At 65.5% G+C, this 115,343-nt stretch carries 98 protein-coding genes and 2 riboswitches (2 of these 100 cut by a window edge); of the genes, 41 read left to right on the forward strand and 57 right to left on the reverse strand.

Going from position 1 to position 115,343, the window contains the following annotated elements; translation table 11 throughout:
* Positions 1-1,702, forward strand: the 3' portion of a protein-coding gene (locus tag IC762_RS31490; protein WP_246801340.1) for a peptidoglycan DD-metalloendopeptidase family protein. 323 nt of this gene lie to the left of the window's left edge; 1,702 of the gene's 2,025 nt are visible here — the last part of the coding sequence; its start codon lies off the left edge, out of view; the stop codon is at positions 1,700-1,702.
* A gap of 139 nt (positions 1,703-1,841) precedes the next feature.
* Here the strand turns inward: IC762_RS31490 and clpB are convergent, their stop codons facing one another.
* Positions 1,842-4,481: an ATP-dependent chaperone ClpB gene (gene clpB, locus IC762_RS31495; protein WP_195785979.1), complete on the reverse strand. Its 2,640-nt coding sequence runs from the start codon at positions 4,479-4,481 to the stop codon at positions 1,842-1,844.
* Positions 4,482-4,683: 202 nt separating this feature from the next.
* Complete coding sequence (locus tag IC762_RS31500; RefSeq protein ID WP_195785980.1) at positions 4,684-5,250, reverse strand: helix-turn-helix domain-containing protein; 567 nt, start codon at positions 5,248-5,250, stop codon at positions 4,684-4,686.
* A 57-nt stretch (positions 5,251-5,307) separates the two neighbouring features.
* Here IC762_RS31500 and IC762_RS31505 point away from each other — a divergent pair, with 57 nt between their 5' ends.
* Entirely contained in the window at positions 5,308-5,823 is a 516-nt protein-coding gene (locus IC762_RS31505) for a GNAT family N-acetyltransferase (RefSeq protein WP_195785981.1), read from the forward strand.
* 60 nt (positions 5,824-5,883) lie between these two features.
* On the forward strand, positions 5,884-6,654 hold the full coding sequence (locus IC762_RS31510; RefSeq protein WP_195785982.1) for an MOSC domain-containing protein: 771 nt from the start codon (positions 5,884-5,886) through the stop codon (positions 6,652-6,654).
* Between the two features lie 97 nt (positions 6,655-6,751).
* Here the strand turns inward: IC762_RS31510 and IC762_RS31515 are convergent, their stop codons facing one another.
* Positions 6,752-7,408: a TIGR02594 family protein gene (locus IC762_RS31515; RefSeq protein WP_195785983.1), complete on the reverse strand. Its 657-nt coding sequence runs from the start codon at positions 7,406-7,408 to the stop codon at positions 6,752-6,754.
* Positions 7,409-7,640: 232 nt separating this feature from the next.
* On the opposite strand from IC762_RS31515, the gene IC762_RS31520 reads away from it, so the two are divergent.
* Positions 7,641-8,513: an alpha/beta fold hydrolase gene (locus IC762_RS31520; protein ID WP_195785984.1), complete on the forward strand. Its 873-nt coding sequence runs from the start codon at positions 7,641-7,643 to the stop codon at positions 8,511-8,513.
* A 95-nt stretch (positions 8,514-8,608) separates the two neighbouring features.
* Here the strand turns inward: IC762_RS31520 and metW are convergent, their stop codons facing one another.
* Together metW and metX are read right to left on the reverse strand one after the other, a co-directional pair.
* Positions 8,609-9,274: a methionine biosynthesis protein MetW gene (gene metW, locus IC762_RS31525; RefSeq protein WP_195785985.1), complete on the reverse strand. Its 666-nt coding sequence runs from the start codon at positions 9,272-9,274 to the stop codon at positions 8,609-8,611.
* On the reverse strand, positions 9,271-10,479 hold the full coding sequence (metX, locus tag IC762_RS31530; RefSeq protein WP_195785986.1) for a homoserine O-acetyltransferase MetX: 1,209 nt from the start codon (positions 10,477-10,479) through the stop codon (positions 9,271-9,273). Before metX ends, metW begins: the two co-directional genes overlap by 4 nt.
* Positions 10,480-10,568: 89 nt before the next feature.
* A riboswitch (SAM riboswitch) is annotated at positions 10,569-10,648 on the reverse strand.
* Between the two features lie 164 nt (positions 10,649-10,812).
* On the opposite strand from metX, the gene IC762_RS31535 reads away from it, so the two are divergent.
* Genes IC762_RS31535 through IC762_RS31545 form a run of 3 tightly spaced genes read left to right on the forward strand, consistent with a single transcriptional unit; the run spans position 10,813 to position 13,730 of the window.
* The gene (locus IC762_RS31535; RefSeq protein ID WP_195785987.1) at positions 10,813-11,661 is read left to right on the forward strand and encodes a chorismate mutase; all 849 of its coding nucleotides are present in this window, start codon (positions 10,813-10,815) and stop codon (positions 11,659-11,661) included.
* Positions 11,662-11,685: 24 nt separating this feature from the next.
* Positions 11,686-12,783, forward strand: a complete 1,098-nt coding sequence (gene hisC / locus IC762_RS31540) for a histidinol-phosphate transaminase (protein WP_195785988.1) — start codon at positions 11,686-11,688, stop codon at positions 12,781-12,783.
* An 8-nt stretch (positions 12,784-12,791) separates the two neighbouring features.
* Positions 12,792-13,730 carry a prephenate/arogenate dehydrogenase family protein gene (locus tag IC762_RS31545; protein WP_195785989.1) on the forward strand — a complete coding sequence of 313 codons (939 nt, stop codon included), beginning with the start codon at positions 12,792-12,794 and terminating at the stop codon, positions 13,728-13,730.
* Positions 13,731-14,097: 367 nt separating this feature from the next.
* Here the strand turns inward: IC762_RS31545 and IC762_RS31550 are convergent, their stop codons facing one another.
* On the reverse strand, positions 14,098-15,285 hold the full coding sequence (locus IC762_RS31550) for a DUF2125 domain-containing protein (RefSeq protein ID WP_195785990.1): 1,188 nt from the start codon (positions 15,283-15,285) through the stop codon (positions 14,098-14,100).
* Positions 15,286-15,416: 131 nt separating this feature from the next.
* On the opposite strand from IC762_RS31550, the gene IC762_RS31555 reads away from it, so the two are divergent.
* From IC762_RS31555 to IC762_RS31570, 4 genes are all read left to right on the forward strand, one after another.
* Positions 15,417-16,010 carry a gamma-glutamylcyclotransferase gene (locus IC762_RS31555; protein ID WP_195785991.1) on the forward strand — a complete coding sequence of 198 codons (594 nt, stop codon included), beginning with the start codon at positions 15,417-15,419 and terminating at the stop codon, positions 16,008-16,010.
* A 237-nt stretch (positions 16,011-16,247) separates the two neighbouring features.
* Positions 16,248-19,553, forward strand: coding sequence for an efflux RND transporter permease subunit (locus tag IC762_RS31560; protein WP_195785992.1), 3,306 nt, complete (start codon positions 16,248-16,250; stop codon positions 19,551-19,553).
* A gap of 54 nt (positions 19,554-19,607) precedes the next feature.
* On the forward strand, positions 19,608-20,069 hold the full coding sequence (locus IC762_RS31565; RefSeq protein WP_195785993.1) for a peroxiredoxin family protein: 462 nt from the start codon (positions 19,608-19,610) through the stop codon (positions 20,067-20,069).
* 112 nt (positions 20,070-20,181) lie between these two features.
* Entirely contained in the window at positions 20,182-21,663 is a 1,482-nt protein-coding gene (locus IC762_RS31570) for an aldehyde dehydrogenase (protein ID WP_195785994.1), read from the forward strand.
* Between the two features lie 15 nt (positions 21,664-21,678).
* Here IC762_RS31570 and IC762_RS31575 read toward each other — a convergent pair whose 3' ends face one another.
* The 6 genes from IC762_RS31575 to ftsE form a co-directional block, all read right to left on the reverse strand.
* The gene (locus tag IC762_RS31575) at positions 21,679-22,554 is read right to left on the reverse strand and encodes an SMP-30/gluconolactonase/LRE family protein (RefSeq protein WP_210338401.1); all 876 of its coding nucleotides are present in this window, start codon (positions 22,552-22,554) and stop codon (positions 21,679-21,681) included.
* Positions 22,555-22,566: 12 nt separating this feature from the next.
* Positions 22,567-24,327 carry a c-type cytochrome gene (locus IC762_RS31580; protein WP_195785995.1) on the reverse strand — a complete coding sequence of 587 codons (1,761 nt, stop codon included), beginning with the start codon at positions 24,325-24,327 and terminating at the stop codon, positions 22,567-22,569.
* Between the two features lie 174 nt (positions 24,328-24,501).
* Positions 24,502-25,269, reverse strand: coding sequence for a lysophospholipid acyltransferase family protein (locus IC762_RS31585; protein ID WP_195785996.1), 768 nt, complete (start codon positions 25,267-25,269; stop codon positions 24,502-24,504).
* Positions 25,270-25,414: 145 nt separating this feature from the next.
* Complete coding sequence (locus tag IC762_RS31590; RefSeq protein WP_195785997.1) at positions 25,415-26,128, reverse strand: YdcF family protein; 714 nt, start codon at positions 26,126-26,128, stop codon at positions 25,415-25,417.
* A 143-nt stretch (positions 26,129-26,271) separates the two neighbouring features.
* Positions 26,272-27,243 (reverse strand): cell division protein FtsX, encoded by a 972-nt coding sequence (locus IC762_RS31595; RefSeq protein ID WP_195785998.1) that lies wholly within the window; start codon positions 27,241-27,243, stop codon positions 26,272-26,274.
* Entirely contained in the window at positions 27,236-27,895 is a 660-nt protein-coding gene (ftsE, locus tag IC762_RS31600; RefSeq protein ID WP_195785999.1) for a cell division ATP-binding protein FtsE, read from the reverse strand. The genes IC762_RS31595 and ftsE overlap by 8 nt, the downstream gene beginning before the upstream one ends.
* A gap of 170 nt (positions 27,896-28,065) precedes the next feature.
* Here ftsE and IC762_RS31605 point away from each other — a divergent pair, with 170 nt between their 5' ends.
* Together IC762_RS31605 and IC762_RS31610 are read left to right on the forward strand one after the other, a co-directional pair.
* Complete coding sequence (locus tag IC762_RS31605; RefSeq protein ID WP_195786000.1) at positions 28,066-28,932, forward strand: MJ0042-type zinc finger domain-containing protein; 867 nt, start codon at positions 28,066-28,068, stop codon at positions 28,930-28,932.
* Positions 28,933-28,966: 34 nt separating this feature from the next.
* Positions 28,967-29,344, forward strand: a complete 378-nt coding sequence (locus IC762_RS31610) for a response regulator (RefSeq protein WP_195786001.1) — start codon at positions 28,967-28,969, stop codon at positions 29,342-29,344.
* Positions 29,345-29,380: 36 nt separating this feature from the next.
* Here IC762_RS31610 and IC762_RS31615 read toward each other — a convergent pair whose 3' ends face one another.
* Both IC762_RS31615 and IC762_RS31620 read right to left on the reverse strand, forming a co-directional pair.
* Positions 29,381-30,850 (reverse strand): IS4 family transposase, encoded by a 1,470-nt coding sequence (locus tag IC762_RS31615; RefSeq protein WP_210338402.1) that lies wholly within the window; start codon positions 30,848-30,850, stop codon positions 29,381-29,383.
* A gap of 174 nt (positions 30,851-31,024) precedes the next feature.
* On the reverse strand, positions 31,025-33,622 hold the full coding sequence (locus IC762_RS31620; RefSeq protein WP_195786002.1) for a TIGR02302 family protein: 2,598 nt from the start codon (positions 33,620-33,622) through the stop codon (positions 31,025-31,027).
* A gap of 169 nt (positions 33,623-33,791) precedes the next feature.
* On the opposite strand from IC762_RS31620, the gene IC762_RS31625 reads away from it, so the two are divergent.
* From IC762_RS31625 to IC762_RS31635, 3 genes are all read left to right on the forward strand, one after another.
* Complete coding sequence (locus IC762_RS31625) at positions 33,792-34,175, forward strand: carboxymuconolactone decarboxylase family protein (RefSeq protein WP_195786003.1); 384 nt, start codon at positions 33,792-33,794, stop codon at positions 34,173-34,175.
* Positions 34,176-34,369: 194 nt separating this feature from the next.
* On the forward strand, positions 34,370-35,278 hold the full coding sequence (locus IC762_RS31630; RefSeq protein ID WP_195790375.1) for an NAD(P)-dependent oxidoreductase: 909 nt from the start codon (positions 34,370-34,372) through the stop codon (positions 35,276-35,278).
* 211 nt (positions 35,279-35,489) lie between these two features.
* Positions 35,490-37,223 carry a tannase/feruloyl esterase family alpha/beta hydrolase gene (locus IC762_RS31635; RefSeq protein ID WP_195786004.1) on the forward strand — a complete coding sequence of 578 codons (1,734 nt, stop codon included), beginning with the start codon at positions 35,490-35,492 and terminating at the stop codon, positions 37,221-37,223.
* Positions 37,224-37,397: 174 nt separating this feature from the next.
* On the opposite strand, the gene lysA is transcribed toward IC762_RS31635, so the two are convergent.
* The 3 genes from lysA to argH all read right to left on the reverse strand — a co-directional run bounded on the left by lysA (position 37,398) and on the right by argH (position 40,529).
* Positions 37,398-38,663, reverse strand: a complete 1,266-nt coding sequence (gene lysA / locus IC762_RS31640) for a diaminopimelate decarboxylase (RefSeq protein WP_195786005.1) — start codon at positions 38,661-38,663, stop codon at positions 37,398-37,400.
* Between the two features lie 13 nt (positions 38,664-38,676).
* Entirely contained in the window at positions 38,677-38,946 is a 270-nt protein-coding gene (gene lptM, locus IC762_RS31645; protein WP_195786006.1) for an LPS translocon maturation chaperone LptM, read from the reverse strand.
* 185 nt (positions 38,947-39,131) lie between these two features.
* On the reverse strand, positions 39,132-40,529 hold the full coding sequence (gene argH, locus IC762_RS31650) for an argininosuccinate lyase (RefSeq protein ID WP_195786007.1): 1,398 nt from the start codon (positions 40,527-40,529) through the stop codon (positions 39,132-39,134).
* A 115-nt stretch (positions 40,530-40,644) separates the two neighbouring features.
* Here argH and tlpA point away from each other — a divergent pair, with 115 nt between their 5' ends.
* Complete coding sequence (tlpA, locus tag IC762_RS31655; protein WP_433995864.1) at positions 40,645-41,325, forward strand: thiol:disulfide interchange protein TlpA; 681 nt, start codon at positions 40,645-40,647, stop codon at positions 41,323-41,325.
* On the opposite strand, the gene IC762_RS31660 is transcribed toward tlpA, so the two are convergent.
* The 6 genes from IC762_RS31660 to IC762_RS31685 form a co-directional block, all read right to left on the reverse strand.
* Entirely contained in the window at positions 41,326-41,514 is a 189-nt protein-coding gene (locus IC762_RS31660) for a putative motility protein (protein ID WP_195786009.1), read from the reverse strand.
* Between the two features lie 291 nt (positions 41,515-41,805).
* Positions 41,806-42,687 (reverse strand): 3-hydroxybutyryl-CoA dehydrogenase, encoded by an 882-nt coding sequence (locus IC762_RS31665; RefSeq protein WP_195786010.1) that lies wholly within the window; start codon positions 42,685-42,687, stop codon positions 41,806-41,808.
* A 152-nt stretch (positions 42,688-42,839) separates the two neighbouring features.
* Positions 42,840-43,790, reverse strand: a complete 951-nt coding sequence (locus tag IC762_RS31670) for an electron transfer flavoprotein subunit alpha/FixB family protein (protein ID WP_195786011.1) — start codon at positions 43,788-43,790, stop codon at positions 42,840-42,842.
* Positions 43,790-44,539 (reverse strand): electron transfer flavoprotein subunit beta/FixA family protein, encoded by a 750-nt coding sequence (locus tag IC762_RS31675; protein WP_195786012.1) that lies wholly within the window; start codon positions 44,537-44,539, stop codon positions 43,790-43,792. The genes IC762_RS31670 and IC762_RS31675 overlap by 1 nt, the downstream gene beginning before the upstream one ends.
* Positions 44,540-44,657: 118 nt before the next feature.
* Positions 44,658-45,230: a cob(I)yrinic acid a,c-diamide adenosyltransferase gene (locus IC762_RS31680; RefSeq protein WP_195786013.1), complete on the reverse strand. Its 573-nt coding sequence runs from the start codon at positions 45,228-45,230 to the stop codon at positions 44,658-44,660.
* Positions 45,231-45,394: 164 nt separating this feature from the next.
* Positions 45,395-45,589: a twin transmembrane helix small protein gene (locus IC762_RS31685; protein WP_195786014.1), complete on the reverse strand. Its 195-nt coding sequence runs from the start codon at positions 45,587-45,589 to the stop codon at positions 45,395-45,397.
* A gap of 166 nt (positions 45,590-45,755) precedes the next feature.
* Between IC762_RS31685 and IC762_RS31690 the strand changes: the two genes are divergently transcribed.
* A complete protein-coding gene (locus IC762_RS31690; RefSeq protein ID WP_195790376.1) occupies positions 45,756-46,616 on the forward strand; it encodes a YihY/virulence factor BrkB family protein in 861 nt (286 codons plus the stop codon).
* On the opposite strand, the gene IC762_RS31695 is transcribed toward IC762_RS31690, so the two are convergent.
* Together IC762_RS31695 and gluQRS are read right to left on the reverse strand one after the other, a co-directional pair.
* Positions 46,543-47,814, reverse strand: a complete 1,272-nt coding sequence (locus IC762_RS31695; RefSeq protein WP_195786015.1) for an ATP-binding protein — start codon at positions 47,812-47,814, stop codon at positions 46,543-46,545. The two genes, IC762_RS31690 and IC762_RS31695, sit on opposite strands and share 74 nt — an antisense overlap.
* 159 nt (positions 47,815-47,973) lie before the next feature.
* Entirely contained in the window at positions 47,974-48,843 is an 870-nt protein-coding gene (gene gluQRS, locus IC762_RS31700) for a tRNA glutamyl-Q(34) synthetase GluQRS (RefSeq protein ID WP_195786016.1), read from the reverse strand.
* A gap of 109 nt (positions 48,844-48,952) precedes the next feature.
* Between gluQRS and IC762_RS31705 the strand changes: the two genes are divergently transcribed.
* From IC762_RS31705 to IC762_RS31720, 4 genes are all read left to right on the forward strand, one after another.
* A complete protein-coding gene (locus IC762_RS31705) occupies positions 48,953-49,699 on the forward strand; it encodes a DNA-3-methyladenine glycosylase family protein (protein ID WP_195786017.1) in 747 nt (248 codons plus the stop codon).
* Entirely contained in the window at positions 49,696-50,784 is a 1,089-nt protein-coding gene (locus tag IC762_RS31710) for a DUF2855 family protein (protein ID WP_195786018.1), read from the forward strand. Before IC762_RS31705 ends, IC762_RS31710 begins: the two co-directional genes overlap by 4 nt.
* Before the next feature lie 95 nt (positions 50,785-50,879).
* On the forward strand, positions 50,880-52,664 hold the full coding sequence (locus IC762_RS31715) for a flavin-containing monooxygenase (protein WP_195786019.1): 1,785 nt from the start codon (positions 50,880-50,882) through the stop codon (positions 52,662-52,664).
* Positions 52,665-52,788: 124 nt separating this feature from the next.
* Complete coding sequence (locus IC762_RS31720; protein WP_195786020.1) at positions 52,789-53,766, forward strand: peptidyl-alpha-hydroxyglycine alpha-amidating lyase family protein; 978 nt, start codon at positions 52,789-52,791, stop codon at positions 53,764-53,766.
* An 84-nt stretch (positions 53,767-53,850) separates the two neighbouring features.
* Here the strand turns inward: IC762_RS31720 and IC762_RS31725 are convergent, their stop codons facing one another.
* Complete coding sequence (locus tag IC762_RS31725; RefSeq protein ID WP_195786021.1) at positions 53,851-55,608, reverse strand: chloride channel protein; 1,758 nt, start codon at positions 55,606-55,608, stop codon at positions 53,851-53,853.
* Between the two features lie 192 nt (positions 55,609-55,800).
* Between IC762_RS31725 and IC762_RS31730 the strand changes: the two genes are divergently transcribed.
* Positions 55,801-56,358, forward strand: coding sequence for an HNH endonuclease (locus IC762_RS31730; protein ID WP_195786022.1), 558 nt, complete (start codon positions 55,801-55,803; stop codon positions 56,356-56,358).
* A gap of 36 nt (positions 56,359-56,394) precedes the next feature.
* Here the strand turns inward: IC762_RS31730 and IC762_RS31735 are convergent, their stop codons facing one another.
* On the reverse strand, positions 56,395-57,366 hold the full coding sequence (locus IC762_RS31735) for an alpha/beta hydrolase (protein ID WP_210338403.1): 972 nt from the start codon (positions 57,364-57,366) through the stop codon (positions 56,395-56,397).
* A gap of 17 nt (positions 57,367-57,383) precedes the next feature.
* On the reverse strand, positions 57,384-58,253 hold the full coding sequence (locus IC762_RS31740; protein ID WP_195786023.1) for an MBL fold metallo-hydrolase: 870 nt from the start codon (positions 58,251-58,253) through the stop codon (positions 57,384-57,386).
* Between the two features lie 106 nt (positions 58,254-58,359).
* On the opposite strand from IC762_RS31740, the gene IC762_RS31745 reads away from it, so the two are divergent.
* On the forward strand, positions 58,360-59,268 hold the full coding sequence (locus IC762_RS31745) for a LysR family transcriptional regulator (protein ID WP_195786024.1): 909 nt from the start codon (positions 58,360-58,362) through the stop codon (positions 59,266-59,268).
* Here IC762_RS31745 and IC762_RS31750 read toward each other — a convergent pair.
* On the reverse strand, positions 59,265-59,615 hold the full coding sequence (locus IC762_RS31750) for a hypothetical protein (RefSeq protein WP_195786025.1): 351 nt from the start codon (positions 59,613-59,615) through the stop codon (positions 59,265-59,267). The two genes, IC762_RS31745 and IC762_RS31750, sit on opposite strands and share 4 nt — an antisense overlap.
* Before the next feature lie 105 nt (positions 59,616-59,720).
* Between IC762_RS31750 and IC762_RS31755 the strand changes: the two genes are divergently transcribed.
* Together IC762_RS31755 and IC762_RS31760 are read left to right on the forward strand one after the other, a co-directional pair.
* Entirely contained in the window at positions 59,721-61,529 is a 1,809-nt protein-coding gene (locus IC762_RS31755) for a multicopper oxidase family protein (RefSeq protein ID WP_210338404.1), read from the forward strand.
* On the forward strand, positions 61,529-63,706 hold the full coding sequence (locus IC762_RS31760) for an alkaline phosphatase family protein (RefSeq protein WP_210338405.1): 2,178 nt from the start codon (positions 61,529-61,531) through the stop codon (positions 63,704-63,706). Before IC762_RS31755 ends, IC762_RS31760 begins: the two co-directional genes overlap by 1 nt.
* 68 nt (positions 63,707-63,774) lie before the next feature.
* On the opposite strand, the gene IC762_RS31765 is transcribed toward IC762_RS31760, so the two are convergent.
* The 5 genes from IC762_RS31765 to IC762_RS31785 all read right to left on the reverse strand — a co-directional run bounded on the left by IC762_RS31765 (position 63,775) and on the right by IC762_RS31785 (position 72,374).
* The gene (locus IC762_RS31765) at positions 63,775-65,247 is read right to left on the reverse strand and encodes a PepSY domain-containing protein (protein WP_195786027.1); all 1,473 of its coding nucleotides are present in this window, start codon (positions 65,245-65,247) and stop codon (positions 63,775-63,777) included.
* A gap of 2 nt (positions 65,248-65,249) precedes the next feature.
* On the reverse strand, positions 65,250-67,526 hold the full coding sequence (locus tag IC762_RS31770; RefSeq protein WP_195786028.1) for a TonB-dependent receptor: 2,277 nt from the start codon (positions 67,524-67,526) through the stop codon (positions 65,250-65,252).
* Between the two features lie 109 nt (positions 67,527-67,635).
* A riboswitch (cobalamin riboswitch) is annotated at positions 67,636-67,831 on the reverse strand.
* Between the two features lie 82 nt (positions 67,832-67,913).
* Complete coding sequence (locus tag IC762_RS31775) at positions 67,914-68,852, reverse strand: CobW family GTP-binding protein (protein ID WP_195790379.1); 939 nt, start codon at positions 68,850-68,852, stop codon at positions 67,914-67,916.
* Positions 68,853-68,869: 17 nt separating this feature from the next.
* Positions 68,870-70,360, reverse strand: a complete 1,491-nt coding sequence (locus IC762_RS31780; RefSeq protein ID WP_195786029.1) for an amidohydrolase family protein — start codon at positions 70,358-70,360, stop codon at positions 68,870-68,872.
* Positions 70,361-70,517: 157 nt separating this feature from the next.
* Complete coding sequence (locus tag IC762_RS31785) at positions 70,518-72,374, reverse strand: ABC transporter ATP-binding protein/permease (protein WP_195786030.1); 1,857 nt, start codon at positions 72,372-72,374, stop codon at positions 70,518-70,520.
* A gap of 200 nt (positions 72,375-72,574) precedes the next feature.
* On the opposite strand from IC762_RS31785, the gene rpmE reads away from it, so the two are divergent.
* Complete coding sequence (rpmE, locus tag IC762_RS31790) at positions 72,575-72,802, forward strand: 50S ribosomal protein L31 (protein WP_016845230.1); 228 nt, start codon at positions 72,575-72,577, stop codon at positions 72,800-72,802.
* A gap of 1,053 nt (positions 72,803-73,855) precedes the next feature.
* On the opposite strand, the gene IC762_RS31795 is transcribed toward rpmE, so the two are convergent.
* The 5 genes from IC762_RS31795 to IC762_RS31815 all read right to left on the reverse strand — a co-directional run bounded on the left by IC762_RS31795 (position 73,856) and on the right by IC762_RS31815 (position 76,700).
* Entirely contained in the window at positions 73,856-74,470 is a 615-nt protein-coding gene (locus IC762_RS31795) for a LysE family translocator (protein ID WP_195786031.1), read from the reverse strand.
* A 10-nt stretch (positions 74,471-74,480) separates the two neighbouring features.
* Positions 74,481-75,107, reverse strand: coding sequence for an FMN-binding negative transcriptional regulator (locus tag IC762_RS31800; RefSeq protein ID WP_195786032.1), 627 nt, complete (start codon positions 75,105-75,107; stop codon positions 74,481-74,483).
* Between the two features lie 98 nt (positions 75,108-75,205).
* Complete coding sequence (locus tag IC762_RS31805) at positions 75,206-75,718, reverse strand: DUF1465 family protein (protein WP_195786033.1); 513 nt, start codon at positions 75,716-75,718, stop codon at positions 75,206-75,208.
* Positions 75,719-76,215: 497 nt separating this feature from the next.
* The gene (locus IC762_RS31810; RefSeq protein ID WP_195786034.1) at positions 76,216-76,494 is read right to left on the reverse strand and encodes a hypothetical protein; all 279 of its coding nucleotides are present in this window, start codon (positions 76,492-76,494) and stop codon (positions 76,216-76,218) included.
* A gap of 8 nt (positions 76,495-76,502) precedes the next feature.
* A complete protein-coding gene (locus IC762_RS31815) occupies positions 76,503-76,700 on the reverse strand; it encodes a DUF1192 domain-containing protein (protein ID WP_195786035.1) in 198 nt (65 codons plus the stop codon).
* Positions 76,701-76,963: 263 nt separating this feature from the next.
* Between IC762_RS31815 and metG the strand changes: the two genes are divergently transcribed.
* The 3 genes from metG (at position 76,964) to IC762_RS31830 (ending at position 82,711) form a co-directional block, all read left to right on the forward strand.
* Positions 76,964-78,643: a methionine--tRNA ligase gene (gene metG / locus IC762_RS31820; RefSeq protein ID WP_195786036.1), complete on the forward strand. Its 1,680-nt coding sequence runs from the start codon at positions 76,964-76,966 to the stop codon at positions 78,641-78,643.
* Between the two features lie 69 nt (positions 78,644-78,712).
* Positions 78,713-79,714 carry an NAD(P)H-quinone oxidoreductase gene (locus IC762_RS31825; RefSeq protein ID WP_195786037.1) on the forward strand — a complete coding sequence of 334 codons (1,002 nt, stop codon included), beginning with the start codon at positions 78,713-78,715 and terminating at the stop codon, positions 79,712-79,714.
* A gap of 120 nt (positions 79,715-79,834) precedes the next feature.
* A complete protein-coding gene (locus IC762_RS31830) occupies positions 79,835-82,711 on the forward strand; it encodes an EAL domain-containing protein (RefSeq protein WP_195786038.1) in 2,877 nt (958 codons plus the stop codon).
* On the opposite strand, the gene IC762_RS31835 is transcribed toward IC762_RS31830, so the two are convergent.
* Positions 82,708-82,965, reverse strand: a complete 258-nt coding sequence (locus IC762_RS31835) for a DUF7662 domain-containing protein (RefSeq protein ID WP_195786039.1) — start codon at positions 82,963-82,965, stop codon at positions 82,708-82,710. The genes IC762_RS31830 and IC762_RS31835 overlap by 4 nt on opposite strands.
* A 122-nt stretch (positions 82,966-83,087) precedes the next feature.
* On the opposite strand from IC762_RS31835, the gene IC762_RS31840 reads away from it, so the two are divergent.
* On the forward strand, positions 83,088-84,581 hold the full coding sequence (locus tag IC762_RS31840) for a GGDEF domain-containing protein (RefSeq protein ID WP_195786040.1): 1,494 nt from the start codon (positions 83,088-83,090) through the stop codon (positions 84,579-84,581).
* A 504-nt stretch (positions 84,582-85,085) separates the two neighbouring features.
* On the opposite strand, the gene galU is transcribed toward IC762_RS31840, so the two are convergent.
* A complete protein-coding gene (gene galU, locus IC762_RS31845; RefSeq protein ID WP_195786041.1) occupies positions 85,086-85,961 on the reverse strand; it encodes a UTP--glucose-1-phosphate uridylyltransferase GalU in 876 nt (291 codons plus the stop codon).
* Positions 85,962-86,180: 219 nt separating this feature from the next.
* On the opposite strand from galU, the gene IC762_RS31850 reads away from it, so the two are divergent.
* Positions 86,181-87,581 (forward strand): lytic murein transglycosylase, encoded by a 1,401-nt coding sequence (locus tag IC762_RS31850; protein WP_246801341.1) that lies wholly within the window; start codon positions 86,181-86,183, stop codon positions 87,579-87,581.
* 330 nt (positions 87,582-87,911) lie between these two features.
* The gene (locus IC762_RS31855; protein WP_195786042.1) at positions 87,912-89,657 is read left to right on the forward strand and encodes an SGNH/GDSL hydrolase family protein; all 1,746 of its coding nucleotides are present in this window, start codon (positions 87,912-87,914) and stop codon (positions 89,655-89,657) included.
* A gap of 78 nt (positions 89,658-89,735) precedes the next feature.
* On the opposite strand, the gene IC762_RS31860 is transcribed toward IC762_RS31855, so the two are convergent.
* Positions 89,736-90,110, reverse strand: coding sequence for a CsbD family protein (locus tag IC762_RS31860; protein WP_195786043.1), 375 nt, complete (start codon positions 90,108-90,110; stop codon positions 89,736-89,738).
* A 59-nt stretch (positions 90,111-90,169) separates the two neighbouring features.
* Positions 90,170-90,904: an SDR family NAD(P)-dependent oxidoreductase gene (locus tag IC762_RS31865; protein WP_195786044.1), complete on the reverse strand. Its 735-nt coding sequence runs from the start codon at positions 90,902-90,904 to the stop codon at positions 90,170-90,172.
* Positions 90,905-91,077: 173 nt separating this feature from the next.
* On the opposite strand from IC762_RS31865, the gene IC762_RS31870 reads away from it, so the two are divergent.
* Together IC762_RS31870 and IC762_RS31875 are read left to right on the forward strand one after the other, a co-directional pair.
* Positions 91,078-91,857 (forward strand): SDR family NAD(P)-dependent oxidoreductase, encoded by a 780-nt coding sequence (locus tag IC762_RS31870; protein ID WP_195786045.1) that lies wholly within the window; start codon positions 91,078-91,080, stop codon positions 91,855-91,857.
* Between the two features lie 101 nt (positions 91,858-91,958).
* On the forward strand, positions 91,959-92,846 hold the full coding sequence (locus IC762_RS31875; RefSeq protein ID WP_195786046.1) for a TauD/TfdA dioxygenase family protein: 888 nt from the start codon (positions 91,959-91,961) through the stop codon (positions 92,844-92,846).
* A gap of 174 nt (positions 92,847-93,020) precedes the next feature.
* Here the strand turns inward: IC762_RS31875 and IC762_RS31880 are convergent, their stop codons facing one another.
* Entirely contained in the window at positions 93,021-93,578 is a 558-nt protein-coding gene (locus IC762_RS31880; RefSeq protein ID WP_246801722.1) for a YqgE/AlgH family protein, read from the reverse strand.
* Between the two features lie 241 nt (positions 93,579-93,819).
* Between IC762_RS31880 and IC762_RS31885 the strand changes: the two genes are divergently transcribed.
* From IC762_RS31885 to IC762_RS31895, 3 genes are all read left to right on the forward strand, one after another.
* Entirely contained in the window at positions 93,820-94,659 is an 840-nt protein-coding gene (locus IC762_RS31885) for a protein-disulfide reductase DsbD domain-containing protein (protein ID WP_195786048.1), read from the forward strand.
* 227 nt (positions 94,660-94,886) lie between these two features.
* Positions 94,887-96,266, forward strand: a complete 1,380-nt coding sequence (locus tag IC762_RS31890; protein ID WP_433995865.1) for a flippase — start codon at positions 94,887-94,889, stop codon at positions 96,264-96,266.
* A gap of 85 nt (positions 96,267-96,351) precedes the next feature.
* Complete coding sequence (locus IC762_RS31895) at positions 96,352-97,482, forward strand: helix-turn-helix transcriptional regulator (RefSeq protein WP_195786050.1); 1,131 nt, start codon at positions 96,352-96,354, stop codon at positions 97,480-97,482.
* Between the two features lie 113 nt (positions 97,483-97,595).
* On the opposite strand, the gene IC762_RS31900 is transcribed toward IC762_RS31895, so the two are convergent.
* From IC762_RS31900 to cysG, 12 genes are all read right to left on the reverse strand, one after another.
* The gene (locus IC762_RS31900; protein ID WP_195786051.1) at positions 97,596-98,384 is read right to left on the reverse strand and encodes a 3-hydroxybutyrate dehydrogenase; all 789 of its coding nucleotides are present in this window, start codon (positions 98,382-98,384) and stop codon (positions 97,596-97,598) included.
* A gap of 12 nt (positions 98,385-98,396) precedes the next feature.
* Positions 98,397-99,566, reverse strand: a complete 1,170-nt coding sequence (locus tag IC762_RS31905; protein WP_195786052.1) for a DUF3734 domain-containing protein — start codon at positions 99,564-99,566, stop codon at positions 98,397-98,399.
* Positions 99,567-99,682: 116 nt separating this feature from the next.
* Positions 99,683-100,180, reverse strand: coding sequence for a CAP domain-containing protein (locus IC762_RS31910; protein WP_195786053.1), 498 nt, complete (start codon positions 100,178-100,180; stop codon positions 99,683-99,685).
* Between the two features lie 187 nt (positions 100,181-100,367).
* Positions 100,368-101,414, reverse strand: a complete 1,047-nt coding sequence (locus IC762_RS31915) for a sulfate/molybdate ABC transporter ATP-binding protein (protein WP_195786054.1) — start codon at positions 101,412-101,414, stop codon at positions 100,368-100,370.
* On the reverse strand, positions 101,404-102,366 hold the full coding sequence (gene cysW / locus IC762_RS31920) for a sulfate ABC transporter permease subunit CysW (RefSeq protein WP_246801342.1): 963 nt from the start codon (positions 102,364-102,366) through the stop codon (positions 101,404-101,406). The genes IC762_RS31915 and cysW overlap by 11 nt, the downstream gene beginning before the upstream one ends.
* A gap of 10 nt (positions 102,367-102,376) precedes the next feature.
* Positions 102,377-103,162, reverse strand: coding sequence for a sulfate ABC transporter permease subunit CysT (gene cysT / locus IC762_RS31925; RefSeq protein ID WP_246801723.1), 786 nt, complete (start codon positions 103,160-103,162; stop codon positions 102,377-102,379).
* Between the two features lie 161 nt (positions 103,163-103,323).
* Positions 103,324-104,313, reverse strand: a complete 990-nt coding sequence (locus IC762_RS31930; RefSeq protein WP_246801343.1) for a sulfate ABC transporter substrate-binding protein — start codon at positions 104,311-104,313, stop codon at positions 103,324-103,326.
* A 215-nt stretch (positions 104,314-104,528) separates the two neighbouring features.
* Positions 104,529-105,251, reverse strand: a complete 723-nt coding sequence (locus tag IC762_RS31935; RefSeq protein WP_433995927.1) for a phosphoadenylyl-sulfate reductase — start codon at positions 105,249-105,251, stop codon at positions 104,529-104,531.
* 2 nt (positions 105,252-105,253) lie between these two features.
* A complete protein-coding gene (locus IC762_RS31940) occupies positions 105,254-105,769 on the reverse strand; it encodes a DUF934 domain-containing protein (protein ID WP_195786058.1) in 516 nt (171 codons plus the stop codon).
* A complete protein-coding gene (locus IC762_RS31945; RefSeq protein ID WP_195786059.1) occupies positions 105,756-107,411 on the reverse strand; it encodes a nitrite/sulfite reductase in 1,656 nt (551 codons plus the stop codon). The genes IC762_RS31940 and IC762_RS31945 overlap by 14 nt, the downstream gene beginning before the upstream one ends.
* Positions 107,412-107,423: 12 nt before the next feature.
* Positions 107,424-107,741, reverse strand: a complete 318-nt coding sequence (locus IC762_RS31950) for a DUF2849 domain-containing protein (protein ID WP_195786060.1) — start codon at positions 107,739-107,741, stop codon at positions 107,424-107,426.
* Entirely contained in the window at positions 107,738-109,189 is a 1,452-nt protein-coding gene (cysG, locus tag IC762_RS31955) for a siroheme synthase CysG (protein WP_195786061.1), read from the reverse strand. The genes IC762_RS31950 and cysG overlap by 4 nt, the downstream gene beginning before the upstream one ends.
* Before the next feature lie 244 nt (positions 109,190-109,433).
* Here cysG and cysD point away from each other — a divergent pair, with 244 nt between their 5' ends.
* Together cysD and cysC are read left to right on the forward strand one after the other, a co-directional pair.
* Positions 109,434-110,228 (forward strand): sulfate adenylyltransferase subunit CysD, encoded by a 795-nt coding sequence (gene cysD / locus IC762_RS31960; RefSeq protein WP_195790382.1) that lies wholly within the window; start codon positions 109,434-109,436, stop codon positions 110,226-110,228.
* Between the two features lie 35 nt (positions 110,229-110,263).
* Entirely contained in the window at positions 110,264-112,183 is a 1,920-nt protein-coding gene (cysC, locus tag IC762_RS31965) for an adenylyl-sulfate kinase (RefSeq protein WP_195786062.1), read from the forward strand.
* 44 nt (positions 112,184-112,227) lie between these two features.
* Here the strand turns inward: cysC and IC762_RS31970 are convergent, their stop codons facing one another.
* A complete protein-coding gene (locus tag IC762_RS31970; protein WP_195786063.1) occupies positions 112,228-113,814 on the reverse strand; it encodes a S8 family serine peptidase in 1,587 nt (528 codons plus the stop codon).
* A 224-nt stretch (positions 113,815-114,038) separates the two neighbouring features.
* Between IC762_RS31970 and IC762_RS31975 the strand changes: the two genes are divergently transcribed.
* Positions 114,039-115,343 carry the 5' portion of a malate synthase G gene (locus IC762_RS31975; protein ID WP_195786064.1) on the forward strand. It continues 858 nt past the right edge of the window, so the window shows 1,305 of its 2,163 coding nt (coding positions 1-1,305); the start codon lies at positions 114,039-114,041; its stop codon lies off the right edge, out of view.

A 115,343-nucleotide genomic window follows, 5' to 3' on the forward strand; every position in this document is an offset into this window, starting at 1 on the left:
CGTCGGCAATCGCGACGTGATGCGGGTGCGCCCCTTCATCCGGATTTCCGGCAATCTCTCGATGACCACGAGCGACCTGTCGGCGAAGATCCCCCCATTCAACGCGCAGCGTTTGCTGACCGATGTCGGCTCCGACACGCCGGCGGCGGCCGAGGACACCAGCGCGGCGGCCGATGCCGCGGAGCCGGACGCCGAGGTCTCCTTCGTCACCAAGGATCTCGGCACCGTGCTGCCGAAGGCGAAGCTCGCGGCGGTGGTCGCGCTCGACGACATCCTGATGCGGGTGCGCGACGCTGCCAACTGGCGCGGCTCCGGCGCTTCGGTGCGCTACGCCTCGCTCGCCAATGCGACGGCCGACGCGACCGGCGCGGCTGGCCCCGACCTGAAGATGGCCTATGCCAGCGAAGGCAACGTCTCCGATCCCTATGCGGGATTCGAGACCCGCGTGGTGCCGGAGAACGTCACCTTGCTGGCGAAGACCAAGGAGCAAGTGACCGGCGGCAATCCGACCGGGGAACGGACCCACGTCGTCAAGAAGGGCGACAGCATCGCCTCGATCCTGCGCGACCAGGGCGCGAACGCCGATGAAATCAAGGCGATCGCGGCGACGCTTGGCCCGCGCGGCCGGGACGGCGGCCTCAAGGAAGGCCAGAAGGTCCGCATCCTGATGGCACCGTCGGCGCCGGGCGCCCGGTTGCAGCCATATCGCGTGATCGTCGCCAACGATTCGACCGTTGAAGCGATCGCCGCACTGTCCGACATCGGCAAATATGTCGCCGTCGACGTGCAGAGCATGAACACCGTCACCGACACCGCGGATAATTCCAAGGACGATGACGACGAAGATGATGGCACCGGCGTGCGGCTCTATCAGAGCATTTACGAGACCGCGCTGCGCAACAAGGTGCCGCCGACCGTGATCGAGGACATGGTCAAGATCTACTCCTACGACGTCGATTTCCAGCGCAAGGTGCAGCCCGGCGATTCCTTCGACGTGTTCTACGCAGGTGAGGACGAAGGCGTCGCCAACACCGAGAAGACCGAGGTGCTCTACGCCGCGCTGACGGTGGGCGGCGAAACCAAGAAATACTACCGTTTCCAGAGTTCCGACGACAACCTCGTCGACTACTATGACGAGACCGGCAAGAGCGCGAAGAAATTCCTGGTCCGCAAGCCGGTCGCCAACGCGATCATGCGCTCCGGCTTCGGCGGCCGCCGCCATCCGATCCTCGGCTATGTGAAGATGCACACCGGCGTCGACTGGGCCACCGCCTACGGCACGCCGATCTTCGCCTCCGGCAATGGCGTGATCGAGAAGATCGGCCCCGAAGGCGGCTACGGCAAATATATCCGCATGAAGCACGCCAATGGCTACGAGACCGCCTATGGCCACATGTCGGCGTTCGCCAAGGGCATGGAAGTCGGCAAGAAGGTGCGGCAGGGCCAGGTGATCGGCTTCGTCGGCTCGACCGGCCAATCGACCGGCCCGCACGTCCACTACGAAATCCTGGTCAACGGCCGCTTCGTCGATCCGATGCGCGTGAAACTGCCGCGCGGCCGTTCGCTGGAAGGCCCGATGCTGGCGGCCTTCGAGAAGGCCCGCGACGGGATCGACGCCCAGATGAGCAGCCGCGGCAGCTCGCGCATCGTCTCGGACGCGTCGGGCACCACGTCGCAGACCCGCTCCATCAGCAACCGCTGATCGCGTCTCCACTCGACGCTCCCACACCGTCATGGCCGGGCTTGTCCCGGCCATCCACGTTCACTGTCCTCGCGCAAAAGACGTCGATGCCCGGGACAAGCCCGGGCATGACGAGAGTGTGTGTGCGAGCTGACCTACGTCAGTTCAACTTGCGCTTCGGCACAGGCGCATCGAACTGCACGATCTCGGCGGTGTTCGGCACCTGACCGTTGAAGGTCAGCACCTTGCCCTTTTCCGAGATCACGACACGGTCGCCATCCTTGACCTCGCCCGCCAAAATCATCTCGGCGAGTGGATCCTGCACGCTGCGCTGGATCACCCGCTTCAACGGCCGGGCGCCATAGGCCGGATCCCAGCCCTTCTCGGCGAGCCAATCGCGCGCCTTACCGTCAAGCTCCAGCGTGATCTTGCGATCCTCGAGCAGCTTTGTCAGCCGCGCGAACTGGATCTCGACGATGCGGCCCATCTCGTTGCGCTGCAACCGGTGGAACAGGATGATCTCGTCGATGCGGTTCAGGAATTCCGGCCTGAAATGCGCCCGCACCACGCCCATCACCTGATCGCGGACTGCCGAGGTGTCCTCGCCTTCCGGCTGGTTCACCAAAAACTCCGAACCGAGGTTCGAGGTCATGATGATCAGCGTGTTGCGGAAATCGACAGTGCGGCCCTGACCATCGGTCAGGCGGCCGTCATCGAGCACCTGCAACAGCACGTTGAAGACATCCGGATGCGCTTTCTCGATCTCGTCGAACAGCACGACCTGGTAGGGCCGGCGCCGCACCGCTTCGGTGAGCGCCCCGCCCTCGTCGTAGCCGACATAACCGGGAGGCGCGCCGATCAGCCGCGAAACCGAGTGCTTCTCCATGAACTCCGACATATCGAGGCGGACCATCGCGGTCTCGTCGTTGAACAGGTCAGCGGCGAGCGCCTTGGTCAGCTCGGTCTTGCCGACGCCGGTCGGCCCCAAGAACATGAACGAGCCAGTCGGCCGGTTCGGGTCCTGCAGCCCGGCACGGGCACGGCGCACGGCGGTCGCCACCGCATGCACGGCTTCGGCCTGGCCGACGACGCGCCTGGCCAGCGAATCCTCCATGCGCAGCAGCTTGTCTTTCTCGCCCTCGAGCATCTTGTCGACCGGCACGCCGGTCCAGCGCGAGACGACCTGCGCGATGTGGTTGGCGGTTACCGCCTCCTCCATCATCTCGCCGCCGTTCTCGCGCGCCTCGACATCCGCGAGCTTCTTCTCCAGATCGGGAATCCGGCCATAGGCCAGTTCGCCCGCCTTCTGGAATTCGCCACGGCGCTGCGCGTTGGCCAGCTCGACGCGCAGTGCATCGAGCTCGCTTTTCAGCTTCTGGGCGTTGGAGAGCTTGTTCTTCTCCGCGCTCCAGCGCGCCGTCAGCGCCGCCGACCTCTCCTCGAGATCCGCAAGCTCTTTCTCAAGCGTCTGCAGGCGGCTCTTCGAGCCGGCATCGCTTTCCTTCTTCAGCGCTTCCTGCTCGATCTTGAGCCGGATGATGTCGCGATCGAGCGAATCCAACTCTTCGGGCTTTGAATCGACCTGCATCTTCAGCCGCGCCGCGGCTTCGTCCATCAGGTCGATGGCCTTGTCGGGCAGGAAGCGGTCGGTGATGTAGCGGTTCGACAGCGTGGTCGCAGCCACCAGCGCGGAATCGGTGATCCGCACGCCGTGATGCTGCTCGTATTTGTCCTTCAGGCCGCGCAGGATCGAGATGGTGTCCTCGACGGTCGGTTCGCTGACATAGATCGGCTGGAAGCGCCGCGCCAGCGCGGCATCCTTCTCGACATGCTTGCGGTACTCGTCGAGCGTGGTCGCGCCGATGCAATGCAGCTCGCCACGGGCGAGCGCAGGCTTCAGCAGATTGGAGGCGTCCATCGCGCCGTCGGCCTTGCCGGCGCCGATCAGCGTGTGCATCTCGTCGATGAACAGGATGATGCCGCCCTCGGCGGTCGAGACCTCCTGCAACACGGATTTCAGCCGCTCCTCGAACTCGCCACGGTATTTCGCGCCCGCAATCAGCGCGCCCATGTCGAGCGACAGCAGCTTCTTGTCCTTCAGGCTCTCCGGCACGTCGCCGTTGAGGATGCGCAGCGCCAGGCCCTCGACGATGGCGGTCTTGCCGACGCCGGGCTCGCCGATCAGCACGGGATTGTTCTTGGTTCGCCGCGACAGAACCTGAATCGTGCGGCGGATCTCCTCGTCGCGGCCGATCACCGGATCGAGCTTGCCGTCACGCGCCGCCTGGGTCAGGTCACGCGCATATTTCTTCAGCGCGTCATAGGCGTTCTCGGCGGTTGCTGAATCGGCGGTGCGCCCCTTGCGTAGCGCTTCGATCGCGGCATTGAGATTCTGCGCGGTGACGCCGCCCTTGCTCAGGATGCTCGCAGCCTCGCTGCCCTTCTCGAGCGTGAGCCCGAGCAGCAGCCGCTCGACGGTGACGAAGCTGTCGCCAGCCTTGTCGGCGGCCTTCTCCGCCGCATCGAAGGCACGCGCCAGCTCCGGCGCAAGATAGACTTGCCCGGCACCGCTTCCCGACACTTTCGGCAGCTTGTTCAGCGCCTCTTCGGTCGCTTTCAGGATCGCCCTGGAATTGCCCCCGGCGCGGTCGATCAGACCGCCGGCGAGCCCCTCGTTGTCATCAAGCAGCACCTTCAACAGATACAACGGCGAGAACTGCTGGTGACCATCGCGTATTGCGAGCGATTGGGCAGACTGGATGAATCCGCGCGCGCGCTCGGTGTACTTTTCTACGTTCATTTCGTTTCCCTCGGCCTGCCGTCACCACCCATTCAGGCATGGTTCCGGCATCTTCATTGGGTTTTCACTAGGGTTTCCGCGGGCCGCGTTGACGTTCCTCAACCAGCCTCTGGTCGTCGCCATCATTTTTCAGGCTTGCCGCAGATGTGGGCATTTGGTTCCAAAACGGAAGAGCCACACTCGCGATTTTGCCCGGTGGATCTCAGCGCCGCACGATGGCGACAAGGTAGCGGCAGGGCTGAGCGCTCTCGTTACGAAAGACAATGTCCGACGGCGGGCCGAGCTCGACGCGGTCACCCGCAGCAAGCTCATGACGAACCGTCCCCTCCATCAGCGTAAGGCGGCCATCGATGACCCAGACCACCTGACGGACCAGGTGATAGGCGCTGGCGGGAAAACCGGCCTCCTGCTGCGCAGGCAGTTCGATCTCGACCAGCTCGAGTGGATTGGCGGGATGCAGGAACACCTGCCGTCGTAGATAGGCCGCCTGCGGATCGCGCCAGACCGGCTGGTCCTTGGCGCGCTGCAGGCGGGACCCCTCAGCCGCAGCAACCTCGAACAGTCCAGCCAGGGTCAGGCCATAGGCCGTGGCGATCCGCGACAGCGTTACCGCCGTCGGGCTCGCCTCGGCCCGCTCGATCTTGCTGAGCATGGCCTTGGACACGCCGGCCCGCCCGGCGAGTTGCGCCAGCGACCAGCCGCGCCCCTCCCGTTCGGCGCGAACGCGCCTTCCAAGAGCCTCGTCGGCCTTGTCCTCTATAATTGACATGATATCCAATATAGTGGACGATCCTGCCAATGCAAGAGACGGAACAAGGAAAATGCGATGACCATCCGCCCGGCCACCGAGCAGGACATTCCCGCGATCACCGCGATCTTCAATGAGGCGGTCGCCAACTCGAACGCGATCTGGACGGAGAAGCAGGACACCGACGCCGAGCGGCTCGCCTGGATGCAGGCGCGGCAGGCGCTGGGCTACCCGGTGCTGGTCGCGGCCGAAGGGCCCGTGGTGCTCGGCTACGGCACGTTCGGCGATTTCCGGGCCTTTCCGGGCTATCGCTACAGCGTGGAGCACAGCGTCTATATCCACGCCGACCATCGCGGCCGCGGCCTCGGACGCGTCATCGTCGACGAGCTCGTGGCTGCAGCGATAGCGCTCGGCAAGCACGTCATGATCGCCGGCATCGACGGCGGCAATCCCGCTTCGCTCCGGCTGCACACGAGCATGGGCTTCGTCGAGGTCGCAAGGATGCCGGAGGTCGGCCGCAAGTTCGGTCGCTGGCTCGATCTGGTGTTCATGCAGCGCGTGCTGGACGCTCCGGGCGCGGCGCGGCCCGACTAGCTGCGTGCCCCTCGCGGGGTGGCGGTTCTCGTCGCGCGCCAAACAGGCTAGAGCGGACACATGGAACCAGCACGCGCCGCCGCCACGATCACCGGCATCTACCGCTATCCCGTCAAGGGTCTCACCCCCGAGCCGCTGCCTCAGGCCGAGCTGAAGAGCGGCCAGACGCTCCGCTCGGATCGCCGCTACGCGATCGAGAACGGCCCGAGCGGCTTCGATCCGGGCGCGCCGCAATGGCTGGCGAAGCCGCATTTCCTGATGCTGCAGCGGGACGAGTGGCTGGCGCCGCTGCGCACCCATTTCGACGACGACAGCCATGTGCTGACGCTGCATCGCGACGGCGCGATGGCGGCGCAAGGCGATCTCGAGACGGCCGCGGGACGCGCGGCGATCGAGCGCTATTTTGCCGATCGCCACGCCGGCCAGATCAAGGGGCCGCCCAAGGTGCTGGCGAGCCCCGGCCACAGCTTCTCCGACGTCCCGCGCAAGGTGGTCTCGATCATCAATCTGGCGAGCCTGCGCGCGATCGAGGCCATGGTGCAGGCGCCGGTCCATCCCCTGCGCTTCCGCGCCAACCTCTATGTCGAGGGCTGGCCGGCCTGGCACGAGGCCACGCTGCTCGACCAGACGATTGCGATCGGCAGCGCGCGGGCGAAGGTGGTGAAGCGCATCACCCGCTGCGCCGCGGTCAATGTCGATCCCGACAGCGGCGTGCGCGACCTCAAGGTGCCGCAGACGCTGATGCAGCGCTTCGGCCACAATGAATGCGGCATCTATGCCGAGATCATCACCGACGGCGAGGTTGCCGTCGGTGACACGATCGGCGCTTAAAGCGCGATGAGATTGGGTTAAACCATCATCGCGCTTCAGCTCCTTGTTTGAGCATGATCTTTTCGGAAAACCGCTTCACACTTTTCCGGATCATGCTCTAGTTGGTCGGCATCACATAGGCATAGATCCGGCCGCGCGACACCGACGCCTCGCGGACGCGGTTGCCGTTGTTGCCCGAGATCATGATCGGATTGCCCTTGGCGTCGATGCCGGTGATGATGCCGACATGGCCGCCGCCGCGGCGGCCCATCACGGCGATGGCGCCGACCTGCGGTCCCGAGACGCGCTGGCCGTAATGGGCGAACGAGCTCGCCATGTCCGAATTGGTGCCGCGATAGCCGGTATCCTTCAGCACCATGTTCATGAAGCGTGCGCACCACAGGCTGCGACGGCTGGTCGGATTGCCGCCGATATAGCGGCGGGCCTCGGCTACGAGGCCGGGCGAGCCATAGCTGCTGTCCGCGAAGGTCACGCCGCCGGTGTTCGGCACGGCGTCCGTGTGGGGCACGAAGGCCGCATTGGCATCGGCAAAGCCGCCCATCGGCGTCTCTTCGGCGCGCGCGAGCCGCGCCGCATGCCGCGTGTGACGATAGGCGTAGTGCTGCGCGTGATGGCCGGCGTAAGCCGAATGCGCATGATGCGAATGACGGGGACGGGCGGACGCCGGAGCGGCAGAGACGACGGCGAGAGTGAGCGAACAAAGAGCCAGCGCGATAACGCGAAGCGACCGGCGATACGCAAGCAACTGAACCATTCTTGACTTGATCCTCTGGAGCAACCCCCGTTCCCCACCGCGCACCCCGAGGGAACGCGGCGGTGGTTTTGCAAGCCGGGATGTGGCGAGAGGAAGATTTCATGCGGCGCTGCGGAAACGATTTCGGGGTCATTCCGCGAAGATTCCATGACGAAAAGAAACCGCGGCTGCCGCATTGCGGCCGCGAAAATTAACTGCAAATCTGGAGGCGGCAAATGAGAAGGAAAGTTCAATGCCCCACGCCATGACGAAAGATCATGTCCGCCTCTATTTCGAGGAGGCCGGCCACGGCACCCCGATCATCTTCCTGCACGAGTTCGCAGCCGATCACACCAATTGGGAGCCGCAGATGCGCTACTTCTCGCGCGGCCACCGTTGCATCGCCTATTCCGCGCGCGGCTACACGCCGTCGGACGTGCCACCGGGCGCCGAGGTCTACACCTACGAGCACTTCTATCGGGACGCGCTCGCGGTGCTCGATCACCTCGGCATCGCCAAGGCGCATTTGGTCGGGCTCTCGATGGGCTCCTATTCGTCGCTGCAGATCGGCCTCAACGCGCCGGAGCGCGCGCTGTCGATGACGCTGGCCGCGGTCGGCTCGGGTTCGCCGCTCGAGAACCTCGATGCCTTCCGCGCGCAGTGCCGCGCCAATGCCGAGCAGTATGAGACGATCGGCTCGGTCGAGGTCGCGAAGGTGACGCGCGAGGCGCCGAGCCGGATCCCGTTCCTGCTCAAGGATCCGCGCGGCCACGCCGATTTCTACGCCGCGCTGGCGCGCCACGATGCCAAGGGCTCGGCCAACACGATGCGCAGTTTTCAAGGCGGCCGGCCCTCGATCTACACCATGACCGACGCGATCCGCCGCGTGCCGACGCCGGCGCTGATCCTGTGCGGCGACGAGGACGACAATTGCGTAGCGCCGAGCATGTTCTTGAAGAAGCACCTGCCGGCCGCGGGGCTCGCGTTCTTTCCGAAGGCGGGGCATGTGCTCAATCTCGAGGAGCCGGCGCTGTTCAACGAGATGGTCGAGCGCTTCATCACGCTGGTCGAGGCCGGACGATGGCCGGTACGCGATCCGCGGTCGCAGGTGGCGGCGGCGGTGTAGGTCTCCGTCATTCCGGGGCTTCGCGAAGCGAAGAACCCGGAATCTCGAGATTCCGGGTCTGGTCCTTCGGACCATCCCGGAATGACGCCGAGACGTCACTTCCCCTTCTCTCCCCGGCTCAGCAAAAATACGCCCTGCTCGCCGAACATGTTCCACACCCACCACGGCAGGTTCAGCGGCACCGGGCGGCCGTAGAGATCGAGCGCGACGGCGCGCTCCATCTTGACGTTGATCTCGTCGCAGAGCTCCACGAAATCCTTGATGGTGCAGAAGTGGATGTTCGAGGTGTCGTACCAGCTCGCCGGCAGATTCTCGGTGCGCGGCATGTGGCCGCCGATCAGGAGCTGCAGCCGCATCTTCCAGAAGCCGAAATTCGGGAACGAGACGATGGCGCGGTGGCCGATCCGCAGCAGGTTTTCCAGCACCACCTTGGGCTGCCGCGTCGCCTGCAAGGTTTGCGACAGGATCACATAGTCGAAGGCATCGTCGGGATAGTTGACGAGATCGGTGTCGGCGTCGCCCTGCACCACCGCGAGCCCCTTGGCGACGCAGCCGTTGACACCCTCGCGCGACAGCTCGATGCCGCGGCCGTCGATGCCGCGGCTCTCCAGCAATTGCAGCAACTCTCCGTCGCCGCAGCCGACGTCGAGCACGCGCGAGCCGGGCTTGACCATCTCGGCGACCAAGAGATGGTCTCTGCGATAGCCGCCGGTGCGCTCCGGCGCGACACCCGGCAGGGGCAATGTCTGCTGCATGCTCATGACTGGGCCTCGCCGCCCCTGAGGCCGCGCGCCTTGCCTGCGGCCTGCAGGAACGCGCGCGAGATCTCGAAGAATTCCGGCACGTCGAGCAGGAAGGCGTCATGGCCGCGATCGGTCTCGATCTCGGCGAACGACACCCGCGCGCTCGACGCGTTCAGCGCATGCACCAGCGCACGCGATTCCGAGGTCGGAAACAGCCAGTCGCTGGTGAACGACACCACGCAGAACCGCGTCTTGATGCCGGTGAACGCATTCGCCAGCGCGCCGTTGTGGTCGGCGGCGATGTCGAAATAGTCCATCGCGCGGGTCAGATAGAGATAGGAGTTGGCGTCGAAGCGCTCGACGAACGACGAGCCCTGGTAGCGCAGATAGCTCTCGACCTGGAAATCCGCATCGAACGAGAAGGTCGGCAGTTCGCGGTCCTGCATCCGCCGCCCGAACTTGCGATGCAGCGCGGCGTCCGAGAGATAGGTGATGTGCGCGGCCATCCGCGCCACCGCGAGCCCGCGATGCGGATGGGTATCCTCGTCGACATAGCGGCCGCCGCGCCAGTCCGGATCGGCCATCACGGCCTGCCGCCCCAGTTCGTGGAACGCGATGTTCTGCGCCGAGTGGCGCGTCGAGCAGGCGATTGCCAAGGTCGAGAACACGCGCTCCGGATACGCCGCAGTCCATTGCAGCACCTGCATGCCGCCCATCGAGCCGCCGACCACGCAGAACAGCGTATCGATGCCGAGGCGATCGATCAGCATCGCCTGCGCGCGCACCATGTCGGGGATGGTGATGACGGGGAATTCGAGCCCCCACGCCTTGCCCGTCGCCGGATTGATCGAAGCCGGGCCGGTCGAGCCCATGCAGCCGCCGATCACGTTGGAGCAGATGATGAAGTATTTTTCGGGATCGAGCGGCTTGCCGGCCCCGACCATGGTGTCCCACCAACCGGACTTTCCGGTGACCGGATGGACGTTGTTGACGTGCTGATCGCCGGTCAGCGCATGGCAGATCAGGATCGCGTTGGAGCGGTCGGCGTTGAGCTCGCCATAGGTCTGGTAGGCGATCTGGAACGGTGCGAGATCGACGCCGCAGTCGAGCTTGAGCGGCTGGTCCACGCCGAACTTCGCCACCAAAGACGAGGGATGATCGACCTCATGGGCGCGATCGTCGCTGGGGACCTGCTGGCTCGTTATCGGACGCACGTTGTTCATGTAGGCGACCTCGCCTCCACGCGGGAGGCCTCGAACAGGAATCAGGCCAATAAAAAACCCGGCCTGAACATAGGTTCGGCCGGGAGCTAGCTGAGCTGTCCCCGGCCTGTTTAGCGAGTTGTTTAACGTGGCTGCAAGCCGGCCGGCTCAAATGACCACGGAGTGGGGCAAACGTAGTCCCCGCGCCTCCCGCCGTCAAGGCGGGCCCAATGGTTAACCGATTGCGCAACGCACGCCTGCGAGGTTTCTCTTTGCTTTCGGTTGCCGTCTTTCCTAATCAGGGAGCCGTCCGGAACGAGGTCAGGCCACCCGGACGAACAAGGTTTCTACGCAATGTCCAACCCACCCCCATCGCCGCCTTCGCTGCAGGAGCTGCGCAAGGAGATCGACGCGATCGACGAACAGGTTCACCGCCTGCTGATGGCGCGCGGCGACATCATCGACCGGCTGATCCAGGTCAAGAAGACCCAGGAGGTCGGCTCGGCGTTCCGCCCGGCGCGCGAGGCCAGCATGATGCGCGAGCTGGTGCGGCGGCATCGCGGCATCCTGCCGCTCGACACCATCGAGAGCATCTGGCGCGTCATCATCTCGACGTTCACCTACGTGCAGGCGCCGTTCGCGGTGCATGCCGACGTCTCCGTCGGCGAGTCCGCGATGCGCGACTCCGCGCGCTTCCATTTCGGCTTCGTGGTGCCTTACGTCTCGCATTTCAGTGCGCAGGCAGCGGTCGAGGCGGCGGCGAAGTCGAAGGGCGACCTCGCGCTGGTCTCCGCGATCGCGAGCCGCACGCCGTGGTGGAACGCGCTGGAGGCCGATGGCGCGCCGAAGATCATCGCGCGGCTGCCGTTCCTCGAGCGCGCCGACCACCCCGCCGCGTTGCCGGTGTTCGTGATCTCGCGGGTTGCCGACGATGCCATGGTGACGGAGGTGCAGACCTGGAGCGTGCGCGTCTCCGGCTGGAACGCCGACGTCGCCCGCGCCCTTGCGCCACTCGCCGAGATCGTCGCGGTCCCCGACACCGCCTTCGACGGCGCGGCGCTTTTGGTCTCGGTCTCGGACCACGGCTTCGAGGAGATCAAGCTCGCTCTGATCAAGGCCGGCGCCTCGGTGCGCTCCTCGGCCCTCGTCGGCAGCCACGCAACGCGCTATACGGTGCCCTCGAACGGGCCGGCCAAGAGCTAGGCCCGCCGTTACCCGGAGTTGACGATGTCCCGCCCCGTGCCGAACCCCGGCATTCTCGATATTGCGCCCTACACGCCCGGCAAGAGCCCGGTGCCGGAACCGGGCCGCAAGGTGTTCAAGCTGTCGGCCAACGAGACGCCGTTCGGTCCCTCGCCGAAGGCGATCGCGGCCTACAAGCAGGCCGCCGACCATCTCGAGGATTATCCGGAGGGCACTTCGCGGGTGCTGCGCGAGGCGATCGGCCGCGCCTACGGGCTCGATCCTGATCGCATCATCTGCGGCGCCGGCTCCGATGAGATTCTCAATTTGCTGGCCCACACCTACCTCGCGCCCGGCGACGAGGCGATCTCGACCAGCCACGGTTTCCTGGTCTACCCGATCGCGACGATGGCGAACGGTGCCAGGAACGTGGTCGCGGCCGAGAGTAATTTCACCGCCGACGTCGACGCCATCCTCAAGGTGGTGACGCCGCGCACGAAGCTGGTCTGGCTCGCCAACCCGAACAATCCGACCGGCACCTATCTGCCGTTCGACGAGGTCAAGCGGCTGCGCGCCGCGCTGCCTTCGCATGTGCTGCTGGTGCTCGACGCCGCCTACGCCGACTACGTCTCGCGCAACGACTATGAGCTCGGCATCGAGCTGGTCGCGACCACCGACAACACGGTGGTGACGCACACCTTCTCCAAGATCCACGGCCTTGCCGCACTGCGGATCGGCTGGATGTTCGGGCCGGCGCATATCGTCGATGCCTGCAACCGGATCCGCGGTCCATTCAACGTGACGACGCCGGCGATGCTGGCGGCGGTCGCGGCAATCGAGGACACCGCGCATGTACAGATGTCGAAGGCGCACACCGAACACTGGCGCAACTGGCTGACCGAGGAGATCGGCAAGCTCGGGCTGAAGGTGACGCCGAGCGTCGCCAATTTCGTGCTGATCCATTTCCCGACCGACAAAGGCAAGACCTCGGACGAAGCCGACGCCTATCTGACCCGGCGCGGCCTCGTGCTGCGCGCCCTGAAGAACTACAAGTTGCCGCATGCGTTGCGCATGACCATTGGCACCGAGGAAGCCAACCGCCTCGTGGTCGAGGCGCTGCGCGACTTCCTGGCCGGAAAGTGATGGCGGACGTGAGCACGGCTCCCCTCTTCAACCGCATCGCGCTGATCGGCTTCGGCCTGATCGGCGGCTCGATCGCGCGCGGCGCCCGCGCGCAAGGGCTCGCCGGCGAGATCGTGACCTCGGCGCGCTCGGAGCAGACACGCGCCCGCGTCGCCGAGCTCGGCATCGTCGACAAGGTGGTCGAGACCAACATCGAGGCGGTGAAGGATGCCGATCTCGTCATCCTCTGCATTCCCGTCGGCGCCTGCGGTCCGGTCGCGGCCGAGATTGCCGCGCATCTGAAGCCTGGCGCCATCATCTCCGATGTCGGCTCGGTGAAGGGCGCGATCGTCAAGGACATGGCGCCGCATTTGCCCGAGGGCGTGCACTTCGTGCCGGCGCATCCGGTCGCCGGTACCGAGCATTCGGGTCCGGATTCCGGCTTCGCGGAGCTGTTCATCAACCGCTGGTGCATCCTGACGCCGCCCGAACGCACCGATCCGGAAGCGACGGCGCGGCTGCGCGCGTTCTGGGCCGGGCTCGGCGCCAAGGTCGAGATCATGACGCCGGATCATCATGACCTCGTGCTCGCGATCACCAGCCATCTGCCGCATCTGATCGCCTACACCATCGTCGGCACCGCCGACGAGCTGGCGCAGGTGACGGAATCCGAGGTGATCAAATTCTCCGCCGGCGGCTTCCGCGACTTCACCCGCATCGCGGCCTCCGATCCGACGATGTGGCGCGACGTGTTCCTCGCCAACAAGGACGCCGTGCTGGAAATGCTCGGCACCTTCACGGAGGACCTCTCGAAACTCACCCGCGCGATCCGGCGCGGCGACGGCGACGCCCTGTTCGACCACTTCACCCGCACCCGCGCCATCCGCCGCGGCATCGTCGAGACCGGCCAGGATTCCGCCGCGCCCGACTTCGGCCGGCAGCATGGGAATTTGAAGAAGCCGGGCTGATTTGCGGCCGCGCATTCGCCGTCGTCCTGGCGAAAGCCAGGACCCATAACCACCGAATGTGATTGTGAACGGGATCGCGGCCCCAGCGTCATGCTGCAGCAGGCGGTCGGGGTAATGGGTCCTGGCATTCGCCAGGACGACGGTGAGGATAGTTCTCGATTCACCAACCTCCACCGCGGTGTCATCACCCGCGCATGCGGGTGATCCAGTATTCCAGAGGCGGCTGCGCTTGAGCCGATGAGCGGCGGCGTACTGGGTCGCCCGGTCCATGTGCGCAATTGCGCACAGGCCGGGCGATGACAGCGGCAGGTGGGGACGCTTCGCGAGCCCCGGAATGACGAGGGATGGAACGATGGCGCGGCCGCCCTCAGAACAGCGGTGGAATCTGCCCCACTTTCAGCGGGCCCAAGAACACCGCGCCGTCGGCGAAGCGGAGCGGGAAGCTGCGGGCCTTCTTGCCTTCGAGCACGGCTTCCTTGCCGAGCGAATTGATGCCGGCGGTGATGCCGGCATTGGCGTTCTGCTTGATCGCCTTGCCGAGGCCGGGGATCGCGCGATCCAGCGCACCGAACAGGTTGTTGATGTCCTGGCTCTTCACGCCGGGCGCGACGCGGTCGAGCGTCGACTGCGGCACGCCGTCCTCCAGCATCTTGTCGATGCCGAGCGCCGGGATCACGCGCTCGAGGCCGGCGACCGTCATCTGCAGCTCGCCCTCGATCCGCCCCTGCGCGTTCAGCCGCAAGGTGCCGGCGGCGACCGAGAGCACGTCGCCCTGCTCGATCCGCGACTGCATGATCTCGACACTGCCGTTGGCCGCCTGGATTTCGCGGAAACGATCCGGCCACGGCTTTGGCGAAAGGTCCTTCAATCCGTTCAGTCGCGCATGGATATCGGCATTGAATGCCTGCGCCAGCAACGGATGCACGTCCTGCAAGGTGCCGCCATTGATCTGGAGCACGGTCTCGATCGCCGGACTGTCGGGGGTCGGCCCGTCGACCTGCCGGCCGTGCAGTTCGACATGCGCGGCGCGCGCCAGCGGCGCCGGCACGGCGCCGCCGATCCGGTCGATGGCGAGATCGTCGAACACCAGGGAGGCGCGCTGCGGCACCGCCGGCAGCCCGAACACGCTGCTCTGCCCCAAGCGCCAGTTGACCGACAGCGACGGCTGCGCATTGCGCTCGGCGATCGTCGCCGGCCCCTTGAACTCCGCGATCACCCGCTTCGGATCGTAGATCTGCGCCACCACCAGGATCTCGGCGAGCCGCGCCACGAAGGAATCCTGCGGCGACGCGGTCTGCGAGACCAGCATCACGCTCGGGTCCGTGCAGCGGATCTCGAGCCGGAACGGGTAACCCGCCACCGAGCGGTTGCCGCAATCGTAGACCCGGCCGGCCCTGGCCTCCTGCGCGCGCCAGGCATCGGCCTGCACGCCGACCTGGGAAGCGGCAAAGAACCAGAAGCCGCTCCACGCGATCGCGGCGACGAGCACGAAGATGGGCGCGGCGTAAAGGCCGGCGCGCGAGCGGCGGCGCGGCGTGGAGGTCAAATCGGACATGCGGGTCCCTTTGGCGCGCGAATTTGTCAAATCTAAGCGGCACCAAGCCTCGAGCATCCCGCGAGCAACTGTCGGAAACAGCACGGAATCCACTTCGCTTGGGCGGTTTGTTCTGCTAGCCCATCCGCGCAATGGCAGCAAACCCCCTTAAGTCTGAGACCGCCGACGGCGAGCTCTGGGTGTTCGGCTACGGCTCGCTGATGTGGAAGCCGGGGTTCGAGTTCCTGGAACAGGTGCCGGCGCGGCTGATCGGCGAGCATCGCGCACTCTGCGTCTATTCCTTCGATCACCGCGGCACGCCGGAGAAGCCCGGCCTGGTGCTCGGGCTCGACCGCGGCGGCGCCTGCCGCGGCATCGCATTCCGCGTCGCGGCTCACTTGCGCAACGACACCATCGCTTACTTGCGCGCGCGCGAGCAGACCACCAATGTCTATCGCGAGGTGATGCGCTCGGTGTGGCTGGAGAACGAGGCGCGCAAGCGCGTCTCCGCGCTCGCCTACGTCGTCGACCGCGGCCATGTGCAATATGCCGGAAGGCTGTCGCTCGCCGAGCAGGTGCGCTTCGTGCAGCAGGGCCACGGCCGCTCCGGCAACAACCGCGACTACGTGCTCTCGACGGTGGCCGCGATCGAGAAGCAGGGCTTTCGCGACGCGCCGCTGCACCAGCTCGCGGCGATGCTGCATGCGGCGGGCACCATGCATCGCGAGGCTGCCCGGGACCCGTAGGATGGGTGGAGCGTAGCGATACCCATCATCGTGCCGCGCGGATAAAAGCTGATGGGTATCGCTTCGCTCCACCCATCCTACATTGCCCAATTGTTGCCGGATCGACCACTTTCCGCGCGAAGTGGCATGCATCCGATCAATCACGGCGGAGGTGTGGCGGCGGCCTGTGACATTTGGGCTTTTGCATTACCGCACCGATATATAGAAGCTGACCTCAACGACGCCGTCGCTGATAGCATGAACCTCTCCGCTCCCTTTGTCCGCCGACCGGTCGGCACCACGCTGCTGTCGCTCGGGCTCGTGGTGGCCGGCGTCATCGCGTTTTTCAAGCTGCCGGTCTCGCCGCTGCCCGATGTCGATATTCCGACCATCCTGGTGCAGGCGGCGCTGCCTGGCGCCAGTCCCGCCGACGTCGCCTCCACCGTGGCGAGCCCGCTGGAGCGCCACCTCGGCCAGATCGCCAGCGTCACCGAGATGACCTCGCAGAGCTCGCTCGGCACCGCGCGCATCACGCTGCAGTTCGACATCGGCCGCGACATCAACGGCGCGGCGCGCGACGTGCAGGCGGCGATCAACGCGGCGCGCGCCGATCTGCCGACCAGCCTGCGCAGCAATCCGACCTATCGCAAATTCAACCCCGCCTCGGCGCCGATCCTGATCTACACGCTGACCTCGGACACGCTGACGCCGGCCGAGCTCTACGATGCCGCCTCCACCGTGCTGGCGCAAAAGCTGTCGCAGGTCGAGGGCGTCGGCGAGGTCTCGGTCGGCGGCGGCTCGCTGCCCGCGGTGCGGGTCGAACTCACGCCATCGGCGCTCTACAAATACGGCATCGGGCTCGAGGACGTGCGCGCCGCGCTGACCAGCGCCAATGCGCACAGCCCGAAGGGCGGCATCGATGTCGGCGGCCAGCGCTACCAGCTCTATGCCAACGACCAGGCCCGCAAGGCGGAGGACTACAAGCCGCTGGTGGTGGCCTACCGCAACGGCGCCGCGGTGCGCCTCACCGATGTCGGCGAGGTCATCGATTCCGTGGAGAATGCCCGCACGCTCGGCCTCGCCAACGGCAAGCCGGCGATCGTGATGATCGTGTACCGGCAGCCCGGCGCCAACATCATCAACATGGTCGACAAGGTGAAGGGCCTGATGCCGCAGCTGAAGGCCTCGGTCTCGCCGGCGATCGACATCACGCTGGCGGTCGACCGCTCGCAGACCATCCGGGCCTCGCTGCACGACGTCGAGATCACGCTGCTGGTCGCCGTCGCGCTGGTGATCCTGGTGGTGTTCGCGTTCCTGCGCAATGCGCGCGCCACGCTGGTGCCGGTGGTCGCGGTCGGCGTGTCGCTGATCGCGACCTTCGCGGTGATGTACCTGCTCGGCTACAGTCTCGACATCTTCTCGCTGATGGCGCTGACGGTGGCGACCGGATTCGTGGTCGACGACGCCATCGTGGTGCTGGAGAACATCACCCGCCACATGGATGCCGGGATGTCGCGGCTGGAGGCGACGCTGCTCGGCGCCCGCGAGGTCGGCTTCACCGTGCTGTCGATGAGCGTGTCGCTGGTCGCGGTGTTCGTGCCGATCCTCTTGATGGGCGGCCTGGTCGGTCGCCTGTTTCGCGAATTCGCCATGACGATCACGATCGCGGTCGTGATCTCGCTGGTGGTCTCGCTGACCACGACGCCGATGATGTGCTCGGTGCTGTTGCGGCGCGAACACGGCGAACAGCACGGACGGATCTACCGGATCAACGAGTGGATGTTCGAGACGATGCTGGCCGGCTACCGGCGCACGCTCGGCATCGCGCTGCGCCATCCGTTGCTGGTGATCCTGATCCTCGGCACCACGCTCTACATGAACTTCCATCTCTACGCGGTGGTGCCGAAGGGCTTTGTGCCGCAGCAGGACACGGGCCTGCTGATCGGCTCGATCCAGGCCGACCAGAGCACCTCGTTCCAGTTGATGAAGGCGAAGCTCACGCAGTTCATCGAGATCGTCAAAACCGATCCGGCGGTGGCAACCGCGGTCGGCTTCACCGGCGGCGGTGGCGGCCCGGGACCGGGCGGCGCTACCAACACCGGCACGGTGTTCGCCTCGCTGAAGCCGATCGCCGAGCGCAAGCTGCGGGCCGACCAGGTGATCGAGCGGCTGCGCGGCCGGCTCGCGGAAGTCGCCGGCGCCACGCTGTTCCTGCAATCGATCGGCGACCTCGGCGCCGGCGGACGCTCCGGCAACGCGGCCTATCAATACACGCTGCAGGGCTCGACCGTCGAGGAGCTCAACGAGTGGACGCCGAAGCTCGTCTCGGCATTGCAGAAGGAGCCGACGCTGGCCGACGTCAACAGCGATCAGCAGAACAAGGCGCTGCAGACCAATCTGGTGATCGATCGCGACCAGGCGTCGCGCCTCGGCCTCACGGTGAGCCAGCTCGACAATACGCTTTACGACGCGTTCGGGCAGCGCCAGGTCTCGACCATCTTCGTCGCGCGCAACCAGTACCACGTCATCATGGAGGTGGCGCCGCGCTACTCGCAGGATCCGGAGACCTTAAAGCAGGTCTACATCTCGACGTCGGGCGGATCGGCGAGCGGCTCGCAGGCGACCAACGCGGTGGCCGGAACGACCGCCTCGTCGTCGCAGAAGAGCTCGGTCTCTTCGGTCGCCGCCAGTGTGGTGCGCAACCAGGCCAACAACTCGATCGGCGCGACCGGCAAGGGCGTCGCCTCGACCGGAACCGCGGTCAGCACCAACCAGGAGACCATGATCCCGCTGTCGAGCGTCGCCCGCTTCGAGCACGGCGTGACGCCGCTTTCGGTCAACCACCAGGATCTCCTGGTCGCGAGCACGATCTCGTTCAACCTGGCGCCGGGCGCCTCACTGAGCACGGCGACCACGGTGATCGACAACACGATGCGCGCGATCGAAGTGCCGTCGGACATTCATGGCGGATTTTCCGGCCAGGCCAAGATTTTCCAGCAGTCGATGGCGAACGAGCTGTATGTGATCCTCGCGGCATTCGCCATCATCTACATCTCGCTCGGGATGCTCTACGAGAGCTACATCCACCCCTTGACGATCCTTTCCACCCTGCCCTCCGCCGGCGTCGGCGCGGTGGCGGCGCTGATGCTGTCGCACACCGATTTCGACATCATCGGAGCGATCGGCGTCATCCTCCTGATCGGTATCGTCAAGAAGAACGCGATCATGATGATCGACTTCGCGCTCGACGCCGAACGCCAGCGCGGGCTGTCGTCGCGGGATGCGATCTATGAAGCCTGCCTGATGCGGTTCCGGCCGATCATGATGACGACGCTCGCCTCGCTGTTCGGCGCGGTGCCGCTGATGATCGGCTTCGGCGAAGGCAGCGAGCTGCGCCAGCCGCTCGGCATCGCGATCTTCGGCGGGCTGATCCTGAGCCAGATCCTGACACTCTATACGACGCCGGTGGTCTATCTCTATCTCGATCGCGCGCGGCTCTGGAGCCAGCGGCGGCGCGAGGCGCGCCGTGCGCGGCGGGCGGCTGTGAGCCGGGCCGGTCGTTGACAGGCCGACGCCGATGTTGCCAACTTGGAGTCTTCGCCGAAAGGGACGAAACCCGTGACCGTCGCGCCGGAACTCGCAGTCTCGCGCTGGTTCAACAGCGAGCCGCTGACATTGGCCGCGCTACGCGGCCGGCCCGTGCTGCTGCATGCGTTCCAGATGCTGTGCCCGGGATGCGTGTCGCATGGCACGCCGCAGACCCAGCGCGCGCATGAGCTGTTCAAACATTCCGACTTGCAGGTGATCGGGCTGCACACGGTGTTCGAGCACCACGCCGCGATGACGCCGGTGTCGCTGGAGGCCTTCATCCACGAGTACCGGCTGAGCTTCCCGATCGGCGTCGACGAGGCCGGCGACGGCACGCCGATCCCGCTCACCATGCAGCGCTACGGCATGCAGGGCACGCCGACCAGCATCCTGATCGGGCGCGACGGCACTATCGTGCACCACGGCTTCGGGCAGCAGAGCGACATGGCGCTGGGCGCGATCATCGCTGCCGAATTGGCTGCGCCGCACTGACGATGCCGGGCCGCCCCGGCTGCAACCCGGCTCATACGACTGCGTTATGACGGCGTCGCGCAATGCGTGCTAGCGTTTCGCCAATCGACGCGATCGCGACCGGGAGGTATCCGTGAAGACCTATCAGCTCTACATCAACGGCCAGTATGTCGACCCCGCCAATGGCGAGTGGTTCGAGACCATCGATCCCTATCGCGGCGAGGCGTGGGCGAAAATCCCGCGCGGCTCGGCGGCCGATGCCGACAGAGCGGTCAAGGCCGCCAACGAGGCGATGTGGCGCGGCCCGTGGGCGAACATGACGGCATCCGCCCGCGGCAAGGTGATGCGCAAGCTCGGCGACCTCGTCGCCGCCAATGCCGAGCGGCTCGCCGAGATCGAGGTGCGCGACAACGGCAAGCTGATGGCCGAGATGCTGGGCCAGGTCCGCTACCATTCCGAATGGTGGTGGTACTATGGCGGCCTCGTCGACAAGCTCGAGGGCGGCCTGGTGCCGATCGACAAGGCCGAGACCTTCGCCTACACGACGCACGAGCCGGTCGGCGTGGTCGCGGCGCTGACCGCGTGGAATTCGCCGCTGTTGTTCGTCGCCTGGAAATGCGCCGCCGCGCTCGCCGCCGGCTGCGCCGTCGTCGTCAAGCCGTCGGAATTCACCTCGGCCAGCACGCTGGAATTCGCAGGCCTGACCAAGGAGGCCGGGATTCCCGACGGCATCTTCAACGTGGTGACCGGCTTCGGCCCCGAGGCCGGCTCCGCGCTGATCTCGCATCCCGGCGTCGCCAAGATCACCTTCACCGGATCGGACACGACCGGCGCCAAGGTCTACGAGACCGCGGCGAAGAGCCTGAAGCGCGTATCGCTCGAGCTTGGCGGCAAGTCGCCCAACATCGTGTTCGAGGATGCCGATCTCACGGCGGCCGCGGCCGGCGCGATCTCCGGCATCTTCGCCGCGACCGGCCAGACCTGCATCGCCGGCTCGCGCCTCTTGGTGCAGAGCTCGATCAAGGAGAAATTCGTCGAACGCGTGCTGGAGCTGGCGAAATCCGCCAAGATCGGCGATCCCATGAAGTCCGACACCAATATCGGCCCGGTCACGACGCCGGCGCAGTACAAGAAGGTGCTCGACTACATCGATATCGCGAAGGCCGAGGGCGCGCGCTGCCTGCTCGGCGGCAAGCCGGCGTCGGGCGACGGCATCCAGGGCGGCCAGTTCGTCGAGCCGACCATCTTCACCGACGTCGACAACACGATGCGGATCGCGCGCGAGGAAGTGTTCGGCCCGGTGCTGTCGATCATCGCCTTCGACACCGAGGAAGACGCGATCCGGATCGCCAACGACACCATCTACGGCCTTGCCGCCGGCATCTGGACCAGGGACCTCGCCCGCGCCATCCGCGTGCCGAAGCAGCTGCGCGCCGGCACGGTGTGGGTCAACACCTACCGCGCCATCAGCTACATGATGCCGTTCGGCGGCATGAAGCATTCCGGCGTCGGCCGCGAAAGCGGCATCGACGCGGTGCGCGAATATCAGGAGACCAAGAGCGTCTGGATCTCGACGGCGACGGACGTGCCGGCCAATCCGTTCGTGATGCGGTGATCGGGCGATCCATGCTCAATGCGGCATGGGCAAGGCGATCGCCTTGTCCTTGCCGCGATCGCCGACCCACAACGTATCGCCGGCCGGCTCGATGGCCGTCGGCTGCGTGAGGCCGTCGAGAATGGTGACGACGGTCGCCTGATCGCCGTTGACCGTGATCGCGCTGGCGCGGCCATTCTTGTTTTCCGCAACGTAAAGCTTGCCGCCATGGGCGCGCATGCCGTCCGGTCCCTTGATCGGCCGGTCCGGCCAGATCTGCACGGGCGGCGCCGCCTTGCCGGTTTGATCCAGCGGAATCCGGTACAGATTGTTCGAGATCACGTTGTTGACGTAGAGCTCGTTGCCCAGGAAGGCGATGCCGTCGATGCCATCGAGGGTACGGTCCTGGATCAGCAACTCGGGCTCCGAGGCACCCGGCTTGAGGCGAAAGATTCGGCTGCCGAAGGTATCGCTGATGTAAAGCGCGCGATCCGGACCGATCGTAAAATCGTTGCAGAGATTGGTGTCACCGGGCAGCGGCCAACGCAACTTCGGTGCAGCGCTGGTCAGATCGAAGCTGCGCAGGATCGAATGGCGATCCTTGGCGCCGGGGACACCGATGATCTCACAGGCCCATAGCGTGTCGGTCGCCGCATCCGCCAGGACGCCGAGAAAGCTCACATTGCTGCCATCTCCGCTCGCGTCGACGAAGACGTCCGCACGGGTCGCGCCCGTAGCCGCGCGGTAGATCACCGGCTTGCTGGCGCTGCCGAGAATCAATGCACCGTCGGGCGTCGCCGTCACGCTCTCCGGCTGTGACTGCGGATCGGTCGTCACGACCAGCTTGGGCTCGGCCGCCACCGCGCTGGAGCAAACCAGTGCAGCGGCGCACAGCAGCAGGGAGAAGCGCATGATCATTTCCCGCTAGTTGGTGTGGCTGATCGCCCAGACATAGGCCGACACCGCAGCAACGTCGGCATCCGACAGTTCGGCGCCGCCCTTCGGCGGCATGGCGCCGCTGTAGTTGCGCGGACGCGGCACGCCGCTGGTCACGGTCTTGGTGATCGCCGCAAGACTGCCGTCGCCGAACACCCAATTGCCGGACGCGAGATCTGGACCGACCGATGTCCCCTTTGCATCGGACCCGTGACAGCCACTGCAGGTCCCGTTGCTGGCTTCGCCGTGGAAGATACGGTCGCCAAGCGCGACCTGGTCCTTGGTGGCGCCAGGCGGCACCGGAAGATTCGGCGTGTCACGGCCGGCGTCTGCGTGCGTGCCTTCCGGCGGAACGGCCGCACCGCCCGGACCCACCGCCGTCGCGGGGGCCGGCGCTCCGGCCACCTTGGCGTTGGCGGGATCGCCACCGTAGGTCACGCGCCAGATGCGACCATGCACGTCGTCGGCAATGTAGACCGCGCCGTCCGGTCCCAGCGCAAGGCCGCTCGGCCGGAACGCGGCCCGCCCGGGATCCTTGTGGGCGCCTGCAAAGCCGTCCGCGAACACGACATAGTCTCCGGCGGCCTTGCCGTCCTTCATCGGCTGGAAGATGACGTCATAGCCGGCCTGGTCGCGGGGCGCGCGATTCCATGAGCCGTGGAACGCGATGAACGCACCGTCCTGGTACGGCTTCGGGAATTGCGTGCCGGTGTAGATCAGCAGGTCGTTGGGCGCCCAATGGCCGGGAAAGGCGGCGGCCGGTGCCAGCTTGTCGGCGCAGAGCCCGACCGTCTTGCCGCCGTCGCCGCCATATTCCGGCGCAAGCACCAGCTTCTTTTGATCCTGGTCGTAATAGCACTCGGGCCAGCCGTAATCGCCGCCTTGTTTCAGCTCGACGACCTCTTCGGCCGGCAGCTCGACGCCCTGCTCGACGGTGTAAAGCTTGGACCAGTTCTGCGACAGCTGATCGCGGCCGTGCTGCGTGACATAAAGCCGGCCCTCCCGATCGATGCCATATCCTTCGCCATTGCGGATGCCGGTTGCGTAGCGCTCGGCCGCCGAGAAGGCCTGATCGGTTTTGCTGGCATCGTAGCGCCAGGTGCCGGCGCGCGTCTCGAGCTCGGTGCAGGGCTTGTGGCCCGGCGAGAGCGGCATGCGATTGTCGGCCTGGCAGGCATTGGTCGCCGATCCCAGGTCGACGAACAGATTGCCTTTGGCATCGATGATGAACGGATGCATCGGATGATCGCCGGTCAGCGGCATGCCGGACACCACGGTTTTCGCTTCGCCCGCCGGCGCGATTTCGCCGGGCACGCGGGCGTAGCGGACGATCTTGTCGTTCAGCTCGGCATAAACCGCATTGTTGTAGACGGCGATCCCGGTGCCGCCGGCTGCGCCTGCGGCCTTATCCGGGCCGAACCGTTGCACGACGTCGGCCCTTCCGGTGCCCCTTGAGTCCTTGAGCGCGAGCAGGAATCCACCGGGCGGCGGCGCATCGTTGTGATAGTAGCGACCGCTCCAGGTGTTGGCATAGACGACGTTGTCATCGGTGACCGCGAGATGGCGAACGTGGCCGAGATTGTCGGCAAAGATCGTCGCGCAGAACCCGGGCGAGAGCGTGATGCCGGCATCCTGGTTCTGACACTCCGCGGCAGCCGCGCCACGGGGGGCAATCACTGCGGCGAGAGCGAGAGCAAAGATCGCCGGGCAACCCTTGATGCTGATGTGGATGCGCTTGCTTGACGACATCTTGTCTCCCCATTTTCTTGTGCTGTCGGAACTCGCGCTGGCTCGTACGGCTGGCGTTATCTCCCACAATATACAGCGCTGATGTTGAAACGCCGACACGCTGAAACTGCATGCCATCTCGGCGTCAAACCTTCGTGATCAAAGGTTCAACGGCGGGTCGAGCCTGCTTGCGTCTCAGCCCTTGGCCGGGCTCGGCACGCCGCCGAACAATCGCGCCTGCTCTGCACGCGCATCATCGACGATGCGGGTCGTCGCGGTCTCGATCGCATCGCGCAGGCGGGCCATGAACTCGTCGCGCGGCAGGCCCGGCGGCAGCGGATCGAGAAATTCGACCACCAGCGTGCCGGGATAACGCATGAAGGTGCGGCGCGGCCAGAACAGGCCGGAATTGAGCGCGATCGGCAGGCACGGCACGCCGCTCTCGGCATAGATCTGCGCGACGCCGGCCTTGTAGGCAGGCGGCGCACCGGGCGCGGTACGGGTGCCTTCCGGAAAGATCACGAGCTGGCGGCCGAGCTTCACCTCGGCCGCGGCGCGCTTCAGCGTCTTGATCAGCGAGCGCGGGCCGCCGCCGCGCTCGACCGAGATCATGCCGGCCTTTTTCAGGTACCAGCCGAACACCGGGATCATGATCAGCTCGCGCTTGAGGATGAACAGCGGGTGCGCAAAGAAGCGCACCAGCGCGAAAGTCTCCCAGAACGACTGATGCTTGGAGGCGATGATCAGCGGGCCCTGCGGAATCTTTTCGAGGCCGCGGAATTCGATCCGGATGTTGCAGACCACGCGCATCAGGAACAGGCTGGTGCTGGCCCACGCCGCTTCCAGCGCCATCAGCGCGCTCCGCGGCAGCAGCAGCGTCGGCAGCGCGACGATGCAAAGCAGCACCAGCACCAGATAGAACAGCACGTTGAAGATCAGCGAGCGCAGGAAGATCGACGTCATTCTCAACGACTGTCCTTTGTAGTATCCGCCGGCATTCCGGGACGGTGCGAAGCATCGAACTCTGGTGCGCACTTGCGCACCAGAGAATCTCGAGATTCCCTGTCTGGTGCTTGCGCACCATCCCGGAATGACGGTGCCAATATCATCAATTCGCCTGCGCGGTGGCCGGGCGGCGCGGGGTAACCACCGGCTCGCCGAGATCGGAGGTCAGATCGAGCCCGATATCGGCCAGCCGCACCCGCAGCTCGGCGGCGACGTATTTGGCGTATTCCGATAGCAGGAGACGGAACGTCGCGCCACTCGTCCACCACGGCTCGTCGCGCCATTTGTCGCCGACCACGGCGAACGGGATCAGGGTGAGGTCGGGCATCGCATGCGACAGTTCCACGATCGCGCGCGGCATGTGGTAGTTCGAGGTCACCACGATCAGCGAGGTGAAGCCGCGCTCGCGCGCCCAGCGCCGTGTCTCCGCCGCATTGCTGCGGGTGTTGACCGCGGAACGGTCGAGATCGACGCAGCAGCGCAGCCATTTCTGCTGGCCTTCCGGCAGCGAGCGCGAGATATCGCTGACGTCGTTGGTCGGATGCACGCCCGAGATCAGCAGCCGCTTGCCGTAACCCGCGGCAAGCAGCTCCATCGCGTCCGACACCCGCGACGAGCCGCCGGTCAGCACCACGATGCCGTCGGCGTTGCGCGGCGGATCGGTCTCGACGCCGCGCAATTGCGACAGGAAGCTGACGAAGCCCACCGCCGCGGCGACGAAGGCCACCGCCAGCGTCGTGACGATGAGTGCGCGCAGCCAGCCGCGCGGACGCGCGGCACGGCCGTTCGGCAACGTCTCGTCGGACTGCGAGCTCATGTGATGCAGATATCCTTCCCCCGCCGGGATTTTAGAGCATGATCCGCAAAAGTGGAAACCGGTTTTGCCGCAACGGGCGGCAACATAAAGCGTGCAGGATCACCGTCCGGCAACCCTTCGAAACCGCGACACCGCCCACAGTCTCAATCGATGTCATCGAGCGTCGCAAACAGCGTGCGCCGCGACGCCCATGCCGTGATCGCAGCGATCACCACTGCCTGTAGCGCCAGCACCAGATAGCCCGACGGACGCAGCGAGAAGGTGCCGAGCAGCGCCGCGAACTGGTCGCCTACCGGCGTGCCGGAGAACCAGTTGGCGATCGACTCCGAGAAGCCGAACGCCAGCATCGCCGCACCGCCGCCGATCAGCCCGCCTTCGAGGCCGAGCCTGAGGAAATGCCGCAGGAAGCGGTTGGCGATGTAGGTGTCGCCGGCGCCGACGAAATGCAGCACCTCGACGATCGGCCGGTTCGCCGCCATCGCGCCGCGGGTGGCAAACGAGACCGAGATGATGGTGGCGATGATGACGAGCCCGAGGATGCCGAGGCCGGCAAACACCGTGGCCCCGCTCATCGAGCGCATCCGTTCGATCCAGGCGCGGTGATCGTCGACGCTCGCGGTCGGCGCCGCCTGCGTCACCCGCGCGCGCAAGCCTGCGAGATCGAGCGTGGTGCCGGGCTGCAGCCGCGCCACGATGACGCGGGGCACCGGCAGCTCGTCGATCGAGAGCCCACTGCCGAGCCATGGCTCCAGCAGTTTCGCGGACTCCTCCTTGCTGAACGGACGCACCTCGACGATGCCGGACTGCGCCCGCATCGCGTCCGCCGCGGCCTGCGAATCGCGGTCGAGATCGCGGCCGGGCGCGGGCCGCACCTGGATCGTGATCTCGCTCGAGACCTCCGATTGCCATTCCGCGGCCGACGCGCTGACCAAAAGCACGGTGCCGGTGGTCAGCGACGCCAGGAAGGTCATGATCGCGACGACGGCGACCAGCGCGCGGCCGGAGATCGAGGCGCGCGGCACGATCGGCGACATGTTGCGCGCCATCGCCGGGAGCTGCGGACGCTCGCGCCCGAGATCGACCAATGAGACCTGCTCGTCGCCGCTCCTACTCATAGATGTGCAGCCGTCCCTGATGCAGCACCAGCCGCCGCGCCTCGTATTGATCCATCAGCGTGATGTCGTGGGTCGCTATGATGACCGCGGTGCCCGATTTGTTGAGCTCGATGAACAGCCGCAGCAGGCGGCGCCCGAGCGTCGGGTCGACGCTGCCGGTCGGCTCGTCCGCCAGCAGCAGCTGCGGCCGCGAGATCACCGCGCGGGCGATCGCCGCGCGCTGCTTCTCACCGCCCGACAGGATCGGCGGCAGCGCATCCATCCGTTCGCCGAGCCCGACCCATTTCAGCAGGTCGATCACCTCGCGGCGATAGCTCGATTCCTCGCGCCCCATCACCCGGAACGGCAGCGCGACATTTTCATAGGTCGTCATGTGGTCGAGCAGGCGGAAATCCTGCAGCACGATGCCGATGCGTTTGCGCAAATCGGCGACCTGGTCCTTGGAGAGCAGCGAGACGTCGTGGCCGAACAGATTGACCAGCCCGCGGGTCGGCCGCAGCGACAGGAACAACAGCCGCAGCAACGAGGTCTTGCCGGCGCCCGACGGGCCGGTCAGGAACTGGAACGAGTGCGCCGGCACCGTGAAGGAGAGGTCGCGCAAAATCTCCGGGCCAAGCCCGTAACGCAGACCGACATGTTCGAACCGAACCAAGCGCTAGCTCCGTTCGAGAGGGCCGACAGCCCAATACCCCGCACAATGGCCGCCGCGACCGGCCGACCGGCCGCGAAAGGCACAAAGGGGTTGTGCGTCGGTTATGGTTTCCGATTCGTTAACGGTCGCTAAGTAGCATCGAGGCAGAGTCACGGTCGAGATTCGGCTCCATGCAGATCGTTTGCCCACATTGTACAACATCCTACGCCGTTAAGCCGTCCACCCTGGGCGAGACCGGACGCACCGTCCGCTGTTCCCGCTGCAAGGAGGTCTGGCTGGCCCGGCCCGAGGACGCGCTGGAGGAGACGGTTTCGGCCATGGCGGCGGCCGGCCCATCCGCCGGCTCCGACCTCGCCACCGAATGGGAGGCGATGGGCCAGGCGGAGGCTGACGAAACCCCGGTGGTCGACAGCCCCTCGATCTCGGCCGACTGGCCGGCCGAGGACGCCGCCGGGTGGCCGCAGGTCGCCAAGGAGGATGCCGAGGCCCATGCCGGTGTCGAGGGCGCGACCGGAACCCGGCGCCGTCTCGGGCTGCCCCGGCTTCGGAGCCTGTTCCGCCTGCCGTCGCTGCCCCGGATCCGCTTCCTGCCCCAAATCGGCGCGCTGCCGACCACCTGCGCGGCGATGGCCGCGCTGATCATCGCGCTGGTGGTCTGGCGCAGCGACGTGGTGCGCCTGCTGCCGCAGACGGCGCTGTTCTACAGAATGGTCGGACTCGACGTGAATCTGCGCGGGCTCGCCTTCAAGGACCTCAAGATCACCAACGAGACCGTCGACGGCAAACCGGTGCTGGTGATCGAGGGCATGATCGTGGGGCAGACCCGCAAGCCGGTCGAGCTGCCGCGGCTGCGCTTTGCGGTGCGCGACACGCAGGGCGCCGAAATCTACGCCTGGAACGCGGTGTTGGAGCAGTCGGTGCTGAACCCCGGCGAACGCGCCTATTTCAAGTCGCGCCTCGCCTCGCCGCCGCCCGAAGGCCGCAATATCGACGTACGTTTCTTCAACAAGCACGATCTCGGCGGCGGCCGCGCCTGAGCCTGCGAGCGCCTATGCAAACCAATCGACCCTCATGCCCCGCGTCCTGATTGCCGACGACGAAGACTCGATGCGCTCGCTGGTGGCGCGCGCGATCGCAATGGACGGCCACGAGATCGTCACCGCGCAGGACGGCGCCGAGGCGCTGGAGATCCTGACCCGCGAAGCGGGCGCGTTCGACCTGTTGCTGACCGACATCCAGATGCCCGTGATGGACGGCATCGCGCTGGCGCTGACTGCGGCGCGCGATTTCCCGCAACTGAAGATCCTGCTGATGACCGGCTTCGCCGCCCAGCGCGAACGCGCCTCGGGCCTGGAAGCGATCGTGCACGACGTGGTGACAAAGCCATTCGCGGTGGCGGATATCCGCACCGCGGTGGCGGATGCGCTGGCGGCGCGGAAGTCACCGTGAGGTGAGCACCCTACCCGGGCTCCCTCCCCCCTTGCGCTAGGGGATTCCCGGATTTTGTGACTGTGTAGCAAGGGCATAGCCGTCGAGTGTTGCGGCAAGGCGGTTCCAGCCGTCGCGCATGGTCTTTGGTCCTGGAGGCTTGTAGTAGCAATTCCATCCGCCGAGACGGGCCGCGATCCATGAGACGAAGGCAAGCGAGCCGATAGGATGCGGGTTTTTCTGCCGTAGCGTTTTGCCCTCGAGCTTTTTTGACAGGTGCTCGAGCGCGACGGCGAAGCTTTCGTCAATGACATCGGTTGCCGGGCGGAGGCTGCCGTCTCTGGCATCGACAAGCTGGATCGTCCGAATCGCGCCAGCGAGCGCGATGGCGGTCAGATTAAACATCCGCTCGGCGTCGACGACTTGGCTGTCGTCGAGGGCCAAGCCGTCGCTCTTGAGGGCGCGGAAGACTTGTTCGATGCGCCAGCGCAAGCGATAGAGGCGGACGACGTGTTCAGCCTCGGTCGCACAAGTGACGGTGCGGGTCGTGAGTAGGCGCCACAACAACGGCGTCTTGCCTGACGGCGCATCGACCTCTCGTGCTTCCACCAAGGTGAGTTCGACGCTGCCGGCCGCCTCGGATTGCCCCAGACTTTGTGAGCGGGCGATGTGCACCGAGCCCGCGCGGAGTTCGACGGTCGCGACGCGCCCTTTGTCACCAGGCCCGCGCGGCGCCACGCGGACCTCGCTTCTGCTCAGCACTTCAGCACTGGCAAGCGCCCCAAAGAGCGTTCCCCCACCGAGCAAAGATCGATCCTGACCGGCGCGCACGATCAGATCGAGCCGCTCCGGTTTGCGGGCAAACAGCAGGTAAATGTCGCTTTCGCGATCGGCCACCATTGTCACCTCGGCGGCATCGGACAGCACGCTTGCCGTGGCCTGACAGCCCAACAGCCAACGCGCCGATTCCTTATCCTCGATCGCGCGATTGCGGCGCGACGTGACGCGATCCGCAGACCGCGTCCAGATCGCCGCATCGACAAGACCGACCACGGCTTCGCTTTCGATATCGACGGCAATCACTGGATGGATGAAGAAGCCAGGGGTTTGGCCATCGCCGGCAGGTCCGAAGCCCCGCCGCTTCTTGTCACGACCGCCAAAATTGATCTCGGTCGTGTCCTGGACAGCCAGAATGCGGCGACCGGCGCATTGAACCGCAGTCCGCCCGGCCAACGTTTCCACAATCCGATCGACCGAAACATGGGGCGAAGACAGAAACCGATGCACGGCCTTCTCGCCCGCGCGCGTCTCCCCCAATTTGCGTAGCACCAGCGTCCCCGCCGTCGCCACCCGCTCGATCAGCCAATCAGCCCGCTCCGCAACCCGAACATCGCCAAAAGACATCGCAGGCCTCTCGTCCAAACAGGTCGAAAGGCCTTGAATCACATTCACAAACTCCGGGGAATCACTTTCGGGGCTCCCGTAGCCCCCCTTGCGGGGGAGGGTTGGGGGAGAGGGGTACCACACGACGTGCTCTCTCCACCTGTCTAAGCCCGATCAGAATTGCCAAGGCCGCGCTCCATCGATCATCGCGCCCGGGGCCACCCCTCTCCCCAACCCTCCCCCGCAAGGGGGGAGGGAGCCGGACCAATGTGCTCACCTCACTTGCGCGATTGACGACATTGGCGTGACGCTTGCCGCTCAATAATCCTTCAGCAGCCGTTCGAGATAGTCGAGCTCGATCTGCGGCCGTGACGGGTCGGCGAGGCGGCGGCGCATTTCCTCGAGGATGCGGCGGACGCGCTGCACATCGATCTCACCGGGGATCTTCACCGTGTAGTCGTCGCCGAGTTCGCGGCCGTGCAGCGGCCGGCCCAGCGGATCGGTCTGGTTGCCGCCGGCCTTCTGGCGGCCGCGACCATTGGCGTCGCCCGGCTGGTCGCCATCGCCCGGCTGCATGGCGTCGGCGAGGTCCTTGGCCCCCTTGCGCAACGCGTCCAGGGCGCGGCCTTGCGAATCCACCGCGCCATCGGCATTGCCTTCGCCTAGCCGTCCGCCGGCATCGCCCATCGCGGAATCGGCCTGGTCGAGGCCATCGCCGTCATCGCCCTGGTCGCCGTTTTCATCGCCCTGCTGCGCGGAATCGCCCTTTTGGCCTTTCTGGCCTTTTTGACCGCGCTGATCCGGCCCCATGCCGCGCTTGGCGAGCTCGTCCTGCAGCTTCTTCAGGCGGTCGCGCAGCGCCTGCTGGTCCTGCTGCAGGTCACCCATCGACTGCTCGCCCTGCTTGCCGCGCATGCGGTCACGGCGCGAATCCTGGCCCTGCTTGAAGGTCTTGTCGCGCAACTGCTGCTGCTTGCGGATCATGTCGCCGAGCTCGTTGAGCGACTGCTGCATGTCGTCGTCGCCCTGGCCGGGCTGCGCCATCTGCAGCCCTTCCATCAGCTCGTCGAGCTGCTTCAAGGCATCGAGCGCCGCCTCGCGGTCGCCGCGCTTGGCATCCCGCTCCATCTTGTTGAGCAGGCTGTCGAGGTCGCGCTGGGTCAGCATCTTGGTGTTGGGATCGAGCGGCCGGTTGAGCTGCTGCGGGTTGTTGCGGAACTGCTCGGCGAGCTGACGCAGATATTTGTCCAGCGCTGCGCGCAGGTTTTCGGTGAGCTTCTTGATCTCCTCGTCGGAGGCGCCACGCTCCAGCGCCTGCTTGAGCGCGTCCTGCGCCGCGCGCAGCGCCTTGTCGACGTCGGAGATGTTGCCATCCTCGATGGTGACCGCGAGCGCCCACAGGCTCGCGACGACGCCGCGGAGCTGGTCGTCGGTGCGCGCCGCCTCGAGCTCGCGGCTGACATCGTGGAGGCCGAGATAGTGGCCGGTCTCCGGCGTGAACAGCTCGGGCGCGATCATCAGCGCATCGAGCGCGGCGAACACCTGGCCGTTCTGGTTGGCGTCGAGTGCCAGGATCCGGCGTTGCTCGATCAGCGCGCGCGCCAGGGGCTTGGTGAACAGCCGCTCCGGCAGCCGCATGTTGAACGGCTCGCTCTTGCCCTCGTTGCCGGCCTCATCCTTGGCCGACAGCGTCAGCGTCATGTCGGCGCCGGCGTAAGGGTCCTCGCTCAGATCCTTGACCATCTGGCCAACGCCGTTGCGGGTGCGCGCATTCGGCAGCACCAGCGCGAATTGCGGCGGCTCGAACAGCGGCCGGACTGGCTGCGCCTTGTCGTCGCGGCTGCCCGGATCCTTCGGCGCATCGCTCGGGCGCAGCGCGAACTGGGCATGGGCTTCGGTGATGCCGTAATCGTCGTCGAGCTTGTAGGACAGCTGCAGCGAACCCCGCGCCTGGCGCTCCGGATCCTTGGCCAGCGCAATGGTCGGCGGCCGGTCGGGGGTCGCGGTGAATTTCCACAACGGCTGGCCGGCCGGCGCGCGGACATGCGCGGTGCCGTCGCCGGCGATCTTGAAATGCCGCTCGCTGGTGCCCTTGGGCGCTTCTTCGCCGGCCGCGATTTCGGTCACGCCGCCGCCGGCGACGACATCGATGGTGCCGCCGCTGGAGCGCACCAGCAGCGTGCTGCCGGCGGGCACCGCGAGCGGACTATTGTCGGCCGCGTTGGCATCCTTGTTGGCGTTCGACAGGATGATCGGCGGCTTGCCGGTGTAGTTCGGCGGCGTCACCCAGGCATCGACCCGGACGTTCGCGGGCGCCATAATGCCGTTCCAGTCGAAGGCGGAGGCGATGCGCAGGCCGCGCTCGTCGCCGGCCGCGACATAGGTCGCGAGCAGCAACACGATCACCAGCGCGCGCAGCGCCCAGGGATCATGCAGCGAAACCCGCGGCTTCGGCAGGCCGGCCCGGATCCGCTTGATCGAGGCCAGCGTACGCTCGCGCTGCGCCTGCCACAAAGCCAGCGCAAACGGATCCTGGTTGGTCAGCGTGTCGGACAGTGTGGTCGCCGGGCGATGGCGGATACCGGCGCCGCGATCGAGCCGGCTCAGGCCCTCGTCGCGGGTCGGCCAGCGGAAGCGCACCAAAGGCGACAGCGCGGCAAGGGCTGCGACGGCGAACAGCGCAATGCCGGCCAGCCGTGCGGCAAACGGCAGCACCAGCCACAGCCCGGCCCAGGACGCCACCAGGAACAGGCCAGCGACCGTAAGGAACCGCGCCAGATCCGGCCAGGCTCGTTCCCACGCGATTGCGAATTTGGCCCGCTGCAGCGCTTCGGTCAGTTTCAGCCGCGCCAGCGCGTCGCGGTCGCGCAGGTCGCGTGAGGCGCTGTCTGACGGGTCGATGTTGGCACCGCTCAATAAAATCTCCGGGGTAGCCGGCAGAACAGCCTAGCACAGCGGCGCCATTGAGGCACCCGCTTGGCGACGTAACCCACACCGGGAAATACGCATAACACCAAGACGTGACTGCGGCGGTTCGACCCCGTAACGTCCCGGGCGAACCAGCCTTAACCTATGAGGAAACGTCATGGACCAGAAAACGCACGACAAGGGGCTCGAGATCCGCAAGGCGGTGCTCGGCGAGGCCTATGTCAACAACGCGCTGAAGAACTCCGACAGCTTCAACAAGCCGTTCCAGGAACTGGTCACCGAATATTGCTGGGGCGCGGTGTGGGGCCGCGAGGAATTGCCGCGCAAGACCCGCAGCATGCTCAACCTCGCCATGATCTCGATCCTCAACCGCCCGCACGAGCTGAAGGCGCACATCAAGGGCGCGCTGACCAACGGCGTGTCCCGCGACGAGATCCGCGAGATCTTCATGCAGGCGTCGATCTATGCCGGCATTCCCTGCGGCGTCGACAGTTTCCGGATTGCGCGCGAAGTGTTCGCCGAGCTCGACGGCAAGGCGTGAGCGGCACGCCACCTCCACATCGTCGTCCTGGCGAAAGCCAGGACCCATAACCACCGAATGTAATCGTTACGAAGACCGTGGCCCCAGCAAACTGTAACAAGCAGCATTTGGGGTAATGGGTCCTGGCTTTCGCCAGGACGACGTCGAGTTGCGAAACGCGACGTCACGCAATGACGAAGAGAGAGAACACCACCATGGACATCGGATTCATCGGCCTCGGGAAGATGGGCTTCCCGATGGCGCGCCGGCTGATCGAGGCCGGCCACAAGCTCACCGTGTTCGACACCAGCAAGGCTGCCGTCGAAAAGCTCACGGCTCTCGGAGCGGAAGCCGCGACGTCGCCGAAGCACGTCGCCGACCGGGTCGAGACCGTGATGGCGAGCCTGCCCTCGCTGCAGGCCTCGCTCGAGGTCGCGACTGGCCCAGGCGGCGTGATCGAGGGCACGCGCGTCAAGCGCTTCATCGATCTCTCCACCGTCGGCTCGCAGATGGCGGTGAAGATCTACGATCTGCTGGCAAGCAAGAACATCGTGCAGATCGACAGCCCGGTGTCCGGCGGCGTCGCCGGCGCCGAGAAGGGCACGCTGGCGGTGATGGTGTCGGGGCCGAAGGCCGATTTCGAGTTGCTCAAGCCCGCACTCGACGTGATCGGAAAAGTGTTCTTCATCGGCACCAAGCCGGGCTCCGGCCAGACCATGAAGCTCGCCAACAATTTCCTGTCCGCGACCGCGATGGCCGCGACCTCGGAAGCGGTGGTGATGGGCGTCAAGTCGGGGCTCGATCCGGCGGTCATGATCGACGTCATCAACGCCGGCTCCGGGCTGAACACCGCGAGCCGCGACAAGTTTCCGCGCGCGGTGCTGCCGCGCAGCTTCGATTTCGGCTTTGCCACCGGCTTGATGGTGAAGGACGTGCGGCTCGCGGTCGAGGAGATGCGGCAGCTCGGGCTCTCGATGGAAGTTGCGGAAGCCGTCGGCCGGCTCTGGGAAGTGATCATCCGCGAGGAAGGCCCGGAGTCGGACTTCACCGCCGCGATCAAGCCGATCGAGAAGGCGGCGGGTGTGATCGTCGGCGGGGGAAAGGGCAGTCACGCTGCCAAATAGTCGTTGCGTAGGATGGGTGGAGCGCAGCGATACCCATCAACTTGCTTCCGCGTGGTGAGATGATGGGTATCGCTTCGCTCCACCCATCCTACGATTTCGTGCATCGATCACGAAAACAACCCCTGCGCGCTTTCCACGCCTTCACCCTTGAGTTGTCATCTCCGTCGGCTATCCTTCCTGCCCCATAACGACAAAAATCGGGGAGGATCAAATGAGACGTCATCCGTCCACTCTCGTCGGCGCGACCATGGCCCTGCTTGGCGGTGTCGCGATCGGAAGCTCGCCGGCAATGGCGACCCCGTGCAGCAATCTGCAATCCTTGCAGCTGCAACACACCGTGATCAATTCGGCGACCGACAACACCACGGGCACTTTCGTCGCACCCGGCGCCCCGCCGACCACCATCACCGGCCTGCCACCATTCTGCCGGGTCATCGCGACGCTGACGCCGAGTTCGGATTCCGCCATCAAGATCGAGGTCTGGCTGCCCGAAAGCGGCTGGAACGGCCGATTCCTCGGCACCGGCGGCGGCGGGTTCCAGGGCGTGATCACCTACAGCGAGCTCGCCACCGGCATCAAAGCCGGCTTTGCCGCGACCAACAGCGATCTCGGCACCGGGTCCTCGGGGTGCAGCCCGCTGTTCTGCGGTTCTGACGGCAACATGGGCAATCCGCTCGCCATCGCATACGGCGATCCGGCCTCACCCTCGACCGGCCTGTTCGGGCATCCCGAGCGGATCAAGGATTTCGGCTACCGCGCGATCCATCTGATGACCGTGCGCGGCAAGGAGATCGTCAACGCGTTCTACCGGCAGCGCTCCAACAAGGCCTATTTCGCCGGCTGCTCGACCGGCGGCCAGAATGCGCTGATGGAGGCGCAGCGCTTCCCCGACGACTATGACGGCATCCTGGCCGGCGCGGCGGCGTTCAACCGTACCCATTTGCACATGGCGGGACTTGCCGGCTGGCAGAACACCCATGCGAGCCCCGGCCGGCTGATCCAGCCCGGCCAGATGACCCTGATCAACCAGGCCGTGCTCAAGCAGTGCGCCGGCCATGACGGCGGCACCGCCACTGATCCGTTCCTGACCGATCCGCGCGACTGCCGGTTCGATCCGAAGCAGCTGTTGTGCTCAGGCGGCAAGTTGCCGCCGGCATGCCTCACGGCGGACCAGGTCACGACCATCCAAAAATACTACGCCGGAACGTTCGACGCGCACGGACAGCTGGTCAATCCGGGCTCCGAACGCGGCAACGAAACCGACGATGTGACCGCGCTCGGCCTGGCGTTCCAGGAGCAACTTCCGGAGCCGGCTTTCGACGGCCTGTTCTACTGGGTGTTCGGCCCGAGCTTCGGCTATCCGGCGAGCCGGACCAATTTTGCCAATTTCGATTTCGGCCGCGACCTCGACAAGGTCGACGACCAGCTTGCGGGCGTGCTGAATGCCACCAGCACCGATCTCGGTGAGTTCCGCGAGCGCGGCGGCAAGCTCCTCATGTATCACGGCTGGGCCGATCCGCTGATCCCCTCACAGAGCAGCATCAACTACTTCAATGCGCTGGTCGGCAACGAGGGCCGCGCCGTCCAGGAGGCCGGCTTCTTCCCGGGCGGCGGCAATTCAGGACTGCAGCGAACCCAGAACTACGCAAGACTGTTCATGGTGCCGGGGATGTACCACTGCTCCGGCGGGCCCGGCCCCAACACGTTCGATGCGCTGACCCCGCTGGTCAAATGGGTGGAGGGCGGCACAGCGCCGGACACCATCCTCGCCACAAAGTTCGTCGCCGATACGCCGCCCGCGGTGCAGATGACCCGGCCGCTCTGCGTCTTCCCCAAGGTCGCGCAGTACGACGGCAGCGGCAGCGCCAGCGCTGCGACGAATTTCAGCTGCGTCGTGCACGATACCGAGTTCAACCAGAAGCCGGCGCCCAAATACGGACCGTAAGGAAAGCGACGGGTCGGCCAAGCAACAACTGTCGTCCGGGCGAAAGCCGGGATTCATAACCACAGCTGTTCGCGGTTGGAATTAGCTGTGGCCCCAGCACAGCGCAACGACAAGGCTCGGTGGTTATGGGTCCCGTCGCCGGGACGACATCGAGAGTGAGGCGCCGCTAGCGCCTCACAGCCACGGTGCGGGCTTGTCCATCGCGATCAGCGCGTCGACGTCGATGCGCGGGCGGATCACGGCGTGCTGGTCGTCCTTGACCAGCACCTCCGGCACCAAGGCGCGCGTGTTGTAGGTGCCGGACTGCACCGCGCCATAGGCGCCGGCGGTCATGATCGCCATGAGATCGCCGGCCTTGGGCTGTGGCAGCGTGCGATCGAGCGCGAGGTAGTCACCGGTCTCGCAGACCGGGCCGACCACGTCGGCGATCATGGTCGGCATGCCGGGCACGGGCTGGCGTACCGGCAGGATGTCGTGATGTGCTTCATACAGCGTCGGCCGGATCAGATCGTTCATCGCGGCATCGATGATGACGAAGTTCTTGGCGTCGCCCGGCTTCACATAGATCACGCGGGTGACGAGGATGCCGGCATTGCCGACGATCATGCGGCCCGGCTCGAACATCAGCGTGCAGCCGAGATTGTGGGTCACGCGCTTGACCATCGCGGCATATTCGCCGGGCAGAGGCGGCGCGGCGCGGTCGAGATGATAGGGAATGCCGAGGCCGCCGCCGAAATCGATGTGCGAGATGTCGTGGCCGTCGGCGCGCAGCGTCTCGACGAACTCGGCGAGCAGACGGAAGGCGGCCTCGAGCGGCCCGAGATCGGTGATCTGGCTGCCGATATGCACGTCGGTGCCGGTGACCTTGATGCCCGGCAGCTTGGCGGCGCGGGCATAGACCTCGCGCGCCCGCGCCAGGGGAATGCCGAATTTGTTCTCCGATTTGCCGGTCGCGATCTTGGCATGGGTGCCGGCATCGACGTCGGGATTGACCCGCACCGAGATGCGCGCCGTTGTCTTCATCTCGACGGCGAGCCGCGACAGCAGCTCGAGCTCGGCTTCGGACTCGACGTTGATGCAGAGGATGTCGGCCGCGAGTGCGGCACGCAGCTCGCCCTCGGTCTTGCCGACGCCGGAGAACAGGATCTTCGACGGCGGAATGCCGGCCGCCAGCGCCCGCTTCAACTCGCCGCCGGACACCACATCGGCGCCGGCGCCGAGCTTGGCCAGCGTGCGCAGCACCGACTGGTTGGAATTCGCCTTCATCGCGTAGCAGACGACGGCCTTCTCGCCGGCGAAGGCTTCGGTGAAGACGCGGTAGTGCCGCTCCAGGGTCGCCGTCGAATAGCAATAGAACGGCGTGCCGACGGCCTCCGCCAACCCAATGAGATTGACCGCTTCGGCGTGCAGCACGCCGTTGCGATAGTCGAAATGGTTCATGGCGCGTTAGATATTAGTTGCCGAGTATCGGGTCGAGGATAAAGGACTTCTTCGTGCCTTTCGGCGCGGCCGGCCCGGCATCCGATCCGTAGGTCGGATTGAACACGCTGGGCTGTGCCGCGCGCTCGGCCTCGGTATCCGCGGGCGCGGCCGCCGGGGCGGCGTTCGCGGTCGGCGGCAGGTCGAGCGGCCCCTTGCGGCCGCAGCCGCCGAGCGCGAGCGCTGATACGCTCAGCACAATGATGGCCCATCCCGAGGAGGTCAGGCGGTTCTTGCTGGTCACGACGAAATCCCCAAATTCGGGCCGCACCATACAAACATTGGCGTGCTCTGGCGAGACCCGGTTCGCGCTGAAATCACTGCGAAATTTCGAGACCCTGCTCCGATTTGATCGGAACAGGCTCTGATTCTTGCTCTGACGCGTTTTCTTCACGCGAACCGGACCCACTTCGCTTGAAAACGCTATGTTCAGCCCAATTTTCGCTCTTTTTCCAGCCGCTTGGCCCAACTCTTCGCCTGTGCCAGCACGTTCTTCGGCGCCGTGCCGCCGAACGAGGTCCGGCTCTTCACCGAGGATTCCACGCTGAGGACCTTGAGCGCGTCCGCGGTAATCTTCGGCTCGACCTCCTGCATGGCTTTCAGCGGCAGCTCGTGCAGCGCCACGCCCTGCGCCGAGGCGAGGCCGACGATACGGCCGGTGACATGGTGGGCATCGCGGAACGGCATTTTCAGGGTCCGCACCAGCCAGTCGGCGAGATCGGTCGCGGTGGCGTAGCCCTCGCCGGCGGCGGCCTTCATCTTCGCCGCGTCCGGCACCAGGTCCTCGACCATGCCGGTCATGGCGCGGATCGCCAGCGACAGCGCGGCAAATGCCTCCATCGCGCCCTGCTTGTCCTCCTGCATGTCCTTTTGATAGGCGAGCGGCAGGCCCTTCATCACGATCAGGAGCGCGGTGAGCGCGCCGATCACGCGGCCGGTCTTGGCGCGCACCAGCTCGGCCGCATCAGGATTGCGCTTCTGCGGCATGATCGAGGAGCCTGTGGTGAACTTGTCGCTGAGCTTGACCAAACCGACCAAAGGCGAGGTCCAGATCACGATCTCCTCGGCGAAGCGCGACATATGCACCGCGCAGATCGCAGCCGCCGACAGCGTCTCCAGCACGAAATCGCGATCAGACACCGCATCGAGCGAATTGGCCATCGGACGGTCGAAGCCGAGCGCTTTCGCGGTCGCCGTGCGGTCGATCGGAAACGAGGTGCCGGCCAGCGCTGCGGCGCCGAGCGGCGATTCGTTGAGCCGCTTGCGGGCGTCGGCGAAGCGGCCGCGGTCGCGCGAGGCCATCTCGACATAGGCGAGCAAATGGTGGCCGAAGGTGACGGGCTGCGCGGTCTGCAGATGGGTGAAGCCCGGCATCACGGTGCCGGCGTGCTCCAGCGCGCGGGCGACCAGTGCCTGCTGGAACGCGGCCAGCGCCGCATCCGTTTCGTCGATGGTGTCGCGGACATAAAGGCGGAAGTCGGTCGCGACCTGGTCGTTGCGCGAGCGCGCGGTGTGCAGCCGGCCCGCGGCAGGACCGATCAGCTCGGACAGCCGTGACTCGACGTTCATATGGATATCTTCGAGCGCACGCTTGAAGTCGAAACCGCCCTTGGCAATTTCTGACAAAATCGTGTCTAGACCTTCGCCGATATTTTTCGCATCACGCGCGGTGATGATGCCTTGCGCGGCGAGCATCGCCGCGTGGGCCTTGGACGCCGTGATGTCCTGCGCATAAAGGTGACGGTCGACGTCGATGGAGACGTTGATTTCCTCCATGATCGCGTCGGGACGTTCCGAGAACCGGCCGCCCCACATCTTGTTGCTCATGACTTCTCGCTCGCGACTTTGTATTTGAGCCTTGCTGGTTTGCCGCCAAAATGGCGAAACAGCATGGCGGTTCCGACCGTAATTCACGGCATTGCATAGCCATATCTGACCCGGGATGACAAACGATATGCCAGAGACGACCCCGCCCAAATCGACCTCCGCGCGGCGGATTCCGCTCGTCATCGGCGCGGTGCTGATTGGGGCCGTGCTCGGCTATGTCGGGGTGTCCAGCCTGAAGCACCCGCCCGGCGGCGACGTGGCCTGCAACGGCGCGGTGGATCTGGCCAAGAAGATCGCCCCGCTGGCCCATGGCGAGGTCGCGGCGCTGACCATGGCGACCACCCCGCTCCGCCTCCCCGACCTCGCCTTCGAGGACGCCAGCGGCCAGCCCAAGAAACTCTCGGATTTCCGCGGCAAGACCGTGCTGGTGAACCTGTGGGCGACCTGGTGCGTGCCCTGCCGCCGCGAAATGCCGGCGCTGGATAGCTTGCAGACCAAGCTCGGCGGCAAGGATTTCGAGGTGGTCGCGATCAATATCGACACCCGCGATCCGGACAAGCCGAAAAACTTCCTGAAAGAGGCCAATCTGACCAATCTCGGCTATTTCAGCGACGCGAAAGCCAAGGTGTTTCAGGACCTTAAGAACATAGGCAAGGCTCTGGGCATGCCGACCTCGGTGCTCGTCGACGCCAAGGGCTGCGAAATCGCCAACATCGCCGGCCCCGCCGAATGGGCCAGCGACGATGCGCTCAAGCTGGTGAAGGCGGCACTGGCGCCGGCCGCGGCCGGGCTTTGATCAGGCGATGGTATTGAGATTGTCGCCGATGCCGGGACTTTGATTGGCGGTGGACGGCGTGCCGAGCAGGGTCTGCACCGCGGATCTTTCCGCGTCGAGGTTCTGCTTGGTGAGGCGGGTCGCGATCTCGTTCTGCAAATTGCCCTGCTGCACCGACAGGATGCTCGTGACCATGCTCGTCGTGTCCATGCGCGGTACTCCCGGAACGGGTATGGGGTAGCGCGCGGACGGTTAACGGGCGGGTAACGAATGGCCGCGTCAGGCTGACGCACCGTGTCCGCTTCGCGCAGCAAATTGCCTTGGCTGACATGCCAGACTTGGCTGACATGCCAGACCCGTCATCCTGAGGTGCGCGCACTTCGCGAGCCTCGAAGGATCGACGGCCACCAGCCGGGCCGTGCATCCTTCGAGGCTCGCCGAAGAGGCTCGCACCTCAGGATGACGGTGAAGGCAGCTCAGCGACGGCTCACTGCGGCTTGCTTACCGCGTCGGGACCGGCTTGTCGCCGCGATAGTCGTAGAAGCCGCGTTGGGTCTTGCGGCCGAGCCAGCCGGCCTCGACGTATTTCACCAGCAGCGGACACGGCCGGTACTTCGAGTCCGCGAGGCCCTCATGCAGCACCTGCATGATCGACAGGCAGGTGTCCAGCCCGATGAAATCGGCGAGCTCGAGCGGACCCATCGGATGATGCGCGCCAAGCTTCATCGCGGCGTCGATCGCCTCGACATTGCCGACGCCCTCATAGAGCGTGTAGATCGCCTCGTTGATCATCGGCAGCAGGATGCGGTTGACGATGAAGGCCGGGAAATCCTCGGACACCGCGACCTGCTTGCCGAGCTTGGCAACGAAGGCCTTCGCGGTGTCGAAGGTGACGTCGTCGGTGGCGATGCCGCGGATCAGCTCGACCAGCTCCATCAACGGCACCGGATTCATGAAGTGAATGCCGATGAATTTTTCCGGGCGGTCGGTCGACGCCGCCAGCCGCGTGATCGAGATCGACGATGAGTTGGAAGCGACGATCGCCTCGGGCTTCAGCACCGCACAGACATCGTGAAAGATCTTGCGCTTGGTCTCTTCCTTTTCGACCGCGGTCTCGATCACCAGATCGCAATCCGCCAGCGCGTCGATCGTTTCGGCCGACGTGATGCGATCGAGCGTCTGCTTGCGCTCGGCGTCGCTGATGTTCTTCTTGGAGACCTGACGGGTCAGATTGCCGTTGATGGTCGCGAGCGCCGATTTCAGCCGGTCCGCGGACACGTCGTTGAGCACCACGTCGAAGCCGGCCAGCGCCGCCACATGCGCAATCCCGTTGCCCATCTGACCCGAGCCGATCACGCCGACCTTCTTGATTACCACCGTCATCTTGTTCATCCACCGGAACGGCGCGCACATCGCGCCTGCCCAATCCCTACGATACCCGAAAGCGAAGCCTTCCGGGTGCCCAATCCGCGGAAAGCGCTTCCCCAAATAATAACACCGGCCGGAGATTACTCATCCGGCCGGTGCCTTGTCGCTTATTTTCCGAGCTTGCCGAGCGCTTCGGTCAATTCCGGAACCGCCTGGTAGAGGTCGGCGACCAGGCCGTAATCGGCGACCTGGAAGATCGGAGCGTCCTCATCCTTGTTGATGGCGACGATCACCTTGGAGTCCTTCATGCCGGCCAGATGCTGGATCGCGCCGGAGATGCCGACCGCGACATAAAGTTCCGGGGCCACCACCTTGCCGGTCTGGCCGACCTGCCAGTCGTTCGGCGCATAGCCGGCATCGACCGCGGCGCGCGAGGCGCCGACGCCGGCGCCGAGCTTGTCGGCGAGCGGCTCGATGTATTTGGCAAAATTCTCGCGGCTCTGCATGGCGCGGCCACCCGAGACGATAATCTTGGCCGACGTCAGCTCCGGACGATCGCTTTTTGCCACTTCCTCGCCGACGAACGACGACAGGCCGGGATCGGCGGCTGAAGCGGCGTTCTCGATCGCTGCGCTGCCGCCTTCAGCGGCCGCAGCGAAGGTCGAGGTGCGCACCGTGATGACCTTCTTGGCGTCCTTGGACTTCACGGTCTGGATCGCGTTGCCGGCATAGATCGGCCGCTCGAACGTGTCGGGCGCGACGACCTTGATGATCTCCGAAACCTGCATCACGTCGAGCAGGGCCGCGACGCGCGGCATCACGTTCTTGAAGCGCGAGGTCGCGGGCGCGACGAAGGCGTCGTAGTTCGGCGCCAGCGCCACGATCAGCGCCGCCAGCGGCTCGGCGAGGTCGTGCTCATAGGCGCCACCTTCGGCCACCAGCACCTTCGCGACGCCGGCAAGCTTGGCAGCAGCCTCGGCGGCCGCCTTGGTGCCCTGGCCGCCGCCGGCGACCAGCACATGGACGTCACCGCCGAGCTGGGACGCCGCGGTCAGCGCCTTGTTGGTGGAGTCCTTCAGGGTCTCGTGGTCGTGTTCGGCAATCAAAAGCGTCGTCATCAGAGAACCCCGGCTTCGGTCTTGAGCTTGTTCACGAGATCGGCGACGTCCTTCACCTTGACGCCCGCCTTGCGGCCCGCCGGTTCCGCGGTCTTCAGCACTTCCAGACGCGGCGTCACGTCGACGCCGTAGTCAGCGACGCTCTTGTCATCGATCGGCTTCTTCTTCGCCTTCATGATGTTGGGCAGCGACGCGTAGCGCGGCTCGTTGAGGCGGAGGTCGGTGGTGACGATCGCCGGGCCCTTCAGCTTGATGGTCTGCAGGCCGCCGTCGACTTCGCGGGTGACCTTGAAATCGGAACCGTCGACTTCGAGCTTGGAGGCAAACGTCGCCTGCGACCAGCCGAGCAGCGCGGCCAGCATCTGGCCGGTCTGGTTGCTGTCGTCGTCGATCGCCTGCTTGCCGAGGATGACGAGGCCGGGCTGCTCAGCCTCGACCACCGCCTTCAGGATCTTGGCGACCCCGAGCGGTTCGACATTGCCTTCGGCCTTGACCAGAATGCCGCGGTCGGCACCCATCGCGAGCGCGGTGCGGATGGTCTCCGAGCACTGCGCCGGTCCGATCGACACCACCACCACCTCGGTCGCCTTGCCGGCTTCCTTGAGCCGCAGCGCTTCCTCGACGGCGATCTCGTCGAACGGGTTCATCGACATCTTGACGTTGGCGAGTTCCACGCCCGTTCCGTCGCTCTTGACGCGGACCTTGACGTTGTAGTCGACGACCCGCTTTACCGGCACAAGAACCTTCATCGATCCTCTTTCGCTTTGATTTTATGGGTTTTGCTTGGCTGGCGCGGAACCTAAAGGTCCCGTCCCCCCCGGTCAACGCGCCAAGGGCAAAAAACCAGCAGCCCGGGTTTGACGCATTCTAGCGGTTCTGCCCCGGCACCCACAACACGTCCCGGGCGCCTTTGTCGTTCTGGAAGCGGCTGGCCACGAACAGGAAATCCGACAGCCGGTTCATATACTGGATGCCAGCGGTATTGACCTTTTCGTCCGGCCGGGCCGCCAGTTCCACCATGATCCGCTCCGCGCGGCGACATATCGTGCGGGCGAGATGCAGATATGCAGACGCGGGCGTGCCGCCGGGCAGCACGAACGAGGTCAGCGGCGCCAGCTGATCGTTCAGGCCGTCGATGTCGCGCTCGAGCCGCGCGACCTGGCTCTCCAGCACCCGCAGCCGCTCGGCCTTGCCGTCGCGTTCGGGCACCGCGAGGTCGGCGCCGAGGTCGAACAGATCGTTCTGGATCCGCGCTAGCATGGCGTCGACCTCGGGGCTGTCGGCGAGATGCAGCCGCAACACGCCGATCGCGGCATTGGTCTCGTCGACCGTGCCGTAGGCGTCGATGCGCAGATCGTATTTCGGCCGCCGCTCGCCGGAGCCGAGCGCGGTGGTGCCGTCATCGCCGGTGCGCGTGTAGATCCTGTTCAGAACGACCATGGTTGGCTCCGGTGTTGGTTAAACACCTCTCCCGGAGGGAGAGGTCGCAAGCATTTTGCGAGCGGGTGAGGGGTTGCGGTCTAACGATGGACCTGAACCCCTCACCCGGATCGCTAACGCGATCCGACCTCTCCCCATGGGAGAGGTGAAGAGCTTACCTCGCCTCACCGCCCCATCGCCCAGACCGCGAGCATGGTGATGATGATGGCGACGAACTGCAGCAGCACGCGCAGCCGCATCAGCTTCTGCGAGGTGTTCGGCGAGCCGCCCTTCATCATGTTGATGAGGCCGAGCAGCAGCACCAGCGCGACGGCGCCGACGGCGATGGGAAGGATGATCGTGCTGAGAACAGATGTCATCCACGGTACATAACACCGTGTTGAGCCGACTTCCACACAGCGGAGCCATGCAACCAACTGGCTTTTCGGCGCGTAATATCAGAAGCTGGAGCGGTCCTCGGAGCGAGCCGATTTCGACAATGCCGGGTGGAATGTGAAACAGCTTCGTTACGTCTTCCACGTCGTGATGGATGCCTTTTACACGTTCCTCGCCGACGACGGCTGGGCGATCGCGAGCCACATCGCGCTGTCGACCTTGATGGCGCTGTTTCCGTTCCTGATCGTGCTGACCTCGCTCGCCGGCTTCTTCGGCTCCAAGGAGCTGGCCGACCAGGCGGTCGGTCTGCTGTTGCAGGTCTGGCCGAACCAGGTCGCCGACGCGCTGTCGGGTCAAATCCACGACGTGCTGACCAAGACCCGCGGCGACATCCTGACCATCGGCGCCGTGCTCGCGGTCTATTTCGCCTCCAACGGCGTCGAGGCGCTGCGGGTGGCGCTGAACCGCGCCTACGCCGTGATCGAGCCGCGGCGCTGGTACTGGCTGCGGCTGGAATCGATCGGTTACACGCTGGTCGCAGCCGTCACCTCGCTGGCGATGGCGTTCCTGATCGTGCTCGGTCCGCTGATCATCGAGGCGGCGCGGCGCTATATCCCGTTCTTCGTCGAATCCAACGAGAGCATGGTCAACACCGCCCGCTACGGCATCACCATCCTGGCGCTGGTCGGCGCGCTGTTCATCCTGCATGCCTGGCTGCCGGCCGGCCGCCGCGGCTTCTCGCAGATCCTGCCCGGCATCATCTTCACCATGGTGGCCTCGCTGCTCTCGGGCATCGGCTTCGGCATGTATCTGGCGCGTTTCGCCAACAACTACGTCACGATGTATGCGGGGCTCGCCTCGGTGGTGATCGCGCTGGTGTTCATGTACTTCATCGCCGCGATCTTCGTGTTCGGCGGCGAATTGAACGCGGCGATCATCAAGTCGCGGCTGCCGCGCGGTGTGTCGCTGCAAGCAGCGCAGTCGCTAACGCCCGCGGAGAAACAGGCTTGACCAGGAAGGCGTCGGCGCCGGCGGCGCGCGCGGCGGCCTCGTCCTCGGCCCGGCCCGAGATCCCGACGATCGGAATCTGACCGTGTGGCGGCGGCAGCGCGCGGATCAGCCTGATCGCCTCGACGCCACTGACGCCCGGCAGCACCATGTCCATCAGCACCGCATCGAACGTGCCCTGCCCGAGCCGCTCGGGCGCCGCCTCGCCCTGCCCGATGAATTCAGTGTGATGGCCGAGCTCGGTCAGGATGGTGTTGAGCACGACACGGCCGAACGGATTGTCCTCGACACTGAGCAGCCGCAGCCCTTGCGAGGCCTGCGCCGCAGGGTCGCCGGACATGATGCTGACGGGCCCCTCGGCCGGCGCCAGCACCACGCTCAGCGTGAAGGTGGTGCCGCCGCCGTCGCGCTGGGCCGCGACGATGTCACCGCCCATCGCGCGCGCGAGCTGCTTGACCGAGGACAGGCCAAGGCCCGCGCCGCCGAATCGCGCGGCGATCGTGACATTGGCCTGCGAAAATGGCCGGAACAGCCGCCTCACTTCCGCAAGCGACAGCCCGATGCCGCTATCGGAGATCGTAAAGGCGACGCCGATCCTGCCCTTCGGTGCCCGCATCGGCGTGACATGCAGCTCGATGCTGCCCTGGTCGGTGAACTTGACGGCATTGTCGATCAGGTTCTCTAGCGCTGCGCGCAGGCGGACGGGATCGCCGACCGCAAACGCCGGCAGCTTCTCCGACAGCTCGACGGAGGCCGTGAGCCCCTTGGCCGCCGCGCGGCCGGCCAGCGAATCGCCGGCACTGCGCGCCAGCGTGCGCAGGTCGAAAAAATCCTGCCGGATCTCGAGCCCCGGCCCCTCGCTGCGGGCGGCATCGACGAACAGGGTCGCCAGGCTCGCCAGGTGCTCGGCGCCGGCCCTGATGGTGTCGACCCAGCGCCGCTCGCGCTCGTCGAGATCGGAGGTCGCGAGCAGATTGCTGATCGCGAGAATCCCGGTCAGCGGGGTCCGTACCTCATGCGCGAAAGCGGCTAAGGCGGTCTCGACCATGCCGTTGCTGGCTGTCGGCGCGACTTTTGGCGCGGCCCGTTTGCGACGCGGCGTGGCGGCCGCCTTGGCTGCGCGTGATTTGGAGGCGCGCTTCTTCGACGGCGTCCGCTTGGGCTGCCGTTTACTGCGCTGCGCGCGCGATTTTAACGCCATGGTACTGTGATCCCCGCCCCCCGGGCAGCATGGCATGCCAGCAGTGCCGGAGTCACGGCGACGTTAGCGGCAAACCACCTGATGGTTACGGGATTTCCCCGGCAGACTAGCTGCACCTCTCCCGCTTGCGGGGAGGGAGCGCACCTCCGTCGTGGCCAGTTACGTCAGGCCGACCAGACGGCGAATATCGGCCGGGCTCGCACCTTCTGCGCGCAACTCGCGCAGGCCGGTTGCGTGGGTTGATTTCGAGAGCTTGTGGCCGGCCGTGTCGCGGATCAGCCCGTGGTGCCGGTAGGCCGGCGCGGGCAGGCCGAGCCGTTGCTGCAACAGCCGATGGACGCTGGTCGACCAGAACAGGTCGGCGCCCCGCACCACGTCGGTGACGCCTTGCAGTGCATCGTCGATCACGACGGACAGGTGGTAGCTGGTCGGCGTCTGTTTGCGCGCCAGGATGACGTCGCCCCAGGCCTCGGGGTAGGCCGCCACCTCGCCGCTCTCGCCAGCGCGGCCCTCGCCCTGCTCGTTCCAGGAGAGACGGCCTGCGCGCGCGCAGGCTGCGGCCGTGTCGAGCCGCAGCGCGAACGGCAGGCCCTGCCCGATCAGCCGCTCTCGTTGCCCGGCCGAGAGCGATTTCGCTGTGCCCGGATAGAGCGGCGCACCATCGGGATCGCGTGGCCACGCCCCGCCGGTTTCCTTTTCGGCAACCAGCCGCGCAATCTCGGCGCGGCTCTCAAAACTCGGGTAGATCAAGCCCAGCGCCGACAGGCGGTCGATGGCATCGCGATAGGCGGCAAGATGCTCCGACTGCCGCCGCACCGGCGTTTCCCAGGCAATCCCGAGCCAGTCGAGATCCTCATAGATCGCCTGCTCGAATTCCGGCCGGCAGCGCGCCGCGTCGATATCCTCGATCCGCAGCAGCAAGCGCCCGCCCGCCTGTCGCGCCAGGTCGAAGTTGAGCAGCGCGGAATAGGCGTGGCCGAGATGCAGGTAGCCGTTCGGGCTCGGCGCGAAGCGGAAGACAGGTGGCATGGTGCGTCATTGCGGGCTCGACCCGGCAATCCATCTGGAAGAGACTCTGTTACGATAGGAGATGGATGCGCGGGTCAAGCCCGCATGACAAGTTGACGCAGATTGCCAAATGCTGATCCACCTTGAAACCCAGGCCGACCTCGACGACGCCATTTACAGGCTGGTCGAGCAGGACCGCCGTCTCCGACCCATCTTCGAGCTGACCGGCATGCCGGCGATCCGGCAGCGCGAGCCGGGCTTTGCGGGGCTCGCCGCGATCGTCTGCGGCCAGCAGCTGTCGACCGCGAGCGCGGCGGCGATCTGGGGCCGCGTCAGCAAAGCGTTCGATCCGTTCCATCATGATGCGATCCGGAAAGCGCGCGCCGACCGGCTCGGCCGGTTCGGGCTGTCGGCGGCCAAGATCAAGACGCTGAAGCACATCGCGCGCGAGCTTGCCGAGGAGCGGCTGAACCTCGATGTGCTCGCAAATGAGGACGCCGACGCCGCGCACAACACGCTGACCGCGCTGCCTGGCATCGGGCCGTGGACCGCCGACGTCTATCTGCTGTTCTGTCTCGGCCATGGCGATGCCTGGCCGGCGGGAGACCTCGCCGTGCAGGAAGCGCTCAAGGTCGGGCTCGGGCTGAAAGAGCGGCCGACACCGAAGCAGATGGCACCGCTGGCGGAACCGTGGCGGCCGCTGCGCGGCGCCGCCGCGCATCTGTGGTGGGCCTATTATCGCGTGCTGAGGAAGCGCGAGGGCGTCATCGCCGGCGACACACAGGCGAACGATGTTTCAAACTTTGTTGCTGTTGCAGAACCCACCGCGCACAAGGCAAAGATCGCCGCGCGCAAAAAGCCGGGAGCGAAGCCATGAACTCGACCGACTTCATCGTGATCAAGAACGACCTGCAGCAATGCAAGGTGATCGAGACCGAGCTGCCCGACGGCGCGGCGCTGCCGGACGGGGCGCTGCTGGTGAAGGTCACGCGCTTCGCGCTGACCGCGAACAACATCACCTATGCCGTCATCGGCGAGCAGCTCAAATACTGGCAGCTGTTCCCGGCCCCCGATGGTCACGGCATCATCCCGGTCTGGGGTCTTGGCGAGGTGATTGCCTCGAAGCATCCGAACGTCGCCGTCGGCGAAACCTTGTTCGGATACTTTCCGATGGCGACGTATCTCGTCATCGAGGCCGCCGATGTCAGCAGGCGGGGCTTGCGCGATGCGGCCGCGCATCGGCAGGAGGTCTCGCCGGTCTACAACAATTACGCGCGCGTCTCCGGCGATCCGAGCTATGCCGGCCGGCAGGGCGACTATCGGGCGCTGATGGTGCCGCTGTTCATGCTGTCGTTCCTGGTCGACGACTTCCTCGCCGAGAACGATTTCCATGGCGCGCGCCGCGTCATCCTGTCGTCGGCCTCGAGCAAGACCGCGTTCGGCCTCGCCCATCTGCTGCACAAGCGGCCAGGCATCAGCGTGATCGGGCTGACGTCGAAGGGCAATGTCGATTTCGTCAAATCGCTCGGCTGTTATGACGAGGTCGTCACCTACGACCAGGTCACGGCGCTGCCGCAGGCGGAGCCGGTCGCCTATGTCGACATGGCCGGCAACAGCGCGCTGCGCGAGACGCTGCATCGCCACTTTGGCGCACAGATGGTCTATTCCGGCCGGGTCGGGTTGACGCATCGCGCGAGCGAGCCGGACGAGCCGACGCTGCCCGGCGCCAAGCCGATCTGGTTCTTTGCGCCCGACCAGATCCGCAAGCGCGCCAAGGAATGGGGACCAGGCGGCCTCGAACAGCGTTTTGGTGCGGCGTGGACCGAACTCGCGCCGCATCTGCCCGGCTGGATCAAGGTGGTCGAGCAGCGCGGGCCGTCGGCGGTGCGCGAGGCCTATCTCGATACCCTGCAGGGTCGCGTTCCGCCGGATCAGGGCCTGATCTTGTCCCTCGCAGAATAGCCGGCATCTCGTCACGGCCTTTCTGCGCATCTGCGAATGGGTATAGGCTTGCCGGCAACGCCCGCAAGACGGCCGATGATGACGAGAAACGCCTGATGCTCGACAAGACGGACGATATTTCGGTTGCCGCCGACAATTGGCTTGTGCAGTTCGAGGACGCGCTGGCCAGCGGTGAGGACGTCCTGCTGCGGCCGCTGTTCCATCCCGACAGCTACTGGCGCGACGTGCTGGCGCTGAGCTGGAACATCCAGACCGTCAACCGCGCCTTCGCCATCCTCAACGAACTGCCCGCACATGCGCGACGCAGCGCGCCCTGCAACTTCCGCATCGACCCCGCGCGCGCCGCACCGCGCCGGGTCACGCGCGCCGGCACATCCGCGATCGAGGCGACCTTCAGCTTCGAAATCGCCCTCGGCCGCGGCCACGGCATCGTGCGGCTGATCGGCGATGCCGACGACGGCGACCGGCTCAAGGCGTGGACGCTGCTGACCGCGCTCGAGGAGTTGAAGGGCTTCGAGGAGCCGCAGGGCCAAACGCGGCCGCGCGGACAGGCATACTCCCGCGATTTTCGCGGGCCCAACTGGCTCGACCAGCGCAAGGCGTCCGCCGCCTATGCCGACCGCGACCCCACCGTTCTCGTCGTGGGCGGTGGCCAGGCTGGACTTGCGATCGCGGCGCGGCTGAAGCAGCTCAACATCGACACGCTGATCGTCGACCGCGAGGCGCGCATCGGCGACAATTGGCGCAAGCGCTATCACGCGCTGACCCTGCACAACCAGGTGCAGGTCAATCACATGCCCTACATGCCGTTCCCGCCGAACTGGCCGGTCTATATCCCGAAGGACAAGCTCGCCAACTGGTTCGAGGCCTATGTCGACGCCATGGAGCTGAACTTCTGGACCGGCACGGAGTTCACCGGCGGCAGCTATGATGACGCGCAGGGACGCTGGACCGTCGAGCTGCGGCGTGCCGACGGCACGACGCGCAAAATGCAGCCGCATCATGTCGTGATGGCAACCGGCGTCAGCGGCATTCCGAACCGGCCCGACATTCCCGGCTTGAACAACTTTGCCGGCAAGGTGGTGCATTCCAGCTTCTACGAGGACGGCGAGGACTGGTACGGCAAGCGCGCGCTGGTGATCGGCACCGGCAACAGCGGCCACGACATCGCGCAGGACCTGCATTCCTCCGGCGCCGAGGTCACGCTGGTGCAGCGCTCGGCGACCCTGATCACCAATATCGAGCCGTCGGCGCAGCTCGCTTATGCCACCTACAATGAGGGGACGCTGGAGGACAACGATCTGATCGCGACCTCGATGCCGCTGGCGCTCGCCCGGCGCAGCCACGTGCTGCTCACCGAACAATCGAAGGAGCTCGACAAGCCGCTGCTCGATGGGCTTGCCAAGGTCGGATTCAGGCTCGATTTCGGCGAGGGCGGCACCGGCTGGCAGTTCAAGTATCTCAGCCGCGGCGGCGGCTACTATTTCAATGTCGGCTGCTCCGACCTGGTCGCGAGCGGCGCGATCAGGTTGAAGCAATTTTCTGACATCGACGCATTCGTGGACGAAGGCGCACGGCTGCGAAGCGGCGAGACGGTCGGAGCCGATCTCATCGTGCTCGCGACCGGCTACCGGCCGCAGGAGGAACTGGTGACGAGATTGTTCGGCGCCGCGATGGCTGACCGCGTCGGCCCGATCTGGGGCTTTGGCGATGGCCAGGAGCTGCGCAACATGTACACCCGCACCCCGCAACCGGGCCTCTGGTTCATCGCCGGCAGCCTCGCGCAATGCCGCATCAACTCGCAATATCTCGCGCTGCAGATCAAGGCGATCGAGGCAGGGCTGTTGCCGCGCGATGTCGGGCCACGCGCCTATTTTTGAAACGTCATTCCGGGGCATGCGAAGCATGAGCCCGGAATCCATTAAGCCGCGCGTTCTATAGATAAATGGATTCCGGGCCTGCGCTTCGCGCATCCCAGAATGACGAAAGGGGAGAGACATACACATGCCAACCATCCTCGGCACCGGCGAGCATCGCTACCGCGTCGTTGAAAACTGGGCGAAGCTCCCCGACGGCTGGAGTCTGACCGACGTCGCCTCGGTCGCGGTCGACAGCAAGGACCGCATCTATGTCTTCAACCGCGGCGCCCATCCGATGGTGGTGCTCGACCGCGAAGGAAATTTCCTCCGCAGCTGGGGCGAAGGCTTGTTCGCGCGCGCCCACGGCCTGCACATCGACGCCGACGACAATCTCTACTGCACCGATGATGGCGATCACACCGTGCGCAAGTGCTCCACCGACGGCAAGGTGCTCTTGACCATCGGCATCCCGAACAAGCCGGCGCCGTTCATGAGCGGCGAGCCGTTCCACCGCTGCACCCACACCGCGCTGTCACCGCAAGGCGAGATCTACGTCTCCGATGGTTACGGCAATGCCTGCGTCCACAAATACACGCCCGACGGCAGGCTGATCAAAAGCTGGGGCGAGCCCGGCACCGATCCGGGCCAGTTCAACATCGTGCACAACATCGCGACCGACGCCGATGGCTTCGTCTATGTCGCCGACCGCGAGAACCACCGCGTCCAGGTGTTCGACGGCAACGGCCGATATGAGACGCAGTGGAACAATCTGCATCGGCCCTGCGCGCTGTGCCGTTGCGGCGGCGGCAAGCAGCCGACCTTCATCGTGGGCGAGCTCGGCCCCAGCATGGCCGTCAACCGCAAGGTGCCCAATCTCGGCCCGCGGCTCTCGATCGTCGATGCCAAGGGCAACCGCATCGCGCGCCTCGGCGGCGAGCACGGCCCAGGCGTCGAGACCGGAAAGTTTCTCGCGCCGCATGGCCTCGCGCTGGATTCCAGGGGCGACATCTATGTCGGCGAGGTCGGCGTCACCGACTGGAAGACGAGTTTTCCGGACACCGAGATGCCGGCCGCGGTGCGGGTGACACGGTGCCTGCAGAAGCTGGAGCGGGTGACGGGGTAGCTCTTTTATTCCGGTCGACACCAAACACTCAGCGTCGTCCTGGCTTTCGCCAGGACGACAGCGTCGACAGGCCGCGCGCCGAGATCACACCTCGCCGATCACCTCGCGCCGGCGCTGCTCGGATTCTTCCGCGTAGCGGCGCATGGCGTGGGCTTCGGTCAGGATGCCGACCAGGCGCCGTTCGCCGCCGGCCTCGACCACGGCAAGCGATTCGGCTTCGGCCGCGTCGAACACTGCGATGGCCTCCTGGATGTTCATCACCGGATGCAGGACCACGTCGGCATGGCGCAGGATCGCCAACAGCTGCTCATGGGTCTCGAGGTCCGGCGCGTGTGCGTCGGCGACCAGCGCCAGCCCTGCGTAGCGCCCGGCGCCGTCGACCGCGACCACCTGGTTTTTCGAACCGGGCGGAAACTTGTGGCGGAACTGGTCGATCGAGATCGACCCGTCGACCGTCACCATGTCCTGCCGCATCATCTTCCCAACGGTGAGATCGCGGATCCAGCCGACATCGGCGGCGCTGCGGATGGTCTCGCCGCGCAGATGCAGCCGCCAGGTCGCGAACGAATAGCCGAACACTTCGCGCGTGATCATGGTCGAGATGATGACGGCGACCAGCACGGCGGTCGTGAGCCAGAGATTGCCGGTGGATTCCAGCGCAATGAACGACATCGTCAGTGGCCCGCCGATCACCGAGGCCGACAGCGCGCTCATGCCGATCACCGCATAGGCGCTGGGATCGAGGTTCAGCCCCGGCCACACCAGGTCGACGCCGGCGGCGAACAGCCGGCCGCCCAGCGCGCCCATGAACAGGGTGGCGAAGAACAGGCCGCCGCGGAAGCCAGATCCAAGCGAGACGATCGAGGCCAGCGCCTTCAGCGCGAACACGCCGGCGATGAAGGCGAGCGGCATCGCCACGATGCCGCCAAAGCGCAGCGCGCCATGGCCCGACGACATCACCTGCGGTGTCAGCAGCGCCATTGCACCGACCGCGAGCCCGCCGAGTGCCGGCCGCAGCGGCGGCCACAGCTTCGTCCTGGCGAGCAGCGCCTCGCACACCGTCACGCCGCGCATGATCGCAATCCCGGTCAGCGCCGCGACCAGGCCGAGTAGCGTGGCGATCGCAAGATCGCGGCCGAGCACGTCGCCGACGGTGCCGACGCCGACGCCGAGCGGCAACGGCTCGAAGGCATGGGCGACGAAATAGCCGGTCACCGCCGCGACGCCGACCGGGGTCAGGCTCGCCGGCGTGTAACCGCCGATCACAAGTTCGAAAGCATAGAAGGCGCCCGCGAGCGGCGCGCTGAAGGCGCCGGCGATCGCCGCCGCGGCCCCGCAGCCGACCATGATTCGCTGGTCGTTGCGGCGCAGGTGGAAGCCGCGGCCGAGCGAGGCGGCAAGCCCGCTCGCCAATTGGGTATAGCCGGCCTCGAGCCCGACGGAGGCGCCGACGCCGCTCGACCAGATCGTCTGCAGCGCCACGATCACGCTGCCGCGGAACGACATCCGGCCGCCATAGAGCGCGTTGGCCTCGATCGGGTCGATTTCGCGTGCGGGGCGGACACGCGCGAGCAGCAGAAAAGCCATTCCCAGCAGGACCCCGCCGAGCGCCGGAACCGCGAGCGCTCGCACCGGATCGATGCTCGGCTGGCTCGACAGCCGCTCGCCCAATGGCAGATTGAACAGCACGGAATGCAGCACGGTGACGAGGCCGCTCATGGTCGCGACCACGAGGCCGCCAATGGCGCCGATCAGCACGGCCAAAACCACCAGGCTCGTCTCATGCGCGCGGACGAACGCGCGCAACCGGCGCGGCGCCTCGAGATAGCGTGATGTCGTCATCGGCAGGGTCCGTCAACGGCCGACAGGGCCTTGCGGCTCCCTTTAAGGGCCGCGTCCGCGCGAGGCAATCGGGGCCGGAACATGGCAAGGGCGCGGCGGATAAGCCGCTCATTGCTCTTCACAATCCCGTCACGCTGCCTGTAGTATGTGAGTGCATGCTGCTTCGCAGCTAATGGGAGTCAGGAGCGTTATTTGAACGCACATGTCTCGCAAGGTGGTTGGCCGGTACTTGTGCTGAATGCGGACTTCCGGCCGCTGAGTTACTACCCGCTGTCGCTCTGGTCCTGGCAGGACGCGATCAAGGCGGTGTTTCTCGATCGCGTCAACATCGTCGAATATTACGACCGGGCGGTACGAAGTCCCTCCTTCGAAATCCAGCTGCCCAGCGTCGTCTCGCTCAAGTCCTTCGTCAAGCCGACCACCCATCCCGCCTTCACCCGGTTCAACGTCTTCCTGCGCGACCGCTTCGTCTGCCAATACTGCCTCTCGGGCGACGACTTGACCTTCGATCACATCGTTCCGCGCAGCAAGGGTGGCCAGACCACCTGGGAGAATGTCGTCGCCGCCTGCTCGCCCTGCAATCTGCGCAAGGGCAATCTGACCACGCAGCAGGCCAGGATGTTTCCGAAGCAGACGCCCTATGCGCCCACCGTGCACCAGCTGCACCGCAACGGCAGGCTGTTTCCGCCGAACTATCTGCACGAGAGCTGGCTCGATTATCTCTATTGGGATACGGAACTCGATCCGTAGGCCGTCGCCGGCACGACAGCCCAGTGGCATCGCGATTCAGACAGCAGTGGTGTCAGCGAGGAAGCCGTCGACGGCGTCGAACACCTGCCACCTGTTCTTCTCCATGAAGACCGAGTGCGTGCCCTCGCCGATCTCGACCCAGCGGCGGTAGGGTGCGGCCACGAGATTGCCGAACACCGCCTGCGCCATCTCCATCGGGCAGTCGCGATCCCATTCGGCATGAACGATCAGCACCGGCATGGTGAGCAGGCCGGGATCGTAGAGCGGTTTTCCGGCCGCCCAATATTCGCGGCTATCCTGCACCGTGCCGTTCGGCGCCCGCAGCTGGTCGGGACCCATGCGGCTGTCGACGAATGCCGCGTTGGCCCATGCGTCGAACCATGCCGGCGGCAGGATCTCGTCCTGCTTTGCTTCGGAAACGCCGTTGAGCCAGCGCGCCCTGGCTGCCGCTCGCGCGACGACGCGGTATGCCCCGAGCGGACCGCCTGCGTCGGCAGCGCTCGGCGTCGTCCGCAGCCATTGCGGCGCTACCAGAACGAGCTTGCCGACGCTGCCGGCGTTCTCCGCCGCATAGCGCGACATCAGCGTCGTGCCCCACGACCAGCCGATCAGGTTGATCTTGTCGACGTTGCGCCGCGACCGGATGAAGGCCGCCGCGGCCGCCACGTCGCGCACCGCGACCGATGTGCGGACGATCGGCGGATTGTCCAGCGCCGGCTGGTCCATTTCGGGCGGGCGCGCCGACTGACCATAGCCACGCACGTCGACGAGGTAGACGTCATGACCCCGGCTCGCCAGATGATCCATCCAGGACAGGCCATCGAGCTGCAAATCGAACGACGTCGACGCCGGATAGGTCGATCCGGCGACAAACAGCACGGTGTCGTCGGCAGAGAACTGCGCGATGTCCGACCGCCGCTTGTTGCGGACGAACAACTCGATCCCGGGCGTATCGCTCGGTATTCGGATATCCTGGCCAACGATCATGCCGGGCGCCGGCTTGTTCATTGCAACATCTCCTTGGTCTATGCGAAGCGCCAATCAAACCGGTCGCCGCTGCGTGTGACATGGCCCGCGGAGCTGTCGGCGAAATGCGCCGTGAACACGATAGAGCGCTCTTCCGCCGCAGTCTCCAGCAACCAGCGGCGCGACGCCCGCGCCTGCTCCTGATGCGCGCAAAACGTGCTGTTCCAATCCGGGCGGAAGATCTGCAACGGCTGATGCATGATGTCGCCGCTGAAGACACCCTTCTGTCCGCCGTCGGTGAGCTCGATGGCGACATGCCCCGGGCTATGGCCCGGCGTGGGGCGGAACGTGAGACCGTTGCCGATGGCGGCTTCGCCGTCGACAATCTCCGCCTGTCCGCACTCGATGACGGGAAGCACGCTGTCCTCGAACACGCCGGCAGCGAAGCCCTCGCGGCCGGCCGGCCCCGACCAGTGGTCGTACTCGGCCTTCGAGAAGACGTATCTGGCATTCGGGAAGGTCGGCACCCAGCGGCCGTCGATCAGCCGCGTATTCCAGCCGCAATGGTCGGCGTGCAGATGCGTGCAGCAGACATAGTCCACCGTTTCCGGTGACACGCCCACCTCGACCAGGCGATCGAGAAACGGCAGGTTCAACTGATGGAATCGCGGCAGCATCGGGCGGTTCTTGTCATTGCCGGCGCAGCTATCGATCAGGATCGTATGATGCGGCGTCGTCAGCACCCAGGTGTGGATGCTCGCAATGAACCGGCCCTGCGCCGCATCGAAGCATCGCGGAATCATCAACGACCTGTGCTGCTCCAGCACCGCCGGGTCCCAGTCCGGAAACAGGAAGTCGGGCGTGAAGCCGGGCCCGCGCATCTCGACGACCTGGCGGATCGATATGTTGCCGACGGCATGAATCGTCATGACAAAAGACCTTGTGGGCGCCGGGAGAGCACCGGCACGGCTTGCGCTTTTGCGGCATCGCATGCGATAATTGAAATCGATAGATCGAATAGGAGGCATAATCCATATGGATATCAGGGGTCACGACCTGCCCCTGCTGGTGTCGCTCCGCACGATGCTGGACGAGCGAAACATCACGCGCGCGGCGATCCGGCTCGGCGTCAGCCAGCCGGCGCTATCGGCCCAGCTGGCGAGGTTGCGCGACCTGTTCGGCGATCAATTGCTGACGCCGGCGGCATCGGGAAAGGGCATGGTGCTGACCCCGCGCGGCCATGCGCTCAAGGAGCCGTTGCGGCTGGCGTTGCAGCGTCTCGGAGATGTCGTGAGCCAGCCGGCCGCCTTCGATCCCGCAACATCGGAGCGCACCTTCACGGTCGGCGCCAACGACAATGCGACCGCGATCATCGGAGCGCGGCTTGTCGCATCCGTGCGCCGTCGCGGCTTGCCGGGCATTCGGCTTGCCTTTCGGTCGATCGATCCGGCCAAGCTGACCGATCGGCTTGAAACGGGTGAGATCGACGTGGCGCTGGTGTCGAAACACGCCGTGCCGAACAACATGCCCAGCCACGCCCTGCTCGAGGAAACCTTCATGATGGCCCAGCGCAAGGACCATCCGCGCGGCGTGCGGCCACCGTCCTTGAAGGACTATGTTCGACTGGATCATGTGATCGTCTCGGGCGATGGCGGCGGCTTCAGCAGTTTCGTCGACGACATCCTGGCAACGCGCGGCCTGACCCGCCACGTCGCCGTTTCAGTCCAGCACTACAGCGTGGTCCCGCTGTTGCTGCAATCCACCGACCTGGTCTGCACCCTGCCGCTGCGATTCCTCAATCGCTATCGAGGCAGTCTCCGCGCGCTGCGCCTGCCATTCGACACCAGGCCGTTCACGCTGCACGCGACGTGGCACGCCAGATTCGACAACGACCCCGGTCATGAATGGCTGCGCCAGCAGTTGAAGGACTGCGCGAAGGATTAGCCGAGCCAGCTCAAATATTTTTGCGAGGACGCGGAACTTAAACCATCGCGTGTGGATTGAAGCATCTGCCCTGAAGCCGCGCAATCGCCGGTTGGAACCGGGCCGGCATCGACGCCACAGTGCAGCCGTGATTGGACGCGAAGAAGTTCTCTGACGAAGAAAAATTTATCCGCTGTCGACGCGATCTCTTCGCTTCGCATTTCGATCGCCGAACACACCATCCAATTGATCGCACGACAGGTTTGATCGCTCGGCCCGCGCTGCGTCGAAGTGCCGCAAATTTCTGTCATGTGCCTGTTAGAAACCTGCCAGAACTCGGCAACAATGCGCGGGTAGCCTCCCACCATCGAATAAAGATTTGCCGACCACCGCGGTCGCAAGGAGTCGACTGACGCCAAGCTTGGCGTCGGCGCGCTCCTGCGCGGCTGGCGGCGACGTATTGGCAGGGTGGCGTGCCGCGACGATTCTCTACGATCTCCTGTGTCATCGTCGCATCCTGCCTCGGGCTTGCCGCGAGCGGCATGACCGCCTGGCTCGGCGCAGCCGTTCTGCAAGATGCGCCAGCATCACAGCACGACGTTTGCGCGCGGCCGGAGCCCGGCACCGCGATCGTGGAACCAACCGAATTGCGCAGCCGCGACGGCGTGCTCGAAACCGATCTCAGCGTTCACGACGAGAAGCTGCCGGATGGAACCAGCCGTTACTGCTACCTGACATCTGACGGTGAGCCGTCGCCAACCTTGCGCGTGAAGCCCGGCGATCAACTCGTCATCCATTTCAAGAACGACCTCGTCGATCTCGATACGGCGACGCCCGCGATCGACCGTCCGCTCACCAATGCGCCGATCTGCACGACAGCGAAACCTGTCGACGCTTGCGCAAGCGGCGCGATGACGCCGGTCTCGACCAATCTGCACTTCCACGGGCTCAGCGTGCCGCCGGTCTGCCATCAGGACGACGTGCTGAAGACCTCGATCCAGCCCGACGATGCGCCGTTCGAGTATCGCTTGCGGATTCCGGACGACGCGCCGCCCGGCCTCTATTGGTATCACCCGCATCTGCACGGCTTCAGCAAGACGCAGGTGCTCGGAGGCGCTTCCGGCGCGCTGATCATCGAGGGCATCGAGCGCGCCGATCCGTCACTCGCCGGCTTGCCCGAGCGCGTGCTGGTGATCCGCGACCAGGACCTCGTCAATCCGGATGCGCAGCCGTCGAAATCCGAGCCGGTCATGACCAAGAGCCAGCTCGACAATGACGGCGACGTCGCCAATTCCGGCACCGGCTTCGGCAAGCCCTCGAAGGATCTCTCGGTCAACTTCGTGCCGGTGCCCTATCCGAACTATCTGCCGGCGACGCTGGCGATGAAGCCGGGCGAGCGGCAGCTCTGGCGCGTGCTGAACGCCTCCGCGATCACCTATCTCAACCTCGCGCTGTTGTTCGGCCGCGCGCCGCAGCAGATCGGCATCGTCGGGCTCGATGGGGTGCCGCTGCGGTTTGCGGGCAGCCCGTCGCCGCCGGTGCAATGGGTCAGCCATATCGGCCTGCCGCCGGGCTCGCGCGCCGAGTTCATCGTCGAAGGACCGCCGGCCGGCGTGCCTGCGCTGCTGGTGACGCGCGCGGTCGACACCGGGCCTGCCGGCGAGAACGATCCGAACCGCGCGCTGCTCGCGATCACGGCCTCGCCGGATGCGAGCGAGCCGCCGGCCGCGCTGCCCGCCCATGCCGAGCCGCTGCCGCCCGCGACGCAGCCGTGGGTCGGAAACGTTGCGCCGGTGCGGGTGCGAAAACTGTTCTTCTCCGAGCGACCGGAGAATCCGGACGATCCGAACAGTCCGACGAAATTCTTCCTCACCAACGACGGCGAGACGCCAAAACCGTTCGATCCGCAGTCCGACGTCCCCGACATCACCGTGCGGCAGGGCGACGTCGAGGACTGGATCATCGAAAACCGCTCGACCGAGCTGCACGATTTCCACATCCACCAGCTGCACTTCCAGCTGCTCGACTGGTCCGGCATCGCGGTCAATGAGCCGTTCCTGCGCGATACCGTCAACGTGCCCTACTACAACAACCGGATGCTGAAATATCCGACCGTGCGCCTGCGCATGGATTTTCGCGATCCCAACATCGTCGGCACCTTCGTCTACCACTGCCACGTCCTCGAGCATGAGGACGGCGGCATGATGGGACGGATCAGGGTCATGCCGCGCGACACCGCAAGTTCGACCAAGCCGCTCAACCAGCAAAAAGGAGAGCTATGATGCACGACAGGCACAGATCACGTTGGCTGCAGGGTTGCCGCCTCACCCTCAGCGCGCTTGCGCTGGGTCAGTTCACCGCCGGTCCGGTCCTCGCGCAGGATTGGGACCACCATGGCGGGCATGAGACCCGGACGCCGATCAAGCACGTCATCGTCATCATCGGCGAGAACCGCAGCTTCGATCACGTGTTCGCAACCTACGTGCCGGAGCGGCGCGAGGAGAGCGTGATGAACCTGCTCTCGCAGGGCATCGTCAAGCTCGACGCCAACAAGAACGCGCTGCCCGGACCGAACTTCGAGAAGGCGCATCAGCTCGCCGCGACCGATACCGGCGCAACCGATGCGTTCCTGCTCAGCCCGCCGAAGCAGACTTTCCCCAAGGACCAATTGCCGGCTCCGCTGGTCGGCGGCCCCAAGGTCTCCTACATCCCGAACAAATGCGGCACGTCGCCGATCACGACCTGCGAGGCCTCGCTCGCGCTGGCACAGCAGTCGGAATCCGGCCTGCCCTCCGATTACTACCAGTACCTCTTGACCGGCGGCACCAATCAGACCTCGGCGACCCCCGACGCGCGTATCACGAACGTCAGCGCGCTGCCGGCCGGTCCGTTCCAGCTCACCAACGGCGAGGCAATGCCCTACGACGCCTACGCGGCGAGCCCGGTGCATCGCTTCTATCAGATGTGGCAGCAGCTGAACTGCAACCACTCGGCCGCCAGCCGCGACAATCCGTCGGGCTGCGGCGCCAATCTGTTCGCCTGGGTCGAAGTGACCGTCGGTGCCGGCACCAACGGCGCGACGCAGCCCGCGAACTTCTCCACGGAGTATTCACCGACTGCGTCGACCACGGGTGAAGGTTCGACGGCGCTCGGCTTCTACAACGTGCAGAAGGGCGACGTGCCCTACTTCAGCTCGCTGGCGCAGAAATACGCGATGAGCGACAACTTCCACCAGTCGGTCAACGGCGGCACCGGTGCCAACCACATCATGTTCGGCCACGCCGACATGCTGTATTTCAGCGACACCTACGGCAACGCCGCGGTTCCGCCGAACGGCCAGCAGGTGTTCAGTGGCACGCCCGACGCCGGCATCGTGCATATGATCGAGAATCCGAATCCGGCCACCGGCACCAACAACTGGTACACCGAGGACGGCTATGGCGCCGGCGGCAATGGCGGCTATCCGCCGCCCTACGCGACCAACCCGGTCTCCGGCGGCGGCTCCTACAGCGACTGTTCGGATCAGACCCAGCCCGGCGTCAAGCCGATCACGGACTATCTGAGCAAGCTCCGGATCAATCCGAATTGCGAACCCGGCCACTATTATCTCTTGAACAACTACAACCCGGGTTATTTCGGCAACGGCAAGAACGCCTACACCGACCACAATCCGTCCAACACGCCGTTCACGATCCCGCCCTCGACCCGCAAGAGCATCGGCGACAGCCTGAACGACCGCAACATCTCCTGGAAGTATTACGGCGACCAGTGGAACAACTACGTCAACGATCCGTACCAGCTCAACTGGGGTGCGGCCGGACCGACCGCCGACGAGTATTGCAACATCTGCAACCCGTTCCAGTACGACACGTCGATCATGTCGCATCCGGAGCAGGTCGCGGCTCACATCAAGGACTCGGTGGACCTGTATTCGGATATCTCCAAGCACTCGCTGCCGGCGGTGTCGATCGTGAAGCCGAGCGGCTACACCGACGGTCATCCGTCGTCCTCCAAGCTCAACCTGTTCGAAGGCTTCACCAAGAAGATCGTCGACCAGGTCGAAGCCTCCGACTACGCCAAGGATACGGCGATCTTCATCACCTTCGACGAAGGTGGCGGCTACTTCGACTCCGGCTATGTGCAGCCGCTCGACTATTTCGGCGACGGCACCCGTATTCCGCTGATCGTGGTGTCGCCGCTGGCGCGGCAGGGCCACATCTCGCATGAATATGCCGATCACGTCTCGATCATCAAATTCATCGAGCGCAATTGGGACCTGCAGCCGATCACCCATCGCAGCCGCGACAACTACCCGAACCCGGTGACCGCCTCGGGCAATCCCTACGTTCCGGTCAACAGTCCGGCGCTCAGCGACCTCTTCGACTTCTTCGACTTCGACGGCGGCGGCCACCACGGCGGTGGCGGCGGCTGGGACCACGACGGCGGCTGGAATCACTGATCGCTTCTACTGATCGCGCCTCACGACAACGCAAAGGACCGCCGGCCCGAAAGGCCGGCGGTTTTCGTTTACGTGAGGCGCGCGTAAGCGGACTTGCGCCGCAGCCTGCGCCAGCCGATCACGATGCCGCTGATGGAAACGACGGTGCCGACCGCCGACAGCAGCCAGACCACGATGTCGCGCGAGGGCACGTAACGCAGCAGCAGCGGGAAATCCAGGCTGTGCAGCGCGTTGAACCACCACCGATAGGCGCGGCGGCTGTCGTCGGAACGTTCGAGGAACTCGGCCGTGACGGGCGAGATATGCAGCCAGGTGCGGGCGGGTTCGTCGAAACCGATCCGCAGCACCGGAAACTCGCGTTCGTGATGCAGCGTGTACCAATAGGCATCGGGTTCATCGAGCCGGCGCGAGAACGCCATCGGCGCCTCGGGCATGGCTCGGCGCGCGGCCGCAATGATCTCATCTTGCGATAGCGTTGTCGGGGCACCGGTGACGGGGTCGGCGAGGCTTCGATGGCCATCCCTGTCGTCGAGCACCATCAGCCTGTGGCCGCCGATCCAGACGAAGCGGGCCTCGACCGTCGGTATCGACGGTGTCGACTGAAAATCCGCAACGACGTCCGGCCTGTCGTGGCCGCCGTAATTGACCGCGATCTCGCGGCTGAGGCCGCGGCCCGAGAACGCGCCACCGGGATTGAGCGACAGCCAGCCGCTGAGCATCCAGGTGAACACGAAGACGCCGCCGATCAGGCCGGCGACGTGATGCCAGGCCATCCAGCCGCGATACGGCGAGATCGTGCCGCGCGCATAACGACGCGTCAGCCGCAGCCGCAGGATGCCGATCCAGAACCCGGTGACCGCGACCACCAGGCAGACGCCGGAGATCCACAGTACGACATCCCGCCACAGCGGACCATCCTTGCGCAGCACGGTCGGATAGATCCAGTGCGGGATCGCGCCGAGCCAGTTCCAGACCCGCTCCTGCCTGTTGGTGTCGAGCGCGATCTCGCCGCTGCGCGACGAGACGTAAAGCTCGGTGCCGTCAGGATCGCCGAGCGCAATCAGATAGAGCGGCCGCAGGGGATCGAAGCGCGCCGTCACCGACCATTGATCGCGCGTCACGCTGTCGAGCAGATGCGGCTGCACCGCGTGCGGATGATGGCCGGCAACGGCAAGCGCCTGCTCCGTCGTGATCCCGTCGATGATGCGGCCGTCCACAGCGGAGATGGTGACGGCAGCGCCCTTCCAGCCGGCCACGCGATACACCGGGACATCGTCCATCATCGAGAGCCTGATGTCGCGGGGATACTGCTCCATACCCGCGATCGCCATCGCGCGGTCCGGCGCGATCCGCACCTTGCTCCAGGCGACGACAGGGAGCGCGGCGAGGCGCTCCTTGTCGGTGAGCTGCGGAAAGGCCACGTACATCATGACGAGGCCGGAGACGAACCACATCGCAAACAGCAGGCAGGTTGCAATGCCGATCCAGCGATGGATGACATAGAGCCATCGCCGTCCACGCCGGATCAGTGCGTTGCGCATGGTCAGAACTTCACGTTGACGGAGAGTTCAGCGGTGCGCGGCATGCCGAGCAGCCATTGCCCGGCATAGGGCGACGTCACGGCGTAGACCTTGTCGAACAGGTTGTACACGCGGAACGCAACCGTAGTGCGGTCATCCGGCTTCCACCTGACACCGCCATTGACCAGATTGTAGCCCGGCCGCAGCTGGGTATTGGCGAGATCGGAGTACATCTGGCCGACGATCTGCACGCCGCCATAGACCGACCAGTTGGGCGCGAAGTCCCAGGTCACCCAGACGTTCGAGACCTGCTGCGGAACGTTGATCGGGACATTGCCGGTATAGCTGACGAGCTGGCCGCTAACCGCCTGGACGTTGTTGTCGTATTTGGCGCGCAGCAGCGCGAGGTTGGCGTCAACCCGCCAACCGTAGTCCAGGGCGAGCCCGACCGACGCCTCGACGCCACGCGATGATTGCTGGCCGACCTGCAATGCCGGGCCGGTGGGTGCGTTGGGATCCGCAATGAGCAAGTTGTTCTTGACGATCTCGTACCCGGCCAGTGTCCACTCGCCACGGCCGCCCCAGAACGATTGCTTTACCCCAATCTCGGTCTGCTTACCGGTCGACAGCTGGAAGGTTCTTTGCGAAGCCGCCAGCGAGATGATGTTGGTGACGGGATCGACGCCAACAGCATATTGACCGTAGAGCGAAAGGTCCTTGATCGGTTGATACACGACGCCGGCGCGCCAGCTCGTGCCCGACAGCGTCGTATCAAAGCTGTTTGAAGGCGTCTTGTAGTCCGTGCGGTCCACTTCCGGGCGATCGTACCTGACGCCCGACACCAGCGACAACTGATTGGTCAGCGACAGCCGATCCTCGGCAAACAGCGAGTACTGATTGACGATCGCGTTGAACCCGGGCGTGGTCGGAGACGATGTGAAGAAGAACGATCCAGGATCAAACCCATAGGGACTGACCGAGGATGAGGTAGGAATCGGCGGAACGTTTGAATTGTTGGTGTGGAAGAACTCGATGTGGTTGACGTCGAAGCCGGATACAAACTGGTTCTCTAGTCCGAAGATGTGGCCGCTGAACGTCGTGTCCATCCGATCGCCGGCCTGCTTCTGATCGTGGAAGATTTCGAGATAGCTCGCGCGGTCGATCAGTTGCGTCTTCGGATTGAAGGTATAGCTCTCGATGTCGCGCCAATGCCGCTCGCTGGTCAGGTAGTAGAGCGTATTGTTGACCTTGACGCCGTCGGCCGCATCCCACTCGGTCTTCACCTGAGTCCAGCTATCCTCGTAGTGAATCGTGCTGTCTGATGCGTTGTAGTTCTTGAAACGCAGCGCGTCCAGGATCGTGCCGTTGACCAACGGCGTGCCGAAGTAGCGCGACGGGTAGCGGTTGCCGTAGTCTTCGGAGAGGGTGACGGCGAAGCTTTCAGAGACCTGCGCCCGCACCGCGGCTGAGACCACGAGATTGGACGTCTTGTCGCGATCGACCCAACCATCGGACATGTTGCCCGTGGCCGTTGCACGATACGAGATGTTCGGATTGATCGGACCGCCGCTGTCCACCGACAGCCGCCGCGTCATGTTGCTGTCCACGGACACCTCAGCGTCGTTGTAAGGCGTCTCGAGCGGCTTCTTCGGAATCACGTTGATCACACCGCCGATCGCGCCTTCACCATACAGCACCGAGGCCGGACCGCGCAGCACCTCGATGCGGTCCGCCGACCAGGTGTCGTACGGAAATGTCACCGTGCCGGAGCCGACATAGAAACGTGTGCCGTCATAGAGCGTCATCACCGAATTGCTGCCGGCAAAGCCGCGGTCGCTGAAGGACAAAGCGCCATTGCCGGGCGCCGACAGGGCGGTGAAGCCGACCGCGTTCTGGATCACGGCGTCGGTCACGTTGTGCTGGCCGCGTTCGGCGATGGTTTGCGAGGTGATGATCTCGACACTGGCCGGGGTCTGCAGCGGCGTCAGATTGAGGCGGCTGCCGGTGCCTTGCGGCTTGGTAGCGTTGAGCGTCGGCGAGGCCGATCCGGACGACGCCGAGGATTGCGGCGCACCGCCCGGCGCCGCCGTGGCGGCCGGTCGCGGCCGTGAGCGTGCGGCGACGGCGGAGCGGCTTGGTGCGACACGTTGCGGCTTGACCGCCGCAGGCGGCGAGACCTGGATCGGATCGAGCCTGGTCGATGACGCGGTTTGAGCGAACGCGCCGGCGGGCAACAGCGATGACAATGAGCAAACGAGGCCGAGGCGCCATTGGCGCGCGACGGACGAGGATGAGGACATGACAAGAGGACTCGCGGTAACGTGGCACGTCACCGCGAACGCGGACTGGCGCATTGCCGAACAGGCCATGCCCCGATCCCACCAGGACGCCCCCGCCCGATGTGCTCGCGTGTGACCACGACTGACGGCAGGTCTCCTGGCTCACGGGTCGTCGCCTGTCGCCGCCTTCCCGGGCCGAATGACCCAGTGGCTAATTGACGAAAGGCTCGCCGTTTACAGTTGCGGGGACAGCTGCGGCGTTGGGTTGCCCCGCACCGCATTCCCTTTTGATCCCCCGAGGGGGAACCGTCGCTTGAAACGATAGGAGGTGCTATCCCGGCTGTCAATTCGGCGTGACCATCGCGCACATCGTTTGCGAGATGGTGCGGCTGCGACGACACACGGTGCTTACCTCACGTCATGATCCGCGACGCAGCCTTGCATGATCGCAGCGATCTCGTCGCGCGACAGCGCACCCATTTCCGCGATGAACACGATCCGCGTCCGCGGCACACCCGGCGTCGACACGCCACCCGCGGCCAAGGTCGCGCGGCCGCCGGCGAGTTGAAACACCGTCAGCCGCCCGGGCTGCTCGACCGTCTCGAACAGGCCCTTGGCGCGCGCGAGCTTCGGCGCCAGTCGGCCGATCGCCTGCTGCAATCGCGGCAGCCGCACCGGCCACTCCGACGTCCAGCTCAGCGTCTCGAATCGATCAGTCGCGGGCCGGCGCGGTCCCGGCTCGCGGGGCTCCGGCATGTGACCGGGATCCGCCGGGAATAGCAGCTCGGTCGGTAGCTCGCCATGCAGCGCATCGACGACCACCGCCGCCGGACGCACCGCCCGCACAGCGTCGCGCATCGCGATGCGCGTGGCGTCGTCAGCCAAATCCACCTTGCTCAGCGCCACCACGTCGGCCGCGCGCAATTGCGAACGCAGCAGCGCGTCGTTCAACGCGGCGACGGGCTGGGTTGCATCGACCACGCACAGCACGGTCTCAAGCGGCGCTTCCTTCCAGATCACCGGGTCCATCAAATTGCGCACGATGTCGGAGGGATCGGCGACACCGCTGGTCTCGATCACGATGAATTCGGGACGCGGGTCGCGCCGCAGCAGCGTGGCGAGGGTGCGGATCAGATCGCCCTCCAGCGTGCAGCAGATGCAGCCATTGCTCAAGCTGACGACGCCGTCGCTGGCGCCGGCGATCAGCTCGGCATCGATATTGATGGCGCCGAAATCGTTGACCACGGCGGCGATCCGTTTTCCTTCGGCGTGCGCCAGCAGATGATTCACGACCGTGGTCTTGCCCGCCCCGAGAAAGCCTGCCACCAGCAGGATCGGGACTTGCAGGACCTGGACCGGCACGATCAGCTCGCGACCACGGGCCGGCGCACCGGCCGGCCGGGCCGCGCCGCCACATCGAGCACGCCGTCCGATATCAGCGGCTGGCCGCTGACCACGAGATGCCGCACGCCCTCGGCCGGACGGTTCATCGCCGAGAAGGTGGCGCGGTCGGAAAGCGTCTCGAAGTCGAACACCACCACATCGGCATCGGCGCCTGGCTGCAGCCGCCCCTTGCTGCGCATCGCCGGCGTGCTCGCCGCCAGGATTTCCGCCGGGATCAGCGCGCATTTGCGGATGCCCTCGAGCAGCGAGACTTTCCGGCGCTCGCGCACCCATTCGCGGATGAATCGGGTGAAGCAGCCCGCCGAGCGCGGATGCGAGGTGGCATCGTCAGGCAGCGGCCAGGCATCGCCGGTGTATGGCTTGCCGTTCGACAGCGTCCACGGCATCGCGTCGGACGCGATCGCGCCACCCGGATACAGCACCGCCATATCGAGCAGATCGCGATGATGCGCGTTGTTTTCGATATCGAGCACGTGCCACAGCACCAGCGTGGACGGCTCCTCCGCCTGCGCCGCCAGCAATTCCTCGCGGCTGCCGAAGCGGTGCCCGTCGGTCACGCGCTGCACCGAATCATAGCCAAGGCCGTTGCGTTCCTCGAACTGCGGATCGCTGAAGAAAGTCGCCGCCAGCACCGTCGAGCCGGTGCCGTAGGGATAGGCCTCCACCGTGATCGGCAGACCCTGCGCCTGGGCTTTCGCGATCAGCGCAACACAGCGCTCGATATCGGTCTTGCTCGACGAATTGAAATGGCAGATGTGCATATGCGCGCCGGTGGCGCCGGCATAGCCGATCAGGCGGATATAGGCTTCCGCCGCGCTCTCCGGATCGATCCGCGACATATAGGCGACATGGGTGAAGGTCGGCACCGCATGCTGAGCGGCGAGCTGGCACACCGCGGTCAGTTCCTGCACGCCGGCGCCCGGCGCATAGGCGTTGAGGATGCCGACGCCGATGCCGCCCTCGTTCAGGCCGTTGCCGAGCCGCTCGAGGATACCGCCGACTTCGCCGTCGGTCGCGACATTGTCGATCCAGCGGCGATCGCGCATCGCGGCGCCGAACGATTCGAGCGAGCTTTCCGCGTTCGAGCCGGTCATGGCGCCGATCCGCGCGAAGGCCCAGTTGGCGGCGGCGCCGTAGTTCAGCACGCGGCCCTTGTCGGCCTGGCGCTTGTACCAGGATGCGACCGGCAGCACGCCGGCCTCGAGATCGAGCGTCGTCGTCACGCCGTCGAAGGCCTGCATGCGGTCGGCGGGGATGGTCTGGCCATGGGCGTGCAGGTCGATGAAGCCCGGCGCCACCACGAGCCCGGTCGCGTCGATCTGCCGCTCGGCGCCGCCGAGCCCGGTGCCGACGGCAGCGATGCGCCCGTCCACCACCGCGACATCGCCGACCGCGTCCATCCCGCTCGCCGGGTCGACCACCCGGCCGCCGCTGATCACCAAACCGCCCATCTATGCCGCTCCAACATTCCCAAACCGAGATCTCGACGGCACACAGAAGCGCATCGCGCTCATCGCAGCAACCCAATCAGAGTTGTGGCCGCATACAGTGAGCGCGTAGCCCGGATTACGCTTCGCTTCATCCGGGCTAAGGATCTCGTTAGGTCACTCAAATCCCTTCGAACTGCAGCCGTGCCAGCCGCGCATAGAGGCCGTTGGCAGCGACCAGCTCGGCATGGGTGCCCTGCTCGACGATCTTGCCCTGGTCCAGGACGAGAATGCGGTCGCAGGACAGCACGGTGGCGAGGCGATGCGCGATCACCAGCGTGGTGCGGTGGCGCATCAGCTCTTCCAGCGCGGTCTGCACCAGCGTCTCGCTCTCGGCGTCGAGCGCCGAGGTCGCCTCGTCGAGCAGCAGCAGCGGCGCGTCGCGCAGGATGGCGCGCGCGATCGCGATGCGCTGGCGCTGGCCGCCCGACAGCGTCACGCCGCGCTCGCCGAGCTGCGTCTCGAAACCACCGGGCAGGCGGCGCAGGAATTCGGTGGCATGGGCGAGATCGGCGGCGCGCTCGACCTCGGCGTCGGTCGCATCGGGACGGCCGAAGCGGATGTTGTCGCGCGCGCTCGCGGCGAACACCACGGAATCCTGCGGCACCAGCGCGATGCGCGCGCGCACCTCGGCGGGGTCGGCCTGCCGGATCGGAACGCCGTCGAGCGAGATGGTGCCCGACCGGGGATCGTAGAAGCGCAGCAGCAGGTGGAACAGGGTGCTCTTGCCGGCGCCGGAAGGACCGACGATCGCGACCTTTTCACCTGAACGTACCGACAGCGACACCCCGTCGACCGCGAGCGTATTGGGTCTTGTCGGGTAGGCGAAGCTGACATTGTCGAAGCCGACATCGCCGCGCGCGGGCTGTGGCAGCGCGCGCGGCTGCGCGGGAGCGGCAATCGCCGGCCTGACGCGCAAAATCTCGAACAGCCGCTCGGCGGCGCCCGATGCGGCCGAGACCTCGCCCCAGACCTCGCTGAGCTGGCCGAGGCCGCTCGCGGCGAACGCCGTATAGAGGACGAACTGGCCGAGCCGGCCCGGGCTTATGGCGCCGGTGAGGACGTCGTGCGAGCCGACCCAGAGGATCAGGACGACGCTTGTGAACACGATGAAAATGACGATCAGCGTCAGCACCGCGCGCGCCTTGGTCGAGCTGCGCGCCGCCTGATAGGCCTGCTCGACTTCGCCGGCGAAGCGCGCCTGCGCGAGCCGCTCGCCGGTATAGGCCTGCACGGTGCGGATCGCGTTGACGAGCTCGCTGGCATAGGCGCTGGCATCGGCCAGCGTATCCTGCGCGTTGCGCGACAGCCGCCGCACCCAGCGGCCGAACGCGACCAGCGGGATCACGATCAGCGGGATCGCCAGCAGCACGAAGCCGGACAGCCGCGGGCTGGTGAACACCATCATCGCGGCAGCGCCGAAGAACAGCATCAGATTGCGTAGCGCGATCGAGACCGAGGCGCCGACCGCCGACTTGATCTGCGTGGTGTCGGCGGTGAGCCGCGACACCAGTTCGCCCGAGCGCGCGGAATCGAAGAACGACGGCGCCAACGAGAGCAGATGCGCGAACACGTCGCGGCGGAGGTCGGCGACGATGCGCTCGCCGATCGTCATCACGAGGTAGTAGCGCGAGGCGCTGGCGGCAGCCAGCACCGCGACGACCGCGATCATCACGCTGAAATAGCTGTTGATCATCGCGATGCCTTCGGGCGTGAAGCCCATGTCGATCATCCGCCTCACCGCAACCGGCACGATCAGCGTGGTGATCGCGGCGACCGTCAGCGAGATGAAGGCAAGAATCGCGCGCCCCTTGTAGCGCGCCACATAAGGCGCCAGCGCCAGCAGCGGCCGCAGGCGAGCGCGGCTTTTCGCCGGGTCCGCGAGCTGGCTCTCGATGAAGGCTTCCTCCTCGAGCAACGCATCGCGCGGCGGCTCGTGGGCGCCACGTGGGGTCTCAAGCGGTTCGGCTATGCTCATTTTTCTGTTTCTAGACCGGTTCTACTGTCCCCAAATAGGCCCGCCGCTCGCGGCTGGCAAATGGACGGAAAGTCCTAATCCGATGATGGGTTTGAGCCCGGTTTCCGGCTTGTTTTGACGGCCCCCTTGGGCTATAGAGCCGGCCAAATCCCGTATCCCAGACATCGCAAGACGGGCGCCGGCGCGCCGAAGGAACTGTCATGAAAGCCGATATTCATCCGAATTATCATACGATTAAGGTCGTCATGACCGATGGCACCGAGTACCTGACCCGCTCCACCTGGGGCAAGGAAGGCGACACGCTGAACCTCGACATCGACCCCAAGTCGCACCCGGCCTGGACCGGTGGCACCCAGCAGCTGATGGATCGTGGCGGCCGCGTCTCCCGGTTCCAGAAGAAGTTTTCGGGCTTCCTCAAGAAGGATTGAGGTCTGCACGCGACGAGCCCTTTGCCGGCCTGTCCAAACGCCCCCCTTCGCGGGGGCGTTTTTGTTTTGGGGGCGCGGTCGGTTGCCACGTATTCGTTGTCGTCCCGGCGAGCGCAAATAGCGCTGCATATGCCGTCGTCGTCCTGGCGAAAGCCAGGACCCATAACCACCGAATGTGATTGTGAACGGGGCTGCGGCCCCAGCGTCGTGCCTCAGCGGCTGTCGGGGTAATGGGTCCTGGCTTTCGCCAGGACGACCGTGAGGATAGTTTTCGATTCAGCAACCACCACCGCGGTGTCGTCACCCGCGCATGCGGGTGATCCAGTATTCCAGAGACGGTCGTGCTTGAGCCGAGAGGCCGCGGCGTACTGGGTCGCCCGATTAAATCGGGCGATGACAGCGGGGGTGGGGACGTAGCTTCGCGTTCTCGCGACATGAGTTGTCCGAGCTTTGCTTGTCGTTCCGCCCTCTTGCTTTGTAGAGGGCGCAGGGAAAGCCGGGTGCCGATTGCACCCATGGGTCCCGTGCAACAAAAAGCACGGGAGTAGGACCACAGGTGTAACCGGGAACAACCCGGCTTTCCCTGCGCGATGGGTTACGGCTTATACGTGCTCGCCCCGGCGAGACTGGGCTTTTGTGTCACCGTCATCCCTGATGAAGCGCTAGCTTCTCAAAGGAATCAACACCTGCCACTAGGGCGTCAGGCCTGCACGACTTCACCGTCCGCCTTGCGCGCGCTACGTCTTCGCGCACTCGGCGTCCACCGCATCTCACCGCAACACTAATGACGACCGCGAAGCGCCCCTCGATCGGGTGAGACGCGACATCTATACACCAATTCGCTCTTCCGATAAAACGAATTATTTTCTTGCAGCGGGATTGACAGGTTTTGCTGAGTTGCCCGTCGGGCAGTCACACCAACATCACTCTCGTCATTCCGGGGCGCGCCTCTTGGCGCGAGCCCGGAATCCATCAGGCCACAGCGTTGGTGGAGGAATGGATTCCGGGCTCTCGCTTCGCTAGCCCCGGAATGACAACGGAGTTCGTCCTGGGCTAATCCTGAAACGCCAGCCGCGCCCCGAGCGCGACCAGGACGCTGCCGCCGATCTTCTGCAGCATCCGCTGCGAGCTCCGGGAGCGTTGCAACTTCGACATCACGGCGCTGGCGAACAGCACGCAGACGATGTCGACCAGCGAGAAGGCCAGATTGACGATCGTGCCAAGCATGAACAGCTGGGCCCAGACCGGCAGGCTTGCGGACGGATCCACGAACTGCGGCAGGAACGCCAGGAAGAAGATCGCGGTCTTCGGATTGAGCACCTCGACGACGACGCTCTGCGCGAAGGCGCGCCGCGCCGAGAGCGGGGCGAGCGCGGGAGGCTTCGTCTCACCGCGATCGCGGAACAGCGACAGCCCGAGCCAGACCAGATAGGCCGCGCCGGCGAGCTTCATCGCCATGAACAGCGGCGGCACCGCGTGAAACAGCAGCGCGAGGCCGGCGGCCGCGGCGACCACGTGGACGTAGCCGCCGAGATGCAGGCCGAGCGAGGCCATCAGCCCGGCGCGCCTGCCGCCCGCCAAGGTGCGCGCGGCGGCGTACAACATGGCAGGCCCCGGGATCAGCGCGAAGGTCGCGGTCGTCACCGCGAAGGCAAGGTACAATTCCATTCGCGCGTGCTCAGCTTGCCGGGATCATCGCCGCGACCTCGCGGTCATCAGGGTTGTCGCTGGCGCCGAGGCCTGCAATCACGCCCGCGCGGTCCTCGCGCTTGCGGTTCTGGCTCATCTTCTTCTTGGCGTCGAGCCGCGTGATCGGCATCCGCAGACCAACGATGCCGCGCAGCTGCGCCTTGATGAAGTCGGCCGGCGCGTCGCTGACCTGCCAAGCTTCCTTGCGCGAGCTCTCGTGCAGTTCGGTCAGCCGCGTCACCACGTCGAGCAGGCGATCGGCGTCCTCGAAGAATTCCACCGCGCCATAGGCGTGCACGGCGACGTAATTCCAGGTCGGCACCACCTTGCCGTGCTCGGCCTTGGTCACATACCAGGACGGCGTGACATAGGCGTCGGGACCGGTGAAGATCGCCATCGCCTCGCCTGTCGCGGGCAGCTTCCATTGCGGATTGGGCCGCGCGACGTGGCCATGGAGCGTGCCGAACTCGCCCTCGCGCTCGTCGAGGATCAGCGGCAGCGGCGTACCGATCAGGCCGTCGGCGGTGGCCGTGACCAGCGTCGCGAGCCGCGATGCGCGCATCGCGGCGTGGATCGCGCCGAGTTCCTCGATCTTGAAGTGCGGCGGCAGGTACATGGCAGACCCTTCGCTGTTCGACGCCAACATAGCGCCAAAGCGGCCGACCGTCAGCCGCGCGACGGGGCTTGTCGCATCTTGAACCCATCTGGGCGGTATTACTGCTCGAACGCGGCCTTCAGGCGGTTGAGCTGCGGCACCAGCGGGTTGCCGATCGAGGCGCGATCCGGCGCCGGCGCGTGGATCGTGGTGTCGAGCCGGCGCACGCGCGTCTGCAAATCCATCGAGCGGGTGATCAGGAGCTGCAGCTGCTCGGGCAGCTTCTCGATCATGTCGACCGGGCCGGGATCGGCGGCGGTGAGCTTGACCTTGGTCTTCTCGCGGTTGGCCTGGGTCAGCGTCATCTCGCCTTCCTTGACCGCGCGGTGCAGCAGCAGCCAGGACGCGAGCTGCATCAGCCGCGTGGTCAGGCGCATGCTCTCGGTCGCGTAGGTCAGGCTGACGGCGCGTTCCAGCGCCTTGGCCTCGTTGCGGCCGTCGCCGTCGAGATAGGCGGCGGTCTGCTCGACCAGGTCCATGCCTTCGCGAAACAGCACCCCGAATGCCGCAGAATTGGTCAGCCGTTCACTGAACAGCACAAGCCCGGCCTCGCTCTGGGAACGATCCGCCATGGTTAACGCCCTCACACCACCGTAACGCCCACCGGCGTCTGGCGCGCCGGCTTATGATGAACAAATCATTGCGCGGGCGAGGCGAAGAGTCCAGCCGCAACCGGATTTATGGTTTCCAGCCGGTGGGGCGCACAAAAAAGAGCCGCCGTTTCCGGCGGCTTTTGAAGTTGATAACAGGGAGGCGTCAAACAGAGTGGACAGGAGCCACTCGGTGTCCAAACGAGGACAATGCATTGATAATCGAGAAAGCTTAACCGATCGTAAATGAGCGGATTTTTTTAGGCTTTGTTTGCCATATCGGCCAATGGCCCAGTCTGGGACAGCACGCGCATGGATGACGCGCGTCTTCCCTGCCCCCTGAAAGGGGGAAGGTCGGGATGGGTCAGCCGCGGGCGACGGTGTATGTGGAGAGAACGGATCCCCGCCCGCTTTGCTCTGTGAGCAAAGCGACCTCCCCTTTTCAAGGGGAGGTGGAGTTCCTCTGCCGAAGCGCGAAACTATTTCTTCTCACAGTCGATCGCCGCGTCGGAATAATTGGCGTCACAAAACTGATCGCAACGGACCTTTTGCGCCTTCGCCATGTCCGGGCACGATTTGTTGGCAGGCAGTTCGCTGCACGCGCCGAGGTTCGTTTCGAACAGCGCCTGGCAGTCGCGCTCCTTGCACTGGCGCGCGGTTTTTTCACCTTTTGAACAGGCCGACGGCGTGCGGGCGGACGCTGGGGCCGCCTGCACCATCACGGCCGCGATCAGGCCGGCGAGAAAAATGGCTCTCATAATGGCTCTCATGGCGACGACTTGAAGAACGAGTTCGCGGCGTCCTTCGATGCACGCTTCTTCGTCATCGCTTCCTTCAACCGGTCGACCTCCGACGTGAGCAGCGCGATGCGTTCGCTCAACTCCTCGACTGACAGCAGCGAGAGGTCTTGTCCGATCTCGTGGCTGATCTTTTTCTTCGGACGGTCGTCATCCTCGATTGGCATGTCTCCTCCCGGCAATGATCTGGCGCCAAGCGCCCAGGGATGCTATATTCCCCGATCAGGAGAATTTTGCAGTGACTTTCTCGTGCGCGCAACGTCTGACGCGAATGCCCCGGCCCGACCGCAAGGAGGCTGACCGGACGGGATAGTGCGCGTCCACGCGCGCAAGGCATGAGCCGACCCCAAGCCCTTCCGATCGTGCGGGAGGGCTTTTCATTTCTCGATTCGTCCGGGGTCGGCAGCAGCACACGCGAAAGACCGCACCCATGACCAAGATTCTCATCACCAGCGCGCTGCCTTACGTGAACGGCGTCAAGCATCTCGGCAATCTCATCGGCTCCCTGCTGCCCGCCGATGTCCACGCCCGCTTCCGGCGGCAGATCGGCGACGACGTCCTCTTCATCTGCGCGACCGACGAGCACGGCACCCCGGCCGAGCTCGGCGCGATCGACGCCGGACAAGACGTTCGCACCTTCTGTGACACACAGCACGCGATCCAGGCCGACATCTATCGCCGCTTCGGCCTCTCCTTCGACCATTTCGGCCGGACTTCTTCGCCCTGCAATCACGCGCTGACGCAGCACTTCTATCGCCGACTCGCGGAGGCCGGCCTGATCGAGGCGCGCGAGCTCCAGCAGATCTATTCCCCGAAGGACCGGCGCTTCCTGCCCGACCGCTACGTGCTCGGCACCTGCCCGCATTGCGGCGACCGGTCCGCACGCGGCGATCAATGCGATCATTGCGGCCGACTGCTCGATCCGCCCGAGCTGATCGAGCCGCGCTCCGCGCTGTCGGGCGACCGCGCGCTCGAAATCCGCACCGGCCGTCATCTGTTCCTGCGTCAGTCGCAGCTCGTCGCGAAACTCGGCGGATGGATCGACAGCCGGTCCGGCTGGCCGCCCTTCGTGGTCTCGACCGCAAAGAGCTGGCTCAATGCCGATCTGCGCGATCGCTGCATCACGCGCGATCTCGCCTGGGGCATCGCGGTGCCGCGCGCGGGATTCGAGGACAAGGTGTTCTATGTCTGGTTCGATGCGCCGATCGGCTACATCGCCGCCACCCAGGAATGGGCGGCTCTCGCACCAAGCCGCGACTGGCGCGACTGGTGGTGGCAGGCCGATGACATCAGCTACATCCAGTTTCTCGGCAAGGACAACATCCCGTTTCACACCGTGAGCTTTCCGGCGACCTTGCTCGGCTCGGGCGAGCCATGGACGACCGCCGACGTGATCAAGGGATTCCACTGGCTCACCTATGAGGGCGGAAAATTCTCGACCAGTCGTCAGCGCGGCATCTTCACCGATGCGGCGCTTGCGGAGTTGCCCGCGGATTTGTGGCGCTGGTGGCTGATCGCCAACGCGCCCGAAAGCGCCGACACCGATTTCAGCATCGCGAAATTTGCCACCGACGTGAACAAGGATCTTGCCGACATCTTCGGCAACCTCGTCAACCGCATCGTCAGCTTCACGCATCTCGCCTTCGCTGGACGCATTCCCGACGGCGGCACGCAAGGTGACGCCGAGCGACGGCTCGCCGATGAGTTGGAGCAGCGCATCGCAACGCTGCATCGCCATCACATTGCGCTGGAATTTCGGGGCGCGGCGGCGGCGATCCGCGCGATCTGGGATACGTCGAACGCTTACTTGCACCACGCAGCACCCTGGACTGCCATCAAGTCCGATCCCGATCGCGCCGCCGTCGTGACGCGCACCGGGCTCAATCTGGTCAGGCTCTCGGCGACGCTGGCGTGGAGCATCGTGCCGCATCTCGCGGAACGCGTGCTTCGCGCCTTCGGCCACGACGATGCGATCCCGCGCTGGCCCAATGGCCCACTCGCGTCGCTGCTGGACGAGGGCGCGGGCACACCGGTGGAAAATCCCGGTCCGCTGATCGAGAAGATCACAGCTGAGCGAGCCGGCCAGCTGGCAGCGCGGTTCGGGGCTTGACGGCGTTTCACTTCGGCGGGAAAGGCGATATGCCATCCGCCGATCTTCATCCTGGACCAGGGACCCGCCATGCCAAATCTGCCCGCGCAAATGACCGTCGTCGCCATCAGCAAGCCGGGCGGCCCGGAGGTGCTGGTGCCGGAGACCCGCGCGCTGCCGGTGCCGAAGGCCGGCGAGATCCTGGTCAAGGTCGAAGCCGCCGGCGTCAATCGTCCTGACGTCGCGCAGCGCTCCGGCTCCTATCCGCCGCCGCCCGGCGCGAGCGACCTGCCCGGCCTCGAGATCGCAGGCGAAGTGGTCGCGCTCGGCGAAGGCGCCACCAGGCACAAGATCGGCGACAAGGTGATGTCGCTGGTCGCCGGTGGCGGCTACGCGCAATATTGCATCGCGCAGGACGGACAGGCGATGACCGTGCCGCCGGCATTGTCGATGCAGGAAGCCGGCGCGACAGCGGAAACGCTGATGACGGTGTGGCACAACGTGTTCGAGCGCGGCGCGCTGAAGGCCGGCGAGACGCTCTTGATCCATGGCGGCTCGTCGGGCATCGGCACGATGGCGATCCAGCTTGCCAAGGCGTTCGGCGCCAAGGTGATCGTCACGGTCGGCTCGCAGGACAAGGCCGAGGCATGCCTCAAGCTCGGCGCCGACCATGCCATCAATTACAAGACGGAGGATTTCGTCGAGGCGGTGAAGACGATCACCGGCGGCGCCGGCGTCAACGTGATCCTCGACATGGTCGGCGGCGACTACATCGATCGGAACTACGATGCCGCCGCCGTCGAGGGCCGCATCGTGCAGATCGCGTTCCTGTCGGGAACACCGAAGGCATCGGCCAACTTCGCCAAGCTGATGGTCAAGCGCCTGCACCACACCGGCTCGACCCTGCGCCCCCGTAGTAATGCGGACAAGGCGGCGATGGTCGCCGCGATCGAGGCCAAGGTGATGCCGCTGCTGCGCGAAGGCCGCGTCAAGCCGCTGATGGACAGCACTTTCCCGCTGGAAAAGGCCGCCGATGCGCACCGCCGCATGGAAACCAGCGAGCATATTGGCAAAATTGTGTTGGTCGTTTAACGATCGCGACGGATGAAGGGGCGGAAACCCTTTGATTTCCTTCGCTTTCGTGTCATCTATCGCGCCACTCCCGAGCCGGTCGCCAGGCCCGGGCCGTTTGTCGATCGCGGAGTACTGACATTGCGTCTGATCAGGTGCCTTGCGCTGCTCGCGCTGGGCCTCATGATGTTTGCCGCTGCGCCCGACGCGTATGCGATCGACGCCGTCAGCGTGCGCAGCGACGCGCCGGCGATCGACCTCACCGCAGTGCTCGACCATCAGCGCAGCGAAGGCGACCGCATCCAGGTTTCCACCGCGCCCGGCACCGACGGCATCGTGCGCCGCATCGAGGTCCGCGCCCGCGAAGGCGGCCAGAACTGGGTGGTGTTCGCGCTTGCCAACAACACCGACGATCAGCTCGACCGCCTCATCGTTGCACCGCACTATCGTATCGTGTCGTCAGGCTTGCTGTGGCCCGACCTCGGCCTCTCCCGCATCGCCACCATCACGCCCTCGGTCGGCGACCGGCCCGAGCGGCAGGAGAGCCCGACCGCCGACGTGTTCCGCATCACGCTCGATCCCGGCGCCGTCGTCACCTATGTCGCCGAGCTGCGCACCGACAAGCTGCCGCAGCTCTATTTGTGGGAACCCGACGCCTACAAGGACAAGGTCAACTCGTTCACGCTCTACCAAGGCATCGTGATCGGCATCTCGGGCCTGCTCGCGCTGGTGCTGACCATCCTGTTCGTGGTGAAGGGCTCGATCATGTTCCCGGCCGCCGCGGCGCTGGCCTGGGCGGTGCTGGTCTATATCGGCGTCGACTTCGGCTTCTGGGGCAAGGTGCTCGACATGTCGAACAACGCCGAGCGCGTCTGGCGCGCGGCGGGCGAGGCGATCCTCGCGGCGACATTGCTGGTGTTCCTGTTCGCCTATCTCAATCTCAGCCGATGGCACGTGCGCTACTCGCACATCACGCTGGGCTGGCTGGTGTTCCTCGGCTCGCTGGTGGCGCTGGCGCTCTTCGATCCCGCGGTCGCCTCCGGCATCGCGCGGATGTCGCTGGTGATGATCGCCTTCGCCGGCTTCGCGCTGATCGTCTACCTCTCGACCCACGGTTTCGACCGCGCGGTGCTGTTGATCCCGACCTGGTTCCTGCTGGTGGTCTGGGTGATCGCGGCCGGCATGACGGTCGCGGGCTCCGTCACCAACGACATCGTCGGCCCGGCGCTGCTCGGCGGCCTGGTGCTGATCGTGATGCTGATCGGATTCACGGTGATGCAGCACGCCTTCGCCGGCGGCGGCGCCACCACCGGCATCGTCTCCGATGTCGAGCGCCGCGCGCTGGCGCTGACCGGCTCGGGCGACCTGATCTGGGACTGGGACGTCTCCGCCGACAAGGTGTTCACCAGCCCAGAGACCGAAGCCCTGCTGGGCCTCAAGCGCGGCACGCTGGAGGGCCCCGCCGCGAAATGGCTCGAAGTGCTGCACCCACTCGACCAGGACCGTTTCCGCGCCGCGCTCGACAGCGTGCTCGACCAGCGCCGCGGCCGGCTGGTGCAGGACTTCCGCCTGCGCACGCCCGACGGCCACTTCATGTGGTTCGCACTGAAGGCGCGCCCCGTGGTCGGCTCCGACGGCGAAGTCTCGCGGGTGGTCGGCACGTTGACCGACGTCACCGAGTTCAAGAACTCGGAAGAGCGGATGCTGCATGATTCCGTGCATGACAATCTGACCGGCCTGCCGAACCGCCGGCTGTTCATGGACCGCCTTGGAGCTGTGGCGAACCTCGCCAAGACCATGCCGAACCTGCGGCCGACCCTGATGGTGATCGACCTCGACCGCTTCAAGCAGGTCAACGATTCCGTCGGCATCGCGGTCGGCGATTCGATCCTGCTGACCCTGGCACGGCGCCTGACCCGCATCCTCAAGCCCCAGGACACGCTGGCGCGAATGGCCGGCGACCAGTTCGGCCTGATCCTGCTGTCGGAGCAGGACCCGGCGCGGATCACCAATTTCGCCGAGACCATCCGCAAGACCATCCGCGCCCCGATCGCCTTCAACGACCGCGAGATCTTCCTGACCGCCTCGATCGGCCTCGCGCTGTCGGACCCGCAGTCGCCGCTGACCGACGAGATCATCAAGGACGCCGAGCTTGCGATGTATCACTCGAAGCGGATCGGCGGCGACCGCATCGACGTCTACAAGCCGGCGATGCGGGCGCGGAAGACCGACCGCCTGACCTTGGAGAGCGACCTGCGCCGCGCCATCGAGCGTCAGGAGCTCACGATCCTGTATCAGCCGATCGTGCGGCTCGAGGATCGCGCCATCGCTGGCTTCGAGGCGCTGGTGCGCTGGGACCATCCCAAGCTCGGACGGATGTCGCCGTCGGAGTTCATCAATGTCGCCGAGGAGACCGGCCTGATCGTCGATCTCGGCATGTTCGTGATGGACCAGACCGCGCGCCAGCTCGCGGTGTGGCAGCGCGCGATGCGCGCTCGCGACCCGATCTTCGCCTCCGTCAACGTCTCCTCGCGGCAATTGCTGCGCCACGATCTGATCCACGATATCAGAACGGTGCTGTCGCGCTCCTCGGTGGCGCGCGGCACGCTGAAGCTCGAATTGACGGAATCGCTCGTGATGGAGAATCCGGAGCACGCCGCCCAGATGCTGGCGCGGATCCGCGAGCTCGGCACCGGGCTGTCGCTCGACGATTTCGGCACCGGCCACTCCTCGCTGTCCTATCTGCAGCGCTTCCCGTTCGACACCATCAAGATCGACCAGTCCTTCGTCCGCACCACCAGCCGCGGCACCCGCCCGGTGATCCTGAAATCGATCATCGCGCTGGCGCACGATCTCGGCATGGAAGTGGTCGCGGAAGGCGCCGAGACGGATTCGGACGCCGTCGAGCTCTACCAGCTGGGCTGCGAATACGCGCAGGGCTTCGCCTTCGGCGAGCCGATGGACGCCGATGCGGCAACGCGGCTGCTGACCGAGGAACGGCTGGAAGCGGCTAGCTAGCGCGGCTTCGGCATCCGCTTGAACTTGACGCTCTTGCCATCGGCCTGGCGCGTGGCGATGTAGCCGCCGTCGAGGCAGGCTTCGCGCTGCGGCATCTTCTCCTGGGGGCTGCGCAGCGTCTCCCACCACGACGCCCGATGTGCCGCGCGCGGCAGCGCTGCGTCGATGATCGCCTCGATCTCCTCGAAGGTCAGCACGAATTCGGGGAGATGCTGCTTCTTCAGATAGTCGCGCAGCGCGTCGTAGTCGTTCACGAGGTCCTCGATGAGAAGCGTCCGGGTTTCAGCAACCACCCGTTAACCCATTCGGCGGCCGCTGTCGCCATTTAAGGCGACAACAACGTTTCCCGATGCATGACGACAGTTTGGAGCGGGACATGCCATTTCGACGGGGAAGAGACGCGGTGCGGCGCTGGCGGCTTTCGGCAAAGCTGCTGATCGCCTCGTCGGTTGCCACCGTGATCGGCTTTTCCGCGATCTGCGCCAGCGTGATGTTCGACATGCGCCGCGGCGAGGAGGAAATCGCCCGCCAGACCCTGGGCAACCTGGCCTCGGGCATCGACGCCGACATCAGCCGCAACATCGAGCTCTACGACCTGTCGCTGCGCGCGGTCGCCAGCAATCTGGAGATGCCCGAGCTCCGCGGCGTCAGCAAGGAGCTGCGCCAGCTGATCCTGTTCGACCACGCAGCGACCGCCAAGCATTTCGGCGCGATCCAGGTGTTCGACGCCGCCGGCAACCTGACGATCGACGCCGCGAGCCTCGATCCGCGCCCGGAGAACCGCAGCGACGAGGAATACTTCACGGTGCAGCGCGACCGTCCCGATGCAGGGTTGTTCGTCAGCCGGCCGATGCTGCATCGCGGCGCCTATGCCATCGTGCTGAGCCGTCGCATCAGCGGCGAAGACGGCCGCTTCCTCGGCGTCGTGGTCGGCTCGATCCGCTTCAGCTATTTCCACGACCTGTTCGGGCGGCTCAACCTTGCGGAGGGCGACACCATCACGGTGCTGCGCCGCGACCGCACCATCATCATGCGCACGCCGTTCGATCTCGACGTGATCGGCAAGAGCCTTGCCGATCAAAAGGACTGGAAGGCCGACAACCTCAAGGACGGCGGCGCCTATGCCGGCAAGGGTCCGGTGGACGCGACGCCCCGGCTCTATGTCCGGCGCGACAGCCCGAGCCCGCTCTATGTCGTGGTCGGCAAGCCGCTCGCCAACGTGTTCAATCTCTGGCGCACCGAGGCGATCCGGATCGGCGCCATCATGGCGGCGCTGATCGTGTTCGTGCTCACCACCGCGCTGGTGCTGGCGCGCGAGATCGGCCGCCGCGCCGATGCCGAGGACCGGCTCGAGGAGATGGCGACCACCGACGCCCTCACCGGGTTGAAGAACCGGCGCAAGTTCGATTCCGAGATCGAGCTCGAATGGCGCCGCGCCGTCAGGCACGGCCATCCGATCGCGCTGCTGATGATCGATGCCGATCATTTCAAGGCCTACAACGACACCTTCGGGCACCAGGCCGGCGACCAGGTGCTGGTCGGGATCGCGATCTGCATTTCGGACGCAGTGCGCCGCGCCGGCGACTGCGCCGCGCGCTTCGGCGGGGAGGAATTCGCCGTGCTGCTGCCCGGCGCCGGCGCGATGCAGGCATTGAGCCTCGCCGAAACCATCCGCACCAACGTCCAGCAATGGTGCGCGGGCGAGTTGATCACGACGGTCAGCATCGGCATCGCCAGCATCAAGCCGTCCGCCGGCGAACAATGGTCCGACCTGGTCGAAGCCGCCGACAAGGCGCTCTACGCCGCCAAGGCGAAAGGCCGCAACCGCTCGGTCATGGCGAGCGGGCCCAAGATCGCGCTGGTGGCGTGAGGTCACGGGTTCTGCATCAAGCTGCCAAGCAACGCGGTGTCTCACCGGCGCATGCGCGCATGCGGGTGACCAGTGTTCCAGCGGCAGTGCTGATCGAGCCGAAGGGCCGCGGCGTACTGGGTCGCCCGGTTAAACCGGGCGATGACACGGGTGGGTGGGGGACGCCCAGTCAGGCCTCTTCCCTCTCCGCGAGGGACGCACGATCAAAACCGCGAAAACAACCCCATGCAAAGGAGCCGCCAGCGTTCGACATGGCGACTTGACACGTCGGGCAACTCAGCCGCATTATTCCAATATTCAGAAATCGTGCAACCGCCCTCGCCCCGAGATTTGTAGGGCGCAGGTTTCACCGCATCGTCGTCCCGGCGAAGGCCGGGACCCATAACCCCAGGAGTGTGTTGTAAGGCAGGTTGTGGCTCCAGCGTCGCGGAACAACAAACATTCGTGGTAATGGGTCCCGGCCTTCGCCGGGACGACACTGAATTTGTTGCGTGCGCGGTCGCCTTACTCTCCCAGATACTTCTTCATCTCGGCAATCAGCCCGTCGCGCAGTTCGGGGCGCTTCAGGCCGTAGGCGATGTTGGCGCGGAGGAAGCCGGCCTTGGAGCCGCAATCGTGGCGCTCGCCCTCGAACTCGACGCCGTAGAATTGCTGCGATTTGGCGAGGCCGATCATGGCGTCGGTGAGCTGGATTTCGCCGCCGGCGCCGCGCTCCTGGGTTTCCAGGATCTTGAAGATCTCCGGCTGCAGGATGTAGCGGCCGGTGATCGAGAGATTCGACGGCGCGGTGCCTTTCGGCGGCTTCTCGACCATGCCGTCGACCTCGAACATCTTGCCGGTGCGTTTGCCGACGCCGCAAATGCCGTATTGATGGGTGAGATGGTCGGGCACCGCCTCGACCGCGAGCACGTTCGACTTCTCGCCGAGCTTGCTTGCCGCCTCGATCATCTGCTTGAGGCAGCCCGGCGTGTTGAGCACGAGCTCATCCGGCAGCACCACCGCGAACGGCTCGTTGCCGACGATGTCACGCGCACACCAGACCGCATGGCCGAGACCGAGCGGCGCCTGCTGCCGGGTAAAGCTCATCGCGCCGGCTTCCGGCTGGCTCGCCGCCAGGATCTCCTGCTCGGCGTTCTTGCCGCGCGCGGCGAGCGTGGTGTCGAGCTCGAACATGCGGTCGAAATGATCCTCGATCACGCCCTTGTTGCGGCCGGTCACGAACACGAAGTGCTCGATGCCGGCTTCCCTGGCCTCGTCGACCACGTACTGGATCAAGGGCTTGTCGACGATGGTCAGCATCTCCTTCGGCATGGCCTTGGTGGCGGGCAGCACGCGGGTGCCGAGACCGGCGACGGGGAAGACGGCTTTGCGGATTTTCATGGGATGATCGGAAGCCTTGAAATGGGTGGGGCGGCGCAATCTGAAATCGCACCTTGGTAGCCCGTTTGCAGCGGGTAACAAAGGCGGATGTGTGATCTGGCTTAATTCTGCCGCCCCGATCGGCCAAATCCGGCGGGCAACAAAATCTCGCCTTTGTTAAGTTATTGGAAACCGTGCCCGGGCCTTCTGGAACAGCACGTTTTTGACAGGCACACGACAATGCGACCAGCGGGAACATCGCCGACCAGCCGCCTCAGCGCGATCCTGCTGACGCTGGCGCTTCTATCGCCGGGCGCAGGTCTTTTATTGCCTGGCGGCGCCTGGGCCCAATCGTCGGGTGGCGGCCTGACCAACCTCATCGACAGCATCTTCTCCAACAAGGCGGGCACGCCGCCGCAGGCCGCGACCGGACAGGACGGCGCGCCGCCGCCCTGGAGTGGCGAGGACGGCGCCTCCGGCCATCCGCTGATGACCGCGGCCGCGATCCGCGAGGCGGCGGGGAATTTTTCGAACTGCGTCGCCGGGATGTGGCCCGATGCCGCACGGCGCAACATCAGCCAGGAGAATTTCGAGCGCTTCACCGCCGGCCTGACGCCCGATCTGCGCATCATGGACCTGTTGGATTCGCAGCCGGAATTCACCAAGGCGATCTGGGACTATCTCGACATCCTGGTCAGCGATACCAGGCTCGCCAAGGGCCGCGAGATCCTGGCGCAATACAAGCCGCAATTCGACGCGACCGAGCGCGCCACCGGCGTCGACCGCTATATCATCGCCGCGATCTGGGGCATCGAGTCGAACTATTCGACCCAGATGGGCGACCGCAGCGTGGTGCAGTCGACCGCGACGCTGGCCTGCGTCGGCCGCCGCCAGGCCTATTTCAAGGACGAATTCCTCTCGGCGCTGGAGATCCTCAACCGCGGCGATCTCACGCCCGAGCAGATGCGCGGCTCCTGGGCCGGCGCGTTCGGTCCGACCCAGTTCATGCCGACCGCGTTCAAGCGCTACGCGGTCGACGGCGACGGCGACGGCCGCCGCAACGTCGTCGACGATCCGGCCGATCTGATCGCCTCGACCGCCAACAATCTGAAGAAGGACGGCTGGCAGAGCGGCGCGAGCTGGGGCTACGAGGTCGTGATCCCGCAAGGCTTCAACTTCATGCTGGCCGACCGCGCCAAGGCGATGCCGCTGACGCAATGGGAGCATCTCGGGGTCAAGCGCGCCAACAACCAGCCGTTCCCGCGGCCGGCCGAGAAAGCCTATCTGCTGGCGCCGGCCGGCGCCGAGGGGCCGGGTTTCCTGATGCTGCAGAACTTTCGCGTGATCATGAAGTACAACCCGGCGGAGGCCTATGCGATGGCGATCGGCCATTTCGCCGACCGCCTGCGCGGCGGTCAGCCCTTCGTGCAGCCCTGGCCGCGCCAGGAACGGGTGCTGTCGCGGGCGGAACGGCTGGAGCTGCAGCAGCTCCTGGTGCAGCGCGGCTTCTACAAGGGCACACCGGACGGCCAGTTCGGCGGCCAGACCCGCGAGGCCCTGCGCGGCTTCCAGGCCTCGATCGGGGCGCCGGCGGACGGCTTTGCCACGTCAGAGGTGCTGGAACGGTTGCGGGGGCGGTAGATTGATCACATAGCCGGTCCTGCCTTCTCCTTCCCCCTGAAAGGGGGAAGGTCGGGATGGGGGTCAGCCGCGGGTGACGCTGCTTGTGGAGAGACCAGATCCCCACCCGCCTTGCTCTCACGAGCAAAGCGACCTCCCCTTTTCAAGGGGAGGTTTGGGGACACGGCCGCGCCGGCCGCCCCACCCCCAAAAGTAACCGTGAAATCAGGTATCTGGCCGATGCCTTGACGGCCGCCCGGCCGGCCCGATTTATGGTGGAAAAGCTGCCCGCTTGCGGCCCGATTCCGCTAATATGCTCACGTACTTCCAGACCATCTGCGACCGAGCCCGATGCCGAAGCCAAGATCCTTTTTGCGCGTGTTCACCGAGAGCGGCCCGCTGCTCGCGCTGGCGGTCGCGCTCGTGCTTTTGATCGGCATCGCCAGCCCCGCTTCGGCGCAATTCTTCGGCTTCCCGGGCTTCGGCTCGCCATCGCCGCCGCCGCGTCACCAGACACCGCCGCCTCGCCGCGGTGGCGACTGGTTCGGGTCCGACTTCTTCCAGCCGTTCGAGCGGCAGCCGCAAGCCCAACCGCAGCGGCCGCGCGAGGATTTTTCCCGCGCGCCGGCGCCGGCCAAGCGTGACAGCGTGGCGGAGCGCAACGTGCTGGTACTCGGCGACGCCATGGCCGACTGGCTCGCCTACGGCCTGGAGGATGCCTATTCCGACCAGCCCGACATGGGCGTGATCCGCCGCCACAAGACCGTCTCCGGCCTGATCCGCTATCAGCCCAAGGGCGACCCGGCCGACTGGGCCGCGGCCGCCAAGGGCATTCTGGCCAACGAGAAGCCCGATGCGATCGTGGTGATGCTCGGCCTCAACGACCGCATCCCGATCCGCGAGCCGGAGAAGAAAGTCGACAAGAAAGACGACAAGGACAAGAAGGACGCGCGCGCCAAAGGCGGCGACAAGCCGGATGCAAAGCCGGGCGACAAGGCGGATGCCAAACCCGGAGACAAGCCCGACGCCGCGGCAAAGCCTGACGACAAGCCTGTCGACGCCGAACTCGCGCCCGAGGACGCCGACAACGACAACCAGTCCGCGCCGGACAAGACGGCGCGTTCGCCCAACGGCGTCTACGACTTCCGCGACGAGCGCTGGGTCGAGCTCTACAGCAAGAAGATCGAGGAGATGATCAATGTGCTGAAGAGCAAGGGCGTGCCGGTGCTGTGGGTCGGCCTGCCCGCGATCCGCGGCCCGAAGGGCACGTCGGACATGCTGTTCCTCGACGCGCTCTATCGTGATGCCGCCGGCAAGGCCGGTATCACCTATGTCGACGTCTGGGACGGCTTCGTCGACGAGGCCGGCCGCTTCATGCCGAAGGGCCCGGACTTCGAGGGCCAGCCGCGCAAGCTGCGCTCCGACGATGGCGTGTTCTTCACCAAGCCCGGCGCGCGCAAGCTTGCGCATTATGTCGAGCGCGAGGTGACCCGGCTGCTCGCGGTGCGCTCCGGACCGATCGCGCTGCCGAACGAACCGGCGACGCCCGATACCAGTGCGGAGCCGGGCAAGCCGGCGCCGCGGCCGCTGGCAGGTCCCGTGCTGCCGCTGGTCGCCTCCTCGGTCGGCACCGATCAGCTGCTTGGCGGGCCGGGCTCGCGGCCCGCCGCGGTCGATGCGCTCGCCGCACGCACGCTGGTGAAGGGCGAGCCGCTGGCGGCGCCCGCCGGTCGCGCCGATGATTTCGCCTGGCCGCGCCGCGAGATGGAACGTGAGCCGGCCAAGGGCGACGTGCCGGTGGCCGCGACCACGCCAACGGGACCTGCGGCGGCGCCGGCCAATCCACCGCCCTCGACCACCGCGATCGCGCCGGACGGCTCGATCATCACGGCGCCGCGGCCGGCACAAAAGCGCGTGTTCCGTCCGGCCCCGACAGCCCAACCGCCGCAAGCCCAACAGCAGCAACCATGGCTGCGTGATTTCTTTGGCTTCGGCGCGCCGCAGCAGCGCCCGCTGGTCACCCCGCCGTCGCGCCCGCCACGACCGCCGGGCAATGTCGGCCGCTCGGCCTCGGTGCCGGGGAATGTGCAGCAGTAGGCCGGGTTCTATCGCCGTCATTGCGAGCCAACGGGTCGGCGCAAAGCGCCGCCCGATGACGGGCGTTGCGACCCTGTCTCAGCCGTAATAGCGCCAGCGCGGCGGCGGGCGGCGCGGCTGTCGGGTCATCAACAGCGCCAGCGCGAAGCCAATCCCGCCGGCGATCAGGAGCGAGCCGAGCGGATTGTCCTGCACCGCGTTCGCTACCGCCTTCTGGCCGCTGCGCACCGTCTCGCCGCGATTGTCGTAGGCATCCTTGGCATAGTTGACCGCGCTGTCGGCGGCGTCGCGCGCCGCGTCCTTGGCCTGACCGTAGATATCCTGCACCCGGCCGGCTGCTTCGCGCACGCGGCCGGAAGCTTCGGTCTCGGCGTCGCCGGTCACATCGCCGACCGCGCCTTCAGCCTTGCCTGCGAATTCCTTGGCCGACCCGAAAATCCGATCCTTGTCCATCGTGACGCTCCTTGATCTGTCAAGGAGCTAACCGGCAAGCCGCGCGCAAGTTCCTGTTGCTAGAGGATGAGCCCGCCGTCGACCACGATGGTCTGGCCGACGATGTAGGCGGCGAGCGGCGAGGCCAGGAACAGCGCGGCGCCGGCCATGTCGGCAGGCGTGCCGAGCCGCTTCAGCGGAATCCGTTCCAGCGCACCTTCGAGGCGTTTCGGATTCGCCGTCGTCACCTTGGTCATCTTGGTGTCGACCAGGCCCGGCGCGATGCCGTTGACGCGGATGCCGTGCTCGGCCCAGGCTTCGCCCAGCGTGCGCGCCAACCCGACCGCGCCGGTCTTCGAGGCGTTGTAGGCCGGATTGCCCATGGTGGAATGATAGGCCGCAGTCGAGCTCACGATGATCAGCGATCCCTTCGCTGCACTCAGCATCGCTTCGAATTTGGTGGCGCAGGCCATCAGGCTCATCAGATTGACTTCGAGCACCTTGCGGAAACCGTCCATCTGAAATTCCCCGCGGCGGTAAATCACCGCGCCCTGCGCCAGCACCAGGATGTCGAGCCGGTCGAATGACGGCGTGAACGATTCAATCGCCTTTGCGTCGCTGACATCGAGCTGCGCGTAAGCGAGGCCTTCGAGATCCGAGCCTTCGTCCGCCGCGTAATCGCTCGCCTTTGCGCGGGTGCCGCACACCGCAACGCGCGCACCCTTGGCGCGGAACGCCTGCGCAATGCCGTTGCCGATACCGCTGGAGCCGCCGACCACCAGCACCTGCTTGCCTGAGAAATCGAGCTCGTTCATCGCGCGTCTCCTTGTCTGGTTTCTTGATTGAGCATGATCCTTTGCGAAAAGCCAACGCCGGACTTGCGTCAACGCGCTACGGCCGCGCCGACGCGGCGATCGGTTTGACCTGCCTGCGGATCGGTGCCAGCGTTGTGGTATCAACAATGCAAAGAAAATCAGCGAGGTCCGCCATGTCCGAATTCAGAAAGCTCAACCGTTCGGTGCAGGGCCTCACCGTCCTCGTCACGGGCGCCGCGAGCGGCATGGGCCGCGCCACCGCGCGCGTGTTCGCCGATGAGGGCGCCAACGTCGCGGTCACCGATCTCGCCGCCGAGGCCACGCAGGCGGTGGCGAACGAGATCGCCGCGGCTGGCGGCTCGGCAAAGGCCTGGACACTCGACGTCGCCGATCGCGATGCGATCACGAAAGTGATCAACGACGTCGCGGCGCATTTCGGCGGGCTCGACATCATCATCAACAATGCCGGCATCTCGGTGCGCGTTGCGATCGATGATCCCGCCTACGAAGACGCCTGGGCCAAGGGCATCGCGGTGATGCTGACGGCGCATCCGCGCATCATCCGCGCCGCACTGCCTTACCTGCGCAAGTCGAGATCGCCGCGCATCGTCAACATCGCCTCCACCGAAGCGCTCGGCGCCACTGCGCTGCACAGCCCCTACTCCGCGGCCAAAGGTGGCGTCACCAGCCTGACCCGCTCGCTTGCGGTCGAGCTCGGCCGCGAGGGCATCACCGTGAACTGCATCTGCCCGGGTCCGATCCGCACCGCGATCACCGACCGCATCTCCGAGGAGCACAAGACGATCTACGCCAAGCGCCGCACCGCGCTCGGCCGCTACGGCGACCCCGAGGAGGTCGCGCATATGACGCTGAGCCTGTGCCTGCCGGCGGCCTCGTTCCTGACCGGTGCGGTGATCCCGGTCGACGGCGGGTTGATGGCGCGGAATGCCTGATCCGCGCCCGCGCTCGAAGCGTTGACAGGCCGCGCGCCGGGAGTAGCCTTCCTCGACAAACGAAGCGGGAAAGCCGCCCGCGACGCACGGGGAGATACGTCATGACGGTCCTGATCCGGCAGTTGCACAAGCATTTCGTCGGCGAGGTCTCCGGCGTCGATCTGCGCAAGCCGCTGACGGAGCAGGAGGCCATCGACATCGAGGCCGGCATGGACAGATACGCCGTGCTCATTTTCCACGGCCAGGACATATCAGACGAACAGCAGATGGCGTTCGCGCTGAATTTCGGCGAGCGGGAAAAATCCCGCGGCGGCACGGTGGCCAAGAAGGAAGACTACCGCCTCTCCTCCGGGCTCAACGACGTCTCCAATCTCGGCAAGGACGGCAAGCCGCTGCCGAAGGATCACCGCACCCATCTGTTCAACCTCGGCAACTGCCTGTGGCATTCCGACAGTTCGTTCCGGCCGATCCCGGCAAAATTCTCGCTGCTGTCGGCGCGCGTGGTGAACCCGAAGGGCGGCAACACCGAATTCGCCGACATGCGCGCCGCCTATGACGCGCTCGACGACGACACCAAGGCCGAGATCGCGGACATGATCTGCGAGCATTCGCTGATGTATTCGCGCGGCTCGCTCGGCTTCCTCGATTACTCCGACGAGGAGAAGGCGATGTTCAGGCCGGTGCTGCAGCGCCTGGTGCGCACCCATCCCGGACATGGCCGCAAGTCGCTGTATCTGTCGTCGCATGCCGGCGCGATCAAGGGCATGAGCGTGCCGGAGGCACGGGTGCTGCTGCGCGATCTCACCGAGCACGCCACGCAGAGCGAGTTCGTCTATGTGCACAAATGGACGGTGCATGACCTCGTGATGTGGGACAATCGCCAGACCGTGCACCGCGTGCGCCGCTACGACCAGTCGCAGCCCCGCGACATGCGCCGCGCAACGGTGGCGGGCACGATGCCGACGGTGGCGCAGGAGGCGGCGGAGTAAGTGCGAAAACAGAAGCGGCGCAGCCAAACCAACCGCTGTCGTCCCGGCGAAGGCCGGGACCCATAACCCCGACTGTTTGTGACTGCGCGATGCTGTGGCACCAGCGCGTCACCAAACCGCGCCCTGTGATTATGGGTCCCGGCCTTCGCCGGGACGACAGCGGAGGATGTGGCGTCAGGCGTGGCCGGCGTCGTTGGAGAGCATGCCCGGATCGATGCCGATCTTCTGCAGCGCACGGGCGTATTTCTCGTCGACGTCGTCGCCGAAGATCAGCTCTGGATCGGCATCGCAATGCAGCCAGCCATTGTGCTGGATCTCGTTCTCGAGCTGGCCCGCGGACCAGCCGGCATAGCCGAGCGCGAGGATGGCGTGCTTGGGGCCGCTTCCCTTGGCGATCGCCTTGAGGATATCGACGGTTGCGGTCAGCGAGATGCCGTCGTCGATGTTGAGCGTCGCATCCTGGATGTAGAAGTCGCTGGAATGCAGCACGAAGCCCTTGCCGGTATCGACCGGACCGCCGCGCATCACCTTCATCATCTCGGCATTTTCCGGCAGCTTGATCTGGTCCGCCTGCTGGATGATGTTGAGCTGCACCAGGAGGCCGGGAAAGTCGATGCTGCCGGCCGGGCGATTGACGATGATGCCCATGGCGCCCTCCGAGGAATGGGCGCACATGTAGATCACGGAGCGCTCGAAGCGCGGGTCGCTCATCACGGGCATCGCGATCAGCATCTGGCCGTCGAGGTAGCCATCCTCGTCCGCGTTGTGACCGATGCCGGCACCGCCGCCGGCGAGGGTCTTGCGTGTCTTCGTCGTTTTGGCCGCTTTGCCTTCAGGGCGCATCCGCAAAGGCCTTTCCTGCTGATTTGGCATCCTGATATTGGGTGGCGGTTCTGTCAATCAACCAACAGTGCGGCGATGCATCACAAGCAATTCAATGGTTTGCAACAAAAGTTGCAGGTAAAGACGTCTCATGATCGTCACAGTTCCAATGCGGGCCGCGTTTTGCGTTGCCGTCATCCTGTCCGTCGCATCCATGGCGACGAAGGTTCGCGCCGACGATGCATCGCCCTGGCAGCAGGATGCGCATTCCGCGGTGCGCCTGCTTGCGGGATCGCGCAGCGGCAATGTGCTGCTCGGCGGCATCGCGTTCCAGTTGCAGGACGGCTGGAAAACCTATTGGCGGACGCCGGGCGATTCCGGCGTGCCGCCGCGGTTCGATTTCTCCAAGTCGGATAATGTCGAGGCGGTCACCGTGATGTGGCCCGCGCCGCGGCAATTCGACGACGGCGCCGGCGGCACCTCGCTCGGCTACAAGCATCAGGTGGTGCTGCCGCTGCGCATCGTCGCGAAGAGCCCCGACAAGCCGCTGGTGCTGCGCGCCGAGATCAACTACGCGGTGTGCGAAAAACTGTGCGTGCCGGTCGATGCCAAGGCCGAGCTCGCCTTCGCGAGTGTCGCCTCGACCGAGGACGGCGCGTTGTCGGAGGCACTGAACGCAGTGCCGAAGCCCGCCAATATCGGCGACCCCAACCCGCTGACGATCCGCGATGTCAAACGCGACGGCAAGAACAACGTGCTGGTCGACGTCACCGCGCCCGAGGCCAAGGACCTCAGCCTGTATGTCGAGGGGCCGACGCCCGACTGGGCGCTGCCGGTGCCGAAGCTGGTCTCCCCCTCGCCGCCCGGCGTGAAGCGCTTTGCCTTCGAGCTCGACGGCCTGCCGCCCGGCGCGAAAGCGGACGGCGCCGCGCTGAAGCTGACCCTGGTCGGCGGCGACAAGAGCTATGAATTCAATATCAATTTGAATTGAGTCGCCGGCGCGAAGCAACCTCGCCGTCGTCCCGGCGCAGGCCGGGACCCATTACCACCGCTGCCCGCGTTGATGCGCGCTGGGGCCACAGCCTGTTCCCAAACCAATATTCGTGGTGATGGGTCCCGGCCTTCGCCGGGACGACGGGGCGTGCCCAACTCAATCTTAACGTTTCGTTGATAGATCGGAGGCCATTGCCGCCTGGCGGCGTTTTGGGAATTTCCGCTGTGGCCGTGATGGATCATCAATCCGCAAGCTCTGCGCCGCCAAGTCCGCTCACCCGCGTGCGTGGGCTCGCCCAGCGCGTGCTCGGCGGCACCAGTGAGGCTTCCGTCACCAAGCGGCTCGCGGGCACCATCTTCATCATCCGCGTCATCTCCGCGGTGATTGCCTATCTCGCGCAGATCCTGCTGGCGCGCTGGATGAGCGGCTCGGATTACGGCATCTATGTCTATGTCTGGACCTGGGTGCTACTGCTCGGCAGCACGATGGATTTCGGCATCGCGCCGTCGTCGCAGAAGATCATTCCGGAATACCGCGCCGGCGGCCAGGTCGCCTTGCTGCGCGGCTTCCTCTCCGGCAGCCGCTGGCTGACGCTGGCCACCTCCAGCGCGGTCGCGCTGCTGCTGGCGGGCCTGATCCACACGCTGTCGCCCTGGATCGACCCCGATACGATCGTGCCGCTCTATATCGGCTGCCTGACGCTGCCGCCCTTCGTGGTCGCCAACACCCAGGACGGCATCTCGCGCGCGCATGACTGGATGCAGCTCGGCCTGATGCCGCAATTCATCGTGCGCCAGGGCCTGATCATCGCGCTTACCGCCGGCGCACTGGCGCTCGGCCTGCATCTCGGCGCCACCGTGGCGATGGCGACCAGCGCGGCGGCGGTCTACGTCGCCGCGATCGGCCAGATGATCGTGCTGAACCGCCGCCTCGCCGCCCATGTCGGACGCGGCGAGAAGGCCTATGACGTCAAGGGCTGGCTCGCGGTGTCGCTGCCGATCATGCTCGTCGAGAGCTTCTATCTCTTGCTCGGCTACACCGACGTGCTGATGCTGCAGCAGTTCCGTTCCTCCGAGGAGGTCGGCGTCTACTTCGCCGTGGTGAAGACGCTGGCGCTGGTCTCCTTCATCCACTACGCGATGGCGGCGACCACGGCACATCGCTTCGCCGAATACAATGCGCAGGGCGACAAGGAACGTCTGTCGGCCTATGTCGCGCACGCCATCAGCTGGACGTTCTGGCCCTCGCTGCTCGCGACCATCGCCCTGCTCGTCGTCGGCAAGCCTCTGCTGTGGCTGTTCGGCCCGAAATTCGTCGACGGCTACGACATCATGTTCGTCGCCGCGATCGGCCTCGTGGTGCGCTCGGCGATCGGACCGGTGGAGCGGCTGCTCAACATGCTCGGCCACCAGTCGAGCTGCGCGATGGCCTATGCGGTGTCGTTCTTCATGAATGTCGGCCTCTGCATCGCGCTGGTGCCGCGCTACGGCGGCATCGGCGCTGCCGCCTCGACCTCGCTGTCGCTGACCTTCGAGACCATCCTGCTGTTCTACGTCGTGCGTTCCCGCCTCGGGCTGCACGTGCTGGCGTTCGGCAAGCGCTGAAAGCGCCGGCCTCACCCTGTGGGGTGAGGTCGGGAACCGGGCTCGCTGCTATCTTGCAGATAGCAGGACGGCCACGGAGCGCGCCATGCTGGACCATCAGGGTCTGCCTGAGAAGCTTCTGGACACCATCTACGACGCGGCGACGGACGACGCGCTCTGGACCTCGATCTTCCAGGACATTTCCGACCATACCAAAAGCGCCGGCGGCGTCCTGCTCGGCCAGTCGCAAGAGCCGAGGCTCTTGCACTTCACGCGATCCTACAACACCGATCAGGGCAGCATCGGCGCGCTGCGGGATCGCCATATGGCCAATCCCTGGACGATCCACATGCAGACCTTTCATCCGCAGGGTAAGGTGGTCCTGTCGGACAGTGTGCTCCCCGTCGCCGAACTCCGTCGCACCGCGTTCTACGACGAGGTGTTGCGGCCGCAGAGCTACGATCATGCGGCGATGATCGGGTTGTCGCAGAAACGCGGCTTCGGGGTCGGCTTCTGCCTGAACCGGGAACGCGGCCAGGGCCCCTATGGGGAGCGCGAGCGCGAATTCCTGCAACGGCTGACCCCGCATTTGATGCGGTCGATCCAGTTCGGATTTCAGGTCGGCGCTTACAGGGCGTTGCAAGACGCCGAGTATCGCGCGCTCGACCACATTTCAACCGGCGTCGCCCTGCTCGACCGCAGCGCGCGCGTGCTCTACGTCAACCGCGCACTTCGCGCCATGACGACGGACGGTGCGCTGAGCCTCCATGCCGAGAGGCTTTCCAGCACCTCGGTGGGCCACGCCAGGCGGCTCAGCGACCTCATCGGCGCGGCGCTTCGTGGCCGACCTACCGCGACGATGGCGATCCCGCATCCCGCCGACGGCCGTCTCGTGGCCGTGCTGGTGTCGGCGGTGCGCAGCCGTGACCTCGACCGTTTCGCGGGCCTGGCGATGCGCGACGCTGCGGCCATGGTGTTCGTGCTCGATCCTGCCGCGCCGACGCCGCTGCCACCGGCATGGATCATGGATGTCTACGGCCTGACGTTGGCGGAAGCGCGCGTGGCCATCCAGGCCTCACTCGGCCGGTCCGATGCCGAAATCGGCGCCGGGCTGAACATCTCGCCGAACACGGTGAAGACCCACCTGCGCCGGGTGTTCGCCAAGATGGGCGTCAATGGCCGGACCGAACTCGCCGGCCTGATTGCCTCTTTCCGCCTGATGGCGGGCGGTCGGTGAGACGCGGATAGCAGAGCAGGCCGGCTCTATCCCCAAAAAGCAAAAGCCGGCCCTGACAGTGCCAGGGCCGGCTTTCGTATCTCCTCGTCCCGCGCCAACCGTGGCGCCGCGGACTACTCCGCGGTCCAGCCGCCGTCGATCGAGTAATTGGAGCCGGTGATCTGCGCGGCGTCGTCGCTGCACAGGAACAGCGCGAGCGCTGCGACCTGGTCGGAGGTTACGAACTCCTTGGTCGGCTGGGCTGCGAGCAGCACGTCCTTGATGACCTGCTCCTTGGTCATGTTGCGAGCCTTCATGGTCTCCGGGATCTGGTGCTCGACCAGCGGGGTCCAGACGTAACCGGGAGAGATGCAGTTGCAGGTGATCTTGTGCTGCGCGAGCTCGAGCGCAGCCGTCTTGGTGAGGCCGGCGATGCCGTGCTTGGCCGAGACATAGGCCGACTTGAAGGGCGAGGCGACCAGCGAATGCGCCGACGCGGTGTTGATGATGCGGCCCCAGCCGCGCTTCTTCATGCCGGGCACCGCGGCGCGGATGCCGTAGAAGGCCGACGACAAATTGATCGCGATGATCGCTTCCCACTTCTCCGGCGGAAACTCCTCGATCGGGGAGACGAACTGGATGCCGGCATTGTTGACCAGGATGTCGACCGAGCCGAAGCTCTTCTCACCGAGCGCAACCATGTCGGCGATCTCGGCCGGCTTGGTCATGTCGGCCGGCGAGTAGACGGCCTTGACCTTGAAGTCGGTCTCGATGCCGGAACGCTCCTTCTCGATATCGGCCGGCACGCCCATGCCGTTGATCACGATGTTGGCGCCGGCATTCGCGAAGGCGCGCGCGATCGCCAATCCGATGCCGCTGGTCGAGCCGGTCACAACGGCGGTCTTGCCTGTCAACGTACCCATTATCGGTCGCTCCTATTTGCTTGCGGGGGAAGTGGGTTCGTCCCCCGTGAGGTCGTAAGTCACCATGGTTTCCCCGGACTGGGGCCGTTCTAGCCATTCTTTGTGACGCATCGACAAATGCACGTCGCGGACCCCGGCGCCCCAGTGCTCGACCATGCCGACATGGGAGAAGTCGTAGTCCTTCGAGGACGACTCGTAATTCTTGCTCTTGTAGATCAGGTGGACCACCGTGACGGTGTTCTCCCTGGTGGCGTTGCTCAGGAACTGGGCCGATGGGTCATTCTTCAGCTCATCGGGCAGCTTGCTGATCAGGTCGCGCACCGCCATCCGGGCGTTGTGGATCTGCTTGTTCTTGTCGGTGTTCATCCGGGTCCGGCTGGAGAAGCGGATGTCCTTTTCGCGCTCGGCGGCCTCCAGCAGCGTCTCGGGCAACGGCCCCCGCGCGCTGAACAGATCGACCTGAAAGATCAGGAGGTCGCGGTCGGTCTCCTGGTCGAGCACGAAATCGAGCGGGGTGTTGGAGGCGATGCCGCCGTCCCAGTAATGCTCGCCCTCGATCACGACGGCGGGAAAGCCCGGCGGCAGCGCGCCCGAGGCCATGATGTGCTCGGGGCCGATCTTTTTGCCGAGCTTCTTGAACTCATGATTGTCGAAATAGCGGAAATTGCCCGAAGTGACGCTGACCGCGCCGACCGACAGGCGCGTCTTCAGATCGTTGATGCGGTCAAAATCGACCAGGCGCTCCAGCGTCTTCTTCAGCGGCGCGGTGTCGTAATAGCTCAGCGATTGCGAGCTGCCCGGCGGCCACAGCGGCGCCGGCGGAATCCGCGGGGTGAAGAAGCCGGGAACGCCGAAGGTGGCGATGATGGCGGCGCTGGTCTCATTGAACAGCGAACGGGCGCGCTCGCCCTTGACGACCGGATTCCACGGCACCGGCGAAGACACCATCTCCCAGAATTCCTTCAGCCGCGGCACCCGTTTGTCCGGCTCGTTGCCGGCGATGATCGCGGCGTTGATGGCACCGATCGAGATGCCCGCGATCCATTCCGGCTCGAAGCCGGCATGGCAGAGCGCCTGGAACGCACCGGCCTGATAGGAACCGAGCGCGCCACCGCCCTGGAGAACCAGCACGCGTTGCGCTTGCGCGGGCGTCGAGGCCGGCGCCGAATCCGAAGTACCCATTGGAAACCGTTCGGTCAGGAAACAAAGTTGCAGCGCAGCGTGGCGGCTGTTTTGCGCGGCGTCAATCAGCGAGATAGGGCGGGGGCAGCGGTCAGATCACGCGGAATTTATCGAAATCAGGTTGCCGCCAGAATGAGCGTCCAGAACACCTTGTATTTGGTGTTGGGAGCATAAACCGCCGCAATGCCCATTTTTGTGACGCCGCTTTTCAGCATGTTGGCCTTGTGCGGCGGGGAATCGCGCCAGCCGGAAAAGGCTTCCGCCAGCGTGTGATAGCCGGCCGAGATGTTCTCGACCGCCACGGTCGCCGGATAGCCGCCGGCCTCGAGCCGCTTGCCGAGCGGGGCCTTGACGTCATGGTCCATCTTGTTGCGGGCGGCCATCGCCTGCGACTGCTGGTCGGCGAGCGTCATCAAGGCCGGGTCCACGATCACGGTGCCGAGCCCGTTGTTCTGGCGGTATTGCGAGAACAGGATCGCCGCCGCCTGGGCATCCAGGACGGCGCCGGGCTGCGCCATGTTGAGATACATGGCCGGTTCTTCCGGGATTTTGGTGTCTGCGGCGCAGCCGCCAAGCACCAGAAGCCCGAACAGGGCGACCGTCGTCCGTTTCACGTGAGAAAACCCCCAAGATTGGCGTGCCGTTGTTGCATACCAACCGTGGCCGAATGGTGAACGGGGGCTAGGTTTTGGCGCGCAAATGCCGTCATTCGGCACCCGTCATTCCGGGGCGCGAAGCGAACCCGGAATCTCGAGATTCCGGGTTCGGTCCTTACGGACTGCCCCGGAATGACCGATAGGCCTACTGCGCGGCAAAAATCCGGTAGCGGCGGGGCTGTAGCGAGACGATCTCGCCGGCCTGCAGCTCGCGATCGCGGGGGGCGTCGATCTCGATCACGGTGTTGCCCTCACGGCCGGACAGCGCCACCTCGGCGCGCTGGATCGCTCCGAACGAGCGGACATGCCGGATCGCGCCCTCCAGCGCGCCGGAGCCAGCCGGACCAATCGCCATGTCATGGCGGCGGACGAACAGCTTTGCCGCGCCGGGTGCCGCGCCGAGCGCCGGAATGTTCAGGGGACGGCCATCCAGCCGTACCGCGTCGCCGGCGACATCGACCGGCAGCACGATGGATTCGCCGATGAAGCCGTGCACGAAGGCGGTGGCCGGATTGTCATAGACCTCGCCGGGCGAGCCGATCTGCTCGATCTTGCCCTTGTCCATCACCACGACGCGGTTGGCGACTTCGAGCGCCTCCTCCTGGTCGTGGGTGACGAAGATCGAGGTGACGTGGATCTCGTTGTGCAGCGAGCGCAGCCACTGCCGGAGCTCCTTCCGCACCTTGGCATCGAGCGCGCCGAAGGGCTCGTCGAGCAATAGGATGCGCGGCTCGATCGCGAGCGCGCGGGCCAGCGCGATACGCTGGCGCTGGCCGCCGGACAACTGGCTCGGATAGCGGTTGGCCAGCCAATCCAGCTGCACGAGATCGAGCAAATTCTTGACTCGGGCGCGGATCGTCGCCTCGCCCTTGCGAATGGCGCGCGGCTGCACCCGCAGGCCGAAGGCGACATTCTCGAACACCGTCATGTGGCGGAACAGCGCGTAGTGCTGGAACACGAAGCCGACCTGGCGCTCGCTGGCGCCGCGGCTCAGCGCGTTCTCGCCGTCGATCGCGACCTCGCCGGTATCGGGCCAGTCGAGGCCGGCGATGATCCGCAACAGCGTGGTCTTGCCGGAGCCGGATGGGCCGAGCAGCGCCAGCAATTCGCCATCGGCGACCTTGAGATCGACATTGTCCAGCGCGGCAAAGCTGCCGAATTTCTTGACGATGTTGCGGACTTCAATCGCCATTGGGCACCTCCGTCTCGTCCAGCCGCCGCTCGAGGATGGTCTTCACGACCAATGTGATCAGCGCCAGCATCGCCAGCAGCGATGCGATCGCGAAGGAGGCGACGAACTGATATTCGTTGTAGAGAATCTCGACCAGCAGCGGCATCGTGTTGGTCTCGCCGCGGATGTGGCCGGAGACGACGGACACCGCGCCAAACTCGCCCATCGCACGCGCGTTGCAGAGCAGGACGCCGTAGAGCAGGCCCCATTTGATGTTGGGTAAGGTGACGCGGAAGAAGGTTTGCAAGCCGGATGCGCCGAGCGAGATCGCGGCCTCCTCCTCCTGGGTGCCCTGCTCCTGCATCAGCGGGATCAGCGCGCGCGCCACGAACGGGAAGGTGACGAAGATTGTGGCCAGTGCAATGCCCGGCACCGCGAACAGGATGTGGACGTTGTGCGCCTGCAGCCACGGCCCGAAATAGCCCTGCGCGCCGAACAGCAGCACGAAGACCAGGCCGGAGATCACGGGGCTCACCGAGAACGGCAGATCGATCAGGGTGATCAGGAAGGTCTTGCCGGTGAATTCGAATTTCGAGATCGCCCAGGCCGCGATCACGCCGAACACCAGGTTGAGCGTCACCGAGATCGCGGCGATCAGCAGCGTCAGCTTGATCGCGGCCAGCGCCTCGGGCTCGGCGAGCGCCGCGAGATAGGCGCCGATGCCCTTCGAGAAGGCGGACGCGAACACGACGACCAGCGGCAGCACGACGAAGATGCTGAGGAAGGCGATCGCCAGGGCGATGATGATGAAGCGGATCGGCCCGGGCTCGGTGCGCAAATTACGTTGTGCCGTGCCCGGCTGGGCGCGGGTGATCTCCAGCCGCGGCGCTGGCGCTGCGACGCTGACATCGGTCGCCGGCGCGTAGCTCCGCAGTTGCGGCGTCGAGGATACCAATCCCGTCTGCATCGACATCTCCAGGACCTCAATGCACGGGAATGCGGGCTTGCGCCCAGCGCTGCACGCGGTTGATCAGGAAGATGATCAGGAACGAGGCGATCAGCATCACCACCGCGATCGCGGTGGCGTCGGCATAGCGGAATTCGGACAGCCGGATCACGATCAAGAGCGGCGCGATCTCGGAGACGTTGGGCAGATTGCCGGCGATGAAGATCACCGAGCCGTATTCACCGATGGCGCGGGCAAAGGCCAGCGCGAAGCCGGTAAGCAATGCGGGGATCAGGCTCGGCAGGATGACGCGGAACACCGTGTGCCAACGATTGGCGCCCAGGCTCGCGGCCGCCTCCTCGATCTCGGGATCGAGGTCGATCAGGACCGGCTGCACGGTGCGCACCACGAAGGGAATGCCGATGAAGATCATCGCGACGAAGATGCCGATCGGCGTGAACGCGACCTTGACGCCGAATTCGGCGAGCGGCGCACCGAGCCAGCCTTTCTGGGCGAACAGCTGAGTCAGCGCCACGCCGGCGACCGCGGTCGGCAGGGCGAAGGGAATGTCGACGATGGCGTCGAACAGCCGCCGGCCCGGGAAGCGATAGCGCACCAGCGCCCAGACGATGATGGTGCCCATCACCAGATTGACGCAGGCTGCTGCAAACGAGAGCCCAAACGAAATCTTCAGCGCATTCAGCGTGCGGCGGCTGGTGACGATGCCCCAGAACTGGTCGAGGCTGAGCTCAGTGGTCTTGAGGAACAGCGCGGCCAGCGGAATCAGGATGATCACGGAGAGCCATGTCAGGGTCAGTCCCATGGTGAGACCGAACCCCGGCAGGGTGCTGCGCCTTGCAACCAACGTGCTCACATATCCCCCTGTTGGACCCGAAGCGCGATGAACGCGCTTCGATTCTTTGTCTGCGCATGATCCTTGCGGAAAACCGCGTCACACTTTTCCGGGATCATGCGCGCCTTCTATCAGTTCTTATAAATCTGATCGAAGATGCCGCCCTCGGCGAAGTGCTCCTTCTGCGCCTTGGTCCAACCACCGAAAACGTCGTCGATGGTGAAAAGTTCGACCTTGGCGAAGGATTTTTCATACTCCTTGGCGATTTCAGGATCGCGCGGCCGGTAGGAATTGCGCGCGGCGATCTCCTGACCTTCCCTGGTGTACCAGTACTTCAGATAGGCTTCGGCGACGGCGCGGGTGCCTTTTTTTTCGGCGACAGCATCGACGATTGCGACCGGCGGCTCGGCGAGGATCGACTGCGACGGCGCCACGATCTCGAACTTGTCGGCGCCGAACTCGCGCAGCGCCAGGAAGGCTTCGTTCTCCCAGGCGAGCAGCACGTCGCCGACGCCGCGCTCGACGAAGGTCACGGTCGAGCCGCGCGCGCCGGTGTCGAGCACCGGGACGTTCTGGTAGAGATCGGCGACGAATGTCTTCGCCTTGTCCGCCGAGCCGAATTTCTTCTGCGCATAGCCCCAGGCCGCCAGATAGTTCCAGCGCGCGCCGCCCGAGGTCTTCGGGTTCGGCGTGATCACGCTGACGCCTGGTTTGATCAGATCGTCCCAATCCTTGATGCCCTTGGGATTGCCCTTGCGCACCAGGAACACGATGGTCGAGGTGTATGGCGAGGCGTTGAGCGGCAGCTTCTTCTGCCAGTCGGCGGCCAGAAGCCCCTTGGCCGCGATGGCATCGATGTCATAGGCCAGCGCCAGCGTGACGATGTCGGCCTGCAAACCGTCGATCACCGAGCGCGCCTGCGAGCCGGAGCCGCCATGCGACTGCTTGATCTCGACGCTCTTGCCGGTTTCCTTCTGGTAGGCGGTGGCGAACGCCTTGTTGAAATCGACATAGAGCTCCCGCGTCGGATCGTAGGACACGTTGAGCAGGGAAATATCGGCAGCGAACGCCGAACTCGCCCACAACAGTCCCACAACCAGCGGCAGCAAACGACGGATCATCTTGATCTCCATTCAGCCCCGGGAATGTCAGGGAACATGCCTGACATAACTCGCGGTGAAGTGGTGTTAAGTCAACGAAACCGCTTTTCTTTGTTTGCAGCTGCGCAGCGCGGCTGTGCTACACAGACGCTTTGCGACGAAGTCTTTGTCGTTCGGCTCTTTATTTGAGCATGATCTGTTCGGAAAAACCGCTTCACACTTTTCCGGATCATGCTCTACGACATCTTCATCGTATGGATGCCGCATTCCGTCTTGGCGCGGCCACGCCAACGGCCGTCACGCGCATCCTCGCCGGCTGCGGACCGGCTCGAGCAAGGCATACACCCGACGGACTGATAGCCCGATGCGACAAGAGGATGCGGCGGCAGCTTTGCGCGCGCATAGATCGCATCAATCTCCTCGCGGGAGACGTTGGCGAACGGATTGAATTTCAGGCGCGCGCCGTCGCTTTCGACCACCGGAATGTCGGCGCGGGTGCCGCCCTGGAAACGCTTGCGGCCGTTGATCCAGCCGGCGAACGGCTTCAACGCACGCGCCAGCGGTTCGACCTTGCGGATGCGGCAGCAGGCGTCGGGATCGCTGAACCACAGCTCGCGATCCGGATCCTGCTGCGCCAGCGCCTGCTCGTCGGGCCTGATCGAGCGGACGTCGGTGAGGCCGAGTGCTTTGATCAGCGTGTCACGATAGGCCAGCGTCTCCTCGAACAGCCAGCCGGTGTCGAGGAAGATCACCGGGATGGCCGGATCGACATCGGCCATCACCTGGAGCAGCGCAGCCGACTCGGTGCCGAACGACGACACCAGCGCGAGTTGCTCGCGGCCGATCGCTTTCAGCGCGGAGGCGATCACCTCGGCCGGCGAGGCGTCGCGCAGCGCGCGATCGAGCGTATCTGCGGACGGCAACACGCCCGACGGCAGCGTCAGCTCTGGTGCGGATATGCTCACTGGCCGGCGCTCTCCGAGTGGCGCTGCTGCATCCGGCGATTGAGCGCGGTGAGGCGGCCGTCGCCGGTCGGCTGATAGAACACCGAATAGCGCTTCATGGTCTCGGCAAACGCAGCCGCGTCGGCGTCCTTCTTGACCTCGAAGGCGTCGAAGCCGGCGCGGGTCATGAACACGAACTGGTCGCGCAGGATCTGCCCGGTGGCGCGCAGCTCGCCATCATAGCCGTGACGCTCGCGCAACAGGCGGGCCTGGCTATAGGCACGGCCGTCGCGGAAGGTCGGAAACACCAGCGCAACCGACGCCAGGCGATCGAGATAGGGCACGAGATCGTCGACGCTGCGGTTGTTCGGCCAGATCACGCCCGTCTTGCCGGAGCGGCGCAGCAGCGCCTCCGGGTCGGCGAGAAAGCGCTCCGCCGTGACCAGAACCGCGCCGTCGCCCGGCAGCTCAGTGCCCTCGGCGACCTGCACGAACAGATCGGTGGTGACTTTTCCCTGCTTAACGAGTGGCATAGACGCGCTCCCTGAATGGCTCGACGCCGAGACGCTTCACCGTGTCCACGAACAACTCCTCGGGACGGTCGCGCAGCGCGAGATAGGCTTCGACGATGTCTTCGATCACGTCGGCGACCTCAGCATAGGGAACGGCCGGGCCGATCAAGGTGCCCATCTGCGCGCTCTCGTCGGCGCGGCCACCGATCGTGATCTGGTAGAATTCCTCGCCGTTCTTCTCGACGCCGAGAATGCCGATATGGCCGACGTGGTGATGGCCGCAGGCATTGATGCAGCCGGAGATGTTGATGTGGAGCCGGCCGATCAGGCCGGCGGTGTCGTGATTGGCGAAGCGCCGGGTCAGCTCCTGCGCGATCGGGATCGAGCGCGCATTGGCCAGCGAGCAATAGTCGAGCCCCGGGCAGGCGATGATGTCGGTGACCAGATTGACGTTCGGCGTCGCCAGGCCGAGGCGGTCGAGCGCCTTGAACAGGACGGGCAGATCGCGCTTGGCGACATGCGGCAACGCCAGATTCTGCTCATGGCCGACCCGGATCTCGCCGAACGAATATTTGTCGGCGAGATCGGCGAGCGCGTCCATCTGCTCGGCGGTGGCATCGCCGGGCGGCCCCCCGACCGGCTTCAGCGACACCGTCACGATCGAATAGCCCTGCACCTTGTGCGGCGCGACCGAATTCTTGCGCCAGCGCTCGAACAGCGGATCGTGCGCGGCCTGCTTCAACTCGTCCGGCATGTGCGGCAGCTTTTCGTAAGCCGGATAGGAGAAGCGCGAGCGGACCTCCTCGATGGCGGCGTGGTCGAGCCTGAGCTCGCTGTCGCCCATCTGCTTCCACTCTTCGTCGACTTCCCTGGCGAATTTCTCGATGCCGAGCTCATGCACCAGGATCTTGATGCGCGCCTTGTAGATGTTGTCGCGGCGGCCATACTGGTTGTAGACGCGCAGGATCGCCTCGATGTAGCTCAGCACGTCGCGGCCATGGACGAACGGCTTGATGGTCTTGGCGATGAACGGGGTGCGGCCGAGGCCGCCGCCGACCAAAACCTCGAAACCGGTCTCGCCGTCGGCATTCTTGAGCAGCCGCAGCCCGATGTCGTGGATCTTGATCGCGGCGCGGTCGTGCTCGGACGCCGTGATCGCGATCTTGAACTTGCGCGGCAGGAACGAGAATTCCGGATGCAGCGTGGTATGCTGACGGATCAGTTCCGACCAGATCCGCGGATCCTCGATCTCGCCCGGCGCGACGCCGGCCCACTGATCCGAGGTGACGTTGCGCATGTTGTTGCCGGAGGTCTGCATCGCATGGATGCCGACCTCGGCGAGATCGGCCAGCGCATCCGGCAGCTCGGCGAGCTTGATCCAGTTGAACTGGATGTTCTGACGCGTGGTGAAATGGCCGTAGCCGCGGTCATAGCGGCGCGCGACATGGGCAAACCTGCGCAACTGCTTCGACGACAGCGTGCCGTAGGGGATCGCCACGCGGAACATGTAGGCGTGCAATTGCAGGTACACGCCGTTCTGCAAGCGGAGGATCTTGAATTCGTCCTCGGTGAGTTCACCGGAGAGCCGGCGCTTCACCTGATCGCGGAATTCCGAGACACGCTCGTTGATCAGCGTGCGGTCGAGTTCGTCATATGCATACATGATGGATGAACCTTACGCCGGCACCTGAAGGTCGATGGTCACGCCCTTGGCGCGGATCTGTTCGCGGAGATTTCCCGGCTTGACCTTGCCGCCGTCCTTGATCTCGACCGGCGCGATATAGGGGCCGACCGCGCCGACATCGTCGGCGGCCGCTTCGGCGAGCAGCGCGCGGGCGTCATCGGAGGTGCTGACGACGGCGGAATCGGTCAGTTCGGTCGACCAGCCCTTTTGCGCGGTCCGGTACACCACGGCACCATCCCAGGTCCGGTTCGCGGTCACCACCGAGGGGCCCGTGATCCTGATTTTCTTTTGTTCTAACGGAGAGGTCATTCGGCAGCCTTCAGCAGTTCGGAGAACATCTGGTTGGAGAAGAGTTGGGTGACGTTGGATCGGCTCCACGGCGCGGAATGCGCGACCACGTCGCCGATGATGAGAATGGCGGGACCGCCGTCGACCTGTTTGACCAGCTCAGGCAGCCGCGCCAGCGTGCCGACCGCCGCCTTGGCATCGAGCCGGGTCACCCGCGCGAACACGCCGACCGGCGTTTCCGGCGAACGGCCGGCGGCAAGCATGCCGTCGCGCACTGACGGCGCCGCCGACATGCCCATGTAGACGACGACGGTCATCTTCTTGTCCGTCAGCACCGACCAGTCGACGACCTCGGCATCGCGCGCCTTGTGCGCAGTGAGGAAGGTGATGCGCAGCGCCTCGTGCCTGAAGGTCAGCGGCACCTCGAATTGCGCCGCGGCGCCAAGGCCGGCCGAGATGCCGGGAATGATGGAGTAAGCCACGCCGGCGTCGCGCAGCGCCTCGATCTCCTCGCCGCCGCGGCCGAACACGAAGGGATCGCCGCCCTTCAGCCGCACCGCACGCTGGCCTGAAAGCGCCGCCTCGATCATCAATTTGTTGATGGCATCCTGGCCGATGCCCGGCTTGCCGACACGACGGCCGACCGGAATCCGCGACGCATCGCGACGGACGCGGTCCAGAATTTCAGGAGACACCAGTTCGTCGTAGAACACGACGTCGGCGTCCTGCAGCGCGCGCAGCGCTTTCACCGTCAGCAGATCCGGATCGCCCGGACCGGCGCCGACCAACGTGACGTGGCCGATGGCCTTGCCTTCCGCGCTCGCGCCGGCGAAGGCAGCGGGATCAGCGATGGCCTTCAGCGCCTGCTCGGCTTCGTGGTTGCGGCCGGCCAGCACCAGCGCGCCGATCGGGCCGTCGACGATCCGTTCCCAGAACCGGCGGCGCAGCGGAAATTCTTCGATGCGGGTATGCATCTGTTTGCGGAAGCGGCCGATGAAGCCGGCGAGATCGCCGATCCGCGCCGGCAGCGCCGCCTCGATGCGCTCACGGATGCGGCGTGCGACCACCGGCGAGGTGCCGCCGGTCCCGACCGCCACCACGACATCGCCGCGATCGACGATCGCCGGCATGATGAAGGTGGAGTGCGCGAGGTCGTCCATCACGTTGACCGGCAGACCGACCGCTTTGGCGCGCACCGACATCGCGACACCGATATCGCCCGCACCGGCGCAAAGAATTGCGATGACGTCCGAGAGGTCGGCCGTGAGCGGATCGCCATCGGCGCGCTCGATGCGCGCCGTCTGCTCGGCCGTGAAACCTGCGAGATCGTCATCGCCATCGGTCGCGTGCCAGCGGACCGCGGCGCCGGCAGCCGCAAGCAGCCGCAGTTTGGCGCGCGCGAGGTCGCCCGCTCCAACGAGCAGCACCTTGCCGCTTTGCAGATCCAGAAACACGGGCAGGTATCGCATCAGACACTCGCTTCCCCAACTTGGGGGTTGACTGAAATTATTTTCTATTTATCTCTCGATCAAGGCCAACAAAGAGAAAATTATTTCTTCTCTGTTGCGGCGCAACTTTAGAATTTTCACCTCCCGAGGCCAAGGCCAAGAGATGCATCTTCTCGACAACGATTCCGCTGCCGCCGGAGCGCGGCCCGCAGCCCTTGCCAAAGCAGCTTCCGTGCCGGGAATTCCCGCCGCTCAGCCGCCGTCGATGGACCACCTCGACGAGCTGGAGGCGCAGAGCATCTACATCCTGCGCGAGGCGTTCGCGCGCCTGAAGAAGCTCGCGCTGCTGTGGTCGCTCGGCAAAGACTCCAATGTGATGATCTGGCTGGCGCGGAAAGCGTTCTTCGGCCGGGTTCCGTTTCCGGCGCTGCATGTCGACACCGGCAAGAAGTTTCCGGAGATGTATGCGTTCCGCGACCGCTTCGGCAAGGAATGGGATCTCGATCTCCGCGTCGAGCCCTGCCCGCCGATCGACAGCGTCGATCCGACCCTGCCGCCGGCCGCACGCTCCGCTGCGCGCAAGACCGAGGGGCTGAAGCTCGCGCTCAACAAATACGGCTTTGACGGCTTGATCGCCGGCATCCGCCGCGACGAGGAAGCGACCCGTGCCAAGGAGCGCGTGTTCTCGCCGCGCGGTACCGAAGGCGGATGGGACGTTCGCGACCAGCCGCCGGAGTTCTGGGATCAGTTCAACGCATCGCCGCCGCAAGGCGCGCATCTGCGCATCCACCCGATCCTGCATTGGACCGAGGCAGACATCTGGGCCTACACCAAGCGCGAGAACATCCCGATCATCCCGCTGTATCTCGCCAAGGACGGCAAGCGCTACCGCTCGCTGGGCGACCAGGACATCACCAACCCGGTCGAATCTACCGCCTCCAATATCGACGAGATCCTGATCGAGCTCGACGCCACCAAGATCCCGGAGCGCGCCGGCCGCGCGCTCGACCACGAGACCGAGGATGCGTTCGAACGGCTGCGCGTCGCCGGCTACCTCTGATTCACACTGACTGTCCTCCTGGTGCGAGCGTTCCGATGAACATGATCCTCCCCACTGCCGCGATCTCGGCAACGCCCAACGGCACCACGCGCCCGCAAGTGCGCATCGTCATCGTCGGCCATGTCGATCACGGCAAGTCGACGCTGGTCGGCCGCCTCCTGCATGAGACCGGCAGCCTGCCGGACGGCAAGCTCGAGATGCTGAAGGCGGTCAGCGCGCGGCGCGGCATGCCGTTCGAGTGGTCCTTTTTGCTCGATGCTCTCCAGACCGAGCGCGACCAGGGCATCACCATCGACACCACCCAGATCCGCTTCCGCACCCGCTCGCGCGACGTCGTGTTGATCGACGCGCCCGGCCACGCAGAGTTCTTGCGCAACATGATCACCGGCGCCTCGCAGGCCGACGGCGCGGTGCTGATCATCGATGCGTTGGAAGGCGTCCGCGACCAGACCCGGCGGCACGGCTATCTGCTGCATCTGCTCGGCGTGAAGCAGGTCGCGATCGTCGTCAACAAGATGGACCGCGTCGATTTCAGCGCCGACAGGTTCAAGGAGATCAGCGACGAGATCTCGGCGCATCTGATCGGTCTCGGCGTCAGGCCTTCAGCCGTGATCCCGATCTCGGCGCGCGACGGCGACGGCGTCGCCGAGCGCACGCCGCGGATCGACTGGTACAAGGGCCCAACCGTGGTCGACGCGCTCGATGCGCTCGAGCCGGCGCGGCCGCTGGCCGAATTGCCGCTGCGGTTGCCGGTGCAGGCGATCTATAAGTTCGACGACCGCCGCATCGTGGCGGGCCGCATCGAGTCCGGCAGCCTCGAGGCCGGCGACGAGATCGTAATCATGCCGACGGGCAAGATCGCGAAGATCAAGACCGTCGAGAGCTGGCCGGTGACGCCGGTACACGGCCCGCAAGGCGCCGGACGCTCGGTCGGCATCACGCTCGACCGCGAGCTGTTCCTCGAGCGCGGCGACATCATCGGCCATGCCGGGCAGAGCCCACGCGACACCCGCCGGATCCGCGCCCGGATCTTCTGGCTGCACGACAAGCCGCTGGCCAAGGGCGAGCAGATCCTGATCCGGCTCGGCACCAAGGAGAGCCGCGCCACCGTGGTCGCGATCGAGAAGGCGGTCGATCCCGGCGCGCTGTCGAACGAAGAGAACACCGCGATCGCGCGCAACCATGTCGGCGAGATCGACATCTCGCTGGCGCAACCGGTGGCAACCGATCCCTATACCGACAATCCGCGCACCGGCCGCCTGGTGATCGAGGTCAACGGCCGCATCGCCGGCGGCGGTCTCGTGCTGTCGGTCGACGCCGGCCGCCCCGCCGTGCCGGTCGATATCGTCCCCGTCGAATCCGCATTGCGTCCCGACGAGCGCTCGGCGCGCTATCACCACAATGGCGCGGTGATCTGGCTCACCGGCCTGCCTGGCTCGGGCAAGTCGACCCTGGCCCGCGCGCTGGAGCGGCGGCTGTTCGGCAAGGGCGGCTCGCCGATCCTGCTCGACGGCGACACGCTGCGCGCCGGGCTGAACGGCGATCTCGGCTTCTCGCCCGAGGATCGCACCGAGAACATCCGCCGCCTCGCCGAGGTCGCGACCCATCTGGCGCGCAACGGCCATATCGCGATCGTCGCCGCGGTGTCGCCATCGGCCACCGACCGTGCGGCCGCGCGCCGCATCGCCGACAGCGCGTTCCGCGAGATCTATGTCGCGACGCCCGCCGAAGTCTGCGAGACCCGCGACCCCAAGGGCCACTACGCCAAAGCCCGCTCCGGCGCGCTGCAAGGCTTCACCGGCATCGGCAACGACTATCAGGCGCCGACCGGCAACGAACTGACCATCGACACGTCGAACCGGTCCGTCGCCGATGCCGCCGACGCGATCGAGCGGATGCTGGCCGAGAGCGGCGTTCTGTTCGACGAGCTGACCGATCTCGCGGCGAATATCTGAGGTCGCTGAATCCGGCGGCGACGCTGGGTTCCGCGGTCGCCCACCTATCTGGAATTGTCGCGGCGCGATCGGGGGGATGGTGCGGGCGAAAGAGCCTTGCTCACCCGTTCGTGCTCGACCGAGCGCACGCCCGTTATCCGCGAAATATCCTCGATCGATTGCGGGTTCACCAGCCCCTTGAAGATACCGAGGCCGCGCAGGACAGACACGCTTTTCATTCCGTGCCTTTCGGCGGCAGCTCTGACTTCGTCGAGCATTGCAGAATCTTGTACCGTGACGATGACTGAGACGGCTTCGGCCATTCCGGTCTCCTGCGAATTGCGACGCCGGTTCGCACAACCGTTCGGCGCCTGCACCAGGCCTCGCCCCACTTCGCCTTCCCGGTCCGGCAGGGGCATGCAGTGCTTCAGTATCTCGTCCTTCAGCGCTTGCCCGCGCAGCGATGTGCTCGACTGCGCAAACAGTGCCGCGATCCCCGCCACATAAGGTGCCGCCATGCTGGTACCGGACAAGCTGATGTACCTCGCCTGGCTGACCCGCCACGCCGAATGGATGACGACGCCCGGTGCCGCAACATCGGGCCCCCTGACGCCCGGTGCGCGAGGCCGCACGCGGTTCGAAAACGTAGCCGTGGCCAGATTGCGATCCACCGCCGCGACGGTCAGGACCGATGGGCAGTTTCCGGGCGTTGCGACGGCGCCGACATATTGTGGGTCGTCCGCCTCGTTTCCTGCCGCCACCACCAGTAGCGAGCCGGCCGCCAATGCCTTTTGGGCCGCGGTTTCGTAGGCCTGGCTGAAGGCCGGATCACCTGGCGACCAGGGAGTTCCCGAGGACAGGCAGATCACTGCGCAGCCTTGCTCGATCGCCCAATTGATGCCTTCGAGAACATTGAAGTCGCCTCCGTTGCCGGTGTCGTCCAACACCCGTCCCGAATGGATCGTGGCCGCGCTGGCTATTCCATAACGCGGTCCCGTCGACACCTGCTGCGGGCCGCAGGCGGTGCCGGTGCAATGCGTGCCGTGGCCGACACCATCACGGAAGGGCGGCCCGTCGCCAACGAAGTTCTGGGTGACGATGTGCCGCCCGGCAAAGTCGGGATGCGACGTATCCATCCCGGTATCGAGGATTGCGACCTTGATGCCGGCTCCTGAAAGCCGACATTCCGCAACCCTGGTCACCGAGAGCCCCCATGTCAGCTCCGCTTCGGCGCGAGCCGCGACCGCCGCAGCGACACGTTCCGCAGGCTGGTCGAGCAGCTTTGCACCGAGCGCTTCGACCGCATTGCTCTGCGAATTGACGGTACGCACGACGCGCTCCGGCTCGATCGCGATCACGCCGCTCTCGCTCGCGGCCATTTGATGCAGAGCGTCTTCCTGGGCCGGACCTGGATCGACCAGAGTCACGCCGACTTGCTTGAGAGGCAGGTGTGATCCCTGCGGCAATGGCCTTGCCTCCGCTGCGGCACGGGGCAGCGGCGTGACTGCCTTCAGTCCCATCCGATCCAGCCTCGTCGAGATGTGCTTCTGAGCATCAGGATGGAGGGTAATCAGATAGCGTCCCGTCATATGCGCAGCAGCGCGCCGTTCAGGGGATGCAGGAACGCGTATCAGGATTTTCGAAACAGCCATGAAAAAACCCGCCCCGAAAAAGACATGCAAAACCAGGGATTCATGGCTGCCCTCTCGACGACCGTCAATCCGAGATAGAATCCGCCATGACGGTTCGAGCAAGGCGCGTTTGCCAAAGCCCCTTCCTAAGACAGCGAATTTGAGGCTAAAAGAACCCCTCGCATGCGCTAGCTGCCTGCATATAAGCCGCTGACTGACCTGACCGTTTACCGAGAAAGCCCATCATGACTCGTGTCGATGCCCACGGATTGAAGATCGCCCCTGTCCTGTTCGACTTCATCGCCAAGGAGGCGACACCCAAGAGCGGGATCGCACCCGACGCGTTCTGGGCAGGCCTTGCCGCCATCATCGAGAGGCTCGGGCCGAAGAACCGCGAGCTGCTCGCACACCGCGATACGCTGCAGGCCAAGATCGATGACTGGCATCGCGCGCACAAGGGCAAGGCGTTCGACATCAACGCCTACACCACCTTCCTGAAGGAGATCGGCTATCTCCTCCCTGAGCCCGCGACACACAAGGTCGAGACATCAAATGTCGACGAGGAGATCGGCAAGATCTGCGGCCCGCAGCTCGTCGTGCCGCTCACCAATGCGCGTTACGCGCTGAACGCCGCCAACGCACGCTGGGGTTCGCTTTACGATGCCTTCTACGGCACCGATGCGATCCCGCATGATCCGAGCGAGAGCGGCAAGGGTTACAACAAGGCCCGCGGCGACAAGGTGATCGCCAAGGCCAAGGCCTTCCTCGACGCATCAGCGCCGCTGGCGACCGCAAGCCACACCGACGTCACCTCCTACACCGTGATCGCCGGCCAGCTCTCGGCCAAGCTGAAGAGCGGCAACTCGACCGCGCTCAAGAACGCTGCGCAGTTCGCCGGCTACCAGGGCGACGCGGCGCATCCATCCGCGATCCTGCTCGTCAACAACGGCCTGCATGTCGAGGTCAAGATCGACCGTAACAACGTCATCGGCAAGGATGACCCGGCCGGCGTCGCCGACATGATCATCGAGTCGGCGGTCTCGACCATTCTCGACATGGAGGACTCGGTCGCGGCCGTCGATGCCGAGGACAAGGTGCTGGTCTATCGCAATACGCTCGGCCTGATGAACGGCACGCTGTCGGCCGATTTCGACAAGGGCGGCAAGACGCTGACCCGCTCGCTCAATACCGACCGCGTCTACAAGACGCCGACGGGCGGCGAACTGAAGCTGCACGGCCGCAGCCTGCTGTTGATGCGCAATGTCGGCCACCACATGTTCACCGACGCGGTGCTCGACGCCAAGGGCAAGGAGATTCCGGAGGGCCTGCTCGACGCCGCGGTCGCCGGCCTGCTCGCGATCCACGACATCAAGGGCAACTCGAAGACCAGGAACAGCCGCACCGGCTCGGTCTACATCGTCAAGCCGAAGATGCACGGCCCGGACGAGGTCAGCCTGACCTGCGACCTGTTCGCCGAGGTCGAGAAGATGCTCGGCCTGCCCGAGAACACGCTGAAGGTCGGCATCATGGACGAGGAGCGCCGCACCACG

This window comes from Bradyrhizobium genosp. L, assembly GCF_015624485.1.
In the GTDB taxonomy this organism is placed as follows: domain Bacteria; phylum Pseudomonadota; class Alphaproteobacteria; order Rhizobiales; family Xanthobacteraceae; genus Bradyrhizobium.

Excerpts from the sequence above, each read along its gene's own strand:
- clpB (WP_195785979.1), bottom strand. The coding sequence starts at position 4,481 with ATGAACGTAGAAAAGTACACCGAGCGCGCGCGCGGATTCATCCAGTCT.
- IC762_RS31500 (WP_195785980.1), bottom strand. The coding sequence starts at position 5,250 with ATGTCAATTATAGAGGACAAGGCCGACGAGGCTCTTGGAAGGCGCGTT.
- IC762_RS31505 (WP_195785981.1), top strand. The coding sequence starts at position 5,308 with ATGACCATCCGCCCGGCCACCGAGCAGGACATTCCCGCGATCACCGCG.
- IC762_RS31510 (WP_195785982.1), top strand. The coding sequence starts at position 5,884 with ATGGAACCAGCACGCGCCGCCGCCACGATCACCGGCATCTACCGCTAT.
- IC762_RS31515 (WP_195785983.1), bottom strand. The coding sequence starts at position 7,408 with ATGGTTCAGTTGCTTGCGTATCGCCGGTCGCTTCGCGTTATCGCGCTG.
- IC762_RS31520 (WP_195785984.1), top strand. The coding sequence starts at position 7,641 with ATGCCCCACGCCATGACGAAAGATCATGTCCGCCTCTATTTCGAGGAG.
- metW (WP_195785985.1), bottom strand. The coding sequence starts at position 9,274 with ATGAGCATGCAGCAGACATTGCCCCTGCCGGGTGTCGCGCCGGAGCGC.
- metX (WP_195785986.1), bottom strand. The coding sequence starts at position 10,479 with ATGAACAACGTGCGTCCGATAACGAGCCAGCAGGTCCCCAGCGACGAT.
- IC762_RS31535 (WP_195785987.1), top strand. The coding sequence starts at position 10,813 with ATGTCCAACCCACCCCCATCGCCGCCTTCGCTGCAGGAGCTGCGCAAG.
- hisC (WP_195785988.1), top strand. The coding sequence starts at position 11,686 with ATGTCCCGCCCCGTGCCGAACCCCGGCATTCTCGATATTGCGCCCTAC.
- IC762_RS31550 (WP_195785990.1), bottom strand. The coding sequence starts at position 15,285 with ATGTCCGATTTGACCTCCACGCCGCGCCGCCGCTCGCGCGCCGGCCTT.
- IC762_RS31555 (WP_195785991.1), top strand. The coding sequence starts at position 15,417 with ATGGCAGCAAACCCCCTTAAGTCTGAGACCGCCGACGGCGAGCTCTGG.
- IC762_RS31560 (WP_195785992.1), top strand. The coding sequence starts at position 16,248 with ATGAACCTCTCCGCTCCCTTTGTCCGCCGACCGGTCGGCACCACGCTG.
- IC762_RS31575 (WP_210338401.1), bottom strand. The coding sequence starts at position 22,554 with ATGCGCTTCTCCCTGCTGCTGTGCGCCGCTGCACTGGTTTGCTCCAGC.
- IC762_RS31580 (WP_195785995.1), bottom strand. The coding sequence starts at position 24,327 with ATGTCGTCAAGCAAGCGCATCCACATCAGCATCAAGGGTTGCCCGGCG.
- IC762_RS31585 (WP_195785996.1), bottom strand. The coding sequence starts at position 25,269 with ATGACGTCGATCTTCCTGCGCTCGCTGATCTTCAACGTGCTGTTCTAT.
- IC762_RS31590 (WP_195785997.1), bottom strand. The coding sequence starts at position 26,128 with ATGAGCTCGCAGTCCGACGAGACGTTGCCGAACGGCCGTGCCGCGCGT.
- IC762_RS31595 (WP_195785998.1), bottom strand. The coding sequence starts at position 27,243 with ATGAGTAGGAGCGGCGACGAGCAGGTCTCATTGGTCGATCTCGGGCGC.
- IC762_RS31605 (WP_195786000.1), top strand. The coding sequence starts at position 28,066 with ATGCAGATCGTTTGCCCACATTGTACAACATCCTACGCCGTTAAGCCG.
- IC762_RS31610 (WP_195786001.1), top strand. The coding sequence starts at position 28,967 with ATGCCCCGCGTCCTGATTGCCGACGACGAAGACTCGATGCGCTCGCTG.
- IC762_RS31625 (WP_195786003.1), top strand. The coding sequence starts at position 33,792 with ATGGACCAGAAAACGCACGACAAGGGGCTCGAGATCCGCAAGGCGGTG.
- IC762_RS31630 (WP_195790375.1), top strand. The coding sequence starts at position 34,370 with ATGGACATCGGATTCATCGGCCTCGGGAAGATGGGCTTCCCGATGGCG.
- IC762_RS31635 (WP_195786004.1), top strand. The coding sequence starts at position 35,490 with ATGAGACGTCATCCGTCCACTCTCGTCGGCGCGACCATGGCCCTGCTT.
- lysA (WP_195786005.1), bottom strand. The coding sequence starts at position 38,663 with ATGAACCATTTCGACTATCGCAACGGCGTGCTGCACGCCGAAGCGGTC.
- argH (WP_195786007.1), bottom strand. The coding sequence starts at position 40,529 with ATGAGCAACAAGATGTGGGGCGGCCGGTTCTCGGAACGTCCCGACGCG.
- tlpA (WP_433995864.1), top strand. The coding sequence starts at position 40,645 with ATGACAAACGATATGCCAGAGACGACCCCGCCCAAATCGACCTCCGCG.
- IC762_RS31660 (WP_195786009.1), bottom strand. The coding sequence starts at position 41,514 with ATGGACACGACGAGCATGGTCACGAGCATCCTGTCGGTGCAGCAGGGC.
- IC762_RS31665 (WP_195786010.1), bottom strand. The coding sequence starts at position 42,687 with ATGACGGTGGTAATCAAGAAGGTCGGCGTGATCGGCTCGGGTCAGATG.
- IC762_RS31670 (WP_195786011.1), bottom strand. The coding sequence starts at position 43,790 with ATGACGACGCTTTTGATTGCCGAACACGACCACGAGACCCTGAAGGAC.
- IC762_RS31675 (WP_195786012.1), bottom strand. The coding sequence starts at position 44,539 with ATGAAGGTTCTTGTGCCGGTAAAGCGGGTCGTCGACTACAACGTCAAG.
- IC762_RS31680 (WP_195786013.1), bottom strand. The coding sequence starts at position 45,230 with ATGGTCGTTCTGAACAGGATCTACACGCGCACCGGCGATGACGGCACC.
- IC762_RS31685 (WP_195786014.1), bottom strand. The coding sequence starts at position 45,589 with ATGACATCTGTTCTCAGCACGATCATCCTTCCCATCGCCGTCGGCGCC.
- IC762_RS31690 (WP_195790376.1), top strand. The coding sequence starts at position 45,756 with ATGGATGCCTTTTACACGTTCCTCGCCGACGACGGCTGGGCGATCGCG.
- IC762_RS31695 (WP_195786015.1), bottom strand. The coding sequence starts at position 47,814 with ATGGCGTTAAAATCGCGCGCGCAGCGCAGTAAACGGCAGCCCAAGCGG.
- gluQRS (WP_195786016.1), bottom strand. The coding sequence starts at position 48,843 with ATGCCACCTGTCTTCCGCTTCGCGCCGAGCCCGAACGGCTACCTGCAT.
- IC762_RS31705 (WP_195786017.1), top strand. The coding sequence starts at position 48,953 with ATGCTGATCCACCTTGAAACCCAGGCCGACCTCGACGACGCCATTTAC.
- IC762_RS31710 (WP_195786018.1), top strand. The coding sequence starts at position 49,696 with ATGAACTCGACCGACTTCATCGTGATCAAGAACGACCTGCAGCAATGC.
- IC762_RS31715 (WP_195786019.1), top strand. The coding sequence starts at position 50,880 with ATGCTCGACAAGACGGACGATATTTCGGTTGCCGCCGACAATTGGCTT.
- IC762_RS31720 (WP_195786020.1), top strand. The coding sequence starts at position 52,789 with ATGCCAACCATCCTCGGCACCGGCGAGCATCGCTACCGCGTCGTTGAA.
- IC762_RS31725 (WP_195786021.1), bottom strand. The coding sequence starts at position 55,608 with ATGACGACATCACGCTATCTCGAGGCGCCGCGCCGGTTGCGCGCGTTC.
- IC762_RS31735 (WP_210338403.1), bottom strand. The coding sequence starts at position 57,366 with ATGAACAAGCCGGCGCCCGGCATGATCGTTGGCCAGGATATCCGAATA.
- IC762_RS31740 (WP_195786023.1), bottom strand. The coding sequence starts at position 58,253 with ATGACGATTCATGCCGTCGGCAACATATCGATCCGCCAGGTCGTCGAG.
- IC762_RS31745 (WP_195786024.1), top strand. The coding sequence starts at position 58,360 with ATGGATATCAGGGGTCACGACCTGCCCCTGCTGGTGTCGCTCCGCACG.
- IC762_RS31750 (WP_195786025.1), bottom strand. The coding sequence starts at position 59,615 with ATGGTGGGAGGCTACCCGCGCATTGTTGCCGAGTTCTGGCAGGTTTCT.
- IC762_RS31760 (WP_210338405.1), top strand. The coding sequence starts at position 61,529 with ATGCACGACAGGCACAGATCACGTTGGCTGCAGGGTTGCCGCCTCACC.
- IC762_RS31765 (WP_195786027.1), bottom strand. The coding sequence starts at position 65,247 with ATGCGCAACGCACTGATCCGGCGTGGACGGCGATGGCTCTATGTCATC.
- IC762_RS31770 (WP_195786028.1), bottom strand. The coding sequence starts at position 67,526 with ATGTCCTCATCCTCGTCCGTCGCGCGCCAATGGCGCCTCGGCCTCGTT.
- IC762_RS31780 (WP_195786029.1), bottom strand. The coding sequence starts at position 70,360 with ATGGGCGGTTTGGTGATCAGCGGCGGCCGGGTGGTCGACCCGGCGAGC.
- IC762_RS31785 (WP_195786030.1), bottom strand. The coding sequence starts at position 72,374 with ATGAGCATAGCCGAACCGCTTGAGACCCCACGTGGCGCCCACGAGCCG.
- rpmE (WP_016845230.1), top strand. The coding sequence starts at position 72,575 with ATGAAAGCCGATATTCATCCGAATTATCATACGATTAAGGTCGTCATG.
- IC762_RS31795 (WP_195786031.1), bottom strand. The coding sequence starts at position 74,470 with ATGGAATTGTACCTTGCCTTCGCGGTGACGACCGCGACCTTCGCGCTG.
- IC762_RS31800 (WP_195786032.1), bottom strand. The coding sequence starts at position 75,107 with ATGTACCTGCCGCCGCACTTCAAGATCGAGGAACTCGGCGCGATCCAC.
- IC762_RS31805 (WP_195786033.1), bottom strand. The coding sequence starts at position 75,718 with ATGGCGGATCGTTCCCAGAGCGAGGCCGGGCTTGTGCTGTTCAGTGAA.
- IC762_RS31810 (WP_195786034.1), bottom strand. The coding sequence starts at position 76,494 with ATGAGAGCCATTTTTCTCGCCGGCCTGATCGCGGCCGTGATGGTGCAG.
- IC762_RS31815 (WP_195786035.1), bottom strand. The coding sequence starts at position 76,700 with ATGCCAATCGAGGATGACGACCGTCCGAAGAAAAAGATCAGCCACGAG.
- metG (WP_195786036.1), top strand. The coding sequence starts at position 76,964 with ATGACCAAGATTCTCATCACCAGCGCGCTGCCTTACGTGAACGGCGTC.
- IC762_RS31825 (WP_195786037.1), top strand. The coding sequence starts at position 78,713 with ATGCCAAATCTGCCCGCGCAAATGACCGTCGTCGCCATCAGCAAGCCG.
- IC762_RS31840 (WP_195786040.1), top strand. The coding sequence starts at position 83,088 with ATGCCATTTCGACGGGGAAGAGACGCGGTGCGGCGCTGGCGGCTTTCG.
- galU (WP_195786041.1), bottom strand. The coding sequence starts at position 85,961 with ATGAAAATCCGCAAAGCCGTCTTCCCCGTCGCCGGTCTCGGCACCCGC.
- IC762_RS31850 (WP_246801341.1), top strand. The coding sequence starts at position 86,181 with ATGCGACCAGCGGGAACATCGCCGACCAGCCGCCTCAGCGCGATCCTG.
- IC762_RS31855 (WP_195786042.1), top strand. The coding sequence starts at position 87,912 with ATGCCGAAGCCAAGATCCTTTTTGCGCGTGTTCACCGAGAGCGGCCCG.
- IC762_RS31860 (WP_195786043.1), bottom strand. The coding sequence starts at position 90,110 with ATGGACAAGGATCGGATTTTCGGGTCGGCCAAGGAATTCGCAGGCAAG.
- IC762_RS31865 (WP_195786044.1), bottom strand. The coding sequence starts at position 90,904 with ATGAACGAGCTCGATTTCTCAGGCAAGCAGGTGCTGGTGGTCGGCGGC.
- IC762_RS31870 (WP_195786045.1), top strand. The coding sequence starts at position 91,078 with ATGTCCGAATTCAGAAAGCTCAACCGTTCGGTGCAGGGCCTCACCGTC.
- IC762_RS31875 (WP_195786046.1), top strand. The coding sequence starts at position 91,959 with ATGACGGTCCTGATCCGGCAGTTGCACAAGCATTTCGTCGGCGAGGTC.
- IC762_RS31880 (WP_246801722.1), bottom strand. The coding sequence starts at position 93,578 with ATGCTGATCGCGATGCCCGTGATGAGCGACCCGCGCTTCGAGCGCTCC.
- IC762_RS31885 (WP_195786048.1), top strand. The coding sequence starts at position 93,820 with ATGATCGTCACAGTTCCAATGCGGGCCGCGTTTTGCGTTGCCGTCATC.
- IC762_RS31895 (WP_195786050.1), top strand. The coding sequence starts at position 96,352 with ATGCTGGACCATCAGGGTCTGCCTGAGAAGCTTCTGGACACCATCTAC.
- IC762_RS31900 (WP_195786051.1), bottom strand. The coding sequence starts at position 98,384 with ATGGGTACGTTGACAGGCAAGACCGCCGTTGTGACCGGCTCGACCAGC.
- IC762_RS31905 (WP_195786052.1), bottom strand. The coding sequence starts at position 99,566 with ATGGGTACTTCGGATTCGGCGCCGGCCTCGACGCCCGCGCAAGCGCAA.
- IC762_RS31915 (WP_195786054.1), bottom strand. The coding sequence starts at position 101,414 with ATGGCGATTGAAGTCCGCAACATCGTCAAGAAATTCGGCAGCTTTGCC.
- cysW (WP_246801342.1), bottom strand. The coding sequence starts at position 102,366 with ATGTCGATGCAGACGGGATTGGTATCCTCGACGCCGCAACTGCGGAGC.
- cysT (WP_246801723.1), bottom strand. The coding sequence starts at position 103,162 with ATGGGACTGACCCTGACATGGCTCTCCGTGATCATCCTGATTCCGCTG.
- IC762_RS31930 (WP_246801343.1), bottom strand. The coding sequence starts at position 104,313 with ATGATCCGTCGTTTGCTGCCGCTGGTTGTGGGACTGTTGTGGGCGAGT.
- IC762_RS31940 (WP_195786058.1), bottom strand. The coding sequence starts at position 105,769 with ATGCCACTCGTTAAGCAGGGAAAAGTCACCACCGATCTGTTCGTGCAG.
- IC762_RS31945 (WP_195786059.1), bottom strand. The coding sequence starts at position 107,411 with ATGTATGCATATGACGAACTCGACCGCACGCTGATCAACGAGCGTGTC.
- IC762_RS31950 (WP_195786060.1), bottom strand. The coding sequence starts at position 107,741 with ATGACCTCTCCGTTAGAACAAAAGAAAATCAGGATCACGGGCCCCTCG.
- cysG (WP_195786061.1), bottom strand. The coding sequence starts at position 109,189 with ATGCGATACCTGCCCGTGTTTCTGGATCTGCAAAGCGGCAAGGTGCTG.
- cysD (WP_195790382.1), top strand. The coding sequence starts at position 109,434 with ATGGACCACCTCGACGAGCTGGAGGCGCAGAGCATCTACATCCTGCGC.
- cysC (WP_195786062.1), top strand. The coding sequence starts at position 110,264 with ATGAACATGATCCTCCCCACTGCCGCGATCTCGGCAACGCCCAACGGC.
- IC762_RS31970 (WP_195786063.1), bottom strand. The coding sequence starts at position 113,814 with ATGGCTGTTTCGAAAATCCTGATACGCGTTCCTGCATCCCCTGAACGG.